Annotated in this window: 102 protein-coding genes, 2 tRNA genes and 1 other RNA gene (1 of these 105 only partly in view); 40 read left to right on the top strand and 65 right to left on the bottom strand. The window is 62.2% G+C overall.

Features of this window, described 5'->3' with window-relative positions; genetic code table 11:
* Positions 1-763, top strand: the 3' portion of a protein-coding gene (locus JM946_RS10995) for an SDR family oxidoreductase (protein WP_203167331.1). It extends 62 nt beyond the left edge of the window; the window shows 763 of its 825 coding nt (coding positions 63-825); the start codon falls outside the window, past its left edge; it ends in the stop codon at positions 761-763.
* Positions 764-966: 203 nt separating this feature from the next.
* On the top strand, positions 967-1,848 hold the full coding sequence (locus JM946_RS10990) for an AraC family transcriptional regulator (RefSeq protein WP_203167330.1): 882 nt from the start codon (positions 967-969) through the stop codon (positions 1,846-1,848).
* Between the two features lie 22 nt (positions 1,849-1,870).
* On the opposite strand, the gene JM946_RS10985 is transcribed toward JM946_RS10990, so the two are convergent.
* A complete protein-coding gene (locus JM946_RS10985; protein WP_203167329.1) occupies positions 1,871-2,368 on the bottom strand; it encodes a TspO/MBR family protein in 498 nt (165 codons plus the stop codon).
* Between the two features lie 95 nt (positions 2,369-2,463).
* Here JM946_RS10985 and JM946_RS10980 point away from each other — a divergent pair, with 95 nt between their 5' ends.
* The gene (locus JM946_RS10980; RefSeq protein ID WP_203167328.1) at positions 2,464-2,991 is read left to right on the top strand and encodes a DUF1003 domain-containing protein; all 528 of its coding nucleotides are present in this window, start codon (positions 2,464-2,466) and stop codon (positions 2,989-2,991) included.
* A gap of 2 nt (positions 2,992-2,993) precedes the next feature.
* Here the strand turns inward: JM946_RS10980 and JM946_RS10975 are convergent, their stop codons facing one another.
* Positions 2,994-3,620, bottom strand: coding sequence for an alpha-ketoglutarate-dependent dioxygenase AlkB family protein (locus tag JM946_RS10975; RefSeq protein ID WP_203167327.1), 627 nt, complete (start codon positions 3,618-3,620; stop codon positions 2,994-2,996).
* Between the two features lie 37 nt (positions 3,621-3,657).
* Positions 3,658-4,575 carry a LysR substrate-binding domain-containing protein gene (locus JM946_RS10970; protein WP_203167326.1) on the bottom strand — a complete coding sequence of 306 codons (918 nt, stop codon included), beginning with the start codon at positions 4,573-4,575 and terminating at the stop codon, positions 3,658-3,660.
* A gap of 78 nt (positions 4,576-4,653) precedes the next feature.
* Between JM946_RS10970 and JM946_RS10965 the strand changes: the two genes are divergently transcribed.
* A complete protein-coding gene (locus JM946_RS10965) occupies positions 4,654-5,484 on the top strand; it encodes an aminotransferase class IV family protein (RefSeq protein ID WP_203167325.1) in 831 nt (276 codons plus the stop codon).
* A gap of 20 nt (positions 5,485-5,504) precedes the next feature.
* Here the strand turns inward: JM946_RS10965 and JM946_RS10960 are convergent, their stop codons facing one another.
* From JM946_RS10960 to prpB, 7 genes are all read right to left on the bottom strand, one after another.
* Positions 5,505-5,762 carry a hypothetical protein gene (locus JM946_RS10960; RefSeq protein WP_203167324.1) on the bottom strand — a complete coding sequence of 86 codons (258 nt, stop codon included), beginning with the start codon at positions 5,760-5,762 and terminating at the stop codon, positions 5,505-5,507.
* An 86-nt stretch (positions 5,763-5,848) separates the two neighbouring features.
* On the bottom strand, positions 5,849-7,063 hold the full coding sequence (locus JM946_RS10955; protein ID WP_203167323.1) for an FG-GAP repeat domain-containing protein: 1,215 nt from the start codon (positions 7,061-7,063) through the stop codon (positions 5,849-5,851).
* A gap of 2 nt (positions 7,064-7,065) precedes the next feature.
* Positions 7,066-7,632: a GNAT family N-acetyltransferase gene (locus JM946_RS10950; RefSeq protein ID WP_203167322.1), complete on the bottom strand. Its 567-nt coding sequence runs from the start codon at positions 7,630-7,632 to the stop codon at positions 7,066-7,068.
* Between the two features lie 78 nt (positions 7,633-7,710).
* Positions 7,711-8,895 carry a 2-methylaconitate cis-trans isomerase PrpF gene (gene prpF / locus JM946_RS10945; protein WP_203167321.1) on the bottom strand — a complete coding sequence of 395 codons (1,185 nt, stop codon included), beginning with the start codon at positions 8,893-8,895 and terminating at the stop codon, positions 7,711-7,713.
* Between the two features lie 2 nt (positions 8,896-8,897).
* Positions 8,898-11,492, bottom strand: a complete 2,595-nt coding sequence (gene acnD, locus JM946_RS10940; RefSeq protein ID WP_218042747.1) for a Fe/S-dependent 2-methylisocitrate dehydratase AcnD — start codon at positions 11,490-11,492, stop codon at positions 8,898-8,900.
* 2 nt (positions 11,493-11,494) lie between these two features.
* The gene (gene prpC, locus JM946_RS10935; RefSeq protein WP_203167320.1) at positions 11,495-12,667 is read right to left on the bottom strand and encodes a bifunctional 2-methylcitrate synthase/citrate synthase; all 1,173 of its coding nucleotides are present in this window, start codon (positions 12,665-12,667) and stop codon (positions 11,495-11,497) included.
* A gap of 34 nt (positions 12,668-12,701) precedes the next feature.
* The gene (gene prpB, locus JM946_RS10930; protein WP_203167319.1) at positions 12,702-13,580 is read right to left on the bottom strand and encodes a methylisocitrate lyase; all 879 of its coding nucleotides are present in this window, start codon (positions 13,578-13,580) and stop codon (positions 12,702-12,704) included.
* A 214-nt stretch (positions 13,581-13,794) separates the two neighbouring features.
* On the opposite strand from prpB, the gene prpR reads away from it, so the two are divergent.
* Positions 13,795-15,720 (top strand): propionate catabolism operon regulatory protein PrpR, encoded by a 1,926-nt coding sequence (gene prpR / locus JM946_RS10925; RefSeq protein ID WP_203167318.1) that lies wholly within the window; start codon positions 13,795-13,797, stop codon positions 15,718-15,720.
* 12 nt (positions 15,721-15,732) lie between these two features.
* Here prpR and JM946_RS10920 read toward each other — a convergent pair whose 3' ends face one another.
* The 4 genes from JM946_RS10920 to JM946_RS10905 all read right to left on the bottom strand — a co-directional run bounded on the left by JM946_RS10920 (position 15,733) and on the right by JM946_RS10905 (position 21,197).
* Positions 15,733-17,334 carry a S41 family peptidase gene (locus JM946_RS10920; protein WP_203167317.1) on the bottom strand — a complete coding sequence of 534 codons (1,602 nt, stop codon included), beginning with the start codon at positions 17,332-17,334 and terminating at the stop codon, positions 15,733-15,735.
* 126 nt (positions 17,335-17,460) lie between these two features.
* Positions 17,461-18,804, bottom strand: coding sequence for a M20/M25/M40 family metallo-hydrolase (locus JM946_RS10915; RefSeq protein WP_203167316.1), 1,344 nt, complete (start codon positions 18,802-18,804; stop codon positions 17,461-17,463).
* 39 nt (positions 18,805-18,843) lie between these two features.
* Positions 18,844-20,517 carry a flotillin family protein gene (locus JM946_RS10910; protein ID WP_203167315.1) on the bottom strand — a complete coding sequence of 558 codons (1,674 nt, stop codon included), beginning with the start codon at positions 20,515-20,517 and terminating at the stop codon, positions 18,844-18,846.
* A gap of 50 nt (positions 20,518-20,567) precedes the next feature.
* Positions 20,568-21,197, bottom strand: coding sequence for an OB-fold-containig protein (locus JM946_RS10905; RefSeq protein ID WP_203167314.1), 630 nt, complete (start codon positions 21,195-21,197; stop codon positions 20,568-20,570).
* Positions 21,198-21,430: 233 nt separating this feature from the next.
* Here JM946_RS10905 and JM946_RS10900 point away from each other — a divergent pair, with 233 nt between their 5' ends.
* A complete protein-coding gene (locus JM946_RS10900) occupies positions 21,431-21,763 on the top strand; it encodes an ArsR/SmtB family transcription factor (protein ID WP_203167313.1) in 333 nt (110 codons plus the stop codon).
* Positions 21,763-22,287, top strand: coding sequence for an SRPBCC family protein (locus tag JM946_RS10895; protein ID WP_203167312.1), 525 nt, complete (start codon positions 21,763-21,765; stop codon positions 22,285-22,287). Before JM946_RS10900 ends, JM946_RS10895 begins: the two co-directional genes overlap by 1 nt.
* A gap of 58 nt (positions 22,288-22,345) precedes the next feature.
* Here JM946_RS10895 and JM946_RS10890 read toward each other — a convergent pair whose 3' ends face one another.
* The gene (locus tag JM946_RS10890; RefSeq protein ID WP_203167311.1) at positions 22,346-25,387 is read right to left on the bottom strand and encodes a TonB-dependent receptor domain-containing protein; all 3,042 of its coding nucleotides are present in this window, start codon (positions 25,385-25,387) and stop codon (positions 22,346-22,348) included.
* Positions 25,388-25,693: 306 nt separating this feature from the next.
* Between JM946_RS10890 and JM946_RS10885 the strand changes: the two genes are divergently transcribed.
* The 11 genes from JM946_RS10885 to JM946_RS10835 all read left to right on the top strand — a co-directional run bounded on the left by JM946_RS10885 (position 25,694) and on the right by JM946_RS10835 (position 36,870).
* A complete protein-coding gene (locus JM946_RS10885; protein WP_203167310.1) occupies positions 25,694-26,311 on the top strand; it encodes a TetR/AcrR family transcriptional regulator in 618 nt (205 codons plus the stop codon).
* Positions 26,308-27,531, top strand: coding sequence for a glycosyltransferase (locus tag JM946_RS10880; RefSeq protein WP_203167309.1), 1,224 nt, complete (start codon positions 26,308-26,310; stop codon positions 27,529-27,531). The genes JM946_RS10885 and JM946_RS10880 overlap by 4 nt, the downstream gene beginning before the upstream one ends.
* 71 nt (positions 27,532-27,602) lie before the next feature.
* Positions 27,603-27,797: a hypothetical protein gene (locus JM946_RS10875; RefSeq protein ID WP_203167308.1), complete on the top strand. Its 195-nt coding sequence runs from the start codon at positions 27,603-27,605 to the stop codon at positions 27,795-27,797.
* Between the two features lie 280 nt (positions 27,798-28,077).
* Positions 28,078-28,398: a hypothetical protein gene (locus JM946_RS10870; RefSeq protein ID WP_203167307.1), complete on the top strand. Its 321-nt coding sequence runs from the start codon at positions 28,078-28,080 to the stop codon at positions 28,396-28,398.
* A gap of 126 nt (positions 28,399-28,524) precedes the next feature.
* Positions 28,525-30,459 carry a TonB-dependent receptor domain-containing protein gene (locus JM946_RS10865; RefSeq protein WP_203167306.1) on the top strand — a complete coding sequence of 645 codons (1,935 nt, stop codon included), beginning with the start codon at positions 28,525-28,527 and terminating at the stop codon, positions 30,457-30,459.
* A gap of 2 nt (positions 30,460-30,461) precedes the next feature.
* Positions 30,462-34,361: a cobaltochelatase subunit CobN gene (gene cobN, locus JM946_RS10860; RefSeq protein WP_407700534.1), complete on the top strand. Its 3,900-nt coding sequence runs from the start codon at positions 30,462-30,464 to the stop codon at positions 34,359-34,361.
* 17 nt (positions 34,362-34,378) lie between these two features.
* Positions 34,379-34,855 carry a MotA/TolQ/ExbB proton channel family protein gene (locus JM946_RS10855; RefSeq protein WP_203167304.1) on the top strand — a complete coding sequence of 159 codons (477 nt, stop codon included), beginning with the start codon at positions 34,379-34,381 and terminating at the stop codon, positions 34,853-34,855.
* Positions 34,855-35,187, top strand: a complete 333-nt coding sequence (locus JM946_RS10850; protein ID WP_218042746.1) for a DUF2149 domain-containing protein — start codon at positions 34,855-34,857, stop codon at positions 35,185-35,187. Before JM946_RS10855 ends, JM946_RS10850 begins: the two co-directional genes overlap by 1 nt.
* A gap of 76 nt (positions 35,188-35,263) precedes the next feature.
* Entirely contained in the window at positions 35,264-36,091 is an 828-nt protein-coding gene (locus JM946_RS31235) for a helix-turn-helix domain-containing protein (protein WP_407700533.1), read from the top strand.
* A 28-nt stretch (positions 36,092-36,119) separates the two neighbouring features.
* Positions 36,120-36,479 (top strand): VOC family protein, encoded by a 360-nt coding sequence (locus JM946_RS10840; protein ID WP_203167301.1) that lies wholly within the window; start codon positions 36,120-36,122, stop codon positions 36,477-36,479.
* Position 36,480: 1 nt separating this feature from the next.
* On the top strand, positions 36,481-36,870 hold the full coding sequence (locus tag JM946_RS10835) for an SRPBCC family protein (RefSeq protein ID WP_203167300.1): 390 nt from the start codon (positions 36,481-36,483) through the stop codon (positions 36,868-36,870).
* A 49-nt stretch (positions 36,871-36,919) separates the two neighbouring features.
* Here the strand turns inward: JM946_RS10835 and JM946_RS10830 are convergent, their stop codons facing one another.
* Together JM946_RS10830 and JM946_RS10825 are read right to left on the bottom strand one after the other, a co-directional pair.
* A complete protein-coding gene (locus JM946_RS10830; protein ID WP_203167299.1) occupies positions 36,920-37,654 on the bottom strand; it encodes an oxygen-binding di-iron domain-containing protein in 735 nt (244 codons plus the stop codon).
* 67 nt (positions 37,655-37,721) lie between these two features.
* Positions 37,722-38,723 carry a GlxA family transcriptional regulator gene (locus tag JM946_RS10825; protein WP_203167298.1) on the bottom strand — a complete coding sequence of 334 codons (1,002 nt, stop codon included), beginning with the start codon at positions 38,721-38,723 and terminating at the stop codon, positions 37,722-37,724.
* 115 nt (positions 38,724-38,838) lie between these two features.
* Here JM946_RS10825 and JM946_RS10820 point away from each other — a divergent pair, with 115 nt between their 5' ends.
* Entirely contained in the window at positions 38,839-39,552 is a 714-nt protein-coding gene (locus JM946_RS10820) for a DJ-1/PfpI family protein (RefSeq protein ID WP_203167297.1), read from the top strand.
* 5 nt (positions 39,553-39,557) lie between these two features.
* Here the strand turns inward: JM946_RS10820 and JM946_RS10815 are convergent, their stop codons facing one another.
* Complete coding sequence (locus JM946_RS10815) at positions 39,558-41,237, bottom strand: dipeptidyl-peptidase 3 family protein (RefSeq protein ID WP_407700515.1); 1,680 nt, start codon at positions 41,235-41,237, stop codon at positions 39,558-39,560.
* A gap of 52 nt (positions 41,238-41,289) precedes the next feature.
* Positions 41,290-42,057 (bottom strand): SDR family NAD(P)-dependent oxidoreductase, encoded by a 768-nt coding sequence (locus JM946_RS10810; protein WP_203167295.1) that lies wholly within the window; start codon positions 42,055-42,057, stop codon positions 41,290-41,292.
* A 758-nt stretch (positions 42,058-42,815) separates the two neighbouring features.
* On the opposite strand from JM946_RS10810, the gene JM946_RS10805 reads away from it, so the two are divergent.
* Positions 42,816-43,289: a hypothetical protein gene (locus JM946_RS10805; RefSeq protein ID WP_203167294.1), complete on the top strand. Its 474-nt coding sequence runs from the start codon at positions 42,816-42,818 to the stop codon at positions 43,287-43,289.
* Positions 43,290-44,085: 796 nt separating this feature from the next.
* Positions 44,086-44,162: transfer RNA gene (locus JM946_RS10800), tRNA-Met, on the top strand.
* Positions 44,163-44,388: 226 nt separating this feature from the next.
* Here JM946_RS10800 and nuoN read toward each other — a convergent pair.
* From nuoN to rlmE, 21 genes are all read right to left on the bottom strand, one after another.
* On the bottom strand, positions 44,389-45,831 hold the full coding sequence (nuoN, locus tag JM946_RS10795; protein WP_203167293.1) for an NADH-quinone oxidoreductase subunit NuoN: 1,443 nt from the start codon (positions 45,829-45,831) through the stop codon (positions 44,389-44,391).
* 18 nt (positions 45,832-45,849) lie between these two features.
* Positions 45,850-47,385 carry an NADH-quinone oxidoreductase subunit M gene (locus JM946_RS10790; RefSeq protein ID WP_203167292.1) on the bottom strand — a complete coding sequence of 512 codons (1,536 nt, stop codon included), beginning with the start codon at positions 47,383-47,385 and terminating at the stop codon, positions 45,850-45,852.
* An 18-nt stretch (positions 47,386-47,403) separates the two neighbouring features.
* On the bottom strand, positions 47,404-49,524 hold the full coding sequence (gene nuoL / locus JM946_RS10785; protein ID WP_203167291.1) for an NADH-quinone oxidoreductase subunit L: 2,121 nt from the start codon (positions 49,522-49,524) through the stop codon (positions 47,404-47,406).
* Positions 49,525-49,556: 32 nt separating this feature from the next.
* Positions 49,557-49,862: an NADH-quinone oxidoreductase subunit NuoK gene (nuoK, locus tag JM946_RS10780; protein ID WP_203167290.1), complete on the bottom strand. Its 306-nt coding sequence runs from the start codon at positions 49,860-49,862 to the stop codon at positions 49,557-49,559.
* Positions 49,859-50,500 (bottom strand): NADH-quinone oxidoreductase subunit J, encoded by a 642-nt coding sequence (locus JM946_RS10775; protein ID WP_203167289.1) that lies wholly within the window; start codon positions 50,498-50,500, stop codon positions 49,859-49,861. The genes nuoK and JM946_RS10775 overlap by 4 nt, the downstream gene beginning before the upstream one ends.
* Positions 50,501-50,503: 3 nt before the next feature.
* Entirely contained in the window at positions 50,504-50,995 is a 492-nt protein-coding gene (gene nuoI, locus JM946_RS10770) for an NADH-quinone oxidoreductase subunit NuoI (RefSeq protein WP_203167288.1), read from the bottom strand.
* Between the two features lie 14 nt (positions 50,996-51,009).
* Positions 51,010-52,032 carry an NADH-quinone oxidoreductase subunit NuoH gene (nuoH, locus tag JM946_RS10765; RefSeq protein WP_218042830.1) on the bottom strand — a complete coding sequence of 341 codons (1,023 nt, stop codon included), beginning with the start codon at positions 52,030-52,032 and terminating at the stop codon, positions 51,010-51,012.
* Positions 52,033-52,070: 38 nt separating this feature from the next.
* Positions 52,071-54,260, bottom strand: coding sequence for an NADH-quinone oxidoreductase subunit NuoG (nuoG, locus tag JM946_RS10760; RefSeq protein ID WP_203167287.1), 2,190 nt, complete (start codon positions 54,258-54,260; stop codon positions 52,071-52,073).
* A 10-nt stretch (positions 54,261-54,270) separates the two neighbouring features.
* Complete coding sequence (gene nuoF, locus JM946_RS10755; protein WP_203167286.1) at positions 54,271-55,608, bottom strand: NADH-quinone oxidoreductase subunit NuoF; 1,338 nt, start codon at positions 55,606-55,608, stop codon at positions 54,271-54,273.
* A 36-nt stretch (positions 55,609-55,644) separates the two neighbouring features.
* Complete coding sequence (gene nuoE / locus JM946_RS10750) at positions 55,645-56,121, bottom strand: NADH-quinone oxidoreductase subunit NuoE (protein WP_203167889.1); 477 nt, start codon at positions 56,119-56,121, stop codon at positions 55,645-55,647.
* Positions 56,122-56,261: 140 nt separating this feature from the next.
* Positions 56,262-57,515, bottom strand: coding sequence for an NADH-quinone oxidoreductase subunit D (locus JM946_RS10745; protein ID WP_203167285.1), 1,254 nt, complete (start codon positions 57,513-57,515; stop codon positions 56,262-56,264).
* Between the two features lie 17 nt (positions 57,516-57,532).
* The gene (locus JM946_RS10740) at positions 57,533-58,240 is read right to left on the bottom strand and encodes an NADH-quinone oxidoreductase subunit C (protein WP_203167284.1); all 708 of its coding nucleotides are present in this window, start codon (positions 58,238-58,240) and stop codon (positions 57,533-57,535) included.
* A 56-nt stretch (positions 58,241-58,296) separates the two neighbouring features.
* Positions 58,297-58,800, bottom strand: coding sequence for a NuoB/complex I 20 kDa subunit family protein (locus tag JM946_RS10735; RefSeq protein ID WP_203167283.1), 504 nt, complete (start codon positions 58,798-58,800; stop codon positions 58,297-58,299).
* Entirely contained in the window at positions 58,791-59,147 is a 357-nt protein-coding gene (locus JM946_RS10730; protein WP_203167888.1) for an NADH-quinone oxidoreductase subunit A, read from the bottom strand. Before JM946_RS10730 ends, JM946_RS10735 begins: the two co-directional genes overlap by 10 nt.
* 137 nt (positions 59,148-59,284) lie before the next feature.
* A tRNA-Leu gene (locus JM946_RS10725) sits at positions 59,285-59,369 on the bottom strand.
* A gap of 54 nt (positions 59,370-59,423) precedes the next feature.
* Positions 59,424-59,840 (bottom strand): preprotein translocase subunit SecG, encoded by a 417-nt coding sequence (gene secG, locus JM946_RS10720; protein ID WP_203167282.1) that lies wholly within the window; start codon positions 59,838-59,840, stop codon positions 59,424-59,426.
* A 68-nt stretch (positions 59,841-59,908) separates the two neighbouring features.
* Positions 59,909-60,667: a triose-phosphate isomerase gene (gene tpiA, locus JM946_RS10715; protein ID WP_203167281.1), complete on the bottom strand. Its 759-nt coding sequence runs from the start codon at positions 60,665-60,667 to the stop codon at positions 59,909-59,911.
* A gap of 163 nt (positions 60,668-60,830) precedes the next feature.
* On the bottom strand, positions 60,831-62,180 hold the full coding sequence (gene glmM, locus JM946_RS10710; protein WP_203167280.1) for a phosphoglucosamine mutase: 1,350 nt from the start codon (positions 62,178-62,180) through the stop codon (positions 60,831-60,833).
* Positions 62,181-62,196: 16 nt separating this feature from the next.
* Entirely contained in the window at positions 62,197-63,108 is a 912-nt protein-coding gene (folP, locus tag JM946_RS10705) for a dihydropteroate synthase (protein WP_203167279.1), read from the bottom strand.
* 90 nt (positions 63,109-63,198) lie between these two features.
* Positions 63,199-65,124, bottom strand: coding sequence for an ATP-dependent zinc metalloprotease FtsH (gene ftsH, locus JM946_RS10700; RefSeq protein WP_203167887.1), 1,926 nt, complete (start codon positions 65,122-65,124; stop codon positions 63,199-63,201).
* A gap of 167 nt (positions 65,125-65,291) precedes the next feature.
* Positions 65,292-65,915 carry a 23S rRNA (uridine(2552)-2'-O)-methyltransferase RlmE gene (gene rlmE / locus JM946_RS10695; RefSeq protein ID WP_203167278.1) on the bottom strand — a complete coding sequence of 208 codons (624 nt, stop codon included), beginning with the start codon at positions 65,913-65,915 and terminating at the stop codon, positions 65,292-65,294.
* Here rlmE and yhbY point away from each other — a divergent pair.
* Positions 65,914-66,225 (top strand): ribosome assembly RNA-binding protein YhbY, encoded by a 312-nt coding sequence (gene yhbY, locus JM946_RS10690; RefSeq protein WP_203167277.1) that lies wholly within the window; start codon positions 65,914-65,916, stop codon positions 66,223-66,225. The genes rlmE and yhbY overlap by 2 nt on opposite strands.
* Positions 66,226-66,228: 3 nt before the next feature.
* On the opposite strand, the gene JM946_RS10685 is transcribed toward yhbY, so the two are convergent.
* The 9 genes from JM946_RS10685 to hrcA form a co-directional block, all read right to left on the bottom strand.
* Entirely contained in the window at positions 66,229-66,690 is a 462-nt protein-coding gene (locus tag JM946_RS10685) for a DUF4149 domain-containing protein (RefSeq protein ID WP_203167276.1), read from the bottom strand.
* A gap of 63 nt (positions 66,691-66,753) precedes the next feature.
* A complete protein-coding gene (gene greA / locus JM946_RS10680) occupies positions 66,754-67,230 on the bottom strand; it encodes a transcription elongation factor GreA (RefSeq protein ID WP_203167275.1) in 477 nt (158 codons plus the stop codon).
* On the bottom strand, positions 67,227-70,496 hold the full coding sequence (gene carB, locus JM946_RS10675) for a carbamoyl-phosphate synthase large subunit (RefSeq protein WP_203167274.1): 3,270 nt from the start codon (positions 70,494-70,496) through the stop codon (positions 67,227-67,229). The genes greA and carB overlap by 4 nt, the downstream gene beginning before the upstream one ends.
* 12 nt (positions 70,497-70,508) lie before the next feature.
* Complete coding sequence (gene carA, locus JM946_RS10670) at positions 70,509-71,714, bottom strand: glutamine-hydrolyzing carbamoyl-phosphate synthase small subunit (protein ID WP_203167273.1); 1,206 nt, start codon at positions 71,712-71,714, stop codon at positions 70,509-70,511.
* Between the two features lie 215 nt (positions 71,715-71,929).
* The gene (gene dapB / locus JM946_RS10665; protein ID WP_203167272.1) at positions 71,930-72,742 is read right to left on the bottom strand and encodes a 4-hydroxy-tetrahydrodipicolinate reductase; all 813 of its coding nucleotides are present in this window, start codon (positions 72,740-72,742) and stop codon (positions 71,930-71,932) included.
* Between the two features lie 31 nt (positions 72,743-72,773).
* Complete coding sequence (gene dnaJ, locus JM946_RS10660; RefSeq protein WP_203167271.1) at positions 72,774-73,907, bottom strand: molecular chaperone DnaJ; 1,134 nt, start codon at positions 73,905-73,907, stop codon at positions 72,774-72,776.
* A 124-nt stretch (positions 73,908-74,031) separates the two neighbouring features.
* Positions 74,032-75,963 (bottom strand): molecular chaperone DnaK, encoded by a 1,932-nt coding sequence (gene dnaK, locus JM946_RS10655; protein ID WP_203167270.1) that lies wholly within the window; start codon positions 75,961-75,963, stop codon positions 74,032-74,034.
* 162 nt (positions 75,964-76,125) lie between these two features.
* Positions 76,126-76,647, bottom strand: a complete 522-nt coding sequence (gene grpE / locus JM946_RS10650; RefSeq protein ID WP_407700532.1) for a nucleotide exchange factor GrpE — start codon at positions 76,645-76,647, stop codon at positions 76,126-76,128.
* 209 nt (positions 76,648-76,856) lie between these two features.
* Positions 76,857-77,921: a heat-inducible transcriptional repressor HrcA gene (gene hrcA, locus JM946_RS10645; protein WP_203167268.1), complete on the bottom strand. Its 1,065-nt coding sequence runs from the start codon at positions 77,919-77,921 to the stop codon at positions 76,857-76,859.
* Positions 77,922-78,129: 208 nt separating this feature from the next.
* Here hrcA and JM946_RS10640 point away from each other — a divergent pair, with 208 nt between their 5' ends.
* Both JM946_RS10640 and recN read left to right on the top strand, forming a co-directional pair.
* The gene (locus tag JM946_RS10640) at positions 78,130-79,083 is read left to right on the top strand and encodes an NAD(+) kinase (protein ID WP_203167267.1); all 954 of its coding nucleotides are present in this window, start codon (positions 78,130-78,132) and stop codon (positions 79,081-79,083) included.
* 19 nt (positions 79,084-79,102) lie between these two features.
* Positions 79,103-80,866: a DNA repair protein RecN gene (gene recN / locus JM946_RS10635; protein WP_203167266.1), complete on the top strand. Its 1,764-nt coding sequence runs from the start codon at positions 79,103-79,105 to the stop codon at positions 80,864-80,866.
* A 67-nt stretch (positions 80,867-80,933) separates the two neighbouring features.
* Here recN and fur read toward each other — a convergent pair whose 3' ends face one another.
* Complete coding sequence (fur, locus tag JM946_RS10630; protein ID WP_203167265.1) at positions 80,934-81,371, bottom strand: ferric iron uptake transcriptional regulator; 438 nt, start codon at positions 81,369-81,371, stop codon at positions 80,934-80,936.
* Between the two features lie 111 nt (positions 81,372-81,482).
* Between fur and JM946_RS10625 the strand changes: the two genes are divergently transcribed.
* Positions 81,483-81,857 (top strand): outer membrane protein assembly factor BamE, encoded by a 375-nt coding sequence (locus JM946_RS10625; protein ID WP_203167264.1) that lies wholly within the window; start codon positions 81,483-81,485, stop codon positions 81,855-81,857.
* A 1-nt stretch (position 81,858) separates the two neighbouring features.
* On the opposite strand, the gene JM946_RS10620 is transcribed toward JM946_RS10625, so the two are convergent.
* Positions 81,859-82,170 carry an RnfH family protein gene (locus JM946_RS10620; protein ID WP_203167263.1) on the bottom strand — a complete coding sequence of 104 codons (312 nt, stop codon included), beginning with the start codon at positions 82,168-82,170 and terminating at the stop codon, positions 81,859-81,861.
* Positions 82,157-82,594, bottom strand: a complete 438-nt coding sequence (locus JM946_RS10615) for a type II toxin-antitoxin system RatA family toxin (RefSeq protein WP_203167262.1) — start codon at positions 82,592-82,594, stop codon at positions 82,157-82,159. The genes JM946_RS10620 and JM946_RS10615 overlap by 14 nt, the downstream gene beginning before the upstream one ends.
* Before the next feature lie 29 nt (positions 82,595-82,623).
* Between JM946_RS10615 and smpB the strand changes: the two genes are divergently transcribed.
* From smpB to JM946_RS10580, 7 genes are all read left to right on the top strand, one after another.
* Positions 82,624-83,100: an SsrA-binding protein SmpB gene (gene smpB, locus JM946_RS10610; protein WP_203167261.1), complete on the top strand. Its 477-nt coding sequence runs from the start codon at positions 82,624-82,626 to the stop codon at positions 83,098-83,100.
* 166 nt (positions 83,101-83,266) lie between these two features.
* Positions 83,267-85,369: a PQQ-dependent dehydrogenase, methanol/ethanol family gene (locus tag JM946_RS10605; protein WP_218042743.1), complete on the top strand. Its 2,103-nt coding sequence runs from the start codon at positions 83,267-83,269 to the stop codon at positions 85,367-85,369.
* An 80-nt stretch (positions 85,370-85,449) separates the two neighbouring features.
* Positions 85,450-85,801, top strand: a transfer-messenger RNA (tmRNA) gene (gene ssrA, locus JM946_RS10600).
* Positions 85,802-86,105: 304 nt separating this feature from the next.
* On the top strand, positions 86,106-86,342 hold the full coding sequence (locus tag JM946_RS10595) for a hypothetical protein (protein ID WP_203167259.1): 237 nt from the start codon (positions 86,106-86,108) through the stop codon (positions 86,340-86,342).
* On the top strand, positions 86,339-86,599 hold the full coding sequence (locus JM946_RS10590; protein WP_203167258.1) for a hypothetical protein: 261 nt from the start codon (positions 86,339-86,341) through the stop codon (positions 86,597-86,599). Before JM946_RS10595 ends, JM946_RS10590 begins: the two co-directional genes overlap by 4 nt.
* Complete coding sequence (locus JM946_RS10585) at positions 86,596-86,973, top strand: helix-turn-helix transcriptional regulator (protein WP_203167257.1); 378 nt, start codon at positions 86,596-86,598, stop codon at positions 86,971-86,973. Before JM946_RS10590 ends, JM946_RS10585 begins: the two co-directional genes overlap by 4 nt.
* A gap of 233 nt (positions 86,974-87,206) precedes the next feature.
* The gene (locus tag JM946_RS10580; protein WP_203167256.1) at positions 87,207-87,863 is read left to right on the top strand and encodes a hypothetical protein; all 657 of its coding nucleotides are present in this window, start codon (positions 87,207-87,209) and stop codon (positions 87,861-87,863) included.
* Positions 87,864-87,991: 128 nt separating this feature from the next.
* Here the strand turns inward: JM946_RS10580 and JM946_RS10575 are convergent, their stop codons facing one another.
* The 7 genes from JM946_RS10575 to JM946_RS10545 form a co-directional block, all read right to left on the bottom strand.
* The gene (locus JM946_RS10575) at positions 87,992-88,651 is read right to left on the bottom strand and encodes a hypothetical protein (RefSeq protein ID WP_203167255.1); all 660 of its coding nucleotides are present in this window, start codon (positions 88,649-88,651) and stop codon (positions 87,992-87,994) included.
* A 252-nt stretch (positions 88,652-88,903) separates the two neighbouring features.
* Entirely contained in the window at positions 88,904-89,368 is a 465-nt protein-coding gene (locus JM946_RS10570) for a hypothetical protein (protein ID WP_203167254.1), read from the bottom strand.
* Complete coding sequence (locus JM946_RS31590) at positions 89,365-89,547, bottom strand: helix-turn-helix transcriptional regulator (RefSeq protein WP_203167253.1); 183 nt, start codon at positions 89,545-89,547, stop codon at positions 89,365-89,367. Before JM946_RS31590 ends, JM946_RS10570 begins: the two co-directional genes overlap by 4 nt.
* A gap of 134 nt (positions 89,548-89,681) precedes the next feature.
* Complete coding sequence (locus tag JM946_RS10560; protein ID WP_203167252.1) at positions 89,682-90,266, bottom strand: helix-turn-helix domain-containing protein; 585 nt, start codon at positions 90,264-90,266, stop codon at positions 89,682-89,684.
* A complete protein-coding gene (locus JM946_RS10555) occupies positions 90,263-91,510 on the bottom strand; it encodes a tyrosine-type recombinase/integrase (RefSeq protein ID WP_203167251.1) in 1,248 nt (415 codons plus the stop codon). Before JM946_RS10555 ends, JM946_RS10560 begins: the two co-directional genes overlap by 4 nt.
* Positions 91,511-92,488: 978 nt before the next feature.
* On the bottom strand, positions 92,489-93,061 hold the full coding sequence (locus tag JM946_RS10550; RefSeq protein ID WP_203167250.1) for a hypothetical protein: 573 nt from the start codon (positions 93,059-93,061) through the stop codon (positions 92,489-92,491).
* Positions 93,058-93,672: a hypothetical protein gene (locus JM946_RS10545; RefSeq protein WP_203167249.1), complete on the bottom strand. Its 615-nt coding sequence runs from the start codon at positions 93,670-93,672 to the stop codon at positions 93,058-93,060. The genes JM946_RS10550 and JM946_RS10545 overlap by 4 nt, the downstream gene beginning before the upstream one ends.
* A gap of 472 nt (positions 93,673-94,144) precedes the next feature.
* Here JM946_RS10545 and JM946_RS31230 point away from each other — a divergent pair, with 472 nt between their 5' ends.
* Entirely contained in the window at positions 94,145-98,404 is a 4,260-nt protein-coding gene (locus JM946_RS31230) for a hypothetical protein (RefSeq protein WP_203167248.1), read from the top strand.
* Positions 98,401-98,916, top strand: a complete 516-nt coding sequence (locus JM946_RS10535; protein WP_203167247.1) for a hypothetical protein — start codon at positions 98,401-98,403, stop codon at positions 98,914-98,916. Before JM946_RS31230 ends, JM946_RS10535 begins: the two co-directional genes overlap by 4 nt.
* Positions 98,917-98,986: 70 nt before the next feature.
* On the opposite strand, the gene JM946_RS10530 is transcribed toward JM946_RS10535, so the two are convergent.
* Entirely contained in the window at positions 98,987-99,784 is a 798-nt protein-coding gene (locus tag JM946_RS10530; protein ID WP_203167246.1) for an alpha/beta hydrolase, read from the bottom strand.
* Positions 99,785-100,107: 323 nt separating this feature from the next.
* On the opposite strand from JM946_RS10530, the gene JM946_RS10525 reads away from it, so the two are divergent.
* The 5 genes from JM946_RS10525 (at position 100,108) to JM946_RS10505 (ending at position 107,056) form a co-directional block, all read left to right on the top strand.
* Positions 100,108-102,375, top strand: a complete 2,268-nt coding sequence (locus JM946_RS10525; protein ID WP_203167245.1) for an OmpA family protein — start codon at positions 100,108-100,110, stop codon at positions 102,373-102,375.
* Between the two features lie 107 nt (positions 102,376-102,482).
* Complete coding sequence (locus tag JM946_RS10520) at positions 102,483-104,174, top strand: LTA synthase family protein (RefSeq protein ID WP_322110934.1); 1,692 nt, start codon at positions 102,483-102,485, stop codon at positions 104,172-104,174.
* A gap of 112 nt (positions 104,175-104,286) precedes the next feature.
* Positions 104,287-104,430, top strand: coding sequence for a hypothetical protein (locus tag JM946_RS10515; protein ID WP_203167243.1), 144 nt, complete (start codon positions 104,287-104,289; stop codon positions 104,428-104,430).
* Positions 104,431-104,693: 263 nt separating this feature from the next.
* A complete protein-coding gene (locus JM946_RS10510; protein WP_203167242.1) occupies positions 104,694-105,203 on the top strand; it encodes a lasso peptide biosynthesis B2 protein in 510 nt (169 codons plus the stop codon).
* Positions 105,204-105,328: 125 nt separating this feature from the next.
* Positions 105,329-107,056: an asparagine synthase-related protein gene (locus tag JM946_RS10505; protein ID WP_203167241.1), complete on the top strand. Its 1,728-nt coding sequence runs from the start codon at positions 105,329-105,331 to the stop codon at positions 107,054-107,056.
* A 383-nt stretch (positions 107,057-107,439) separates the two neighbouring features.
* Here JM946_RS10505 and chrA read toward each other — a convergent pair whose 3' ends face one another.
* The 5 genes from chrA to JM946_RS10480 all read right to left on the bottom strand — a co-directional run bounded on the left by chrA (position 107,440) and on the right by JM946_RS10480 (position 114,431).
* Positions 107,440-108,708 (bottom strand): chromate efflux transporter, encoded by a 1,269-nt coding sequence (gene chrA, locus JM946_RS10500; protein ID WP_203167240.1) that lies wholly within the window; start codon positions 108,706-108,708, stop codon positions 107,440-107,442.
* 73 nt (positions 108,709-108,781) lie between these two features.
* Positions 108,782-109,882, bottom strand: a complete 1,101-nt coding sequence (locus JM946_RS10495) for an alpha/beta hydrolase family protein (RefSeq protein WP_203167239.1) — start codon at positions 109,880-109,882, stop codon at positions 108,782-108,784.
* Positions 109,883-109,952: 70 nt separating this feature from the next.
* Positions 109,953-110,843, bottom strand: coding sequence for a DUF1684 domain-containing protein (locus JM946_RS10490; RefSeq protein WP_203167238.1), 891 nt, complete (start codon positions 110,841-110,843; stop codon positions 109,953-109,955).
* Positions 110,844-110,921: 78 nt separating this feature from the next.
* Positions 110,922-111,554, bottom strand: coding sequence for a DUF1326 domain-containing protein (locus JM946_RS10485; RefSeq protein ID WP_203167237.1), 633 nt, complete (start codon positions 111,552-111,554; stop codon positions 110,922-110,924).
* A 99-nt stretch (positions 111,555-111,653) separates the two neighbouring features.
* The gene (locus tag JM946_RS10480; RefSeq protein WP_203167236.1) at positions 111,654-114,431 is read right to left on the bottom strand and encodes a TonB-dependent receptor; all 2,778 of its coding nucleotides are present in this window, start codon (positions 114,429-114,431) and stop codon (positions 111,654-111,656) included.
* Between the two features lie 123 nt (positions 114,432-114,554).
* On the opposite strand from JM946_RS10480, the gene JM946_RS10475 reads away from it, so the two are divergent.
* A complete protein-coding gene (locus JM946_RS10475) occupies positions 114,555-115,313 on the top strand; it encodes a SapC family protein (protein ID WP_218042741.1) in 759 nt (252 codons plus the stop codon).
* The last annotated feature ends 30 nt before the right edge of the window (positions 115,314-115,343 follow it).

Below are 115,343 nucleotides of genomic sequence, written 5' to 3'. Positions count from 1 at the left end.
GTTCCTGGCCCGCGGCTGGAACGTCATCGCGACCATGCGCTCGCCGCAGCCCCATCTATTCGACCCGAACGACCGCCTGCTGGTGACGGCCCTGGATGTGACAAATGCAACCAGCATCGCTACCACGATCCCGCAAGGCATCGCGCGTTTCGGGCGAATCGACGTGATGGTGAACAACGCCGGCATCGGCTTGTTCGGCGCGGCCGAGGCCACGCCTGACGAGGTGGTTCGCCAGGCGTTCGAAACGAATACTTTCGGCATGATCGCGACCAGCCGAGCCATCATTCCTCACATGCGTGAGCGCGGTTCGGGCACGATCGTCAATGTGACTTCGAGCGTCGGCATCGCACCGATGCCATTGGTAGCCGCTTACACCGCCAGCAAGTATGCGATCGAAGGCTTCTCGGAATCCCTCGCCTATGAGCTCGGCTTATTCGGCATCCGCGTGAAGATCGTCCAGCCGGGCTTCGCGCCGACGACCAATTTCTCGAGCAAGTCCGGCGGGAACATCAGCGAGCAACTGCCCGCGGCCTACGCCGAGTTCGCCGGTCGCTATTTCAAGTCGATGCAGGAGTACCCGACTGCTTACACCGGCGAAGATGATGTCGCCAACGCCGTCTACGCCGCCGCCGCCAGCAACGACACCAAGCTTCGGTACCCTGCCGGGGCGGACAGCATGATGCTCGCGGAACTTCGTCGGTCGTTGCCCGAGCAAGCGTTCATGGCTCGCGTTCGAGCCATGACGGGCGGCGAATCTTCATGACTTCTGTAGCCACACGTCCGGGTGTCGACGTTTCCGCGGAAAGCAATTGATTCTCATCTATGGAGGGCTGTCCCTCGCGTTCTAAACCTTCGGCGCAGGAGCCTGCGGATGCTTTGGCCAAACGACTGCACTTCCGCAAGATCGGCCGGGCGCGGGCGCCGCTGGCTCGACAAACTAAGCAGGTGCCACGAGAATCCGATGAAATGACGACGGCGACCGAGCGATATCACGAGAGGCTGAGGCGCGTGCTGGAGTACATCGACCAGCATGCCGACCAGGCGCTCAACCTGGAAACGTTGAGCCGTATCGCGGCCTTTTCGAAATTTCATTTTCATCGGCAGTTCACCGCCGTCATGGGTTTGTCACTGCATCGTTATATTCAGCTCGTTCGCATGAAGCGAGCGTCCTGGAGGCTGGCGTTCCGCGAGGGGCAGACGGTCATCGACATCGCGATGGGTGCGGGTTACGAGACGCCTGACGCTTTCACCCGCGCGTTCCGACAGCAGTTCGGACAGACGCCCACCGCGTTTCGCAAGGAACCCGACTGGGATTCGTGGCTCGAAGCGTTCACTCCTTATGACCACGCCAGGGCCCAGCTTATGAAGACTTCCTATACAGCCAACGATGTGACTATCGTCCAGGTGCCGACGACACCGGTCGCGGTGATGACGCATCGTGGCGATCCGGCGCGGCTGGGTCACACGATCCAACGCTTCATCGCATGGAGAAAATCGGTCGGGCTACATCCGCGGGCCAGCGCAACCTTCAACGTATTTCATAGCGATCCAAGGTCAACGCCGCCGGACGAGTTTCGGATGGACCTATGTGCAGCAACGGACCAGATCGTCGCGCCCAACGATGCGGGTGTGGAGGGCGGACTGATTCCCGGCGGTCGCTGCGCGCGTTTGCGAGTGATCGGCTCGAGCGACGATTTGGAAGCGCCCGCGCTTTATCTCTATCGAGACTGGCTGCCGGCCAGCGGCGAAGAGACGCGAGACTTTCCGATGTACTGCGAACGCGTTCGGTTCTTCCCCGACGTGCCAGAGCACGAAGCCATCACCGATCTGTTTTTGCCCTTACGTTGAGCGCACGGCATGACAATCGTCGCTAGCCGCCGAGCAACTGAGGATTCAGTTGCCATACCGAGTAGTTGAGCGCGGCGGCGAAGCTCACCCAAAGCAGATAGGGAATCAGCAATGCGCCGGCCAGCGGCCGAATCCGCCAGAAGGCGATGAGGGTCGCAACAATCAGTAGCCACAGCAGCAGGATGTCCACGAAGGCCGGCCCACCGAGGCGCCACGCAAAGAACAGCCAGCTCCATAAAGCGTTGAGAGCCAGTTGAACCAGGAACACGGTAAACGCCGTGCGCGCGTAGCGAAATCCGCCCTCACGCCAGACGAGCCACGCGGCAACGGCCATCGAGGCGTATAGAAACGTCCAGACAGGGCCGAAGACAGAAGCCGGAGGCGCCCAAAAGGGGCGCTCGAGAGACAGGTAGAAAGACCCGGCTCGAACCGAAGCCACCGAGCCAATCGCCGCAGCGGCGAAACAGATCGCGAGCCACACAAGGAAGCCGACGACTTGCTGTTGTTTTGAGAGGGCCATTCACACGTCCCGCGCTTGTATCGCACTACAACGTGCTGGCAGCGCGCCGGTTGCACGATCCGGAACTGAATCAGTTCGCACGCGTTCGCGTGCCTATGGAGCAGACCTTCACCAAGCCGCCCGAAGGGCCGAGTGTCGTTGCAAGGAATATCGAGGCCCTGCTGCAAAGGCAGAACCGGGAACAAGAAAGGCGTACGTTGCAGCAGCGGATCGCTGACGCAATCACCGGCGCCGCGGGAAGCCTGCCGTTCGTCTATGTACACCTGGCGATCGTGCTGGCATGGGTCCTGATCAACGTCGGCTGGACACCGTTGAAACCGTTCGACCCCACCTTCGTGCTGCTGGCGACGGCAGCTTCGGTGGAAGCGATCTTTCTGAGCACGTTCGTGCTGGTCACGCAAAACAGAATGCAGCGAGAAGCGGATCGTCGCGCGAATCTCGATCTGCAGATCAGTTTGCTGACGGAACATGAGTTGACGCGCGTCATACAACTGGTAGACGCCGTCGCCGCGAAGGTGGGCGCCCAAGTGCCCATTCCGGAACTGGACGAATTACAGCGGGACGTCTCACCAGAACAGGTGCTCGATGCGATCGACGACGCGTCGACGCGCGGCTCTGAATAGCTTCAGGAGCCGGGTGTAGCGAGGATTCGCCGGAAGGTCAGATTCACTCGCGCCCCGCAGGGCAGACTCAACTTGCTGATCCCGTGCTTCCAGTGATGCTGAGTGGCGCCCTTCATCAGCAGCAGGCTGCCGTGGTCCAGTGGCAAATGGACGGGCTTCAGCTCTTTTCTGGATTTATGTTTGAGGATCAACGTGCGCTGTTCGCCGAGACTCACCGATGCGATGATCGGATTTCTGCCGAGCTCCGGCTCATCGTCGCTGTGCATGCCCATGCTGTCGCGGTGATCCCGATAGTAATTCAACAGCACGCTGTTGAATGGAGCTTCCGCCAATGATTCGACGCGACTACGCAGCGTTGCCAGCAATTCCGTCCACGGCAAGGGCTCGAGCGACAGCCCCGAGTACCCGTAACTCGCCCCCTCATCTCCAAACCACGCCGTCAGCCGAGGTTGCTGGTACTCCTTGCCCCACAGGTTGATGACGTCGGTGCGCCAAGGGACCTGCTCGATGAGCGCCCGAAGAACGACGTCCGGATCCTCTCCCCACTCCACGCGAGACGCGTAGTAGATCTCGGCGTCTGGTATGTCGAGACGCTCCAATCCGCCGCCTGCGAATAGGTCTGGCGTCATCTTTCAATTGCAACGTAATGATCCACGCACGTTGCCATCATGCGCGCGCGATCTCTTCCAGTATCCATTGCCGGAAGGCGGCCACGCGCGGGTCGTCGGCGCTGCTGGTTGGATACACCAGGTGATAGGCATAGCCCGGCGCCGGCGTCAGCTCGATATCGAACAGCTTTACCAATCGTCCTTGCGCCCGATCGCCGGCGATCATCGCCAGCTCCACCAGGCCGACGGCGTTGCCATCCAAGATGGCTTGTACGACGTGACTGGAATCGGCGAAACCCACACATCGGCTGTCGTCGAACTCTGTGATGCCGGCCGCGTTCATCCACATGCGCCAATTGGGCCAGACGATGTCGTTCACCGTGCAATCCACGTAGCACAGCGTGTGTTGAAACAAATCGCGTGGCTCACGCAGGGGCGGGCCATTGGCGAGCAGCGCCGGGCTGCAGACGGGCGCGACCACGGCGTCGAACAACCGATGGGAGCGTGTCTCCGGATATTTGCCGGGGCCGAAGCGAATCGCCACGTCGATGTCGTCCGCATCGAAGTCGCGAACCTGATCTGTCACATCCAACGTCAGCTCCTGACCCGGACACGCAGCCCTGAATCGGGGCAATCGCGGCAACAGCCAGTGAGTGGCGAGCCTTGCTCCCAGGCTCAGCCGCAGTTGATTCGATTCGCGAGCGGCGATGCGTCGCGCGCGACCGGCAGCCCGCTGCAACGTTCCCAATGCTTCGGTAGTCGCTTCTAACAGCACAGCGCCGGCAGGCGTCAATTGGATGCTACGGCTGGTGCGAGCAAACAGCACGATGCCCAGCTGATCCTCGATCTCTTTGATCTGATAGCTGACGGCCGCCGGCGTCAGTCCCACCTCGTCGGCAGCGCGGGTGAAATTCAAGTGCCGCGCGGCCGCTTCGAAAGTTCGCAGCGCCCGCGTGCCCGGCAGAGTTCGCGTCATCGATCTTCAAGCCAAATTTGTCGATGCGTCGAAAACTACTCGTTTCTCAACGCCCGGGCAAATCCCTAGGATGCCGCCATGACTACCGCATCCAACGCTTTTGTCGCCCAACTCAACGGTCGCACGGCCACCGCCGCCGATCTGGCGCCGCTCGCCTTCGCAGGTTTCGCTCACTTCACTGCCATGCAAGTGCGCGGTGGACGCATACGAGGCCTCGATCTCCACTTGCAACGGCTGCGTACGGCGTCAGCGGAGCTGTTCGGGCACGCGATACCGGACGATCGGCTGCTCGCGCATCTGAGAACGGCGCTTCAGGCTGGACCATTGGATGTGTCGTTGACGGCGACCATGTACTCACGAGCGGGCGAGTTCACTTCGGCGGACACGGGCAGCGAGCCCGACGTGCTGATCCGCACCGGGCCTGCAGCGTCCGGCCCGAAAGGTCCGCTCGCGCTCGCCGTGTTCGAACACGAGCGGATGCTCCCTCACATCAAGCATGTCGGCGAAATAGCCAAAACCTACTTGATGCGCAAAGCCGTCGAGCAAGGTTTCGACGACGCCGCTTTCGCGGACCGACACGGCCGACTGAGCGAGGCCTCCATCTGGAATATGGCCTTCTGGGATGGCGAGTCGGTGATCTGGCCGGCGGCCGCGATGCTGACCGGCACAACAATGAGCATCGTGCGCCGGCAACTGCATGGCCTCGGAATTCCTCAGCGCACGCAGGAAATTTCGCTCAAGAACGTGCCGCAGCTTCGCGGCGCGGTGGTCATGAACTCGTGGACACCCGGCGTTCCAGTGCGGAAGGTAGGATCGGTGGAATTGCCCGAGGCGACGGAGTTCGTTGCCTTACTTCACCGCGCTTATGAAGCAGAGCCGCTGGTGGAACTGTCTGTCCGAGATCTTTGAATGGGGGACGGCGCGGGAAGCTACTTATCGGACTGCGCCGCCTTCTTGGCTTCTTTCGCGCCCTCTTTCACGGCCTGGCCGAATTCCTTCGCTGCTTCGCCGACCGCCTTGCCAACTTTCTTCGCGCCCTGACCCACTTCGCGGGCTGCGCTACCCACGGCATGACCCACCTCGCGCGCGCCTTCCTTCAGGGTGCCTTCCTCGGCGAATACCGGCGCGGCCACGCCAGCCAGCGCCAAAAGCATGGCGACACGAAGCAGATGGATGGACACTTTCATGGTCTCTCGCCGAGCAAAACCAGGATGGAACACATGTACCCGCCCCACCCGGGTTTGTCCATAGGCTGGTCCCGGATCTATCCCGATTACTTGCGCAACAACAGTCGCGCCTGCGTGCCCCAGCCGCCGATGAAAACATCGTCTTTGCCGTCGCCGTTCAGGTCGCCCACCGCCATGCTCCAGCTGCGGCCCACCACGGTCCGCGGCATCACCTCGGCCGTGACATCTTTGAAATAGCCCTTGCCATCGTTGGCATACGCGCGAGCCTGCAGCGGGTTGAAGCCGGGCACTTCGATGGCGCCGACGATCAGGTCGGGATGTTTGTCATCGTTGAAGTCGACCACGATGCCGCCCCAGGCGGAGAAATCATTGGCGGGCAGTCGCTTCGCGGACTCGTCGATGAAACGGCCGCGACCGTCATTGACCAGCAAGCGGGCTTGCGGATCGCGCTCACGCTGACCGGCATTGCTGGTGAGATTGAGAAACAGAATGTCAGGCTTACCATCGTTGGTCGCGTCGAAGACGTGAACTTCGCGCGTATGTAGCGGAACCGAGAGCACCATACGACCCGACGCATCGGTGAAGCGCCCTCGCCCGTCGTTCAGGAGCAATCGATTCGGCGGCACTTCGTTGGCCACCACCATGTCCAGGTCGCCATCGTCGTCGAGATCGGCGAGCGCGATGTCCTGGGTAGCATCGTTGACGTGAGGTAGATGGGTCCGGGTCGCGTCGATGAAATATCCCGGCTTGGCTGGATCGCTCAGCCACAGAAAGTTGCGAGCGCCCTTCCCGGAGTTTCCCAGCGCGATGTCCGAAAAGCGGTCGCCGTTCACATCGCCGATGGCGAAGCCGTTGCCCTCGCTGCGCGCGGGCAAGCGGTCGCTCACGTCCGTGAATCCGCCTTTGCCGTCGCCGAAAAACAATTGGTGAATCTGGTCGTCCTCGGCGATGAACATCACATCGGCGATGCCGTCCCGGTTGAAGTCGGCGCTCAGTACATGCTCGGTGTCGTGCGCCACCTTGCCGAAAACTCCCTGTCGCCAGGTGAGCCTGGCCTTGCCATCATTGATGTAGAGCCGATTCACATCGCCTTCCACAGCCAGGATCACGTCGAGATCGCCATCCTGGTCGACATCGACGAATGCAGCGTCGAGTGCGTGCAACTCGGGTGCGCTCGGCACATGGGTGGCTGTTGCATCCACGAACACGGACGAAGTCGAAGCCGATGCGCTGCCCAGAACAGCAAGCCCGACGATGCCTGCTGCCCTGGCGAAATGAGCCGCCTTTGGATGCTGGCGCATGCTTACTCCTTTACTGAGCCACTATTGAGCCCGAACCGACGCTTCGTCATGGGTACAAACGTAATATGCAGGCCACCCGGCAAGGGGTGATCGAGGCTCTGGTCGCCCACATAACCACAAGCTTCATACAAACGCTTGCCGGGCAACGTCGCCATCAGCGCGAATTCAGTGAAGCCCGCGCGAGCGGCCTCCGACTCGCATCGATCGAGCAGCATACGGCCGAGACCTCGCCGCGCATGGCGAGCATCGATGAAAAATGCCCGGATGCGCGCGGCTTCGGTCGCAGGATCCAACCAGGAGTCATCGCGCACTTCTCGGGTGTCGCTGCCGAACAGCGTCTTGCGCCGGCTCCAGCCACCGCAGCCGACAATCTCTCCCGAGCCGGTCTCGATCACGAAATAGGTCTGGTCGCGAATCAGCTGGGTATCGACGCCGAATGCGCCGAGCAGCGCGGCGTCGATCTGCGCAGGAGTGTAGTCAGCCGCGCCCAGCTCTCGAATGGAGCGCGCAATCAGGTCACGAAGGATGGGCTCGTCGGCGGCAGTCGCCAGCCGTAGTCGATAGTCCACGCTTAAGCTTGCCTCATCGAACGGACATCCGCGATGTCCGACACCGATGCTAGCAAACTCAGCTCGTCCTGGGGCCGGTCACACTCCGGGCACTCTCACCCAGCCTTCCATGAGCACCCGGGCGCTGCGGCTCATGATGGCTTTGGTGACGGTCCATTCCCCATCGACGCGAGCCGCTTCGGCGCCCACGCGCAACGTGCCGGACGGATGACCGAAGCGAACCGTGTTGCGCTCCCCGCCGCCGGCGGCGAGGTTCACGAGCGTGCCGGGAATCGCAGCTGCCGTTCCGATGGCGACCGCAGCCGTGCCCATCATCGCGTGATGCAGCTTGCCCATCGACAGTGCGCGCACCAGCAGATCGATATCGCCCGCCTGCACGTGCTTGCCGCTGGAGGAAACATAGCTGGCAGGCGGCGCGACGAAAGCGACCTTGGGAGTGTGCTGGCGCTTCGCAGCCTCTTCCAGCGTCTTGATCAACCCCATGCGAATCGCACCGTGCGCGCGAATGTTTTCGAACATCGCGAGCGCTTTGCCGTCGCCATTGATGGCTTCCTGCAGTTCAGTGCCCGTATAACCGATCGCATCGGCGTTCACGAAAATGGTCGGGATGCCGGCGTTGATCAGGGTCGCTGTCAGCGTGCCGAGGCCCGGCACCTCCAGATCGTCGATCAGGTTGCCGGTAGGAAACATCGCGCCGCCCGCGCCTTCTTCGTCGGCGGCCGGATTGATGAATTCCAGCTGCACTTCGGCGGCGGGGAACGTCACCCCGTCCAGCTCGAAATCGCCCGTCTCCTGCACCGCGCCGTCAGTCATCGGCACGTGTGCAATGATGGTCTTGCCGATGTTCGCCTGCCAGATGCGCACGGTGGCTGTGCCGTTCTTGGGAATGCGGCTCGGATCGAGCAACCCGTTGCTGATGGCGAACGGTCCCACAGCCGCCGATAGATTGCCGCAGTTGCCGCTCCAGTCGATGAAGGGTTTGTCGATGGACACCTGGCCGAAGAGATAATCGACATCGTGGTCCTGCTTGGCGCTCTTGGACAAGATCACCGTCTTGCTCGTGCTCGACGTAGCGCCTCCCATGCCATCAATCTGTTTGCCATACGGATCGGGGCTGCCGATCACACGCTGAAGCAACGCGTCGCGCGCCGCGCCCGGTGTCCGAGCCGCCGCAGGCAGATCCTGCAGCCGGAAGAAAACACCCTTGCTGGTCCCGCCGCGCATGTAGGTGGCGGGGATTTTGATCTGCGGTGCGTGGGCCATGATCAAGCAACCTTCGCGGATTCCAGGAAGTCCTGCGCGAATCTCTGCAGTACGCCGCCGGCTTCATAAATCGACACTTCTTCCGCGGTATCGAGACGGCACGTCACGGCCACCTCGACCCGCTCGCCATTGCGACGGTGAATGACCAACGTCAGATCTGCGCGCGGCTTGCGCTCACCGACGACATCGTACGTCTCGGTGCCATCGATGCTCAGCGTCTTGCGATTCACGCCCGGTTTGAATTCCAGCGGCAGCACGCCCATGCCAATCAGGTTGGTGCGATGGATGCGCTCGAAGCCTTCGGCCACGATCGCCTCGACGCCGGCGAGACGCACGCCTTTCGCCGCCCAATCCCTCGACGAGCCCTGACCGTAGTCGGCGCCCGCGATGATGATCAGCGGCTGCTTGCGCTCCATGTAGGTTTCGATGGCTTCCCACATGCGCATGACCTTTCCATCCGGCTCGAGCCGAGTCAGCGAGCCCTTCTTCACCTGCCCATCCACCACCGCCATTTCATTGACCAGCTGCGGGTTGGCGAACGTCGCGCGCTGTGCGGTCAGGTGATCGCCTCGATGAGTTGCGTAGGAGTTGAAGTCCTCCTCCGGCAACCCCATCTTGGCGAGATACTCACCCGCGGCGCTGTTCGGAAGAATGGCGTTGGACGGCGAGAGATGATCGGTCGTGATGTTATCGGGCAGCACCGCGAGCGGCCTCATGCCCTTCAAGGTGCGCTCACCGGCCAACGCGCCTTCCCAATACGGCGGGCGACGAATGTAGGTGCTCTGCGGCCGCCAGTTGTACAGCGGGCTGATTCGCACGGAGCTCGCCGCACTCGGCGCAAACATCGGCTCGTAGACCTTGCGGAAGTGCTCGGGCTTGACGCTCTTCGCGACGATGGCGTCGATCTCCTGGTCGCTCGGCCAGATGTCTTTCAGCGTGACCGGCGTGCCGTTCTTGTCCACGCCAAGCACATCCTTTTCGATATCGAACCGAATGGTGCCGGCGATGGCATAGGCCACCACCAGCGGCGGCGACGCGAGGAACGCCTGCTTGGCGTACGGATGAATGCGGCCGTCGAAATTGCGATTGCCCGACAGCACGGCGGTCGCGTACAGATCGCGATCGATGATCTCCTGCTGAATCTTCGGATCGAGGGCGCCCGACATGCCATTGCAGGTGGTGCACGCGAACGCCACGATGCCGAAGCCGAGTTGTTCCAGCTCGGGCAGCAGCTGCGCGTCTTCCAGATACAACTGCACGGCCTTCGAGCCTGGCGCGAGCGATGACTTCACCCAGGGCTTGCGAGTGAGACCACGAGCGTTGGCATTGCGCGCCAGCAGGCCGGCGGCAATGACATTCCGTGGATTGCTGGTGTTGGTGCAGCTGGTGATCGCGGCGATGATGACCGCGCCGTCCGGCATCTGGCCGGGAACTTCCTCCCATTGAGCGGCGATGCCGCGTTTCGCCAGATCGGACGTCGGCAGTCGCTTGTGAGGATTCGAGGGGCCCGCCATGTTGCGAACGACCGAAGACAGGTCGAACTTGAGTACGCGCTCGTACTCGGCCGTCTTCATGCTGTCCGCCCAAAGGCCGGTGTGCTTCGCGTACGTCTCGACCAATTTCACCTGCTGCTCGGAGCGGCCGGTGAGCTTGAGGTAATCGATCGTCTGCTGGTCGATATAGAACATCGCCGCAGTGGCGCCGAATTCCGGCGTCATGTTGGAAATGGTGGCCCGATCGCCCAGCGTCAGCGCCGCCGCGCCTTCGCCGAAGAACTCGATGTAAGCGCCGACCACCTTCTCCTTACGCAGGTACTCGGTCAGCGCCAACACGATGTCGGTGGCCGTGATGCCCGCACCCGGCTTGCCGGTCAGCTCCACGCCGACGATGTCCGGCAAGCGCATCCACGATGCTCGGCCGAGCATGACGCTCTCGGCTTCGAGACCGCCGACGCCGATGGCGATCACACCGAGCGCATCGACGTGTGGCGTGTGACTATCCGTTCCCACCAGCGTGTCCGGAAACGCGACGCCATCCACCGCGTGGATCACTGGCGACATGCGCTCCAGATTGATCTGATGCATGATGCCGTTGCCCGGCGGAATCACGTCCACGTTCCGGAACGCCAGCTTGGTCCAGTTGATGAAATGGAATCGATCGTCGTTGCGACGATCTTCCACCGCCCGGTTTTTGGCGAACGCATCCTTGTCGTAGCCGCCGTACTCGACCGCCAGGGAATGGTCCACGATCAGCTGCGTCGGCACGACGGGATTGATCTGCGCCGGATCTCCGCCCTTGTCCGCAATTGCATCCCGCAGGCCGGCGAGGTCGACCAGCGCCGTCTGACCCAGAATGTCGTGACAGACCACGCGAGCCGGAAACCATGGGAAATCCAGGTCGCGCCGACGCTCGATGAGCTGCCGCAATGACGCGGTGAGCGTCGCTGGATCGCAGCGACGCACCAGGTTCTCGGCATGCACACGCGAGGTGTACGGCAACTTGGCGTAGGCCCCGGGCTGGATCGCATCGACGGCTCCGCGCGCGTCGAAATAATCCAGCTCGGTGCCGGGCAGGCGTTTGCGGTGGGCGGTGTTCATGATTACTTGCGTTGTTCGATCGGCACGAACTTCAGATCTTCGGGGCCGGTGTAGTTGGCGCTCGGGCGGATGATTTTACCGTCAATGCGCTGCTCGATGATGTGCGCGCTCCAGCCGGACGTGCGAGCGATCACGAACAGCGGCGTGAACATGGCGGTGGGCACGCCCATGACGTGATAGCTGACCGCGCTGAACCAGTCGAGATTGGGGAACATCTTCTTGATCTCCCACATCACCGATTCCAGGCGCTCGGCGATGTCGAACATCTTGGTGTTGCCCGCCTCCCGCGACAGATCCAGCGCCACCTGCTTGATCACTTTGTTGCGCGGATCGGAGATGGTGTAGACCGGGTGCCCGAAGCCGATGACCACTTCCTTACGCTCGACGCGAGCGCGGATGTCGGCCTCTGCTTCGGCCGGCGTGTCGTAGCGCTTCTGGATTTCGAACGCCACCTCATTGGCACCGCCGTGCTTCGGACCACGCAGCGCGCCGATGCCCCCGCAGATCGCCGAGTACATGTCGGAGCCGGTGCCCGCAACCACGCGGGATGTAAACGTCGACGCATTGAACTCGTGCTCGGCGTACAGAATCAGCGAGGTGTGCATGGCCTTGACCCACGAGCGCGGCGGCTTCTGCTGATGCAATAGGTGCAGGAAGTGACCGCCGATCGAATCCTCGTCCGAGTCGGTTTCGATGCGCTTGCCGTTGTGCGAGTAGTGATACCAGTACAGCAGCATGGAACCGAGCGACGCCATCAGTTTGTCGGCGATGTCACGGGCGCCGGCATGATTGTGATCGTCCTTCTCCGGCATCACGCAGCCGAGCACGGACACGCCCGTGCGCATCACGTCCATCGGATGCGCCGACGGCGGCAGCTGTTCGAGCGCGGTCTTCACAGCAGCGGGCAAGCCACGAAGCGCCTTCAACTTGGTCTTGTACGCCTTCAGCTCGGCGATGGTCGGCAGTTTGCCGTGCACCAGGAGGTGGGCGATCTCTTCGAATTCGCATTGAGCGGCAACGTCCAGGATGTCATAGCCGCGATAGTGCAGATCGTTGCCGCTGCGACCGACCGTGCAAAGCGCGGTGTTGCCGGCCACGGTGCCGGAGAGCGCCACCGACTTCTTGGGTTTGAAACCGGCTTGGGCGGAGCTGGACTGGGCGGGAGCGTCGGTCATGGGGGTCTCCTGGTCGTTTGATACTGCGCTGAGGTTATTTCTTCGCTTTGAACAGCGCGTCGAGATGCTGCTCGTAGGCGTGATAGCCGATGCGCTCATACAATTCTTCGCGGGTCTGCATCGTGTCCACCACATTGCGCTGGTGGCCATCGCGACGGATCGCGGTATAAACATTCTCCGCGGCCTTGTTCATGGCGCGGAATGCACTCAGCGGATACAGCACCATCGCCACACCCGCTTCGTTCAGCTCGGGCACGGAGAACAGCGGCGTCTTGCCGAACTCGGTGATGTTCGCCAGCACCGGCACTTTCACCGCATCGACGAAGCGCTTGTACGTGGCGATGTCATAGGCAGCTTCGGCGAAGATGGCATCGGCGCCCGCTTCGACACATTTGATGGAGCGCTCGATGGCCGCTTCGATGCCGTGCACGGCGATGGCGTCGGTGCGCGCGATCAAGTAGAAATCCGGATCGGTCTTGGCGTCAGCGGCGGCTTTCACTCGATCCACCATCTCTTCGGTGGACACCAGTTCCTTGCCGGGTCGATGACCGCAGCGCTTGGCGCCGACCTGGTCTTCGATGTGACAGCCGGCGGCGCCGAACTTGATCAGGCTCTTGATGGTGCGAGCGATATTGAACGCGCTCGGGCCGAAGCCGGTGTCGATGTCGACGATCAGCGGCACATCGCACACGTCGGTGATGCGGCGAATGTCGGTCAGTACGTCGTCGAGGTTGTTGATCCCCAGGTCGGGCATGCCGAGCGAGCCCGCAGCCACGCCCCCGCCGGACAGATAAATCGCGCGATAGCCGGCCCGGTTGGCGAGCAGCGCGTGGTTCGCATTGATCGTGCCCACGATCTGCAACGGCTTCTCGGCCGCCAGCGCCGAGCGGAAATTGGATCCGGCGGATGCCATGGAAGTCTCCTTCGAAGTGCCTGGAAGCGGGGTTGCAGGGTAAGAGCAAGTGTTATGCCGGCGCGGCCGGGCCTGGAGCCCCACACATAACTCCTTGATCTTCGGACGAATCAACCCGGCCAGTTCCATCCAGGCCGGGCTAGCGGTTTCAACACCGAAACATTACAGTTTCACGACTGAAACAGGATGAAACTGCTGTCATGAATGCCCCCCTATGAATGCCCAAGTCGCCCGCCTGAACGACCCGCCACGCATCGTCGCCGTCGGGCTGCATCGGTTGAAGGACCTGTTCCGGGACCTTGCCCCGACCTACGCCCAGGCAGCCCGGGTCGAGGTGCTCGATAGCGGCTTCGAAACCGCCGTCGAGAACATTCGCGAGCTGAGCCGATCGCAACCCGTCGATGTGCTGGTCGCGGCGGGCTCGAACGGCGCCTTCCTTCGCCAACATCTCGATCTGCCGGTCGTGCTCGTGCGCGTCGGCGGCTTCGACATCATGAGCGCGCTCGGCCGGGCACGAAGTATCTCGTCGCGAATCGCACTCGTCACGCATGGCGCCCTCCCCGTCGAGCTCGAGCGCTTCAACGAATTGTTTGGTCTGGGCATCGAACAACGCAGTTACAGAACCACTGACGATGCGAAGAATTGCGTGCTCGAATTGCGCGCGCGGGGCGTCGAAGTCGTGGTCGCACCCGGCCTGGTCGCTGATCTGGCAGAAGCGGCGGGCATGTCGAGCGTGTTTCTTTATTCCGAGGACGCCGTGCGCGAAGCGCTCGACGATGCAGTGGAAATGGCCAGGTTATCGCGCATGGAGGCGGCGAAGCGCGAGCGCTTGAATACCATCCTCGGTCAACTGCGCGACGGCGTCGTCGCGGTCGATATGGATGAACGCATCGAGATACTGAATCCCGCCATGGCGCGGCTGCTAGAACGACCGGCGGTCGATCTCATCGGTCGCAAGCTCAGCGACGTAGCGCCTGAACTGTCGCTCGCGCGAACGCTGCGTGAGCCTCGAGCCGAAATCGATGAATTGCAGAAGCTCGGTTCTCGCGCTGTGCTCACAAGCCGGCTGCCCATCACGGAACAAGGCGCACAGACCGGGGCTGTTCTCACCTGTCAGGATCCCGAGTCCATTCAACGGGTGGACCGCGACTTGCGCGCGCGTCGTCACAAGCCGGCTGCGAACGTTCGCTATCGACTCGGCGACCTGGTCGGCACGAGCCCGGGCATCGTGCACACGCGATCGCTCGCCGCCCAGTACGCGCGCAGCGATGCCACCGTGTTGATCTTCGGCGAAAGCGGCACCGGCAAGGAACTGCTGGCACAAGGCATTCACGCCGCGAGCAAGCGTGCGAATCAACCGTTCATCGCCGTCAACTGCGGCGCATTTCCCGAATCGCTGTTGGAAAGCGAGCTGTTCGGCTACGAAGAAGGCGCATTCACCGGCGCACGCCGCGGCGGTAAGCTCGGCCTGTTCGAAGCTGCGCACACGGGCACGATCTTTCTCGATGAGATCGGTGAGATGCCCGTCCCTCTGCAAACGCGGCTGCTACGTGTGTTACAAGAGAAAGAAATATTGCGCGTCGGCGCGATCGAGCCCACGCGTGTCGACGTTCGCGTCATCGCCGCCACGCATCGCGACCTCAGCGAGCGCATCGCCACGGGCGAATTCCGTCGCGATCTCTACTATCGTTTGAACATCCTGCGCCTGGAGCTGCCAGGGCTTCGCGATCGCCGACAGGATTTGCCGGAGCTGGTCGCGCATCTGGCGCGAAAGATCGCCACGCGCACCGGCATCGATATCTCCAATGACGCGCGGGTGCAGAAGCTGCTGGATGCGGCGCGAACTTACGACTGGCCGGGCAACGTGCGTGAGCTGGAGAATCTGTTGGAGCGCGTGGCCATGCTGGCAAGTCACAGCGATGTGTCACTCGGCGACATGCAGCTTCGGGAGCTCATTCCCGAAATCTCCGGCCCCGCCGACGAATCCACTCTGACCATTTCCGCGCATCGCGCCGGATCCGAACTGGAGCTGATCCGGCGAGTGCTCGACGAATGCGACGGCTCCTACGCCGCCGCCAGCGCCCGGCTGGGCATCAGCCGGACGACGTTATGGCGCAGACTGAAACGAAATGCCGGCTGATATAGCCAGGAATCAAAGCATCGTCGCGTCCTGGAGCTCGTTGCGCAGGAGACGATTCTCACGCAACGGCGACTTGAACATCTGGCCGTCGGGTGTTGCGGCACTCTGCTTGGAACTCACGCCCGGATCCGGCGTGAAGCCCGATGCCGACGGACATGACGCTGGATTGTTGTTGCTGGCGAGGTAAGCGAGCGCTGCTCGCAGCCGGCCCTCCTGAGGATCGCCGAGCGGGCGGCTGAAATCGTCCGCCACCGAACAGCCCGGCAGGTCGACGCTGCCGATGTCGGGCGAGTTGATCGGCGTGAATCCGTCCGGATAAGTGCCGAAGTCCTTCGCGTTGCGGCCCTCGAACTGGATCGAGAAGTACGTGGTGCCGCAGTTGTCCTGCGGATAGAAACCATACGGCTTGCCACAGGTCGTGGAGCCGATCTGATAAACCTCCACGTCCACACCACGCAGGCTGTTGATGATGGATTCGCTCGCCGAGCAGGTGTTGTTGCCGGTGATGACATACACGCGAGGCAGATCCAGCGTCGGCAGCGGCGTGCCCGGAGCCGTGCGTTGCCCCGAAGTCACCGGAAAGCCCACGGCGGTGGAATGAAATGGGGTCGGCGCGAGCGGTCGTCCGGTGATCGGATTGGTGCTGGGGTGTTTGTCATTGAACACCAGCCGCTCGAAACTCTGACCCGCGGTCTGCGCGCTGCCGGCAATCATGTAAGCCAGCTCGCTGGCGATATCCAGAAAGCCGCCGCCGTTGTAACGCAGGTCCAGAATCAGCTCCCGGACGTTCTGGTTACGCATCGCCGTCACGGTCTGAATCAACTGCGTCTCGGCGGTTGCGATGTGATCGTTGAACACCAGGTAGCCGACGGGCACGCCGCCCTGGTCGATCACCGAGCTGGTCAGCACCGGCTGATGGGTGACAGCGACACTGTTCAACGTGATATCGCGCACGGTGCCCGAGACCTCACGAATCCTGAACGTATGCTGCTCGCCGGGCGCGGCGGGGAAGAACGCGTTGTTCAGCTGATCGACGGCGGAGCTCGTGTTCGCATTGACGACGTCGACGCCGTCGGCCATGAGCACTTCGGCGCCACGCTGCACGCTCGCCGTCGAGGCAGGTGTGTTCGGCTCGACAAAGGCGACGACCACCTGGCGCGGCGGCTGGCCTCGCAAGATCATCCATTGCGCTCCGTAACCGACTTCGACGCCGCCCTGAGACAGGTCCTCCCACACATCCGTGGGATAGGTGAAGTGGAACTGATCTTTGTCCCGGCCGGACGGCGTGGTCAGCGGCGTCTTCAGCTCTTCGAAATACGCCGCCGTGGTGAAGTTGGCGGGACTGATGTCCGGCACTTCCGAGTACCAGAGGTACAGCTCGTTGGTCCACGAGCGCAGGAACATGCTTTCGGTGAACGCCGAGCCGGATCGATCGGCGGTGCCCGGTCGCGGCGCTGCGCATTGATTCGCAAGCTGCGAAGACAAAGGGAACACGCCCTGGGTATAGGTGATGCCGTTGTTGCCGCCAGGATTGTTTCCGCCTGGATTGTTGGTGCCCAGCGCACCGCCGCCACCGCCACCTCCGCCACAGGCGGCCACAGCCAACATCGCCATGGCCAACCATGCACCCCGCCCCATCGCTCCCATACCAGACAGCTCCCTGGGTTTGACTTGGACCCTTTTACTACACAAGTCACAGCAAAAGTATGACACGGCCCACGATTGCTGGCCGGCCCGCGTTCAATGACGGCGCGTCAACAAAGGTGGAGGACCGCCCTCGACGCCGGCCAACGCCAGCGAGGTGAGCAGCAGGCCTTGCGGCCCGAGCCACGAGCGCACCGGCTCATACCATTCATCGAGAGAATGAGCTTTATCGGCAATACCGCCGCCGGAGGCTGTGATGGCTGGAATTCCCAGTCCCATGGGCACATTCGCATCGGTGCTGCCCGCGGTTGCAATGGGCGTTTTTTCGCCCAAGGCGACCAGCGCGTTCATCCAGGCCGAAGCCACGGCATTATCGCTGCCGCCCGCGCCAGCCGGCCGATCGCCGAGCAACTTGCGTTCGACGCGCACCGGCTCGGCGCCCCAGCGTTTGCCTTCCTCCACGCCGGCCTGCTCGGCCGCGGCCATGATTTTTTCTTCCATGGCAGCCAGCGCCGCCGCGTTTTCTGAACGGATGTCCAACTTCAGCTGTGCCTTTTCGGCAATGGCGTTGATGGCGGTGCCGCCGGAAACGATGGAAACAGTGAACGTCGTCTTCGGCCCGGCCGGCGGCTGCAGATCCGAGATCGCGCTGATCGCGCGTCCCATGGCATGGACCGCGCTGGGCGTCCCGAAGTTCTCATAACTGTGGCCGCCCGGCCCGATGAATGTGATTTCCCAGCGGTGGCTGCCCACGGCTCGCGTCACCACCTCCGACTCGCCGGGCGGCAACCGTGGCGATTCGGTGCCATCGACGGAAATGAAACCGTCGATGTCTTGTCGATCGCGAAACAAAGCCTTCACACCGCGGAGATTGCCAAGTCCTTCTTCGCCGACAGTGGCGACAAACAACACGTCACCCTGAGTGCGCAACTGATGCTCTTGCATGGCGCGCAACACCGTCAGAAGGACAGCGAGCCCGCGCGCATCATCGCTAATGCCAGCGCCGTAGTATCGATTGCCCTCCTTGCGAACCTTCACGTTGGTGTCCGCGGAGAACACTGTGTCGAGATGGGCTGACAGCACTAGCAGAGGTCCGTTGCGGCGAGTGCCCGGACGCCGTGCGATGACGTTGCCCTCTTTGTCGATCTCGATCTCGCTCAGGCCGAGCTCACGCAGCCGACGCACATAGTCCTGTGCACGCTTCTGCTCTTGGTGAGATGGCGCAGGGATCTCGGCGATCTCGATCTGCTCGCGCAGCGTGCGTTCGTCCTCGCGACGGATTTGCTCGAGCGCAGCTTTTACCGCTGGCTTGGCGCTGATGGTTTTCAGCGCCGCTTCAGCGCGCTGCGCCGAGTCCGCAGCATGGACATCACCGAACAAAGCACTGGACAAAGCCAGCACGCTGGCGAGCACGAGGCTCGCCGATCTCCCGAACTCCATCATCATCGTTCCCGCCGACCGGCAATTACGAAGCCGGCATTATGCCTGAGCGGGCAACACAGGCGTCGGCGTGAGGACCGGCTCGGCCGGCGTGGCTTTGAGCAAACCGTCCAACCCGCTGCCCGACAGCCCCACTTCCTTGATCAGCTGATCGACCACCGGTGCGTAAGCGCGATATTTCAGCGCAGCGCCGACGGCCTGCTCGGCGAGATTGCCGCCAGACGCGCCGTTCGCCTGATCGCCCGCCTGCGCACCGGCCGCGCCGGTGTTGAGCCCGTCCACCTGCATGATGCGGATGGAGTCAATGTTCTGCATCGGGCGCACCGCCTCTTCGATGATCTTGGGGAGCGCCTGGATCAACGCGAGCTTCTCCTGCAGCGAGATCTGCGCGTTGGAAAGCGTGTTGATCGCCTCGTTCAGGGCGCGCTTACCGGCCGCTTCCGCTTCGTAGTTTTCGCGGTTCGCCTTCGCAAGCGTGCGGATCGCATCGGCCTTGGCTTCGGACGCCTCTTTCTCGGCCAACGCGGAGACCTTCACGCTGATCGCCTGACGTTCCGCTTCCTGCGACGCCAGCACCAGCGTCACCTGCTTCTCACGCTCGGCCTTGGCGACTTCCTCCGCGGTCTTCACCGCCTGCTCCGACTTGACGGCTTCGGCCAGCGCCAGGTTGGCACTTGCCTGGGCCTTGGATTGCTCCTCCGATTTCTGCGCGATGGAGATCGCCTTGTTCTGATCGGCGATCTGCGTGGCGCGCTGCTGCTCGATGGACGCGATGCTGATCTCGCGTTCGGCTTCGACTTCGCGCTGACGCACAGCCTGCGCCTTGGCCACCTCGGCTTCGCGAATCTGCCGTTGCGCTACGATCTTCGCTTCTTCGGATTCGCGCAGCTTCTCGGCTTGCACCTTGGCTACCGTCGCGGCCTGCTCGGCTTCCCGCGCAGCGACTTCCTGCGATTGCGCCAGCTCGGCGAAGCGCTTCTGGCGATCGATCTCCAGCTGCAGCTGCTTGGCTTCGAAGTTCTTTCGCGAGATGGCCACGCTCGTGTCCTGCTCGATCTCGTTGCGCTCGCGATTGCGGCGCTGGGTCTGCTCGGTGAGCCGCGTCAGACCTTCGGCGTCGAAAGCGTTGTTGGGATCGAAGAACTGCATGGCCGTCTGATCGATGCGCGTCAGCGACACGCTCTCCAGCTCCAAGCCGTTCTTCAACAGATCTTCGCTGACCGCGTTCTGCACGCCCTGGATGAAGTCCTGGCGCTTGTCCAACAGCTCCTGCATGGTCATCCACACGGCCGCCGCGCGCAGCGCGTCCACGAACTTGTCCTCGACCAGCTGCGACAGCTGTTCGGGATCGATGGTGCGTTGACCGAGGGTCTGCGCGGCGTTCGCGATGCCCTCTTTCGTCGGCACCACGCGCACGAAGAACGCGACGACCACGTCCACGCGCATGCGGTCTTTGGTGAACAGCGAGTCTTTGCCGGAGCGCGTGACTTCCAGCTTCAGCGTGTTCATGTTCACCAGGATGGTTTCGTGGAACACCGGCAGCACCAGGGCGCCGCCATCCATCACCACCTTCTGCCCGCCCAGGCCGGTACGCACGAACGCCCGCTCCTTGGATGAGCGGCGATACAGCCGCGAGAAAATGAACAGCAGCAGCATCAGCGCTACAAAGCCGATGCCCACCAGGACCAGCATCTCTTCGATCGAATATTCCATGACTCTCCCCAGCAGTTAGCAAACCCATCGCGTGGTCATTTCCAACTCGCTCACAGCAGATCGGGCCAGGGATTGAGCTCCCCGGCGAACCGATTGCCCGCCAGCTGCCGGGTGAGCAGCACCTGTTCCCCGCTTTGGAACGTCATGCCCTGCGCCTCCGGCTCGACCATTACATACAACATCTGCCCATGCTCGTTGGCCACTTTCGCCTGGGCGGGATAGCCCGGGCGCGCGGTGCCGGTCACGACGGTTGCGACGCGGCCAACCAGCGACTCGAACGAGACTGCATACGTTTGATCTTGGGGAATCACTCGCGCCAGGCCCGCACCGCACAGACGAACCAGCGGCAACGTGACGATCAACGCCACCATGACCGCGATCCAGGTCGGGGCCCAGACGCCAAAGAATTGACGCACGATGAGGTTGAGGGCGAAGCCGGTGAGCGCGAAGCTCGCCAGGAACAACACCACCAGCACCACGAACGGCACTCGTCCTACCGACAGCCAGTCCAGCAATTTATCGAACGGACCGGCGATGCCTTCACCCGGATCGGGGAATAGTTGCTGTAACGACTGCGACAGACTGGCCCCGATCACCATCGCCAGGCACTCGACCAGGGCGAACAGCAGGAGCAGAAAGGACGCCACCGTAAACGGCCAGGTTTCTGGAGCGAACAGCACGTGTCGTTTATCCCTCAACTTGAAAAGCTGTTGAGGACAGTATCAGTACAGCAAGCCATCCATGCAACGCATCGCCGGCCAACGCCCCGCGGTTACCGGCGAACATCGCGCGCCGGCGCGCTTGTCATTTGACAGTTTGTTATTTTAGTATCAGCTAAATTAAGCAGCCGCTACAGCGCCGGCCCGAAGTCACCATTGGGTGGAGGCGAAAACGGTTCGATTCGGTAAGACCCATGAGCATTTTCGCAGCTTTGGCCGATCCCACCCGGCGCGGCATCGTCGAATCGTTGGCGCGCGGCGCGCTTTCTTCCGGCGAGATCGCCGAGCGCTTCGATATCAGCGCCTCGGCCATCTCACAGCACCTGAAGGTGCTGCGCGAAGCGCAGGTCGTACGCGTGCGCGCCGAGGCGCAACGGCGCATCTATGAGCTCGACCCCCACGGCGTCGCCGAGCTCTCCCGCTGGGTCGAGGAGCTCAAAGGGTTCTGGGCGCCGCGCTTCGATGCACTGGAAGCCGAACTGCGCAAACCGGCAGGCAGACCTCGCAAACGACGCAAGGAGAAGTGATGGCAAAGTTTCCAACCAACGAAAAGGGCGAAATGTCGACACTTGCTTGTGTCACATTCGCGCGCCTGCTCCCAGGGCCCATCGAACGGGTGTGGTCGTATCTCACCGAGCCGAAGAAGCTGCCGACATGGTTCGGCGAAGTCGCTGTGATGGAGCCGCGCCAGGGCGGCGCTGTGCGGCTGGTCAATGGTCACATTCGCGGCGTAGTCACTCAGTGGCAACCACCACGGAGACTCATCTACACCTGGAATGTGTTCGAGCCGGGCGCTGCCGAAGATGCAGTCTCGCCCTACCCTGAGTCCTATCCGACGTTCGAACTCGAGCCGCGCGGTGACGAGGTGCTACTGACCTTCAAGCACTTCCCCATTCTCGAGCGCTTCATCCCACAGAATGCGATGGGCTGGCACACCATGCTGGACACGCTTTCCGCGGCGCTCGCTGGCGAACCCATCAAGGATCGTTCCGAGTATGTGAAGAAGAATGCCGCCCTGTACGGTGTGGATCTCGCCAATCTCGCGCGCTAAAAAAGAGGGGCTCCCCGCTGAGCAGGGAGCCCCTCGCTGTGGCGACAGCTAATCTAACTTAGAACTTCGCGCGCACCCCCATCCAGTACTGGCGACCGATGATGTCGCCGTACGAAGCGGTCGGGTACGAAGGCATTTCGTCCGTGAAATTCTCCACGCCCGCGCGCACCGTCACCTGGTCGGTCACGTCGAACTGCGCCGAGACGCTGTGACGATAGTTCGCATCGACGGTCGGAACGTCGGTGGTCTCGATCGTCGCTGTGTACGCCGTCAACACCGAAGGCAGGTAGTTGAGGGTGTACGCCAGGCGCCACGAGCCGAAGCCGTAACGCGCATCGAAGCGACCGCGCCAGTCCGGCTGCGCGGTGGTGCCATCGGTGCGAGTCCGATCCAGGCCCGTCACCGAAGTCTCCAGCTCGCTGGTGTGCGTGGCTTCGACGCCGAGGAACAGGTTGCCCGGACCCACAGGGAAGGCGTAGTTCACGTTGTAGTTCTCACCGCGGTAGCGGATCGAACCAGCGTTGATGGTCTGCGCCGCGCTGGTCACCACTTGACCGTTCGCATCGCGCGTCGAGATGCCGCAGATGTCTGCGGGCAGGCCCGGCGTGTCGAAGCAGGTCGCGAGGAAGTCCTGCGGCTGGAACAACGACAGGCCATCCTCCAGATCGATCTCGATGCGATCGACGATCACCGTCAGGCCTTCGGCGAAGCTCGGTTCGAAGATGAAACCGAAGCTGGTGGTGTCGGAGATTTCGTTGTCCAGGTTGGGATTGCCGCCCGTGGTCACCAGCGCCGACGGGAAGCTCTCGGCGTTGGACTGGAAGCCGTTCAGATCCACACCCAGCTGCGCGAACACCGCCTGGCAGTTCGCCAGACGCACCGCCGGATTCGGGCCGCCGTTGATTCGGTCTGCATCGCAAGGATCGATGGTGATCGTGGCGAGATTCGTCACCGTCGGCGCGAACAGCTGCGTCAGGTTCGGCGCACGGAAGTTACGGCTGCGCGAGTAGCGCACCGTGAAGTCCTGCACGATGCTCCAGCGCAGGCCTGCATTCCACACGCTCTCCGTGCCGGCGATCGAGTGATCGACGTTACGGAACGCACCGGTGAGCTCGACGGTCTCGGCGCCGGGCAGGTTGAAATCCTGACCCAGGATCGGAATCAGCAATTCCGCCGAGAATTCGTTGGTGTCGTACTCGCCTTCCTGCGGCAGAGTCGGCACGCCGAGGCGACCGATGCCGGCCTGATCCGAGGCCAGCGGCTTGAACTCCGCCTCTTCCTTGCGATGCTCGAAGCCGACGCTGAAACGCATCGGCCCCGCCGGCAGATACATCACATCGCCGCCCAGGGTGGCGAGATAGTCCTGCTGGGTGTTCTCGTAGTCCATGCCGAAGCGGGCGCTCACATAGTTGCGAGCGTCGGCGCTGACATTGCCGATGCCGAACGGGTTGATCGGCGAACACGACGGATCGTCGTTGGTCGGATCCGCATCCGCGTTGATGGCGCAGACCGGGGCGCCGCTGCCATTCAACACCGAATTGATCGCGTTGTTATAGCGATCCTGCCACACGCCCCAGGTGCGGGTGCTGCCGTCCACGGTGGCGTGAGTGGCGGACACCGTCCAGTAGAAGTCGCGATTGGCCGCGGAGAAGTCGCCGTCCAACGCCAGCACGGCGCGGAACGTATCGACTTCACGCTCGCCGACCGACGAGGGCAGCAGATCCACCCAGCTCTTCGACAGCGCCACCGGCGGCAGCGGCACCGGCGCGTTGGCCGCCCAGGCATTGCCTGCGCCCGGGCCGAAGTTGGTGTTCAGGTAGTTGACGATCGAATTGCGCACATCGGAGGTGAGGAACGCATTGTTGCCCCTGATGATGATCGGGCCCGAACCGGTCGCGGCGGCATTGAGGATCGTGTTCGAGGGAATCGAAGCACGCGGATCCTCACCTTCCGTCTTGGCGTACAGCAGTTCAGTGGACAGGCGGATCTTGTCGGTCAAGTCGTAGTGACCGATCAGGTTGGCGTTGGTGCGCTCGATGCCGGTGGTCAACGCGCTGAGACTGCGATAGTCGAAGCCGTCGCCGCCGGAGGCGAACGGGATCGACGGGCCGTTGCGAGTCGGGAACACGCCCGGGTTGTAGGCGACCAGAGCGGTGCCGTCCGCATTGAGCTGCGCCGGGGTGCCGCCGTTGATGAACGACAGACCGTCGGTGGTGATGAAGGCGCGGTTCGGGAACTGCGCCGGATTCGGCGGGGTGAACAGAATGCCCGCCTGGTTGAACATCCAGAAGCGCGCATCGGCAATGCGCACCAGCGAGGGCTGACCGTCGTTCGGACCCGTGTTCAGATCGTTCTGCGAGCCGGTCAGGAAGCGCGTGGCGTCCATGCGATCTTCCGGCAGCAGCGGATCGGTCTTCGACCACTCGAGGTTCACCGCGATGTTGCCGCGCTCGGCGAAGTTCATACCCCAGGTGACGCGTGCGGCCGGCGTCTCGTAGTCCCCATCCTCGGAATTGCCGTACTGCGCGTCGATCTCGAGGCCTTCGAAATCGTCCTTGTAGATGTAGTTGACCACGCCGCCCATGGCGTCCGAGCCGTACACGGCGGCGCCGCCACCCTGCACGATTTCGACGCTGCGGAGCAGACCGGTCGGAATCAGGTTGGTGTCCACCACGCTGTCGTTGCTGCTGTTGCCGAAGCCGCTCGAGAAGCTGCCTGCGGAAGTCACCATGCGGCGGCCGTTGACCAGGGTCAGGGTGCGACCCGCGCCCAAGCCGAACAACTGCGGATACTGTTCACCACCACCGCTGCCCGAACCGTCCAGCAGCGACTGAGCGCGCGCCGGCGTGATGGCGGTGGTTTCGTTGAGCGCCTGGCTGATCGAAACGAAGCCGCGATCCGCCAACGCCTGCTGGTCGATGACCGTGATGGGCGCGGCGGTGGCCGTATCGGAGCGCCGGATGCGCGAACCGGTCACGATGATCTCTTGGATGTCAATCAACGTCGTGTCGTTGCTCGGCGCCTCCTGCGCATGCACCGGGCTCAAGCCCAGCAACGTCGTCGTGGTTACCGCGGCCAGGGCGGCTCTGCGCGAACGCATTCCGTGCGCTTTCGCACTATTCGAATCAACCATAGCTGTCTCCAATGCCACTTTAGATTTTGCGCCGAGGTTCCACCTCGCACGCGTCGAAAATTCTGACAGCGAGGGCGTGCATGGTTGTTTCGTATTGAAGGCGATTGGGGCGTTTCGGCGAATCGATCATGCGTCGTTGACCGTGCATCAAGAGCGCTTTATGCAGGCGTTATTTTGCATTGAACTGCGTCACATTCCGCAAAGCGGAAAGCTTGGTTGTTCATCTTGAACGGCGTACAATTCTGAACGTCGTTCAGTTTTCGTGATGCCGTCATGCCCGGTTCGGTTGCGCCACAGCCCTCGCGTCGAGCGCGCAAGCGCTTGGAGAAGCTCGATCACATCGCACGCACCGGCTTTCGGCTGTTCGAGGCGCACGGCTACGACGCTGTGACCATGGAGCAGCTGGCCGCCGAGGCCGACGTCGCGAAGGGCACACTTTATAGCCACTTCCCTGTCAAGGAAGCGGTTCTCGCTCATTGGATTCATATGCAGCTGGAGCACGATCTCGCGCGCCTGCTGCCGACGTCTCAGGCGGACAACAATTTCAAGCGCGGCATGCGACGTTTGCTCGACGCCTCGGCGACCTGGCATCAACGTCACCGCGAGTACCTGATGCCGTACCTGCGCTACCGCTTTCTCAGCGTCGGACAGCCGGGTGCGGACGAGAACGACGCTCGAGCCGATCTGGTGCGCGCGTTCATGGCGTTGATCGAAGCCGCTCAGCGCTCCGGCGAGCTGCGAGACACGCAGCCGGCGGCCCGCCTCGCTTTGTTCTTCCACTTTCTTTATCTGGCCGCGCTGATGCGCTGGCTGATGACTCCGAAAGCCAAGCTGCGAGATGAGTTCGACGCGGCGCTGGAAATCTTCTTGAAAGGATCGTCGCGACGATGAAATTCCTGGTCCTGACTTACGGCACTGACGGCGACACCCGCCCTCTCGCCGCTTTGAGCCGCGCTCTGATGGACGCCGGTCACGAAGCGCATTTGCTTGCGGACGGCGCCACGCTGGGAACAGCGACCGCACTCGGCGTCCCTGCGACGCCCATCGCTGGAGACATTCGCAAAGCGTTGCAGCCCGGCTCGGGTCTGTTCGAGAAGAACAGCGTCAATCACACCGCACGCGAACTCGCTCGCATCGCGAACGAGAATGCCGAGCACTGGCTGCGCTCGGCGATACAGGCCGGCGCGGGATGCGACGCCCTCATCCTATCCGGTTTGGCAGGCTTCATTGGTTTGTCCGCGGCGGAACATCTGCGGGTGCCAGCAATCGGAACTGGATTGTTTCCGCTGACGCCGACCGCCGACTTCGCCTCGCCCTTCCTGCCTCCCGGGAAGCTGCCGCGAATGCTGAACCGGTTCAGCCATCATTTCATCAACGGCGTGCTGTGGCGATCGTTTCGCAAGGCGACGAACGAGGCGCGCGCACGCGTTTGTAGCCTGCCTCCCTGGAAGTCGCTTCCAACGGGACATCCGATGTTGTATGGCGTCTCCCCTGCTCTGCTGCCGCAGCCGCGAGACTGGCCGTCGAACGCGCTCGTCTGCGGCCAGTGGCTGGCTCCTGCCAGGCAGTGGACTCCGCCTGAAGCACTCGATGCATTCTTGTCCGCCGGCACGCCGCCGGTCTATGTCGGCTTTGGCAGCATGGGCGGGATGGATCCCAAACATCTGCTCGAGTCGGTCGTTGCCGGCTTGGGTGGGCGCCGCGCGTTGTTTTATCCCGGATGGAGCGGCGTCGATGCCGCTCGGCTTCCCGACAACATCTTTGTGGTGGGCGAGACGCCGCACGATTGGCTGCTGCCGCGATGTTCTCTCGCCGTCCATCACGGTGGCTCCGGCACGTCTCATTCAACAGCGCGCGCCGGCATCCCCTCCGTCGTCGTACCCTTCGCCGGCGATCAACCTTTCTGGGCAGACCGCCTGCACGGATTGGGCGTCGCCGCTCGGCTTCCCCGATGGAAGGCATTGAATGCTACCTCGCTCGCGGACAGCATTCGCTATGCCGAGCGCGATGATGTTCGCTCTCGAGCTCGGGACATGGGCGAGAAGATGCGAACTGAAGCCGGCCTCGCAACGGCGGTCCGCGCCATCGAGAAGTTTGCGTCGCACCGCTAGCCATCTCGTTGCCGGAACCTTCCAAAACTTCGGGCGTTCGCTCTGCAGCGAAAACTGAAGGAGGGGCTGCCATGTCGGCACAGACCAAGAAGCAGATCGCGCCCAAGCGGGCAAAGCGCAAGGTGCGCGCGAGGACGACGGCGAAAAAGAAGAGCACCGTGCAGCGTGCGGCTCTGCTCAAGCAGCTATCGGCCAAGGGTGGCCGCAAGCGAGCGACCGCAAAGCGACGCGCCGAGAAGATCGGAGTGCGCGGCGACGAGTGGTGAATCCGAGCACGCACTCGGCGGCGAGTGCGGATTGTTTATTCGTTTGACGAGATCCGCTCCAGGGCGCTGACTCTGAAGTGTCGCCATGAACTGGTAAGCGCGGCAGTTGGGCATTCCATGCGGATTGGTGAGCGGCCCGCTGCTAGGCTCGCCGGCGCTTCACATCGAAGTTCTCGACCGTGGCCATGCGAGGCGCTTGCTACTCAATCAGCCAGGATGTTCCTTTTGTAATTTTCGGTGTGATATGGTGCGCGGGATCGTTTCCCCGATATGACCAGATATGGGCCGCCCGTCCGCCACTGCCACTCTGCACCGACTGCAGCGCCGATTCAGCATCGCGCTGTCGGCAGCGTTGTGTCTGTGGATGCTGGCGCTGGCGACGCACTTCCACAGCAGCGACTTCGATACTGACTCGCACCAGGCCACGCATGAACTGTGCGCCTTCTGCGTCTCGGTGCCGGGCACTGGCGCCGCGCCTTCCGTGGCGGCCTACCTTGTCACTCCGCAACCGCAGTCGTTCACCGCGCCTGTTGACATTGCTCCTACGACTGCGGCGCCTGCTCCCGGCGCTTATTACAGTCGCGGCCCGCCTCTGATCTGACCCCCGCCTGATCCATTTCTAAACGTTTTTCGCGCGACTCGATCGTGCGAAGGCCCGCGGCCGCGCGCGTGTTTCGCGCGCTCGTCATCGGCTGCGCGCTTCATCCTGGTTTGGGGAGAGTGCTCCGTGAGCAATCGATATTCACGTCGCGAACGGCGACCATTTGTAACATTCATCCTGGGTTCTACCGCCCTCACACAACCCGCGCTCGCCGCCAGCGCGCCCGAAGAGATTCCGCAGGTCGTGGTGACCGCCACTTTCATCGAGCAGAAGCTCGAAGACGCGCCCGCTTCGATCACCGTCATCGACCGAGAGGAACTGAACAGCCGGCCGGTGCAGGATCTTGCCGATGCCCTGCAAGGCGCAGCCGGCGTACAGGTTGGAGGGGTGGGACTTGCGCGCCGTGGCATCAGCATTCGTGGCATGTCCAACGAATACACCTTGACCATGATCGACGGTCGACGTGTCAGCCAGACCGCCGGTGTGATCGGTCATTCCGAAGCGGACGTAGGCTGGGTGCCGACCGAAGGCATCGAGCGTATCGAAGTGGTTCGTGGCCCGATGTCATCGCTGTACGGCTCGGACGCGCTCGGCGGCGTCATCAACATCATCACTCGACCGGCCACCGACGAATGGCGAGCGAGCATGACCAGCCGCGGCGAATGGCGGGAAGACGGTCGTGGGGGTGAAGTTCTGCAAACGGGACTGTACCTCGCAGGCCCACTGGTGCAGGACGTGCTGGGCATCTCCGCATACGGCGAATTTCGTGATCGCGAGCCGACCGTCAGTGCGGTCGATCCCCGGTTGTCGGAAATGGAAGGTCGCGAGGTCGCCACAGGCAATGTCGCCCTGAACTGGACGCCCGACGACGCACAGCGCATCAGCGTGAACTACGGCCAAGGCAAAGAAGATCGCGAGCGCAATGCCATCACCGGGCGCAACTACTACGTCACCACCGATCTGATCGAGCGCCGCCAATACGCCTTCAGCCACACCGGGCAATGGAGCTGGGGCGACACCACGTTGCGGGCGTACGGAACCAAGCTCGAAAAGACCAATCGTCGCTCGAGTGGCACGCCGGTGCGGCCGCAGGTGCTCGAAGATCGAACTTACGATGCCCGCACGTCGCTCAAGATCGGCGACGCGAACCGATTGAGCCTCGGCGGCGAGTGGCGCGAGGAGGAACTGTTCGATACGTCCATGAACTCCGCAGGCTACGACAGCACGCGCCACCGGGCGCTGTTCGTGCAAGACGAGTTGCAACTGGGAAGCTGGTTGTTGGTGCTCGGCACGCGCTACGACGATCATGACATCTTCGGCGGCCAGAACAGCCCGCGCGCCTATGCGGTCTATCACGCCTCCGAGAATGTGACTCTGAAAGGCGGCGTCGGCCGCGGCTTCAAAGCGCCCAACCTGAAGCTGCTGTCCCCCGAATACTCGGTGACCACCAGCTCCTTCGTGGTTTTCGGCAATCCCGATCTCGATCCGGAGTTCAACACCAGTTATGAGCTGGGTGCGAGTTACAACGCTGCGCGCTGGTCATTGCAGGCGACGCTGTTCCAGAACGACGTCGAAGATCTGATCCAGAGCTACTGCGCCTCCGATTGTGACGCACTACGGGTGCTGAACTATGAGAACGTCGAGGAAGCTCGCATTCGCGGCGTCGAAGTTGCCGCGAGCCTGTCACCCCTGCCGCAGCTCGCGATGGATCTCAACTACACCTTCCTGAACGCCAAGGATCTGACCGCGGATCAGCCATTGGCGGAGAAGCCCAAGCACACGATCAATCTCACGCTGAAGTGGTCTGCGACAGACAAACTCAACGCACAGCTGCGCGGCAACTACTACGGCAAACAAACCATGTACAGCAGCGAAGTTCGCTACGGCCTGCCCGACTACACGCTCTGGGGCGCCGACCTCAATTACCAGCTGACCTCGCATTTCAAGCTGCATCTCTCCGGCGACAACTTGAGCGATGAGAATCTGGCAGCGCTGTCCAGCCGCTTCAACTACGTCGAAGTCGGACGCTCCTACTCGGTCGGGTTCACCGGGAGCTTCTGATGCTGCGTGTCCTCGCACTGCTGCTACTTACGTGCCTCGCAATCACACATGCCCAAGCAGCTGAGCCCGTGGTGCGCGTTGTCGCCGACGAGTCCGTCCTCGCCGGACGGCTCGAGCGCTTGCAAGCCATCGCTGCCCAAGCGGACGTGGAGTTGGAATGGGCTTATCTCGGCAGACTCCCTTCTGCGCCTGACCTTTGGATCGGTGCGGCGGATCTGCTGATCATCGAAGCGCCGCTGCAAAGCGCCCGCCAGCGCGTCGAAGAAAGGATCGGTGGCGCACTTCAGCGCAGCCGCGTGCCACGCATCGAGGCGACCACCCGACGTGAAGCTTTCAGTGGGCTGCCGGAGCAGCCAGGCCAGACGCTGATCGAGTATTACCGCAATGGTGGCGAGGCCAATCTGCGCAACTTCTTCGCCTACTTTCGCGCCTGGCAGACCAAGCAGGACACTTCGAAAGTGCCTGCGCCGCTGATCGTTCCTCCGCACGGCTACTACCACCCCGACGCACCTCAGTTGTTCATGCGGCTGCAGGACTACGAACAATGGGGCAAGGAGCGGTGGAAATCCGGCGCGCCACGGGTCGCTTTTGCCATTCACGCCTCGGCATTCGGGACGTTGCAAACGCAGGTGATCGACGCAGTCATCCGCCGCAGCGAAGTGCTTGGACAGATGCCTCTGGCTGTCTGGTTCGACAGTGAGGATCCGGACGCGTTGAAGAAGACCGTGTTGCCCGCGCGCGCGGACGTGCTCATCAACATGCAGCACATGGGCAATGGTCGGGCGCGCATGCGCGAGATCGAACTGCTCGATATCCCGGTGCTGCAAACACTGAACTATCGCGATGGAGATAGCGAACACTGGCTGCAGGCCACCAGTGGTGCGCCGTCACGACTGGTGGCCCCGTTCATCGCTGTGTACGAGATCTGGGGCATGAGCGATCCGCTGGTGATCGCCGCCGTGAAGGACGGCGAGCTTGCGCCGATGAGCGCACAGGTCGACGCCGTACTACGCAAAGCTGCCGCCCTGGCGGCGCTTCGACGCACGCCGCCATCCGAGAAACGACTGGCGTTGATGTTCTGGAATTATCCCCAGGGCGAGAAGAATTTCTCGGCCTCGAATCTCAACGTGCCACGCAGTTTGCAATCGTTGACTCGCGCCCTGAGCGCCGCGGGTTACGACATTCCAGAAACCACCGAGCAACAGGCGATCGAGACCGGGCAAGCGCTGCTCTCGGTGCTCTACCACCATGATCGGCTCGATGAGCTGCTACGCAAAGACCTGGCGGGCCTTCTGCCAGTGAAGCGCTATCAAGACTGGCTGGCGAGTTTGCCTTCCTCGGTTCGCTCGGAGCTGCTGCAGCGCTGGGGCGATCCACTCTCGAACTGGGCGGTGCGCGAGGTACGCGGCGAGAAACAGTTTGTCATTCCTCGCTGGCAACTGGGCAAGTTGATGCTGATGCCGCAGATGCCTCGCGGTGGAGAACCTGGCGCGGGTTATCACGACGCCGCGCTGCCACCGGACCATCTCTATCTCGCCGCCTATCTATACTTGAGAGACAGCACCCCACACGCGTTGATCCATTTCGGCACGCACGGCACGCAAGAGTGGTTGCCCGGGAAGGATCGCGGATTGTCGGTGAACGACTATCCGTTGCTGGCCATCGGCGATCTGCCCGTGTTCTATCCCTACATCCAGGACAACATCGGCGAGGCGCTGCAAGCGAAGCGTCGCGGGCGCGCCGTCCTGATCAGTCATCAGACGCCGCCATTCGCCCCTTCCGGGTTGTACAAGGAGCTGGCGGACATTCACACGCTGCTGCACGAATACATTCAGCTGGATCCCGGGCCGGTGCGAGATCGGACCGCGGACAACATGCGGCAGCTCATTGTCGAGCACTCGTTCCACAAGGACATGGACTGGAGCGAGCAAGCCATGCGCGAGAACTTCGACGCCTTCCTGGATGCATTTCACGATCACCTGCACGGCCTTGCTCGGCAAAGCGTGCCGTTGGGTCTGCATACGTTGGGTGTTTCGCCCAGCCCGGAGCACCGCGTGAGCACAGTGATCCAGCAGCTGGGCGATGATTTCGCAAAGGCCGCCACGTCGCAGATGCAAGCGGTCCACGCCGCCATGGGCCACGCAATGACGGGCAATGAAGCGTTCGCCACGGGCGGCTCGCAGTTGGCTCAGACGCCGCCGTATCAATTGCTTCAGCGGCATGTGCGCGATCGAGTGCCGGCGACCGAGATCGCTGATGCGACGTTGCGCAAGTTCGTCGAACGAGCCGTGCAACTGGATCGACATCTGGCGACGAACAATGAGCTTACCGCGTTGTTGCACGGCCTGGCCGGGCGGCTCGTGTTGCCGGGACCCGGCGGCGATCCGGTGCGCAATCCGGATGTTCCCAACGGCCGCAACCTGTACGGCTTCGAACCGGACAAGCTGCCGACGCGCAGCGCTTATGAAGCCGCCGAAACCGCGCTGAATGCGCTCATCGAGGATTTCCGTGGCAAGCACGATGGCGCGGCACCAACCAAGCTTGCCTTCAGCTTGTGGTCTGTCGAAGCCATGCGTCACATGGGCGTCACCGAAGGACAGGTGTTGCACGCCATGGGCTTGCGTCCGCGCTGGGACGAAGGCGGTCGAGTGACTGCACTGGACATCATTCCGGCCACCGAGTTGCGCCGGCCACGCATCGATGCCGTGGTTCAGGTTACTGGTGCGTATCGCGACCAGTTCGAAGGATTCATGCGCCTGCTGGCGGATGCCACGGAGCGACTGTCTAGGCTCGATGAGCCTGGCAATGTGATCGCGAAAAACACCCGTGCGGCGACGGCGAGCTTGAGAAAACAAGGACTGGATGCCACGAAGGCTCAGCGCCTCGCGGCCGTGAGACTGTTCGGCAATCAAGCGGGCGATTATGGCGTCGGCCTGGCGGATGCTGTGCTCGACTCCACTGCCTGGAACGACGATGCTCCTTTAGCCGAGCAGTACCTGGATCGATTGCAATATGCCTATGGCAGCCAGGATTGGGGCACTGCTATCGCGGGCGTCAATGTCTACGCCGAACAGCTCAAGGGCGTACAGGCCGCCGTGCTTTCACGCTCTTCCAACTTGTATGGGCTGCTTACGGGCGACGATCCATTTCAGTTCCTCGGCGGGCTGTCGCTTGCCGTTCGACACATCAATGGCAACAGCCCCGAGCTTTATATTTCCGACCAGCGACGCCCGCAGGGTCGCATCGCTTCGGCCGCGAGCTTCCTCGCCGAAGAGATGCGTACGCGCTATCTCAACCCGCAGTGGATCAAACCCATGCAGCAGGAAGGTTATGCCGGCACGCTGGAGATCGTCGACACCCTCAACAATCTGTGGGGCTGGCAAGCGCTCGATCCAAGCACGGTGCGCGCCGATCAATGGCAGTCCATGCATGACGTATATGTCATGGACAAGCATCAGCTCGACATGAAACGTTGGTTCGAACAGCACAACCCGACCGCGCAGGCGCAAATCCTCGAGCGCATGCTCGAAGCGATCCGCAAAGGCTATTGGGATGCTGCCGAGCAGACGCGACGCGAGATCGCGGAGCGTTGGCAGGAGCTTGCGGACCGCGGTCTCGCGACCGGTGCGGCTGAGACTCGCGAATTCGCCCAGGAGATGGCTGCTGGTTTTGGACTTCAGCCCGGCGTCACTACCCAAAGGGCGACGACGCCGAGCGCGAGCCCTGCTCAAACAGAAACGGTGCGCGGACAGGTGATGCAGGAAACGACTGCAGCGGACGTCGATGAGCCGCTTTGGCGAGTGTGGCTGGCGTTACTCGCCCTCGTGCTTTGTTTTGTCGGTGGCGGCGCGCATCAGCTGCGCCAGTCCCTGCCCACTCGCGCTCCGCAATTTCGAACCTGACCTGGAGATGATCTGGCATGACTGAATTCGAAGCCACGCTGTACTCGCTGACCCGTCTGTTCCTGACGCCGGTGTTGATACTCATTGTTGCTGCCTTGGTTTATTCCTTTGTCTCGCTCGGCGCGTTTGTGGTCGAGGCGTGGCAGCGACGGCGCGGCGCATACCGCTCGCCGCTTGGCGAATATCGACGCCAAGGCGCATTCGGCAGCGACGATCTGGAGTTGTGGATCATGAAGCGGCTGGAATGGCTGCGCATCACCTCGCGTAGCGCGCCGATGCTCGGCCTGGTGGCCACGATGATCCCAATGGGCCCGGCGCTGCTGGCGTTGACTCGCAGCGACGCTCAAGGCGTTGGCGACAACCTGGTGGTGGCCTTTTCCGCCGTCATCCTGGCGCTCGTCAGCGCCAGCATCACCTTCTTCGTGCTCACGATAAGACGCCGCTGGCTGCTGCAGGAACTGCGTGACATCGAGCGCACGCAGGAGGTTGCGTGATGCGTTTTCTGGAGCACGATGAAGCCGACGATCCCATCCTGTCGCTGGTGAACCTGATCGATCTGTTCCTGGTCGTGATCGGCATCCTGCTGATCGTCATCGTTCGCAACCCGCTCAACCCCTTTTCCAGCACCAATGTCGTGGTCATCGAGAATCCCGGGGAAGCGGACCAGCGCATGATCGTCAAACAAGGCGAGGAACTGCGGCGCTACGAGGCCGGAGACGAGATCGGCGAAGGCGAAGGTGTGAAAGCGGGCGTCACGTACAAACTTGCCGACGGGCGGCTGATTTATGTCCCTGAAGCCGGCGCTGCGGGCGCGCTTGAACCCTGACGCCTTGCGCAAGGAGTCCCGGCTCGCCAGGGCCGGGGCTCCCTGATAGATTCGCGTGGTGAAACCCGCGACGCGCATGCTGCAATCCGGTTCCGTTTCGGTGATCGACTATCGATGCACCTGCGGGCCTGCGGATCGCCCCTTCACTGAAACTCACAGTCGGCATTCGATTTCCTATGTGCGCAAGGGTTCCTTCGGCTATCGCCACGGCGCACGCTGTTTCGAGCTCGTTGCGGGCTCGGTGCTCGTCGGTCATCCCGGCGATGAGTACATGTGTACCCACGAGCATCATCACGGCGGCGATGAGTGCCTCTCTTTTCAGTTCAGCGCCGAGCTGATCGAAGAGCTCGCTCCCCATTCCGTGTGGCGCGTCGGCGCGTTACCGCCGATCGCTCAGCTGATGGTACTTGGTGAATGGGCGCAGACAGCGGCCGATCCCCGCAGCGATATCGGCCTGGACGAGCTGGGCCTGATGCTGAGCGCACGATTGGCGCAGGTGACCACAGGCAAACGCGCTGCGACTCTCAAACCCACTTCGCGCGACCGGCGCAGGGCCGTGGAAGCGGCACTCTGGATCGATGCGAATGCCCGGGACGATATCGATTTGTCGACCGCGGCGAAGATCGCAGGCTTGAGCAGCTATCACTTCCTGCGCGTGTTCGCAGCCGTCGTCGGTGTGACGCCACATCAATATCTGGTTCGGGCGCGGCTGCGCAACGCCGCGCGGCTGCTGGTCGAGAGCGAGCGGTCGATCACCGAGGTCGCCTTCGACGTCGGTTTCAACGACATGTCGAACTTCGTGCGTACGTTCGGGAGGGCAGCGGGCGCATCGCCTCGCGCCTTTCGACACGCGGCCCGCGGCGATCGCAATTTTTTCCAAGAATCGGCAGTGATGCGAACCTAGCATCGATGCCCTCACTGGAGGGTCCGCTATGTTCGATCACGTTGGCTTACACGTTCTCGATCTCGAAGCTGCACGCCGTTTTTATCGCGCCGCGCTCGCCCCGCTTGGGCATGTGCAGGACGATTCTGGAACGGGCTTTGGGCCCAAGGGCGAACCGGCGCTTTGGCTCTATGAGTCCGAAGGCAAGGAAGCGTCGCGAACGCATCTCGCGTTTCGCGCTACCAATCGTGAAGCAGTGGAGCGCTTCTATCGCGCCGGCCTCGAAGCCGGCGCCCGCGACAATGGCAAGCCCGGCCTGCGCATCGATTACAGCCCCACGTACTATGCGGCGTTCCTCATAGACCCGGACGGCAACAACGTCGAGGCAGTCTGCTACTCGGAGACCTGAGATGGCCTCAATCCGCCGAGAAGTGCTGCTGCACGCGCCCCTAGATCAAGCATGGGACGCGCTACGTGACATCGGCGCGCTACACACCCGACTGGTCCCGGGCTTCGTCGTCGACACGACGCTCGAAGACGGCGCCCGAATCGTGACGTTCGGCAATGGCATGGTCGTGAAGGAGCTCATCGTCGATATCGATGAACCGCAGCGCCGGGTCTGCTGGTCCGCGGCAGGCACGGCACTCACGCATCACAACGCTTCATTCCAGCTCTTCAAGGAAGCTGAGGAGCGGACACGCGGTGTCTGGATTGCCGACCTGCTGCCCCACGAAGCTGCGACAGACGTCGCAGCCATGATCGAGGAAGGGCTGGCGGCAATGAAGCGCGTGTTTGGATAGCAAGCGGCAGACGACACGAGATGGCTGCTGATCTTAGCGAGGCCGAGCATCACGGTTGTCGATGCAGCGATGTGGAGAGCTCGCCCAGCAGCTTCGCTCCATCACCACGCCAGGCGCTGCCGTGCATACAAGCCAGGGTCGTCGGCCGCTCGCGCGCCAGTCGCTCAAGGATGGCGCCAGTCCCGGGTGAATGCGCAAAGTAGTCCATCATCAGGCGAAAACTTTCGCTGGGCCCGAGGATGTCGGATTCCGTGAGAGCTATCTCACCTCGACCACCCTGCGTGAACAAATCGCCGCAGAACAATGTTTCGGTGGTTACATCCATCATCAGGCCGCACTCCCACGAGTGTGGCGTGTGCGGTGTGTCGAACCACCGTATCGTGCGACCACCCAATGTCAGTTCCTCCGCGTCTGCAAGAACCCGCGCCGCACGCTCTGCAAAATCGTCGATCGCGATCATTGCAGCGACCCTGCTGCAAACCGGTACCGCCTGCGGAGCCACGGAAAGCAAGGAGTTCAACGCCCCGCATTCATCAGCTTCGAAATGAGAAAACCCGATATAACGCAGCCGCTCGACGGGCAGCACTGCATCGATCGCCTCCCGCACCGGCGCAAACAGCCGCCGCGGCCCGGTGTGGAACAGCATGGGTGCGTCGTCGACGATCAGATACTGGTTGAAATTGAACTTGCCCGCGCCATCGGGCAGAGCGATCGGGGTGTTGATGCGATAAATCCCGTCCGCCACTTCGTGGATGTTGGTGCCGGATTGCGCATTGGTCATCATGGCCCGACTCCGAGTTACCCGAGACAGGTAGTGTAACGAAGCGACGGAACGTCCGACAGCTTCGCTGCTATGCATCGCCAGCGAAACGCGCCCGATACTCTGTCGGCGTCACACCGAGCAAGAGGCGGAAGGCGCGCCGCATGCTTTGCTCGTCGGCGAAACCGCATTCACGGGCGACCCGTTTGGCGCGCGCCGCGCCACTTTCGATCCGGCTTCGGGCCTGTTCGACGCGCAGCCTGCGGACGTACGCCGCGGGCGGCATGCCCATGCGCCGAGCAAACAATCTTGCGAAGTGTCGCGGGCTCATGCCGGCGCGCCGTGCGAGATTTTCGACGGTCAGCTCGGCATCGAGATGATCGAGCATCCAGAGCTCGAGGTTTCCGAATACGTCGTCGCGGCGTTGCGCGGTCAGATGGCGACTGAACTGCGATTGGCCGCCGGGCCGCTTGAGATACATCACCAGCTCTTGAGCCACCGCGAGCGCAACCGCCTTTCCCCTATCCGCCTCGACCATGGCCAACGCCATATCCATGCCGGCTGTGACGCCGGCCGAAGTATAGAGATTGTCGCTTTGAACGTAGATCGCGTCGCGCTCCACTCGGGTGCCGGTCGCGATTTGCGCCAACCGATCGCAATAATCCCAATGGGTCGTCGCGGATTTCCCATCGAGCAGCCCGGCGGCCGCCAGCAACAGCGCGCCCGTGCAAATGGAGCCGATGCGCTCCACCTTGCTTGCCTGATTCCTGATCCACTGCAAGAGCTTGCGATCCTGCATCAGCGCTGCGTACCCGATCCCTCCAGCGATGAGTAGCGTGTCCGCCCGGCGCGTCTCGGTATAACGGCGCGCGGCGAACAGCGCCAGGCCTCCCGATGTTTCGAGCAAGCCTGGCGACGGTGCAATCAACTCGATCTCATAGGCGTTTCGCTGTAGATGATGATGATCGCGTAGCCAACGCGCGGTGCGGGCGAACACTTCGAGTGGGCCGACGATGTCGAGGATCTGCGCCTGTGGGTACCCCAGCATCACGACCCGATGCAGGCGCCTTTGTTTGCGAGTGCCACGATGCATGAATCGCTCCTTTGATCGCTGCTCGTAGGGAATGGCAGAAATTGACGCCTCGTCGTCCGATCGGCCACGCCCGGGACGAACCACAATGCGCCCATTCCGCACGGAGAGTCCAGTCATGCAACGTCGAACTTTCCTGTCACGATCCGCTGGTGCAGCTTCCCTGGCCATCTTTGCCGGTTCCGCGCAGGCCGCTCAAAAGGGTGCTTCCAACGCAACCGCCCTGCCCCGTCGCGAACGCGTTCGCGTGGCTTTCATGCTCGGCGAGGGCTCGAATGTCATCGATACCGCTGGACCTTGGGAAGTGTTTCAGGACGTGATGCTCGGCGGGTCCGAAGGGCACCACCACATCCAGCCGTTCGAGCTGTTCACGGTCGGCCCGGCAGACAAGACGATTCTGACGATGACCGGTGGTCTGCGTGTTCAACCTCAGTACAACATCGAGAACGCGCCCCAACCGAATGTCATCGTCGTGCCCGCCCAGAGTGCCACCGATGAGGCACGCGGCTGGCTGCGCAAGGCTTCGGCCGGCACCGATGTCACAATGTCGGTTTGCACCGGCTCCTTCCAGCTGGCCCGCGCCGGCTTGCTCGAGGGACTGACCGCAACCACCCACCACGAGTATTGGGATGCATTCGCGAAGGAATTCCCCAACATCGAACTGCGCCGGGGGTTGCGTTTCGTCGACAACGGCCGCATCGCCACCGCCGGCGGACTGACCTCGGGCATCGACATGGCTCTGCACATTGTTGCGCGCTACTTCGGCGTCGAAGTCGCGGCCGCCACCGCCAAGTACATGGAATATTCCAGTGAGGCTTGGCGGACCGACTGAGCGGCTCAGGGTGGCGACGACAGCGTGTTCGCCGTGACGAACTGCGGAGCGATGTCGACGGGGACTTTGTCGAGCTGATCCAGCACGCGCTGCACTTCAGGCCGGATCACCGACATGCGATCGAGGAGAGTCTTGACGCCGGCGTAATCTCCATGCGCCTGCAGGGTCATGATCTGGCGCGTGAGTGCTGTGACGGCGCGTTTTGCCTTGGCCACATCCAGCGAGAAGCGGCCGTCGGAATCGATGCGGACGGCGCCCGCATCCAGCAGATGATTCATCTGCAACGCCATACCCTTGGCGTGCGCGGCGTTCAAGCCGAAGCGCAGCGTGCGGAACGTCGAAGCAAGGAACGTGACATACATGTTGCGTTCCTGTTTCTTATCGAGGAAGCCCTTGTCCATCAGGTACTGAAGCGCCCAGAGCCCGGAGACATCGGCCTTCGCCTCCTCCAGCGGTCCGTTCAATTCCTTCAGCTCCTGCCGCACCGTGGTCTGGCGACCGTCGACCTGGATGGTTTGCGGTCCGAGACCGTGCATCAACTCGTGCATCAGGATGTGAGTGAAGAACGCGTCGAACGAGACCAGCGCACGGTCCTTTGGCGCCAGGGCGACTTCGGAGATCGGCGTAAGCACCTTGTCGAACTTCGCCTGCTGGAAGTTCTTCAGCAGCACGCGCTTCGAACCTTTCTCGGCCACCACGCGCTCATCGTTGGGCAGATTGAACGCCGCCGTCTGCACGCCGTGATTAGCGTCACCTGCTGCGAACACGACGTTGACGACGCGGATTGGCGAGTAGCCGCCGATCTTTGGCTTGCGGAACTTGGGATCGATGGGCAAGTGATCCTCGATGTCCTGCAGCTGCGAGCTGAATCGCTTCAGCTTGTCGGTTTCGTCGGCATCGGTCACTGCGATGAACGATTCGAACGCGGCCTTGAAGTTGAACCACTCGTCCTCGTACACCTCGTAAGGCCCGATCGTCGGCTCGATCGAAGCGTCGAGCTCCATCCACGCCACATCGCTGGCGTAGTAGTCGTTGGAAACGAAGGCGTCGGCGCGCTTCTGCAGAAACGCTTGCAATGTCGGCTGCTGCGTGAGCGCCGCGGCCTCGCGTAACAGACGCGACATTTCCATCAGCTCGCCCTGATATTCGAGGGAATACGGCACGGCCGCGAAGTTTCCATCCGCGTCACGTCGAATCGTCGTGAAGAATCCCGTGGCTTCGGATTTCTGCGCCTGTGGCAGCCCTTGCATCCAGGCGTCGATCTGCTCGCGCGTCGCATCCGCCGGATAGTAATTCGCGCCCTTCGGCTTGGTAGCGACGCCGGGCAGGAACGGTCGATCCTCATCCAGCTCGGACCACGGACCCTTGTTGAGCAGGAAGTAGTCGAGCCTCGCCTTGCCAAGCGCACTTTCGTCGGAAAGCAGTTGGAACAGCAACGCATTGTTGCCCGCAAAACGCTGTCGCATGAACAACGCATCGACATACCGCGACGCCTCGACCAACTTCGCCAGCGCGGCCCTCTCCTGCGCCGGCAGGTTCGACAAATCGACCTTCACCTCGACCGGCGCGAAGCGCCCGGCCATCACGGTCAGCTGTTCCGGGTTGGGCAGATCTTCAGCCATGGATGCTCCGGGCGTCAGACTGTACACAATCGCGGCGAGAACGGCGGGAATCGAACAGCGCATTGGCCATGGCCTCCACGGCGTGAACAAGGCCGCTATCTTAGCCTTAGTGGCGCTATGGAAGAGCAACGCCGGTCGACTCGAGGAGCTTGTCCATCAGGCGGTCTTGGAAATCGCGGTCCAGCGCATCGGGGGCGGGTTGCCCTTGTTGCCGGTGATGCCAGTAGCCACCGCTGACTTTTGCAGCTGGATCGTCGCTGACCGCGAGCCACGTTTGTGTGAGGTGCCCCTGCTCCAGATCGTCCGGCGCGCCGGGCCCGCCCATCTTGGTCGGCACCCAACCCGGATCGACGGCGTTGCTCAACACCTTCGGCCATCGCCGCGCGAGCGCCATCGTGAGGGCGGTTACATACAACTTGCTTTCGGAGTAAGCGAGACTCGGCTCCCACCGACGCTCGATCCAATCCATATCTCGCAGCGAACCGTCACCTCCGCGATGCATGCCGCTGCTGAGATAGATCAAACGATCCGGCCGCTCGATGAGCGCCGTTAGGATGTATGGAGCCAATGTATTGACTGCCAATGTTCTCGCGTGCCCTTCCGGCGTCGTTCCACGGCTGCGCTCGAGGTAGATGCCCGCGTTGTGAATCACCGCATCCATCCGCCCGATCTTATTCACCTGCTCCGCAACCGCCTTCGTCGCATCCGCGCTGCTGAGATCCCCAATCACCACCCCCGCCGCCTGCGACTCCAGTTCCGCAAGCACTGCAGCTCGCTTCATGGAACGTGCGTGAAGAACGACCTCATGACCTTCGGCCATGAGCGTACGTGCAGCTGCGAGCCCAAGACCGTCGGTGGAACCGGTGATGAAGATGCGCTTCATGGGACACCCACTTGGATGATTCTTGCCGATACTCGCGCGTACATCGCCGCTGCAACCAGCAGAAGGTCTATGGGGCTCCGATTCCTTTCATATACGCGCGCTGACACAGCTTAGCACTGCCGGCACGCCTTGCGAGAAGCCGCACCTGCCGCCTATATGGCTCGATATTCACTCTGAAGAGCGTTACAAGTCGGCGAACGCCTCAGTGAAACAGGTGCAGAACGTCATCGCGGTCGGATAGCCGCAGCTAAGGCATCTATATCTCGGTTAGCTAACATCGGGGGGTAGATCATGCCAACAAAAGTCCGGCTGGCAGCGGGCCTGATGTGGCTCATGTGGGCAGTGGGCGCCGTTTACATGCTTGGCGGGTGGCTGGTGGTGGTGCGAGCGGGTCTGCCCAACACAGTGTAGCTGGGAAGCATCCATGTCGCTGTCTTGGTCTATTTGCCGTTCTGATTCGGGCGGTCGCTTGGGTCGGAACTGGGCACGCCTTGCTTACTCCGCAATAGCAGTCGTCGCCGTCGGTTCGATTGTTCTGGAATGGTCTGCCGGCGGCTTGACGATAAGTCGGTTGCTGTTCGGAGCTGGGCTGGTCATCGTGTACTTCACTGTTGTGGGTTGCTTGTTTCATTCCACTTCCCGAGCCTGGTTCGATCAATCAGGCCGGAATGCTACGAACAAGAGAACGGAACCGACGGGTGAAACTCAGGCTCGCGTGGATGTCGGCTCATGGGTGTCGCTCACCAACGGAGGCAAGGATGCGCAGGCTGCTTGCAGGAATCGTTCAGGTGTTTGCAACGCTGCTGGTGTCGGCGTGCAACTGGTCTCCAACACCTCGCACCCCGAACGCTGCCGTAGAAGCCATGCCGGAACTGGGTGGTGATCCGCCCGTTTCCGTTCGGAGTTTCAAGGTGCTTGCGGGCACCCCAAGCCCCATGTCGCGTGCCGATGCTCTTGCCGGGTTGAAAGACGCGCTGCCTTATCTCCAACAGGCGGCCAAGCAAAGCGAGCTCGAGGGGAAGACGCCCACCGGGTCGTTCGTAAACACCTTCGTGGCTCTGCCAGACGGCACGGTCCCGATAATGATGGAGGGACAGAGCCGACTGAACGGCGGCGATCCGAACGGAGTCGTCAAAGGGTTCCTCGAACTAGCGATGAGCAACGAGTGGCGGTTCCCCGCCAGCGGCGGCAAGACACTCATCGAGGTCGAGTTCGTAGTCGGCCGGCCGTAGCGAAACGGCGCACGTGCCGCGGCAACTACCAACCGGGAAGTCATACGTCTTCGCGTAAGCCTTGGTTGCGACGTGATCGCCGCGAGAACTGCCAGCTTCAGTTAGACGGGCGAGTCAACCTCAAGGTGTTCTGGTGCGAGCTAGCATGAAGATCTCCGGTGTATTGCGCATGCCGCGACAGATCTGGCCGCTCTGTTGACGGAGAAAAAATCGCTCGCACTGGATTGCATGAGTCACCGAAGATGGCCAACGTATGGACATTGGGACGGCGATGTTCTCGAACAAACCGCACCGTGGGTCTCACGGAAGGTTCGTTGCAGCACCAGGAACGATCGGGAATCTCTCCGGTGAGATGCAATGCCAGCCACGCATTGATGACTCTGAACTGGCAGCTATGGTGAGCACCATCAGTGCACGGGCAGCTTGGATTTGCTATGCGGACGGGCCTGTCGATCGGCCTTCATACTGTGCGAACACGAGCGAATCACAGCTTCGTTGCGGACTGATCCGGACACGCATCCGGCCGCATATGGAGCTGCGGCCCCTGCGGGCGTGCAGAAGTTCATCCCAGACGATCGAATACGCGGATGGATTATTTGACGCTCTCTACACGCTCGAGGTGCGGCTTCGTGGCGATGAACCTGGAGCCTCCTGAAGCGGGCCTTGAAAGCACCGCTGTCGACTCCATTTACAGCACCTGACGAACACTTCCGATGGCCATTTACGATTTGCTTGGGATGGCTTTTTAATACTTGTAATGTTCGTCCGGGCGCGATTACAATGCGCGCCCTCCTGTTGCGGGGTGGAGCAGTCTGGCAGCTCGTCGGGCTCATAACCCGAAGGTCGCAGGTTCAAATCCTGCCCCCGCTACCAACTTCGCTGGTTCGCTGAACCAACGAAGTGCACGGTCACTGCTTCACCGTGCTGGCACAACGCCTCTGGCTCTCAGCAGCCTCCACACGAATCGAACGAGTCGCCCGCTTCGGGCGCTAGATACTCGGGTTCCGCCTGGGCGTAGCTTCGTCCCGCCCGATTCTTTTTGTCCTACACAGCGCCACGCATCGAACCCGATACGTGGCGCTGTTCCGCTGGCTTGCTGTTACGGCAATACCCGAGCGCAAAGATCCAGCAATACCGACGGGAAAATGCCGAGGGCCAGCACGGCGAGGCCGTTGGCGCTCAGGACGGTCCGGAGGGTGCCGTCGGCCTGGATGGCGTAGGTGTCGGAGGGCTCATCGAAGTACATGAGCTTGATGATGCGCAGGTAGTAGAAGGCGGCCACCACGGACAGCAGCACGGACACGGCGGCGAGCCACACCAGGCCCACATCCACCACGGCGCCAAGCACGGCGATCTTGGCCCAGAAGCCGACGAACGGCGGCACGCCGGCGGTGCTGAACATCAGCATCATCATCATCGCGGCGAACCACGGGCTCTTGCGCTGCAGGCCCTTGAAGTCTTCCAGCTGATCGCCTTCAAAGCCTTCGCGGGATAGCAGCAGGATCATGCCGAACGAGCCGACCGCCATGATCACGTAGGTCAACGTATAGAACATCGCGGCGCGGTAGCCGTCATTCGTGCCGGCGAGAATGCCGAGCAGGATGAAGCCGACGTGCGAGATGGTCGAGTACGCGAGCATGCGCTTGAGATTGGTCTGCGCAATGGCGACCACGTTGCCGACGATCATCGACGCGACGGAGATCGCGATCAGCATGTTCTGCCAGCTCGCCACCATCGCATCGAGGCCTTCGGCGAGCACGCGGATGGCGAGCACGAACGAGGCGATCTTCGGAGCGGAGCCGATGAACAAAGTCACCGGCGTCGGCGCGCCGTGATAAACGTCCGGCACCCACATGTGGAACGGCACGGCGCCGAACTTGAACGCGATGCCGACGATCACGAACGCCAGGCCGAAGACCAGGCCGAGATTGCCCGCCCCCACTTCGCGCACGCCCACCGCCAGCTCATCGAGCTGCAGCGTGCCGGTGACGCCGTAGAGGATCGAGAAGCCATACAGCAGCGCGCCCGAAGAGATGGCGCCCAGCACGAAATACTTCATCGCCGATTCGGCCGCGACACCCGAGTCGCGATCGAACGCCACCATGGCATACAGCGACAGGGACAGCAGTTCGACGCCCAGGTACACGGTCAGCAAGCTGCCGGCGGACACCATCACCATCACGCCCAGCAGCGCGACCAGGGCGAGGATGAAGAACTCGCCACGGAACAGACCGTTGCGCTTCAGATAGTCGTGCGAATAGAGCAGCGAGACCGCCACCGTTCCATAAGAGAACAGCTTGAGCACATCGCCCATGGGATCGGCGACAAACATGCCGTCGAACGCCGTGACCCGGCCATCCACCGCATACTTCACCGTGACGAACGCCGAGCCCGCCAGGGTGAGCAGGGTCAGGCCGTAAGTGATCCAGCGCTTGCTGTCGCTCAGGAACACATCGACCAGCAGGATCACGCAGATCGCCGTCAGCAGAAAGATTTCCGCCGCCGCAGCCTGCATACCAAAACTTGTGACTACTTCTTGCATCGTACAGGCTCAATAAAGTCAGAGCTTGGACACGGTGATCTGCTGCACCAGGTTCTCGACCGTCGGGCGCATCACGTCCAGCAGCGGCGCCGGCCACAGGCCCAGCCCCAACACGGCGATCGCGAGCACGCCGAGCACCAGCAGCTCTCGCCCATTCACATCCTTCAGCTCGGCCACGTGATGATTGGCCACCGGGCCGAACACGACGCGCTTGACCAGCCAGAGGGTATAGGCGGCGCCAAGGATCAACGTCAGGCCGGCGAGGAACGCGTACCAGAAGTCGGCACGGAAGCTCGCGAGGATAACCAGGAACTCGCCGACAAAGCCGGAGGTCGCGGGCAAGCCGGAGTTGGCCATTGCGAACAACACCATGAAGGCTGCGAACACCGGCATGGTGTTCACCACGCCGCCGTAGGAGCTGATCTCGCGACTATGCACGCGGTCGTACAACACGCCGACGCAGAAGAACATCGCGCCGGAAATCAGGCCGTGCGAAATCATCTGCACCATCGCGCCGTCGATGCCCATCGCCGCGCCCGTCATGTCACCCGAATTCACGCGCATCAGCTCGAACGTCAGGAACGAGCCGAGCGTGACGAAGCCCATGTGCGCGATCGACGAATACGCGATCAGCTTCTTCATGTCCTGCTGCACGAGGGCGACGAAACCGATGTACACCACCGCGATCAGCGACAGCGAAATCACCAGCCAGTCGAGCGTGTCGCTCGCATCGGGCGTGATGGGCAGCGAGAAACGCAGGAAGCCGTAGCCGCCCATCTTCAGCATGATGGCCGCCAGGATCACCGAGCCGCCGGTGGGCGCTTCCACGTGCGCGTCCGGCAACCAGGTGTGCACCGGCCACATCGGCACCTTCACCGCGAACGCGGCGAGGAACGCGACGAAGATGAACAGCTGCTCGTTCAGGCCGAGCGGCAGGCGCTGGAAGTCGGCGATCATGTAGCTGCACTGCCCCGCGTCGCAGGTCTGCAGATACATGTAGATCAGCGACACCAGCATGAGCACCGAACCGAGGAACGTGTACAGGAAGAACTTGATCGTGGCGTACACGCGGCGCGGTCCGCCCCAGATGCCGATGATGATGAACATCGGGATCAGCATCGCTTCCCACAGCACGTAGAACAGCATCGCATCGAGTGCGGCGAACACGCCGATCATCAAGCCTTCGAGGATCAGAAACGCGGCGTAGTACTGCGCCGGCTTCTTCTCGATCACGGTCCAGCCGGCGATCACCACCAGCGGCGTGATGAACGCCGTCAGCACGATCAGCGGCATCGCGAACCCGTCCACGCCGAGCGCGTACAACGAGTTGAACAACGGGATCCAGGTGCGCTCCTCGACGAACTGCATGGACGCGGTCGTGGTATCGAAGTTCGTCCACAACAACGTCGAAATGCCGAACGTGACGGCGGTGGTGATGAGCGCGATCCAGCGACCGAGCGCGATGCCCCTGTCGCCGAGCGCGAGCATGGCAACGCCGCCGGCGATGGGCAGCCAGATCAGAACGCTGAGAATGGGCCAGGTAATCGTCGACATAGCTTTTCTTACAGTGAATTACCGCAGCACATACCACGCCAGCAGCACCGACAATCCGATGATCATCGCGAACGCATAGTGATACAGATAGCCGGACTGGAGCCGGCGCATCACGCCCGACAGCCAGCCGACGACGCGCGCCGAGCCGTTGACCGCCGCGCCATCGATCAGGGCCACGTCACCGACGCGCCACAGCGCAGAGCCGAGCCCCACGCTGCCCCGCGCGAACACGGCCTGATAGATTTCGTCGAAGAAGTATTTCTTGGCGAACAACTGATACAGCGCCGAGAACTTCGCGGCGATCACGCCCGGCAGGTCCGGACGCTTGATGTACAGGAACCACGCCGCTGCCCAACCGGCGAACGCCAGATAGATGGTCGGAGCCTGGAACGCGTGCACGATGAACTGCAGCGGACCATGCCAGGACTCGCCGACATGACCGAGCGTGTCGTGAGCCTCTTCGACGTACAGCACGCCGTTGAAGTAATCGCCGAACAACATCGGGCCGATGGTGAATGCGCCGATGAACAGCGACGGAATCGCCAGCAGGATCAGCGGCAACGTCACCACCCACGGGCTCTCGTGCGGCTCGACCGGGCCATGATGGCCGTGATCGTCGTGACCGGTCGCATGCGCCGTCGCATGACCATGATCGTCGTGAGCATGATGACCGTGAGCGTCACCGTGCGAAACATCCGGCTCGTGGCCCGCATCCTTGTCGGTCTTCACATGCGTGCTCTCGTGCGCCGAGTGAGCGTCATGAGCAACTTCGCGGAAGCGCTCCGGACCGTGGAAGGTCATGAACACCAGACGGAAGCTGTAAAACGCAGTGATGAACACGCCGAGCGTCACGCACCAGAACGCATAGCTCGCGCCCGGAATGTGCGCAGCGTGCACCGCTTCGATCAGCGCGTCCTTAGAAAAGAAGCCCGAGGTGCCGGGGAAGCCGATCAGAGCGAGCGTGCCGATCGCCGAGGTCCAATACGTGATGGGCATGTACTTCTTCAGGCCGCCCATCTTCCGCATGTCCTGCTCGTGATGCATGCCGATGATGACTGAGCCGGCGGCCAGGAACAGCAGCGCCTTGAAGAACGCGTGCGTCATGAGGTGGAACAGAGCGCCGGCGTAAGCGGACACGCCGAGCGCCACTGTCATGTAGCCGAGCTGCGAAAGCGTCGAGTACGCGACCACTCGCTTGATGTCGTTGTTCACCAGGCCGAGCAGGCCCATGAAGAAGGCCGTGGTCGCACCGATGACCAGCACCGTCGACAGCGCCGCTTCGGACATCTCGAACAGCGGCGACATGCGCGCCACCATGAAGATACCCGCGGTCACCATGGTCGCCGCGTGGATCAGCGCCGAGATGGGGGTCGGGCCTTCCATCGAGTCCGGCAGCCACACGTGCAACGGCACCTGCGCCGACTTGCCCATGGCGCCGATGAACAGGCAGATGCAAACCACCGTGATCGCTTGCCACTCCACGCCCGGGAAGATTTCCATCGTGTTGGCGGCGATGGCGTCGCGCGCCGCGAACACGGTCGCGTAGTCGATGGAGCCGGTGTAGTACGCGATGCCGGCGATGCCCAGCACGAAGCCGAAGTCGCCGACGCGGTTGACCAGGAACGCCTTCAGATTGGCGAAGATCGCCGAGGGGCGCGTGTACCAGAAACCGATCAGCAGGTACGACACCACGCCCACCGCTTCCCAGCCGAAGAACAGCTGCAGGAAGTTGTTCGACATCACCAGCATCAGCATGGAGAACGTGAACAGCGAGATGTACGAGAAGAACCGCTGATAGCCCGGGTCGTCCTTCATGTAACCGATGGTGTAGACGTGCACGCACAGCGACACGAACGTCACCACGGTCATCATCATCGCGCTGAGGTTGTCGATCAGGAAGCCGACTTCCATGCGGATGTTGTCGCTCACCAGCCAGGTGTAGACGGTCTCGTTGACGACCGGCGCGCCATCCAGCAGCAGCTTCAGCACGTAGGCCGACAGGCCGAACGAGATCGCGACGCCCGCGATGGTGACAGTGTGAGCGCCCACGCGGCCGATGACCTTGCCGCCGATGCCGGCGAGCAGGCACGCCACCAGGGGCGCCAGAACGATGGTCAGGAGTACGGATTGAGAGATCATTTCTTGTGAGTCCGGGTCTCGTTAATCCGGGCCTAGCCCTTCATCGTGTCGAGCTGCTCGACGTTGATGCTCTTACGCTCGCGGAACAGCACCACCAGGATGGCCAGGCCGATCGCGGACTCGGCGGCCGCCACCGTGAGGATGAAGAACACGAACACCTGCCCGCCCAGGTCGCCGAGCTGGCGCGCGAACGCGATGAAGTTGAAATTCACCGCGAGCAGCATCAGCTCGATGCACATCAGCAGCAGGATGACGTTCTTCCGGTTGAGGAAGATGCCGGCGACGCTGAGCGCGAACAGGATGCCGCCCAACATCAAAACGAAGTTCAGTGAAATCATGGCTGCTTCTCCCCTTGTTCGCTGCCGGCAGGGGGCTCGATCACAGGGGCCATCTTGACGACCCGGATGCGGTCCTTGGCGCGCACCGACACCTGCGCCGCCACGTCCTGTTGTTTCAGGCCGACGCGTTGGCGCATGGTCAGCACGATGGCGGCCACGATGGCGAGCAGCAGGATCACGGCCGCGAGCTCGAACGGATACAGATATTTGGTGTACAGCAGCTCACCGAGCGCGCCGGTGTTGCTGTAGCCCTCCTCCACCGCCACTTGAGCCACGGGGGTGACTTCAGTGCCGAGGCTCTTCACGTACACCACGCTGCCGATCTCGGCGACCACGATGAGTGCGATCAGGATGCCGAGCGGCGCATAACGGGTGAAGCCTTCACGGACCTGCGCGATGTTGATATCCAGCATCATCACCACGAACAGGAACAACACCATCACCGCACCGACGTACACCAGCACGAGCACGATGGCGAGAAACTCCGCTTCCAACAGCAGCCAGAGCACGGCGCTGTTGATGAACGAGAACACAAGGAACAATGCCGCGTGCACCGGATTGCGCGCGGTGATGACCCCGACGGCCGACACCAGCAGCACACCGGAGAACGCGTAGAACAGGATTTCGGTGATGCTCATGGCTTAGCGGTACTTCGCGTCGGCGGCCTTGTCGGCCGCGATCATGGCTTCGTAGCGATCGCCGATGGCCAGCAGCTTGTCCTTGGTCATGATGTTCTCGCCGGGATTCTCGAAGTGATATTCGTGAATCCGGGTTTCCACGATCGCGTCCACCGGGCACGCCTCTTCGCAGAAGCCGCAGAAGATGCACTTGAACAGATCGATGTCGTATCGCGTGGTGCGGCGGGTGCCGTCAGCCGCCACGTCCGACTCGATCGTGATCGCAAGCGCCGGGCACACGGCCTCGCAGAGCTTGCACGCGATGCAACGCTCCTGGCCGTTGGCGTAGCGACGCTGCGCATGCAGGCCGCGATAGCGCGGCGATTGCGGCGTCTTCTCCTCCGGGTACTGCACGGTGACGTTGGGACGCGCGACGAACTGTCGCATCGTCACGTACAGACCGACCAGCAGCTCGGTCAGGAAGAATGTTTTGAAAAAACTGGCAGGCGTTTTCATGACTCTCTAGCGCCTTATTTCGACCATGGTCCGATGTCGTAGGCGAAGAACACGCCCAGCACCGCCAGCCACACCAAGGTGACCGGAATGAACACCTTCCAGCCCAGCCGCATGATCTGGTCATAGCGGTAGCGCGGGAACGTGGCACGGAACCACAGGTAACAGAACAGGAAGAACGAGATCTTCAGGAACAGCCAGTGGAAGCCGCCGGCTCGCAGGAACTCCGGCATGAACGACCAGCTCTCGAACGGCGACAGCCAGCCGCCGAAGAAAAAGATCGAGGTCAGCGCCGAGATCAGGATCATGTTCACGTACTCGGCCACGAAGAACACGGCGAACGCCATGCCCGAGTACTCGACGTGGAAGCCGGCGACGATCTCCGACTCGCCTTCCACCACGTCGAACGGCGCGCGGTTGGTCTCGGCCACGCCGGAAATGAAATACACCACGAACAGCGGGATCATCCACCAGAAGAAGTAGCTGAAGTGGCTGCCCGCCTGTCGATCGATGATATCGCCGAGGTTCAGCGAGCCGGCCGCCATCACCACGCCGACCAGCGCAAAGCCCATCGCGATTTCATAAGCAACCATCTGCGCGGCTGCGCGCATAGCGCCCAGGAACGCGTATTTCGAGTTGGTCGCCCAACCGGCGAGGATAACGCCGTACACACCGGCCGAGCTCAGCGCCAGCAGATACAGCAAGCCCGCGTTGATGTCGGCGACCGCGAAGCCCGGCCACAACGGCACGACGGCCCACGCGGCGAGCGCGGGAATCACCGCCAGCAGCGGGGCGATGATGAACAGGAACTTGTTGGAAGCCGTCGGGATGACGATTTCCTTGAGCATCAGCTTGAGCACGTCCGCAAACGGCTGCAGCAGACCGCCCGGGCCGACGCGGTTCGGACCGATGCGGGCCTGAATCGAGCCGATCACGCGGCGCTCGGCGAGCGTCAGGAACGCCATGGTCAGAATCACGCTGATGAACAGGATCAGCGCGACCACGCCATAGAACACCACGGCGCGGATCCATTCCGGCAGGAACGGCAGCAGCGTGTTTACAAAATCAGGAATTGCGTTCACGCGCGCACTCCTTCTTGAGCGCGGGTCTCGCGACCTTCACGCGTGTTCTGTAACGCTGCCGAACGACGCACCATCGCGTCGACCTGATAGATCGGAACGTCGCGCACCACCGACGCACCGGTCGCGGCTTCCGCCTGCAACGTGCGAGTGACTGCCTTCGCCGTGAACGCACCCGCCTCATCGAGAGCTTTGCGAATGTCCGCCGTGATCTGATCCGCCGCGGTGTATTCGAACCCCGGCAGATCCAGCAGATTGCCCAGCACGCGGAGCACCTTCCAACCAGGACGCGACTCGCCCACCGGCGCAGCGGCGCCCGGCACGCTCTGCCAGCGGCCTTCGAGGTTCACATAGGTGCCGGCCGTTTCGGCGAACGTGCCGATTGGCAACACCACGTCGGCGAACTGAGCCGCGGTCGAATACGGCGACAGCGCCACGACGAACTCCGCGCCATCCAGCGCAGCGGCTGCGTTTTCAGCAGCGACGTCGAGCTTGGGCTCGATCGCACCGAACAGGATGTACGCCTTGAGCTTGGCGGCGAACATATCGGCGATGTTCAAGCCCGGCGACGCGACAGTCTGACCGCCCACCGTGCGACCCGGCAGGAAGCCCACCAGATGCGCGCCGACAGCATTGCCACCTTCTGGCAGGTAACCGAGCGTCGCGCCCGTCACTTCAGCCAGCGCATTGGCGACCAGACGCAGATCCGCGAACGCAGGATCGCGCTGAGCGATCGCGCCCAACAGGATCAAACGGCGCTCGCCTTCGCTCAGCTGTTGAGCGATGGCCTTGTGCGTGTCATTCGGTTGAGCTTGAGCGACGCGGGCTGCAATCGATGCAGGCGCGCTCTTGCCGCTCGCAGTCACCGCAGCGGCCGCGACCGCAAGCAGATGCTCGAGCGAGCCGATGCCGTTCGAAGCGAGATAGCCAGCGACCGGGAACAGGTAGTCGTAACGCTGCGCGTTGATGAACGACACCTTGCCGCCCTTCAACGCCGCCTTGCGAATGCGATGTGCGAGCAGCGGCACTTCCTTGCGCAGGTTCGAACCGACCACCAGTACCGAGTTGGCGGTCTCGAGATCCTTGATCGCAACGCCCAGCGACGGGAACAACGGATCGCTCGCCTCGTCACGGAAGTCGGAGCGACGCAGACGATGATCGAGGTTCGCACTGCCCAGGCCACGCGCGAGCCGCGCGAGCAGATGCAGCTCTTCGAGCGTGGAATTCGGAGACGCAATGGCGCCGATCTGAGCGCCGCCATGTTGTTTGGCGATGCGGCCCAGCTTCTCGGCGACCTTCTGCAGCGCCGTTTCCCAATCCGTTTCCTGCAGCACGCCGTTTTCACGGATGGAAGGCTTCAGGAGGCGATCGTCGCTGTACATGCCCTGATAGCTGAAACGATCCCGGTCGGCGATCCAGGTCTCGTTCACGTCCTCGTTGGCGCGAGGAACGATGCGCATCACGCGCCCACGCAACACGTGCGCGTAGATGTTTGTGCCGACGGCATCGTGCGGAGAAATCAGCGGATGCTGAGTCATTTCCCAGGCGCGCGCGCGATAACGATACGGCTTGTTGTTCAACGCGCCGACCGGGCACAGATCGATGATGTTGGCCGACAGCTCGTGATCGACGCTCTTTTCGATGAAAGTGCCGATCTCGGTCATCTCGCCGCGGCCGACGGTGCCGAGTTCCTGGAAGCCCTGCACGTCCTGCGTGAAGCGCACGCAACGGGTGCAGTGAATGCAACGGGTCATGTCGGTGGACACGAGCGGGCCCAGGTTCTTGTCCTTGACCACGCGCTTGCGCTCGCTGTAGCGCGAGATGTCGCGACCGAAGCCCATCGCCAGATCCTGCAACTCACATTCGCCGCCCTGATCGCAGATCGGGCAGTCGAGCGGATGATTGATGAGCAGGAACTCCATCACCGCGCGCTGCGCGGCGATGGCCTTCGGCGACTTGGTGAAAACTTTCATGCCCTCGGCCACCGGAGTGGCGCACGCCGGCAGCGGCTTCGGCGCCTTCTCCACTTCCACCAGGCACATGCGGCAGTTGGCGGCGATCGGCAGCTTCTCGTGGTAACAGAAACGCGGCACGTACACCTCGTTCGCGTCCGTCACCTGGATCACCATCTGACCCTTGCGCGCCTTCATCGGCACGCCGTTGACTTCAATATTGACCTCGTCACTCATGGGTCATCTCTCAGGCGGCAACGGCCGCACGGCGCTCTTTGTCGACCATGCTGTGACCGTGCTCGATCAGGTATTCGAACTCGTGGCGGAAGTGCTTCATGAAGCTCTGCACCGGCCAGGCGGCGGCGTCGCCGAAGGCGCAGATGGTGTGGCCTTCGATCTTGTTGGCGACATCGACCAGCATGTCCAGATCGGACTTCTTGCCCTGCCCCGCCAGCATTCGCTTCAGCATGCGATTCATCCAGCCGGTGCCTTCACGGCACGGCGTGCACTGCCCGCACGACTCGGCGTAATAGAAACGTGAGATGCGCTCGAGCGCTTTCACCATGCAGGTGGTCTCGTCCATCACGATCATCGAGCCGGTGCCCAGGCTCGAGCCGGCTTTACGCACGCCGTCGTAGTCCATGGTGGCCGTCATCATCACGTCGCCGGGCACGACCGGAACCGACACGCCGCCGGGGATGACTGCCTTCAGTTTGCGGCCCTCGCGCACGCCGCCGCAGATCTCCAGCAGATCCTTGAACGGGATGCCCAGCGGCAGCTCGATGTTTTGCGGCTTGTTCACATGGCCCGAGATCGAAAAGATCATGGTGCCGCCGGCGTTCGGCACGCCCAGATCGGTGAACCACTTCGGGCCCTTGCGCAGGATGGTCGGCACCGACGCATAGCTCTGCGTGTTGTTGATCGTGGTCGGCTTGCCATACAAGCCGAAGTTCGCCGGGAACGGCGGCTTGAAACGCGGCCGGCCCTGCTTGCCTTCCAACGATTCCAGCAGCGCAGTCTCCTCGCCGCAGATGTACGCACCCGCGCCGACGAACGCATACAGATCGAAGTCCACGCCCGAGCCCAGCAGATTCTTGCCGAGCAGACCCGCGGCATAAGCTTCCTTCAACGCTTCTTCGAAGCGCGGCACCGGCTCATCCAGGAACTCGCCGCGGATGTAGTTGTAGCCGACCGTCGCACCCATCGCGTAGCCGCCGATCGCCATGCCTTCGATCAGCGCGTGCGGGTTGTAGCGCAGGATGTCGCGATCGTGGCAGGTGCCAGGCTCGCTCTCGTCCGAGTTGCAGACCACGTACTTCTGGCCCGGCGCATTGCGCGGCATGAAGCTCCACTTCATACCCGTCGGGAAGCCCGCGCCGCCGCGACCACGCAGACCGGAAGCTTTCACCTGTTCGATGATCTCTTCCTTCGGCGTCTTCTCGCGCAGGATTCGCTCCCACACTTCGTAGCCGCCGGTCTTGCGATAGGTCTCGATCGACGACGGACGCTCCATGCCGAGCGTCGCGAAGCAGACGAAGTTGCTCGGATATTTTCCGAGCACGAGTTTGTTGGATTCGTCAGTCATGTTGGCGATGGCTATCGTTGAGCGCGCTGCGAACGATCACTTGTGACGATCGAGAATCTCGTCGATCTTCTCGGGCGTGAGATTCTCGTAGTACACGTGATCGACCATCATCATCGGCGCGTTGTTACAAGCGGCGAGGCATTCTTCCTCGCGCTTCAGGAAAAAGCGGCCATCCGGCGTGCTCTCGCCCACCTTGATACCGAGCCGCTTCTCGACGTGCGACAGCATTTCCTCGCCGCCGCACAACATGCAGGAGATGTTGGTGCACACCGAGATGCTGTGCCGGCCGACCGGCTTGGTCTCGAACATCGAATAGAAGGTCGCGACTTCGTACACCTGGATCGGCGGCAGGCCGATGTACTCGGCGACCGCATCCATCGCTTCCTTGGTGAGATAGCCACCGATGTCGTGCTGAACGGCGCGCAACGCGGCGATCACCGCCGAGCGCTTGCGGTCCGGCGGGAACTTGGTCAGCCAGTGATCGATCTCGTGGCGCGCGTGCTCGGACAGCACACTGCTGGCGCCGTGAGGCGCGCCGTGACCGACCGTGCCGGAATCCGGCTCGCCGGGTCCGGGCGCGCTCTTGCCGCCGTCATGTCCGGTCTGCCGACCGCCAGGAGCGGGTTCGTGCCCGGATGGAGGGTTGTAACTAGTCACCGGTCGATTTCCCCGAATACGATGTCCTGCGTGCCGATCACCGCCACCACGTCGGCCAGCAGATGGCCTTTGACCATCTCCTCGAGCGAAGCCAGATGCGGGAAGCCCGGTGCGCGGCACTTCAAGCGATAAGGTTTGTTGGCGCCGTCGGACACCAGATAGATGCCGAACTCGCCCTTGGGCGCTTCGACGGCGGCGTAGGTCTCACCGGCAGGCACGCAATAGCCTTCGGTGAACAGCTTGAAGTGATGGATCAGCGATTCCATGTCGCCCTTCATCTCTTCGCGCTTGGGCGCCGAGACCTTGTGGTCCTCCAGCATCACCGGCCCAGGATGCTTACGCAGCCAGTCGACGCACTGCTTGATGATGCGGTTCGACTGACGCATCTCCTCGACGCGCACCAGATAACGGTCGTAACAATCGCCGTTCACGCCCACCGGGATGTCGAATTCCATGCGGTCGTAGACCTCGTAGGGCTGCTTCTTGCGCAGATCCCATTCGATGCCCGAGCCGCGCAGCATCGGGCCGGTGAAGCCCAGCTGCAGCGCCCGCTCCGGCGACACTACGCCGATGTTCACCGTGCGCTGTTTCCAGATGCGGTTGTCGGTGAGCAATGTTTCATACTCGTCGACGTTGGCGGGGAAGCGCGCGCAGAAGTCGTCGATGAAATCGAGCATGCTGCCGGAACGACGCTCGTTGAGGCGCGACACGTCGGCCTGCGAACGCCACTTCGAGGGCTGATATTTCGGCATGCTCTCCGGCAGCTCGCGATACACGCCGCCCGGACGATAGTAAGCGGCGTGCATGCGAGTGCCCGACACCGCTTCGTACACATCCATGAGGTCTTCGCGCTCGCGGAATGCGTACAAGAAGACGGTCATCGCGCCGATATCGAGCCCGTGCGCACCGAGCCACATCAGGTGATTCAGGATGCGGGTGATCTCGTCGAACATCACGCGAATGTATTGAGCGCGCTCCGGCACCTTGATGCCGAGCAGCTTCTCGATGGCCATCACGTAGGCATGCTCGTTACACATCATCGACACGTAGTCGAGACGGTCCATGTACGGAATGGACTGATTGAACGGCTTGGACTCAGCCAGCTTCTCGGTGGCCCGATGCAACAGGCCGATGTGCGGGTCGGCTTTCTGAATGACCTCGCCTTCCATCTCCAGCACCAGGCGCAAGACGCCGTGGGCGGCAGGATGCTGCGGGCCGAAATTGAGCGTGAAGTTATGAATGTCTGCCATGGCTGATCTCGACGACCTCAGCGCGACGCGGCGGCGCCGACCGGCACTTCTTTCAGCACCTGGTCGTAACGGTTGTCATCGCGAATCACGCGAGGCACGAGGGTGCGCGGCTCGATGCTTACCGGCTGGTAGACGACCCGACCCTTGTTGGTGTCGTACTTCACTTCGACGTTGCCGATGAGCGGGAAGTCCTTGCGGAACGGATGACCGATGAAGCCATAGTCGGTGAGGATGCGGCGCAGGTCCGGATGATTGCGGAACATGATGCCGTACAGATCGAATGCTTCGCGCTCGAACCAGTTGGCGCCGCTCCAGATCTCGACTACGGAATCGATCACCGGCGGCTCGCCTTCATCAGTGAAGCTGCGCAGTCGCAGGCGCCAGTTGTTGGAGATCGACAGCAGTTGATAAGTCACCGCGAAGCGCTTGTTCTGCGGCTCGCCGACCGTCTCCTTGATGCGATTCACGCCGCGACTGAAACCAGTGGCGGTAGAGCCCAGCGTGTTCCACTCCTCGCGGCCGTAGTCGAGATAGTCGACGCCCGCCAGATCGATCAGCTGCTCGAAGCCGAAGTCGGCGTTGTCGCGCAGCTCCTTGCACACCGCGAGCAGATTCGCTGCGTCGACTTCGAACGCTACGTCGCCCGGCAACGCCGGCAGCGCACGCAGCTCTTGAGCGAAGCGCGCCGACAATCGCGAGGCCAATGTCTCGATACGTGAACTCATCCCGTACTCGCTAAAAACCAAAGCCCGCCATCAGCGGGCATGAATACGACGCGCGCTCACCGCGCGATCGTGCTGGTGCGACGGATCTTGTTCTGCAATTGCAGGATGCCGTACAGCAGTGCTTCGGCGCTGGGCGGGCAACCCGGCACGTACACATCGACCGGCACGATGCGGTCGCAGCCACGCACTACCGCGTACGAGTAGTGGTAGTAGCCGCCGCCGTTGGCGCAGGAGCCCATCGAAATCACCCAGCGGGGCTCGGGCATCTGGTCGTAAACCTTGCGCAGCGCCGGGGCCATTTTGTTGACCAGCGTGCCGGCCACGATCATCACATCGGACTGGCGCGGGCTGGGTCGGAACACCACGCCGAAGCGATCGAGGTCATAACGGGCCGCGCCCGCATGCATCATCTCCACCGCGCAACAAGCCAGGCCGAACGTCATCGGCCACATCGAACCGGTGCGAGCCCAGTTGACCAGCGAATCGACCGTTGTCGTCATGAAGCCGCGCTGTGTTACCGCGGCGTCCGGTGTCTCGGCTGTGGGAGCAGTCAATCCCATTCCAGAGCCCCTTTTTTCCACTCGTAGACGAAGCCCACCACCAGGATCAGCAGGAAAATGCCCATGGCGGCGAGCCCGACCATGCCGACGGCGTCGAGCGCCACGGCCCAGGGAAACAGGAAGGCGATTTCCAGATCGAAGACGATGAACAAAATGGCGACGAGGTAATAGCGCACGTCGAATTTCATGCGCGTATCGGAGTAAGCCTCGAAGCCGCACTCGTAGGCGGAGAGCTTTTCGGCGTCAGGCTTGCGAGGGCCGAGCAAAAAGCCCAGACCGATGAGCACTGAGCCGAGCACGCCGGCCACGCCCAGGAAAATGAGGATGGGAACGTAGTTTTGCAACATCGCGTAAGCTGCTGACGCGCCGGGTCCGGCGGCGGCGCGCATTGTATCAGGACGGTCCAAAAAGGGTTCTATAAGAATTGCACGAAGGCTGCCTTCTTCGGCCAAGAAGGCATGGAACCCTAAAGAAGCCGAGAAACTGGTGCGGCTGAGAGGACTCGAACCTCCACGGATTGCTCCACTACCACCTCAAAGTAGCGTGTCTACCAGTTCCACCACAGCCGCACTGAAAACGACTTCGCCAAACGCTCGCCGGGACGGTGCCCGCCCGAACAAATGTTACTGTTGTTGGGTCGGCTCGCCCTGCGTTTGCTGGGCCGGTTGAGGAGCCGGCTCGCGAGGCAATTCGACCGCTTGATCGGTGTTCGCCGCCGGCGCCGCGGGCGTGGCCGAAGGCAACGCCGGAGCACTGTCCGGAAGGTTCACTCGATCGATCACACTCTTCGGCGCCTCGCCGGGGCGACCGCCGAGATACGCCAACGTCAAACTGGTAGCGATGAACAGCACCGCCAAAGTCGCAGTGGTGCGCGACAGGAACGACGCCGAGCCGCGAGCACCGAACACAGTGCCCGACGCGCCCGCGCCGAAGCCGGCGCCCGCATCGGCGCCCTTGCCCCGCTGCAGTAACACCAGCGCTACGATGGCCGCGGCGAACAACAGGTGAGCAATCACCACCGCCGAATGTAACCAGTTCATACGATTCAATTCCGATTCAATGCGCCTGTTTCAGACCGGCTCGCTCGAGCAGCCACTTCAAGTGGCCGTCAATGACTTTGGGCCGCGGCGCAGATCTTCAGAAACTCATCCGCTTTCAGCGACGCGCCGCCGATCAGTCCACCGTCGACGTCCGGCATGGCGAAGATCTCCTTCGCGTTGCCGGCTTTCACGCTGCCGCCATAGAGCACCCGTAAACCGGCCGCGATATTAGCATCACGAGCCGCCACCTCGGCGCGAATATGTGCGTGAACTTCCTGCGCCTGGGCCGGCGTCGCATTTTTGCCCGTGCCGATCGCCCAGACCGGCTCGTATGCAAGCACCGCCTGCTGGAGCGCGCCTGGGGCAGCGACATCCAACACGGCTTTCAACTGCCGGGAGACCACTTGCATGGTCTGCCCTTTCTCCCGCTCCTCCAGCGTTTCGCCGACGCAGAGGATCGGGATCAGACCCTGCGACTGCGCCGCGAGAAACTTGCGCGCCACCAGCGCGTCGTCCTCGCGATAAATCGTGCGCCGCTCGGAGTGGCCCACGATCACATACGTGCAACCGACATCCTTCAGCATGGCCGCCGAAGCTTCGCCCGTGAATGCTCCGATCGCCTCAGCGCAGACCGACTGCGCGCCCAGTTTCACGATCGAGTCCTTCAGCAGCCGCCCCACTTCCCACAGGTACACGTTGGGCGGACAGACGGCGATATCGAAGTGTGTCTGCGCCGGCAAGCCGAGCAGCAGCCCCTCGATCAGCTCCGCGTTCTCCGCGCGCGAGCCGTGCATCTTCCAATTCCCGGCAATGAATGGCCGGCGCATCGCGTACCTCCACAGTTGGGGTTCGGGCCACCCTGCGTCGGCCCGTCGGGCCGCCCCTGCGTCGGCCCATCGGGCCGCCCCTGCAAAGGGCGCGGAAGCTTAGCGGCGCCCTCTTCCGAAATCAAACCCGAATGCAATCAAAAGGAAGCGGCCGGGTGGCGCTTCAACCCACCGCCACCTTCTGTTCGGCGGACGCGGCCACGATGGCGGCCAGATCCCGGCAGATTTCCTTCACCAGCTTCTCGTCACTGCCTTCGACCATGACACGGATCACGGGTTCAGTGCCCGAGGGACGCAGCACGATCCGACCGTTGCCGGCCAGCTTGCTCTCGGCCTTCGCCACTGCTTCGGCGATCTGCGGCGAGCTGAACGGATCGATTTTCTTCGCGACGCGCACGTTCTGCATCACCTGCGGATAGCGCGGCATCGGCGCGGCCAGCTCCGCCAGGCTGCTGCCGGTTTCTTTCATAATGGCCAGCACCTGCAGAGCGCTGATCAACGCGTCGCCGGTGGTGGTGTGATCGAGACACAGCAGGTGACCCGAGGTCTCGCCGCCCAGCGTGCCGCCGGTCTCTTTCAACAATTCCATCACATAGCGATCGCCGACCTTGGCGCGACGGAACTCGATGCCCTCTTTCTGCAGCGCATGTTCCAGGCCGAGGTTGCTCATGACGGTGCCGACCACCGGACCTTTCAGCAGGCCCTTACTCTTGCGAGCTCGCGCGATGATGTACAGCAGTTGATCGCCATCCACGGTGCGCCCAAGGTTGTCGACCATCACCAGCCGATCGCCATCGCCGTCGAGCGCGATGCCTGCCTGCGCCTGCACGCCCGGCACCGTGAGTTGCAACAGGCCCGGCGAGGTGGAGCCGCAGTTCAGATTGATATTGCGGCCATTCGGCGAGGAGCCGATCGGCACGATCTCCGCGCCGAGATCCGCGAGGATCCGCGGCCCCACTTTGTAACCGGCGCCGTTGGCGCAATCGATCACCAGCTTGAAACCCGACAGATCCAGGCCCGGCACGGTGCTCATGGCGAATTCCTGATAACGCACGCGCGACTTGTCGACGCGCGCCGCCTTACCCAGTTCGCTCGAACTGCGCGTCACCGGCGGATCGTCCAGGTACTGCTCGATCTGCGCTTCGATCTCGTCGGACAGCTTGCCGCCGTTACGATCGAAGAACTTGATGCCGTTGTCTTCGTACGGATTGTGAGAGGCGCTGATGACCACGCCGAAGTCACATTCGAAACGTTTGGTGAGATAGGCGATGCCCGGCGTGGGCAGCGGGCCGATCAACATCACGTTCACGCCCGAAGCGACGAAGCCCGCCTCGAGCGCCGATTCGAACATGTAGCCCGAGATGCGAGTGTCCTTGCCCACCAGCACCGTGCCGCCGTTGGGCGCGAGCACGCGCGCCGCCGAGCTGGCCAGCTTCAAGGCGAATTCCACTGTCAGCGGATGCTCGCCAACGCGGCCTCGCACGCCATCGGTGCCAAAGTATTTACGGCTCAAAGTAACCTCGAAGTGACTAGTGACTACTGACTGGTCGGGAGTAGCCGGCGGCGCGTAGGGCGTGGGCCACCTTCACTGCGTCGAGCGTCTCGGCTACGTCGTGGACGCGAAGGATAGCAGCCCCGGCGAGCACGGCGGCGGTCGCGACCGCGAGGCCACCGGCCAGGCGCTGCTCCACAGGCCGCCCCAGCAGCGTCTGGAACATGGATTTGCGGGACACCCCGACCAGCAGGGGCAGTCCCTGGTTCGGCCCTGGACGGCCCAGGCGCGGCAGATGGGCCAGTAACGAGAGATTATGTTCGAGCCGCTTGCCAAAGCCGATGCCCGGGTCGAGCACCAGTCGCTCACGGTCGATGCCGGCGGTCAGGCATGCCCCGACGCGCTGTTCCAGAAAGGTGGCGACCTCTTCGACCACGTCGTCATAACGTGGCTCGTGCTGCATGGTTCGCGGCTGCCCCTGCATGTGCATGAGACAGACGCCGGCGTTGGTGCGGGCGGCGGCTTCAAGTGCGCCCGGCTCCCGCAGCGCCCTCACGTCGTTGATCAGGCTCGCGCCGGCCGAGACGGCTGCGGTCATGACGGCGGCCTTGCTGGTGTCGACGGAGATGGGAATGGAAGTGCGAGCGGCGAGCGCTTCGATGATCGGCACGACCCGGCGGATCTCCTCTTGCTCGCTGACATCGGCGGCGCCAGGCCGTGTGGACTCACCGCCCACATCGATCATGCCCGCGCCCTGCTCGATCATGCGCTGCGCATGTTCGAGCGCTCGCGACACGTCGACGAACCGTCCGCCGTCGGAAAACGAATCCGGCGTGACGTTGAGGATGCCCATCACGATGGGCGAGGACAGATCCACCGTGTGACGGCCACAACGCAAGTAGCTGGCTGCTGGCAGTTGGCTGTTGGTCAGAGCTGCATTGCCAGCCATGATTGGGTTCTTGTCAGGTCGCATAAACGGAAAGAGGCGCGTTGCCGCGCCTCTTCTCTAACTCCTTCCTGCCAACAGCTAACTACTAGCTCAGTGTTGGCTGGCGGGCTTGCCGATCGGGGCCTCGCCCTTCTCGCGGTCGCGGCCCTTGCCGTTGCCGCCGAACGGCGCGCCACTGTCGTCCCAGCCCGCGGGCGGCTTGGGATCGCGGCCTTCCATGATGTCCTTGATCTGGATCTCGTCGATGGTCTCGTACTTGATCAGCGCGTCAGCCATCTTGTGCAGCTTGTCGAGGTTGGTCTCGAGAATGTCCTTGGCGCGCTTGTAGTTCGTGTCGATCAGATAACGAACTTCCTCGTCGATGGCGTGCGCGGTGACATCCGACACCTGCTTGTGCTGCGTGACCTGGCGACCCAGGAACACTTCACCCTGGTCTTCGCTGTAGGTCAGCGGGCCGAGCTTGTTCGACAGGCCCCACTTGGTGACCATGTTGCGAGCGATTTCAGTCGCGCGCTCGATGTCGTTGGAGGCGCCGGTCGTGATCGACTCGGGTCCGAAGATGATCTCTTCGGCGATACGACCGCCGAACAGCGTGCTGATGCGGCTCTCGAGCCGACGCTTGCTGGTGCTGTAACGATCGGCTTCCGGCAGGAACATGGTCACGCCCAGCGCACGGCCGCGGGGGATGATCGTGACTTTGTAGACCGGGTCGTGCTCGGGCACCGTCAAGCCGATGATGGCGTGACCCGCCTCGTGATACGCGGTGAGCTTCTTCTCCTGCTCGTCCATGACCATGGAGCGGCGCTCGGCGCCCATCATGATCTTGTCCTTGGCGCGCTCGAACTCGTCCATGGTCACCGTGCGGCGATTGGCGCGAGCGGCGAACAACGCAGCTTCGTTGACCAGGTTGGCGAGGTCCGCGCCCGAAAAGCCCGGCGTGCCACGCGCGATCACCTGCGGCTTCACGTCTTCGGCGAGCGGCAGCTTGCGCATGTGAACTTTCAGGATCTGCTCGCGACCACGCACGTCCGGCAGCGGCACCACGACCTGACGATCGAAACGGCCCGGACGCAGCAGCGCCGGATCCAGCACGTCGGGACGGTTGGTGGCGGCGATGACGATCACGCCCTCGGTGCCCTCGAAACCATCCATCTCGACCAGCAGCTGGTTCAACGTCTGCTCACGTTCGTCGTGACCGCCGCCCAGGCCGGCGCCACGATGGCGACCGACGGCGTCGATTTCGTCGATGAAGATGATGCACGGAGCGTGCTTCTTCGCCTGGTCGAACATGTCACGCACGCGGCTCGCGCCCACGCCGACGAACATTTCGACGAAGTCGGAACCGGAGATGGTGAAGAACGGGACTTTCGCTTCGCCGGCGATGGCGCGGGCGAGCAGCGTCTTACCGGTACCGGGCGAGCCGACCATCAGCACGCCACGCGGGATCTTGCCGCCCAGGCGCTGGAACTTGCCCGGGTCTTTCAGGAACTCGACGATCTCGACCACTTCTTCCTTGGCTTCATCCACGCCTGCGACATCGGCGAATGTGACCTGTACCTGGTCCTCGCCGAGCAGGCGTGCGCGACTCTTGCCGAACGACATGGCCCCCCTGCCGCCGGCGCCGCCCTGCATTTGACGCATGAAGTACACCCACACCGCGATCAGCAGCAGGATGGGGAAGGAAGAAATGAACAGCTGCATCAGGAACGACTGCCGCTCCGGCGCCGCGCCCGAGAACTTCACATTGTTGTCGAGCAGCGTGCCGATCAGGTCGGAGTTCTCGGTCTCGGGATTGTTGACCGTGAACTGCTCGCCATTGGTGCGCACACCGCGAATCACGTCGGTGGTCTTGTTCAAGGTGACTTCGGCGATGCCGCCGTCCTTCACCTGCTGCAGAAAGGTGGAGTACGGCATCTCCTGTACTCCGCCGGATCGCGCGCTGAAATTGCTGACCACCGTGGCCACCACCACGGCGATGACGATCCAGAGTACGATGTTCTTGGCTAGGTCGTTCAAAGTCCCATCCTCGTGCGCCGCGTCCTTTTTGACCTCGGACAATGGCAGCAGCCTGGAATAAGTAAGTAGGCGCAGATTGACACTACACCACCGGACCGGGACGCGCCATAACCGACTTCCTGATCCGCTGCAATCGAAAAGCAAGCCAAAACCTGAAACGGACCAGCTTAAGCCTTAAAGTCGCGCCCCAGCAGGTAAAGTTCCGGACTTCGCTGGCGCGAGGCTGGCGGTTTTCGCACTTTGACCGTCGTGAAGCTGTTTCTGAGCTCCTTCACGAACGGCTGGAAGTGCCGGCCCTGGAACACCTTGACCAGGAAATCGCCCTTGGGGGCCAGGTGTTTGCGGGCGAAATCCAGCGACAGTTCAACCAGATGCATCGAACGGTCATGGTCCACGTCGGCGATGCCCGTGGTATTTGGGGCCATATCGGACATTACAAGCTGCGCTCGCTCGCCGCCGAGCATTTGTTCGAATTGTTCCAGGACCGCATCGTCGGCGAAGTCGCCTTGCAGGAAATCGACGCCGACGATGGCGTCCATGGGCAAAATGTCCAGCGCCACGATCCGCCCTCTGCCCTGCAGAAGCTTGGCCGCCAGCTGGCTCCAGCCACCCGGCGCCGCGCCCAGATCCACGATGGTCATGCCGGGCCGAATCAGCCGGTCGGTGCGCTGAATCTCATCGAGCTTGAACACGGCGCGCGAGCGATAGCCGGCCTGCCGGGCCTGCTTCACGTACGGATCGCTCTCATGTTCGGCGAGCCATTGCCGGCTCGATTTAGTACGCTTAGCCATGCCTACGATTCAGCAGCTTTCCGAAAAGCAAAAGAAGTACCTGCGCGGCCTCGCCCACGGTAAGGAACCTGTCATTCTCATCGGCTCGTCCGGCTTGTCGCCTGCGGTCGCGAAGGAGTTCGACATTGCGCTCGGCGCGCACGAACTGGTGAAAGTCAAAGCCCGCGTCGGCGATCGCGACGAGCGCGACACCATTCTCGCCGAACTGGCCAAACAAAGCGGCAGCGCCCTGGTGCAGCGGATCGGCAACGTGGGTGTGTTCTATCGCCCGCACAAGGACAAGCCGAAAATCATCTTGCCGGCGGACTAGCTGCTACGCGGCCTGCCGGGTCTTCCAGACCAGCGCCAGCGCGCTCACACACGCGATAAAAAACAGCGCGGCGGAAACACCATGAAGCATGCCGAAGCGCGCCATGTCGTTCGCGCTTCGGGCCGCATCCATCATCGGGCCCAGGATCAGCTCGCTCGCGAGCGGCGCGCCCGCGGTCAACACAATCAGCCAGAGCACCGCTTTGCTGCTGGCGAAGGCCTTACGCGCGGCCAACAGCGCAATCAATGCGATGGCGATCACGACGCCCAACCAGGTCTCGATATGAAACAGCCGGGCCGCCATCTGCCCTGCAAGGCGCCGCTCCGGCAGCGTCGCGAACAATTGGGGCGCGACGATGCCGCACACGGTCCATAGCGAGCCGGCCCACAGCGTGACCAGAAATGTGACGCTGAAATCGAGCCACTTGCGCGGCGCGACCCGAGCGGCCGGTTCCGTAGTGACCATGCTGCCGTTGATCTCTGAATTTCCGGGCCGGCGACAAGCTACGAACGAACAACCCCGGCGGCGTTACAAATAACGGACTTCGACGATCTCGTAGCTCTTGGTGCCGTTGGGCGCAACCACATCCACGACGTCGCCCTTGGACTTGCCGACCAGGGCGCGCGCGATGGGCGACGACACCGAGATCAGGCCTTGTTTGATATCGGCCTCGGCGTCGCCGACGATCTGATACAGCAGCTTGTTGCCGGTGTCCTCGTCTTCCAGATCGATGGTGGCGCCGAACACCACTTTGTCGGTGGCCGGCATGGACGCCACATCGATGATTTCCGAGTTCGACAGGTGCGACTCGATATCCTTGATGCGTCCTTCGATGAAGCTCTGCTGCTCACGCGCGGCGTGATATTCCGCGTTCTCGCTCAAGTCGCCATGGGCGCGCGCCTCGGCAATCGCCTGGATCACGCGCGGACGATCCTCGCTCTTCAAACGTTTCAGCTCGGCGCGCAATTTCTCGGCGCCTTTCAATGTCAACGGCAGCCGCTTCACGATGCGATCTCCACAGCCTTCACCGCAGTGTCATAGCCGGCTTGTTGCGCGATCTCTCGATGCAGATCCTGCAGTCGGTTCACGTCGACCTCATTCATGTGGGCAATGGCGTCGCAGGTTGCCAGTCCGGCCGCCACAGTCGTGTAGTACGTGACGCGCTTGTGGACCGCTTCGCGCCGAATGGAGCGCGATTCGAAAATGGCCTGCTTGCCTTCGGTGGTATTGACGATCAGCGAAATCTCGTCGTTTTTTATCATGTCCACGATGTGAGGGCGACCCTCACGCACCTTATTCGCTGTGCGGCATGGAATTCCCGCATTGCTGATGGCTTCCGCGGTGCCAGACGTTGCAACGATTTCAAAGCCCTGCGCGACCAGGCGGCGCGCCAGTTGCACCGCTGCCGGTTTGTCGCGGTCGCGCACGCTGAGCAAACAAACGCCGCGAGTCGGCAGAATCACGCCGGAGGCGAGCTGCGCCTTGGCATAGGCTTCGCCGAACGAACGGCCGGTGCCCATCACTTCGCCGGTGGATTTCATTTCCGGTCCGAGGATCGGATCGGCTTCGGGGAATTTGGCGAACGGGAACACCGACTCCTTGACTGCGAAGAACTTCGGCACGCGCTCTTCGGTCAAGCCGAGATCTTTCAACTTGGCGCCCGCCATGACGCGCGCGGCCATTTTCGCCAGCGGCACGCCGGTCGCTTTGGAAACAAACGGCACGGTGCGCGAGGCGCGCGGATTCACTTCGAGGATGTAGACGATGCCGCTCTGGATGGCGAACTGGATGTTCATCAGACCGACCACCTTCAAGCCCCGGGCGAGCTTGCGCGTCTGTTCCTTCAGTTCGGCCTGGACCTCGGCCGACAGGCTGTTGGGCGGCAGCGAGCAACCGGAGTCGCCCGAGTGCACGCCGGCCTGCTCGACGTGTTCCATGATGCCGCCGATATAGACGTCCTCGCCGTCGCAGATCGCATCGACGTCGACCTCGATGGCCTGATCCAGAAAGCGATCCAGCAGCACCGGGCTGTCGTTCGACACTTTCACCGCATCGGTCATGTAGGTGCGCAGGTCGTCTTCGTTGAAGACCACTTCCATGGCGCGCCCGCCGAGCACGTACGAAGGCCGCACCACCAGCGGGAAGCCCACGGTCTTCGACATGCTGATGGCCTGCTCTTCGGTGCGCGCCGTGCAATTCGGCGGCTGCTTCAGATTCAGCTGCTGCACCAGTTGCTGGAAGCGCTCGCGGTCTTCGGCCACGTCGATGGCGTCCGGCGTGGTGCCGATGATCGGCGCGCCTGCCGCTTCGAGCGCGCGGCACAGTTTCAGCGGCGTCTGGCCACCGTACTGCACGATCACGCCTACCGGCTTTTCCTTATCGATGATTTCCAGCACGTCTTCGAGCGTGAGCGGCTCGAAGTACAAGCGATCCGAAGTGTCGTAGTCGGTCGATACCGTTTCGGGATTGCAGTTGACCATGATGGTCTCGTAGCCCGCATCGCGCAGCGCCAGCGCCGCGTGCACACAGCAGTAGTCGAACTCGATGCCCTGTCCGATGCGATTCGGACCGCCGCCCAGAATCATGATCTTCTTGCGGTCGGTCGGATTGGCTTCGCACTCCTCGTCGTACGACGAATACATGTACGCCGTGGATGTCGAGAACTCGGCGGCGCAAGTGTCGACACGCTTGAACACCGGGCGAATGCCCATGGTGATGCGCTTACGACGCACGCTCGCTTCGTCGACGCCAACCAGCGTCGCGAGACGACGATCGGAGAAGCCTTTGCGCTTGAGCTGCCACATACGATCGCGGGTCAAGGCTTCGAGGCCTTGTTCCTGCACCTTCTGCTCCTCGAGCACGATGTCGTGGATCTGGGCGAGGAACCAGGGATCGATGCGCGACAGCGACTGCACTTCGTTGAACGACAGACCGCCGCGGAACGCATCGCCGACGTAGCGCAGGCGATTCGGCCCGGGCATGCGCAGCTCTTCGCGCAGCTTGTGCATCTGTTCTTCGGCGATCGGCAAGGTGAGCAACGGATCGAGTCCGTCGGTGCCCACTTCCATGCTCCTGAGCGCCTTCTGCAGCGACTCCTGGAAGGTGCGACCCATTGCCATGGCCTCGCCCACCGACTTCATCTGCGTCGTGAGCCGATCGTTCGCGCCCGGGAATTTTTCGAACGTGAAGCGCGGGATCTTGGTGACCACGTAATCGATGGTCGGCTCGAACGAAGCCGGCGTGGCGCCGCCGGTGATGTCGTTCTTCAGTTCATCGAGCGTGTAGCCGACTGCGAGCTTGGCGGCCACTTTCGCGATCGGGAAGCCAGTGGCCTTCGAGGCGAGCGCGGACGAGCGCGACACGCGCGGATTCATTTCGATGATCAGCATACGGCCGTCGGCGGGATTGAGCGCGAACTGCACGTTCGAGCCACCGCACTCCACGCCGATCTTGCGCAACACCGCGATCGAGGCGTTGCGCATCATCTGATATTCCTTGTCCGTCAGCGTCTGCGCCGGCGCGACCGTGATCGAGTCGCCGGTGTGCACGCCCATCGGATCGAGGTTTTCGATGGAACAGATGATGATGCAGTTGTCGGCGCGATCGCGGACCACTTCCATCTCGTACTCTTTCCAACCGATGACGGATTCTTCCAGCAGAACTTCCGAAGTCGGCGAAGCGTCCAGACCGCGTTCGACGATGGTGACGAACTCTTCGCGGTTGTAGGCGATGCCGCCGCCCGAGCCGCCCATGGTGAACGAAGGACGAATGATCGTGGGAAAGCCGATCTCGGCCTGCACTGCCAGCGCCTCATCCATGCTGTGCGCGATCTTCGAACGGGGCGACTCCAGACCGATCTCGCGCATGGCATTGCGGAATTTCTCTCGATCTTCAGCCATGTCGATGGCTTCGCGGGACGCGGCGATGAGTTCGACGCCGTATTTTTCCAGCACGCCTTCGCGCACCAGATCGAGCGCGCAGTTGAGCGCCGTCTGGCCGCCCATGGTGGGCAGCAACGCGCTGGGACGTTCCTTGGCGATGATGCGCTCCACCGTGCGCCAGTGAATGGGCTCGATGTAGATGGCGTCGGCGGACTCCGGGTCGGTCATGATGGTGGCCGGATTGGAGTTCACCAGGATGACGCGATAGCCCTCTTCCTTGAGCGCCTTGCAGGCCTGCGCGCCGGAATAATCGAATTCGCACGCCTGGCCGATGACGATCGGGCCGGCGCCGATGATCAGGATGCTTTGGAGGTCAGTACGCTTGGGCATGTGAAGTGTGAATCAACCTTCGGCGGCGCGACGGCCGGTATCGTTCGCGGCGGTGCTTTTGGTACCGACCTGCTGAGCGAGGCGCTCGTGGATCATGGCGGTGAACTTGGCGAACAGCTGCCCGACATCCTGCGGGCCGGGGCTGGCCTCGGGATGGCCCTGGAAGCTGAACGCCGGCCGGTCGGTGCGCTCGATGCCCTGCAACGAGCCGTCGAACAGCGACTTGTGAGTCACTTTCACATTCGGGCCAAGCGTGCTCTCGTCGACCGCGAAGCCGTGGTTCTGGCTGGAAATCAGCACGCGGCCGCTGCTGGTGTCGAGCACCGGATGATTGGCGCCGTGATGGCCGAACTTCATTTTCACGGTCTTGGCGTCGCTCGCCAGGCCCAGCAGCTGATGGCCCAGGCAAATGCCGAACACCGGAATGTCGGTCTCGAGGAATCGCTTGATCGCCTCGATGGCGTAGGTGCACGGCTCCGGATCGCCGGGGCCGTTGGACAGAAAGATGCCTTCGGGATTCATGGCCAGCACTTTTTCCGCTGGCGTCTGCGCCGGCACCACGGTCACGCGGCACCCGTGATCGGCCAGGCAACGCAGGATGTTGCGCTTGATGCCGTAGTCGTACGCGACCACGTGCACGCGCTGTCCCGGACGTGACTTCGGTCCGTTGTGCTCGCCCCAGTTGGTGCCTTCGTTCCATTGATACACCCGCTTGGTGGACACGACCTTGGCCAGGTCCATGCCTTTCAAGCCGGGGAATTTGCGGGCCGCATGCACCGCAGCCACCGGATCGGCTTTCTCGCCGGTCATGATGCAACCGGCCAGCGCGCCCTTCTCTCGCAGAATGCGAGTCAGCTTGCGAGTGTCGATGTCCGCAATGGCGACCACCTTGCCGCGCTGAAGAAAGCTCTCCAGCGATTCGGAGGCGCGCCAGTTGGAATGCAGGGCCGGCAGATCGCGAATGATCAGACCTGCCGCATACACGGCCGGCGCCTCCAGGTCTTCCGGATTGGCGCCGGTGTTGCCGATGTGCGGATAAGTGAGAGTAACGATCTGTCTGCAATAGGACGGGTCCGTGAGGATTTCCTGGTAGCCCGTCATGGCGGTGTTGAACACCACCTCGCCCGTCGTGTTGCCCTTGGCTCCGATGGACCGGCCGTGAAAAACGGTGCCGTCCTCGAGCGCCAGTACAGCGGCAACGTGTTCGGAGTGGTTCATGAAGCTCCCGATGTCAGCTGTTTCAGACACGCATGCGGAAGACGAGATGGGCTTTCAAGGCCCGATCCCGCCACAAGTGTTTTCACCGCGTGCTGAAGATGGAAGTGTACGCGAGTCGCTCAAGTCATGAAAGCAAAAAACGCGGGTCTGTCACTCGCCTGACCCAGACTGGGGGCCGCCCAGTGGAGTTAAAGGCCAGTGGAGCGAAGCGTGTGTTACAGACCGAGCACGTCCTGCATGGAATACAGGCCCGGCGTGCGGCCGGCCAGCCACTGGGCGGCTTTGACCGCGCCCCGCGCAAATGCGAGGCGATCGCTGGCGCGGTGTGTCAGCTCGATTCGCTCACCAATACCGGCAAACGTGACGGTGTGGTCGCCCACAACATCGCCGCCGCGAAACACCGAAAAGCCGATGGAGCCTCGTGGGCGAACGCCCGTGTTGCCGTGACGGGCGTGCTCCGCCACCTCCGCCAATTTGACATCACGGCCTTGAGCCGCGGCGGCGCCGAGCGCGAGCGCCGTGCCTGAAGGCGCATCTTTCTTGTTTCGATGATGCGCCTCGAACACTTCGATATCGTAGTCCGCGTCCAGCTTGGCGGCGGCCAGCTCGACCAGCTTCAGCAGCAGGTTCACGCCGAGACTCATGTTGGGCGCCATCACGATGGGAATCTGCCTGGCGGCCGCGGCGATCTCGGCTCGCACCGCTTCATCATGACCGGTGGTTCCGATGACGATGGGACATCGGGCGCGGACGCACGCCGCAAGATTCACGGAAGTCGCTTCGGGCAGCGTGAAATCGATCGCCACCTGCGCGTTGCGCAATGCCAGCGCGGGATCCGATTCGATCGGCACATTGCGCTTAGCGCCGCCGCCCGCCTCGCTCGCGTCCTTGCCCAACCAGCGACTGTTGCTCGATGCAGTAGCGCCGCCGAGCGCTGTCGCCTTTGCTTCATCGATCGCCGTCAGCAATGCACGACCCATGCGGCCGCTGACGCCGAACACGGCGATCTGCAAAGAGTGTTGCGCCATCAGTTGCGGCCCGGTCTGCGAGGGAGGATTGTTAGTTACGAATGGTGTCGAAGAAACGCTTCACGCCATCGAGCCAGGTGCTCTCGCGCGGGCTGTGACTGCGGCGGCTGTTTTGCATGGAAGCGTCGAACGCTCGCAGCAGCTCTTTCTGCTCTTCGGTGAGGTTCACTGGCGTCTCGACCACGACGCGGCAGAACAGATCGCCCGTCGGCCCGCCACGCACGGGCTTCACGCCCTTCTCTCGCAAACGGAACACGCGGCCGGACTGCGTCTCGCTCGGCACCTTCAATTCAACATTGCCGCCCAGCGTCGGGACTTCGACCGTCCCGCCGAGCGTCGCTGTGGTGAAGCTCACCGGCACTTCACAAGAAAGATGGCTGCCGTCGCGCTCGAAAATAGGATGCTCGCGCACGCGGATCTCGACGTAGAGATCGCCCGGCGGCCCGCCGTTGCGCCCGGCCTCGCCTTCGCCGGTCAGGCGGATGCGATCGCCGTTGTCGACGCCCTGCGGGACCTTGACGTTGAGGTTTTTCTTTTGGCGGATCCGGCCCTGCCCGAGGCAGGAATCGCACGGCTGACTGACGATCTGGCCGCGGCCTTTGCAACGCGGACAGGTTTGCTGAACGGCAAAGAAGCCCTGCTGCATGCGGACCTGGCCCGCGCCGTTACAGGTGTCGCAGGTGACGGGCTTGGAGCCAGGCGCGGCGCCCGAGCCCGAGCACGGCTCGCATTCGGCGAGCGTGGTGAATTCGATATCCGCTGAATGGCCGAACACGGCCTGCTCGAGATCGAGCTCGAGGTCGTAACGAAGATCGGCGCCACGGAACACCTGCTGACGTCCGCCGCGACGACCGCCGCCGAAAATATCTCCAAAGACGTCGCCGAAGATGTCGCTGAACGCGTCGGAGGCGCTGAAGCCGCCGCCACCGCCGCCACGAGCCGCCAGCCCGTCGTGGCCGTGCTGATCGTAGATGGCGCGCTTCTGCGCGTCGGTCAGCACTTCGTAGGCCTCCTTGGCCTCCTTGAATTTCTCTTCGGCTTCCGCGTCGTTGGGATTGCGGTCGGGGTGATACTTCATCGCCAGACGGCGATAAGCCTTCTTGATCTCGGCCTCCGTGGCCGTGCGGGCTACATCGAGCACCTTGTAGTAGTCGCGCTTGGACATTAGCGGAAAAGGACCCCACCCAGACTGCCGGGCATGATGCCTGCCCACGCGGGCATCACGCCACCGAAAAACACTCGGGCCCAACAGACAGATCTAGATCTGTCTGCCAGGCCCGGCGGATTGCTTACTTCTTCTTGTCTTTGACTTCTTCGAACTCGGCATCGAGCACGTCGTCGTTGCCGCCAGCCGCGCCGCCTGCACCGGCAGAGGCCTGCGGGCCCGCGCCCGGACCGGCTGCGCCGGCCTCGGCCGACTGCTGCGCCAGAGTAGCCGCCAGACGGCTCACTTCAGCCGCCTTCTTCTCGATGATGTCCTTGTCGTCGCCGCTCAGTGCGCGCTTCAGATCCGACACGGCATTTTCGATGTTGGCGCGATCGGCCGCCGGCACTTTCTCGCCCAGCTCCTGCAGCGTTTTCTCGGTGCCGTGCACGAGCGCGTCGGCCTTGTTGCGGGCTTCGACCAGCTCGCGGAACTTGCGATCTTCCTCGGCGTGCGCCTCGGCGTCCTTCACCATGCGCTGGATCTCGTCCTCGTTCAGGCCGGAAGACGCCTTGATGACGATCTTCTGTTCCTTGCCGGTGGCCTTGTCCTTCGCCGACACGTTCAAGATGCCGTTGGCGTCGATGTCGAATGTGACTTCGATCTGCGGCATGCCACGCGGCGCCGGCGGAATGCCTTCCAGGTTGAACTGACCGAGCGACTTGTTATCGGCCGCACGCTGACGCTCACCCTGCAGCACGTGAATGGTCACGGCGCCCTGGTTGTCGTCGGCGGTCGAGAAGGTCTGATTCGCCTTGGTGGGAATCGTGGTGTTCTTCTCGATCAGCTTGGTCATCACGCCACCGAGCGTTTCGATGCCGAGCGACAGCGGCGTCACGTCGAGCAGCAGCACGTCCTTCACTTCGCCGGACAGCACGCCGCCCTGAATCGCGGCGCCCACGGCCACGGCTTCATCGGGGTTCACGTCCTTGCGCGGCTCTTTGCCGAAGAAATCCTTCACTGCCTTCTGCACCAGCGGCATGCGGGTCTGACCGCCGACCAGGATCACTTCGGACACGTCCTTGATGGACAGGCCCGCGTCCTTCAGCGCGATCCGGCACGGCTCGATGGTCTTGTTGACCAGGTCTTCGACCAGCGACTCGAGCTTGGCGCGAGTCAGCTTGATGTTGAGGTGCTTCGGACCGGAAGCGTCCGCCGTGATGTACGGCAGGTTGATCTCGGTCTGCTGGCTGCTCGACAGCTCGATCTTCGCCTTCTCCGCCGCTTCTTTCAGGCGCTGCATGGCGAGCGGATCGCGACGCACGTCGACGCCGCTCTCCTTCTTGAACTCTTCGCCGAGATAGTCGATGACGCGCTTGTCGAAGTCCTCACCGCCGAGGAAGGTGTCGCCGTTGGTCGCGAGCACTTCGAACTGACGCTCGCCGTCGACGTCGGCCACTTCGATGATGGACACGTCGAACGTGCCGCCACCCAGGTCATACACCGCGATCTTGCGATCGCCGCCCTGCTTGTCCAGGCCATAGGCCAGCGCGGCAGCGGTCGGCTCGTTGATGATGCGCTTGACGTTCAAGCCGGCGATGCGACCGGCATCCTTGGTGGCCTGACGCTGCGAGTCGTTGAAGTACGCCGGCACGGTGATGACGGCTTCGGTGACCGTGGTGCCGAGGAAATCCTCGGCGGTCTTTTTCATCTTCATGAGCACGCGAGCCGAGATTTCCTGCGGGGCCATCTTCTTGCCCTGCACTTCCACCCACGCATCGCCGTTGTCGGCCTTGGCGATCTTGTACGGCACCATGTCGACGTCCTTCTGGACGACGTTGTCTTCGAAGCGGCGACCGATGAGTCGCTTGATCGCGAACAGGGTGTTCTGCGGATTGGTCACGGCCTGGCGCTTGGCCGACTGGCCGACGAGCACTTCATTGTCCTTGGTGAACGCCACGATGGAGGGCGTGGTGCGGTCGCCTTCGCTGTTCTCGATCACGCGCGGCTTGCCGCCTTCCATGATCGCGACGCACGAGTTGGTCGTGCCGAGGTCGATGCCGATGACTTTGCTCATGGCCAAATGTCTCCTGCGAAATTTCCGTTAGTTGTGTCTTGAATGTCTGTAAATCTGGCCTGTTGGAGCCAAAGTTCGTTAACTGGGCTCGTCAACCGGCTGTCTTGCTGCGCTATCTGCGGATCCCCGGATGATTTACAAGGCCCGGCGCGCCTCGCGGCCTCAGGGCGCCTTGGCGACGATGACGCGCGCGGGGCGCAGCAATCGGCCATTCAGCGCGTAGCCCTTCTGCACCACCTGGGTCACGCTGTCGGGGACATGCTCGGCCGAGGGTTGCATGGCCATGGCCTCGTGCTGCTGGGGATCGAACTGCTGGCCCAGCGGGTCGATCTCGGTCAGACCGTTCTTCTCGAAGGCGTTGGTCAGCTGCTTCAGCGTGGCCTCGGTGCCGGCGCGCAGGGTCTGCGCATCGCCGGCGGCCAGCAGCCCCAGCTCCAGGCTGTCCTTGACGCCGATCAGATCGTTGGCGAAGCGGTCAACGGCGTACTTGTGAGCCTGCTCGACATCGCGCGCTGCACGCTTGCGGATATTCTCCATCTCGGCCAGAGCGCGCATATACAGGTCGCGGCTTTCCAGGGCCCGGGCCTCGGCGGCAGCCAGCGCGGCCTGCAGATCCACGGCGCCAGCCTCAGCGGTTCCCTCCACCCCCGGCCCGTTCGCGGGGCGATCCTGCTCGTTGGGCATGCTCATGACCTGTCGTTCTCCTGTCGCAAAATGGGGTCGATCCCCTGGCCCATGGGCGAGCTGGGGGACGCGGTTTATTAAAGGGGCGGCATTCTGCCTGATTGGGCGGCCGACCTCATGCCCGACCGCGCGCGGCGACACCCCAATCGATGGACAAGGCGATCGGTCGGGGGCCGGCGTGCCGGTTCAGGCGCGCAAGGGATGGCGGCTCAGGAGCGGGAATTCAAGGCGGAGCCGAGCAGCTTCGCGGTGATATCGACGATGGGAATGATGCGCTCGTAGGCCATGCGGGTCGGGCCGATGACCCCCAGCACACCCACCACTTCCTGATCCAGGGTGTAGGGCGCGGTGACCACGCTGCAGTCGTCCAGGATGGTGTAGCCGGATTCCTGGCCGATGAAGATCTGCACGCCCTCGGCCTTCAGGCTCTGGTCGAGCAGATGCAGGATGTCCCGCTGCTGCGTGAACGCTTCGAACAGACGGCGCAGCTTCTCGACGTTGGACAGCTCGGCGAAGTTCATCAGGTTGGTTTCGCCGGCGATCACGTATTCCATGCGAGAGCCGCCGGAGGACTGCGGCATCACCACGTGCTGCGCGAGATGGATCGCATCCAGCATGACCTGGTTCAACGATTCGCGCGTTTCTTTCATCCTGCTGAGCAGATGCTCGCGCACCGCGCTCAACTCCTTGCCGCCGAACTCCTGATTCAGATAGTTCGAGGCGCGGCGCAACTCTTCGCCGCTGTAGTGACGGTCCAGCTGCACGATACGGTTCTGCACTTCACGGCCGTTCACGACCATGACCGCGAGCACGCGGTTATCGGACAGCGGCACGAACTCGATCTGACTGAGCGAGGAATGACTCTGGCGCGGCAAGGTCACCACGCCGGCGAGCCGGGTGACGCTGGAGAGCATCTGCGAAGCCGCCGCGACCAGCGCCTTGTGATCGGCGCCGTGCTCGCCGAAGCGCGACTGGATGGCCGCGATCTTTTCGTCGTCGAGCGGCTCATACTTCAACAAGGTATCGACAAAGAACCGATAGCCCTTGTCGGTGGGCACGCGGCCGGCGGAGGTGTGCGGAGAAGTGACGAAGCCCAGCTCTTCCAGGTCCGCCATGACATTGCGGATGGTGGCCGCGCTCAGGTTCAAGCCCATGTCGCGCGATAGCGTGCGCGAGCCGACCGGTTGGCCGTCGCGAATGTAATGCTCCACCAGCAACCTCAGCAGTTGCTGGGAACGTTCATTCAGGGTTTCGTCGTGAGTCTGCGTGTGCATCATTCGGTTCGTGGGCAAACCTATGTGACAGAAGGTTATTTCACGCCCATCCGCAGTGCGCTGACCCGCTGTCCAAAAGAAGCTAAGCAGCGCGCGGGACGCTGTCAAGCAGACAGTCCTACGAGCCGGAAGGTCGCCCGAAGATCGCTGCGAATGGGGGTCTTGTACCCTATCTGGGGACGCGTCGCCGGGTCACAACGGGATTCGCATGGCTGGCCGCCATGAGTCCGTGCTACAAACCGCACCCATGCCTGCAGCGCCTGAACCGTTCCAAACCATCGCCATCATCGGCAACACGCGAGACGCCCGTGTGGTGGAGTCATTGCAGGTCCTGGCCGTTCATCTGCACAGCCGCGGCCGGCGCGTGCTGGTGGATGCGGCGACCAGCGTCGACTATCGCGAAGCCAAGGTCGAGCGGCTTGCTGAATCGGAGCTGTGCGCCCAGGCGGACCTGCTGATCGCGGTCGGTGGCGACGGTTCGATGCTGCACGCGGCGCGACTCGCCGCCCCGCGCACCATCCCTGTCCTCGGCATCAACCGCGGGCGACTCGGCTTCCTCGCGGACATCGGTCCCGCGGAGCTGACCACGCGCGTCGATGAGATTCTCGCCGGTCGCTACGTGTCCGATCGGCGCGCGATGCTGCAAGCGACCTTGATCTCGCCCGGCGTGCCTGACCGCCACTGCAACGGCCTGAACGACGTGGTGCTGCAGAAGTGGCAGACCGGTCGCATCCTCGATTTCGAGACCTACATCGACGGGCGTTACGTGAACACACACGGCGGCGATGGCCTGGTCATCGCCACCGCTACCGGCTCGACGGCTTACGCGCTCTCCTGCGGCGGCCCGATTCTGTATCCGGGCTTGGACGCCGTCGTGCTCGCACCGATCTGCCCGCACACTCTGTCGGATCGGCCCATCGTGGTTCGCAGCAGTTCGGTCATCGAGGTTCGTCTGCTCGATCGACCGGACAGCAACGGCCAGGTGACCTGCGACGGTGTGTCGCTGGGCGCGCTGTCGCAAGGCGACCGACTGATCGTCGAACCGGCTGCCGAGAATGTCACCCTCCTGCATCCGGCCGATCACGATTACTATCGCACGCTGCGCTCGAAGCTGCGCTGGGGTCGCGGGGACCGCACCGCCCCCTACCCAACCTCGGAATAAACCTTCTCTTACAGCGAAGATGCTCACTCATATTCAGATCCGCGACTTTGCCATCATCGACGCGGTCGAGCTGGAGCTTGGCCCGGGCTTGACCGTGCTGACGGGCGAGACCGGCGCGGGCAAGTCCATTCTGGTCGATGCGCTGCTGCTCGCGGCCGGCGGGCGTGCTGGCGCCGAGGTCGTTCGTCATGGCGCGGAACGCGCTGAAGTCTCAGCGACGTTTGCAATCGAGAAGAACGCCGCCGCGCACGCGTGGTTATCCGAGCAGTCCATCGAACATGAAGGCGAGTGCGTGCTGCGTCGGGTGATCTCGTCCGACGGTCGCTCGCGCGCGTACGTGAACGGACAAGCCATGCCCGTGCAATCTCTGCGGCAACTCGGCGAGACGCTCGTCGATGTGCACGGTCAGATGGAATATCAATCGCTGGTGCGACGCTCGGCGCAACGTGAGCTGCTCGATCAAAGCGGCGAGCATCGCGAATTGCTCAGCGCCGTCTCTGAAGCCTGGCGCACTCTGTCGCAAGTGAAAGATGAACGCGATCGCGCGGCGGCGTCCGCACAGGATCGCGAAGCGCGGCTCGAACTGCTGCGCTATCACTTGAGCGAGCTCGAGGCGCTCGATCTCAAGGAAGGTGAAGGCGAAGAATTGAGCAGCGAACGGCAGCGCTTGTCACAGCGTGGTCGACTCGCATCGGGTGCGAGAGAGATCATCCAGCTGTTGCGCGAAGCCGAGGATGTGAGTGCCGAACAGGCGATCTCACGCGCGCTCACGACAGCGCGACACGTTGGAGAGCTGGACCCGAAGTTCGCTCCGATGGCGCAGCTGATCGAAGAAAGCCTGATCGCGCTTCGCGAAGGCGTCGAGGCGGTCGAGCGCTACGAGTCCGATCTCGATGCCGATCCGCAGCGACAGGAATGGGTGGAGCAGCGGCTCGCGGCAATGGAGTCGATCGCCCGCAAACATCGCATCGAGATCGGCGGTCTGCTCGGTCTGCAAGCGGAGCTGCGGCAGGAGTTCCAGCGCCTCGATTCGCTCGAAGCGTCGATGGCGCAGATCGAAAAGCGCCTGGAAGAAGCACAGCGCAAATTCAGCGCCGCATGCGCCAAATTGTCTGCGGCTCGCAAATCGGCCGCAAAGAGCCTGGGCGAAAGCATCAGCGCGCTGATGCAGACGCTCGGCATGCCAGGGGGCAAGTTTCAGATCGATGCGCGGGCGGCCGAGTCCGCCGGAGCGAACGGCGCGGACGACATCGAATTCCTGGTCAGCGCCAATCCGGGTCAGCCGCCTCGCCCGCTCGCCAAGGTCGCCTCTGGAGGCGAATTGTCACGCATCAGCCTGGCCATTCAGGTGGCCGCCGTTCAGACCGACGCCCTCGCCGGTTCGCTGGCCTGTCTGGTGTTCGACGAAGTCGATGCCGGTGTTGGCGGCGGCGTGGCTGAAATTGTCGGCCGCCAGCTGCGTACCCTCGGTGAACGAGCTCAGGCGCTGTGCGTCACTCACCTGCCCCAGGTCGCGAGCCAAGCACACGCGCACGTGCGCGTCACCAAGCTCACTGACGGCAAGACCACGCGCACTGCTCTCCATCCCCTGACGGCCGATGAGCGGGTAGAAGAAATTGCCCGCATGTTGGGCGGCATCAATGTGACCGATAAGGCACGGGAACACGCGGCGGAGATGCTTCGGCCGGCGCCTTCGAAGAGCTCGGCTAAAGCGTCTGCGGGACCCTCCAAGGTTCCGGCCAAAGACGCCGCGCCCGCGCGTAAGAAGCCGGCTCGGCGCTAGCTGGGGTCCCAGTCCGGCAGCAGTCGCACCGGTTGCCGGATGGCTCGAAATGGCGGCCGAAAGGCGCCTAATTGCGATTTTTGACGTTGCGGGCCGGGCAATCCGGGCGGCTGCAATAGCCGTACAGGATCATGGAATGATCCTTCAACTCGTACTTCAGGCGGGCCGCCACCTGGCGTTGACGCTCTTCGATGCCGGCATCCATGAACTCTTCCACCCGACCGCAGCCTAAGCAGACGATGTGGTCATGGTGCTGGCCCTCGTTGAGCTCGAACACCGCCGTGGTGCCCTCGAAGTGATGACGCGTGACCAGCCCCGCGGCCTCGAACTGCGTCAGGACGCGGTACACGGTGGCGAGGCCGATATCCTCATGGGATTCGAGCAGGTGCTTGTAGATGTCTTCCGCACTCATGTGTCGCGGCGTGGCCGTGCCGAGAATCTCGAGAATTTTGATACGAGGCAGCGTGACTTTGAGCCCGGCCTTGCGCAAATCGCTGGTTTCCACGTGCTTGGTCCTCAGATCGAACGTCGGCGAGCGTCCCGCTGCGAGATCGATCGCTTTTGAGTATCATCCGGGCGCATTATCTCGCAGCTGCGCCGCTGGCTCCACTCCGAAATGACACTGACCAACCTCTTCCGCGTGCGGATTCTCGCCTCGCTGCTCGCAGTCCTGATGGCAGGCGCCAGCCTGACAGGATGCGTCCACCGCATCGATATTCAACAAGGCAACTTCCTCGATACCGAGGACATCGATCGGGTGGCCGTGGGCATGACCCGCGTCCAGGTGCGATCGCTGCTCGGTACGCCAATGGTGGCGGACCCGTTCGTCAACACGCGCTGGGACTACGTTTACTACCTCAAGCGCGGGCGCTGGACCGAGGCGCGCAAGCGGCACTTCATTGTGTATTTCGATGCGGCCGACAAGGTGGAGCGCATCGAGAAGCCCACGGACACCACCAAGCCGACGGTCAAGACCGCCGCGGCGAAATAACTTATCTTCGACGTTGCGCTTCGGCGCGGCTGCGCTCCGCCGCAGCGCGCCTGCTCTGCTTCGGATCGACGAGCAACGGCCGCAGAATCTCGATGCGATCCCCATCGCGCAGCTCGTAGGTCAACGGCACTGCCCGCCCGAAAATTGCGCATTCCAGCGGACGGGCCGCCGCTTCTGGAAACTTCTGCAACAGCCCGGATCGCTCGACCGCCTCGGTCAACGAGGTGCCCGGCGGCAGTTGCAGATCCACACTCTCCTGCCGATCCGCCAGCGCGTAGATCACGCGGATGCGCAGCAGCTCACTTTTTTCCATAGATGGCGCGGGCGCGATCGACGAACGCATCGATCATCTCGCCGCAATTCTTCTCGAAGGTGCGCGACAACAGCATGCCGAGCATGGCGTTGGCGAATTCGAAGCGGATGCTGAGCCCGACTTTGACGCCGCGGTCGCCCAGCGGCGTGAACGTCCAGCGACCCTCGAAGGTCTTGAAAGGACCGTCGACCAGCGTCATTAACATCTCGGTGGGACGTTTCAGAAAATTGCGCGTGGTGAACGACTCCCGCACGCCGGCCTTGTGCATTTCCAGCCGGCCGGTGACTTGATCCGGCGTGCTCTCGAGCTTTTTGGCCGCGGAAATCCACGGCACGAATTGCGGATACTGCTCAATGTCCTCGACCAGCGCGAACATCTGTTCGGCGGAATATGGGACCAGGGCACTTCTAGTTACTTCGCGCATGCGCCGGCACGGTACAATCCGCGCCCTCTATGAGCAAGCAGAAAGCCAACGACAATCCGACCATCGCCGAGAACCGCCAGGCGCGCCACGAGTACTTCATCGAGGAGACTTACGAAGCGGGCATGGCGTTGCAGGGCTGGGAGGTCAAGAGCCTGCGCGCCGGTCGCGTGCAGCTGAAGGAGGCGTACGTGTTCCTGAAGAACGCGGAGGCCTTTATCTTCGGCGCGCACATCTCTGCCCTACCCACCGCCTCGACGCATGTCATTCCCGACCCGATCCGCACGCGCAAGCTGTTGCTGAACCGTGCCGAGCTGAGCCGGCTGGTCGGCGCGGTGGAGCGCAAGGGCTACACCCTGGTGCCGCTTGAAATGTATTGGAAGGCGGGCCGCGCCAAGCTGCGCATCGGCCTGGCCAAGGGCAAGAAGGAACACGACAAGCGCGCCACGTCCAAGGACCGCGACTGGCAACGCGAGAAGTCGCGCTTGATGAAACATTCGAAACGCTGACTACCCACAAAAACTCCTCGACTACCCTCGCTAGCGTTGTCGCCGAACAGCGGCCGGCGCTAAGGTCGCCGCACATCGCATCGATCCCGAATCGTCTGTTCCGATGATGGCAGCTCCTCGGCGATCGAGATAAATCGCTCGCGGACCAATCGAATCGGGGGACCAGGTGATCACACGAGCCATTGCCATCGGATGGATACTCGCTGTTACGTGCGCCGCATGCAGCCGGCCGGCCATTCCGCCGGTGGCAAACGCCGACTCGCTCTCCGCCGCGCAGGTCGATGCCGCGAGGATCGTGCATGCCGACCAGGACCCTGGCAATTGGCTGAGTCACGGCCGCACTTATTCTGAACAGCGCTTCTCGCCGCTCACCGAGATCTCAGTCGAGAACATCGGGCAACTCGGCCTTGCATGGTCGCTGGATCTCGACACGAAGCGCGGACAAGAAGCAACGCCGCTCGTCATCGACGGCGTGATGTACTCGACCAGCGCGTGGAGCAAGGTGCAGGCGATCGACGCACGCACCGGCAAACTTCTGTGGCAGTTCGATCCGCAAGTTCCTGGAGAAGTCGGCGCAAAGGCGTGTTGTGACGTGGTGAATCGCGGCGTCGCTGCGTGGGACGGTCGAGTGTTCGTCGGCACGCTCGATGGGCGACTCATTGCCATCGACGCCGCGACAGGCAAGGAAGTCTGGTCTGTCGTCACCGTGGATCAAACGAAGGCTTATACGATCACCGGCGCGCCTCGCGTCGTGAAAGGCAAAGTCATCATCGGTAACGGCGGCGCAGAGTTCGGCGTTCGCGGTTACATCACCGCTTACGACGTTCGTGACGGCAAGCAGCTCTGGCGCTTCTACACCGTGCCTGGCGATCCGTCGCAGGGCTTCGAGCATCCAGCGCTCGCCGATGCTGCAAAGACCTGGAAGGGAGAATGGTGGAAGCTCGGTGGCGGCGGCACCGTGTGGGATTCGATGGCCTACGATCCCGAGCTCGATCTGCTGTACATCGGCACGGGCAACGGCTCGCCCTGGAATCAGAAGATTCGCAGCCCCGGCGGCGGCGACAATTTGTTTCTGTCGTCCATCGTGGCGCTGCGGCCGGATACCGGCGAATACGTCTGGCACTATCAAACGACGCCCGGCGAAACCTGGGACTACACCGCCACCCAACACATCGTGCTCGCCGATGTGAGCATCGCGGGCGAGACTCGCAAGGTGCTGATGCAGGCGCCGAAGAATGGATTCTTCTATGTGCTGGATCGAGCCAACGGCAAGCTCCTCTCGGCGGAGCCTTACGCCACGATCAACTGGGCCAGCAAGGTGGACCTCGCGACCGGTCGCCCGATCGAGAATCCCGACGCGCGCTATCCGGATCCGAACAAGGCGTGGTTCGCGATGCCCGGCGCGCTCGGCTCGCACAACTGGCACCCCATGTCGTTCAGTCCGCAGACCGGACTGGTATACATCCCGGTGAACGATTTGATGTACGCGTACATCGATCGGCCGGGCTTCAAGCCCTCGCCTGTCGGGTTCAACACCGGCGTCGATCCGACTCGCACCCGAATGACGCAATCCGACAAAGCCGCGGCGAACGTTCCCGTGCGTGGCTACCTGCGTGCGTGGGATCCGATCAAGCAGAAGGAAGTCTGGAGCGTCGAGCATCCAGGCCCATGGAATGGCGGCGTGCTGTCCACGGCAGGCGGCTTGGTGTTTCAAGGCAACGCCGTCGGTTTGTTCAATGCTTACGATGCGCGCGATGGCAAGTTGCTTTGGTCCTCGCCGGCGCAGACCGGGATCGTCGCAGCGCCTGTTACTTATCGCGTGGGCGATGAGCAATTCGTCGCGGTCGTCGCTGGCTGGGGCGGCGTGTATCCCAATGTCGCTGGTGAAGCGAGTCGCCGCGGCAGCCTCGCGGTGAACCGCAGTCGAGTATTGGCGTTCAAACTCGGCGGCACCGGTCGGCTGCCCGAACCGGTCGAACCTGTCGTGCAGCTTCAGCCCATCCCTCGTGTCGGCGACGACGCCACGGCCGCCACCGGCTTTCGCATCTTCCACGATCACTGCTCTCGCTGCCACGGCGCTGGCGCCGTGGGCGGCGGCGTTATCCCCGACCTTCGCTGGTCCGCCTTCGCTCGCGACGGCGAAGCCTGGAAGTCGGTCGTGCTCGACGGCATCTTGAAGGACCGCGGCATGATCAGCTTTTCCTCGGTTCTGAGCGCCGCCGACGCCGAAGCACTGCGCGCCTATGTGACGCTGCGCTCGAATCAATGAGGGTTTAGTGACCTGGCGCCCTTGTGATCCTGGCGTTTGGCCTTACACTACCGACCGTTGCCGAGAGTGGCGACACCTGTGGGGGCGACCGGCTTCGACGTGGGTGGCGAAACTCCAGGTGCATGCGGAGTTGTAGGTAACTCCTTAAACTGCTTACAAACTTATAGTTGCAAACGACGACAACTACGCTCTGGCGGCTTAATCCCGCCTAACCTCCGCCTGGTATGTGCTTGTGCATCCAGATTGGGGGACGCGCTCACAAGCTCGCGAGTCGGTGTGCTCCAGGCCGCCTCGTTAAAACGCTCTGCAGCTGGTCGTGCGTCTTCCCTGCCCTTCGGGTAGCGCACGGCGAGATACAAAGAATGGGCTAAGCATGTAGGTCCTGTAGCGTAGTGCTTGCGGACGCGGGTTCGATTCCCGCCGCCTCCACCATCCCTCCTTGAAAATCAGTTGGTTATGCGCATCTCTGCGCGGTACCCAACATCCTCTCCAACATCCTGGTTTGTGCTGCCAGTCTGCGGGCGTCCGCGCTCGCGGTATGAAGCGGCCGAACCGAGTGTTACGAGCACCCGGCCCGGCCTGACCACCACGGTGACTTTCAAGGAGTCAACGCAATGGCTGCGCCCATTATCCCCCGGCTGGATCGGGGTCGTCTCTACTTCCAGATCGACGTTTCGTGTCCACCTCTCGGCGGCACTAGCCACTGTTCGGCGTTCGTCGCCAAGCGCGGTGACGCATGAACGCCTCCCCAGGAATCGTCAGGGAGATCGCCGAAGCACGTGCCACGGCGATCGTGCTACGGGCATCGGCCAAGGCATGCGGCCCCGAGCAAGGTGCACTGAAGTTCCGCCTAACCCGCGCCGCTGAAGCGCTGAACTCGCTCGTGCTGCTGGTCGTGCGCAGCCTGGAGCGTATTGGGGGACTCGAAGCGAAACTGCGCGAGCTTGGCTGCGATCCGGGAGTGCAGCCATGAGCCGCAACAACATCACAGTGCAGCCAACATGCACTAAGCAGAGCGCGGCAGCGGAGCGCTGCAAGCAGATCAAAGCCGGCATAGACGCGGAGCTGGGTCAGTTGCACAAGACGAACGCGCTGCTGATCTGTGCGCAGTACACGGCGAACTATGCCGGGGATGTGGAGATCGATATCTCCGATGCGCTCGCTGCGATTATCGCGCTTCGAGCAGCACATCGCGACGCTGGATCTGCTGGCACTGGAGGCATGCGATGAATAACAGCATTCGTGCCGAATCCCGTGACTACTTCAAGGCGCTCGGTGCGCATATCTCCTTTCTGCGAAAATCCCGAGGGTACACGCAGGCCGAGCTTGCGCGAGCCCTCGGCGTTTCGCAGCAAGCGGTGTTTGCCTACGAACTGGGCGAGCGTCGAGTGTCGGTGCTCATTCTCGCAAGGCTTGCCAAAGTGTTTGCCGTCCCGATCGAACAACTGATCGGCATGGCGCGGCCGGTGCACGATCCCAAGCGACGACTGTCGTATCGCGCGATCCGCCACGCGGAGCGCCTGATGGCGCTGTCGAAGACACAGCAACGCTTTGTCGTCAGGATTCTCGATCTGCTGGAGGACAAATCCACTGCTGGCAAATAGCGGAATCATCTGCCTCAGTCTCGACGGCAATCGCCCTGGTGCTCGCGGCCGGGGCTTCTTCTATTCATCGATACATCCTCATCAAGCCCCCACAAGATACCCTGATGTTGAAGTGGGATGCGGTGCTCAGATTTCACACGATAACCGACTACCCTTATGGTCGACGAGGACAGTGCAGCTTCGCGCGCTGCATGAATCCGTTTCGCTATCGCAACACCGAATGAGAAACAGCCATGTGGAAGGTATATCTCGCCCTCGCCATTGTGCTTACCAGCAGCAGAGCGAATGGAGAAGCGGTCGGCACATCATCAATCATCGAGGGACGCTGCAAGTACGCAGATGACTCATCCATCGATAGAATCAAAGCAACCTTGCAGTTCTTCGATCGTATTCTGCCGAATGTTCCGCCCGAGGAAGAAAGATATCTGTCGGCAGAATCGGAAGCGCTGTTTCGCAACCATCGAGATGAACTGGGCTCGAATCACCCTCACGATTCGACCTACCGCCGACAAGAAAGCCTAGCATCTAGGCGCCTATACTACGTCTGGAAAGCCAGAGGCGAGTTGTCTCAGGTCCGCGCTAAGCTCGACCTCCTGCTACTTAATCGTGACAGCACGGGCAAGGCTTGGCTTGATGGGAACCACAACGCCGATCTAAGCATCTATGCCAGCGAAGAAGCGAATAAATTGAACCGCGCGGCCAACATCATTTCCGACGTGAGCGACCTGCAGCTGTCGCTGAGGGAGCTGTCGGCCCATGAGACGGCTCGACAAGATTCCTTCTTAACACGTGAGACCTCCGGCGAGTTCTATGTGTCGATCCTGGCTATGGACAATTACCTGTCGGCTTTCATCCAATGCAAGCTGGCAAAGATTGCGCCGGCGAGATGACCGCACGCTCGCAAGCGGGCGTCTATTCAATCACTTGCTTCTGCCTTCGTAACACTCTGGACAAGAAGCGAAGTGTCAGTCTCTGCCCGCCCTTGTAAGCGTTGTGTGCGATGAGCGCCTTACCTTGCTCACTCTTTGGGCCCGTCGATTGCTCCCATGGTTTCCAACGGCGAATCAGCAGAGCCTGCCGCTGACGGCGCTCCAAGGTCCAACCGTTTGCCATCGGTCCCCTCCAATAGTTCGTTCGGCGCAATTTCAGATTCCCGCGCGCGCGAGGCAGCCGGCGACGGTACGTTGTTCACCTGCTGCGGTCCGTGAGCGATGTTGGCTTGGCGCACGAAGGCAACGGACGCGGGATTCTTGATGGCCGCGAGCGTTTCCAGCGTCGCTCGACACTGACTCTGCGCCTTGAGCGCGAGACGCATATAGGTTTCCGCGGACTGCAGATACTGCCCCATGTTGAGCCCCGCCCGGCGCGCCAACTCGTGGAAGAGCGCTTCCAGTGTATGGGCCTGTGCGATCAGCATCGCCTCGGCCCGCTGCAGGTCACCCCTCGTCACCGTGCCAATCTGAGCCGACAGTTCGTCAGCGAGAGTTGTTAGATCCAGCTCGCCCCAAGCTGGCTGAGCGAACGCCTGGATTGTTGCCGCCGCCTTTACGCTCGGCCGCAGTACGACCTTCGAAAGCATCGCGGTTTCCTCGATGCCTGGTTCCGCCGCGATCTTCAGAACGTTACTAGATGTGGCGGCCGGCTTCGACTTACCAGCCTTCCGGTGATCTGCTGCCATAGCTGATTATTCTCTGAAGCCGAGATACGCTCGCCCCGATGAAATGACGAAACCCGAGTGATACGATGCGAATGCGACTCCGCTCCCGTATCACCCGGGCCGGCAGCATCAGTTGCTGAGTGTCGGCCCGTTGCTGCATAGGCCGATTCGGTTTGTCCAAGCGCGGCTCGCAAGCTCCTGAAGCACAAGGCACAAAGAGCATGACAGGCAGGAGCAGGTTCAGGAGTTGGAGCTGGTACTGGCAAGGGAGCATCATTGCGACCTTCCCAGCAGTTCGGCTATCACGCTGTACTGGTTGATCTCGTGGAGATGCTTCTGGTCACGGTTCTTGGTGACGGTGTGCACCCTCACTCGCAAAACCATGTTGGCCAAGCTGGCGATCGGAATCCGGTCACGCCGCACACGCTGCCTCAACGCGACGGACAGCTCACGGACGATATCGCTGCTGTTATAGGCGGCAATGCGTCCTCGGGAGTGAGTCACCCGATACCAGCGAGATAACGTGATGCCGGGGCTCTCAAGAAGCCTGAAGTCGAGGCGAACCTTCTGCTGTGTCTTGCCGAATATCCCGTTGTAGCAAACGTAGCGGATATAGACCGCGTCGTACTCGCCGGGCGAGACGAGGAATAAGCCTGGCTCACCCTCCCCGCGGTTGGAAGGGAGCTTTATGACGTTGGTCATCGCAGGCCGGCGCGCCGCTCCGTGGTCGCGCATCACGCAGCACTCTGCTGTTTGGTCGCCTCGTGACGTTCAATCTCGTCTTTGCGCCAGCGAGTGGTGCCCGGTGAGAGCTGGACGGGCTTGGGCAAGAGATCGCGATTGGTCCATCGCCAGATAGTGGAACGGCTAACGTGGTATCGCTCGGCGAGCTGCGCGTCACTGAGATACTGCTGCACTGTTGGTCACCTCTGCGCACCGTGGCGCGATGAGGAGCCAGACTAGCGTGCGGTGTCTCGCTGCAATAGACGCACGTCCATGCACGAGCGCGCATGTGCGCGGAAATGCGCGTAGGCGCCCCCACGCGCGGTCCTTACGATGGCCTTGAACGACTCAACACGCGACCAATCTGCGAATCGCTCAAGCCCACTTCACGCGAAATTTCCTTGCGCGATTTGCCGGCCGCGTACAGATCATGGATACGGCGGTCTCGTTGAGCATTCCGGGCGCGCCTTCTCTCAGCGCTGACTGCCGTGGCCCTTCGAGTCTTTGTAGCTGCCGACTCGTTGATGGGATCGGGAGGACTGCCGCGTAGATCCGTGGTACGCGGCTCAGTCAGCACGTGAGCCACTGCCATTCCCTTCAGTTCATCCGGAATCTTCCAACCTACCGACAGTGCATAGGCGGCGAACTCGGAAAGACTTACTTCACTGTGCACCGGGTCGTCCAGGCTTACCGCCGTCCGACGAAGCTCCCGGTTTCGCTTAAGCACGAATATACGGTCGTTGAACTCCTCTGACTCCAGGAAAAGATGAGCATCTGCCATCCATCCGTGCGGGTGGTGGTTCACCTTGTCCGGCTCGATATTGAGCGACAAGGCGACGCCCTCCCAGATCTCAACATCTGGCACGAAACGCCACTTGGCCCAGTTCGGGCGCCGATCATCGACCGCTGTCATCGTGACTTAGCCCGCCTGATGGGTACCACCACCTGCGCCGCCGTGCGCGGCACAGTGGTGCAATACTTCGCCCAGTCAGTCATGAGCCGCTGACGTTGGGGCAGCAACTCGTCGCGAGCATATGCGGCCCGAGTGGCATCACTGTTCACATGCGCCAGCGCCAGCTCCGATACTTCATCTGGATATGCCGTCGATGTGCGGCACCAGTCCTTGAACGAACTCCGGAAGCCGTGAGGAACAACATCGAGCCCCATGCGGCGCGTGACGGCACTGAGGCTCATGTCGGAGAGCATCCCGCCACGTGCGGCCGCGAACACGTACGGCGAGCCGTCAAAGCGCGGCAGCGCCTTCAGCAGCTTCAGCGCGGGCTCCGACAACGGGATGCGGTGCTGTTTGCCAGCTTTCATCCGCCCGGCCGGGATAGTCCACAGCTTCGCTTTCAGGTCGATTTCATCCCAGGTGGCGCCTCGGACCTCTCCGGAGCGTGCCGCCGTCAGGATGGCGAACTCCAGTGCTCGGGCGCCCATGCCTTCTCTCTTCCGAAGATCCGCCATGAAGCCGCCGACCTCCTGCCACAGGAGCGCGGGGTGGTGTGCGACCTTCCGAACCTTCGCGGGCTTTGGGAGTGCGTGCTCAAGGTTCCCTTTCCAGCGTGCGGGATTGTCTCCAGTGCGAAACTTGTTAACGGTTGCCCAGGCGAGTACCGACTCGATGCGCTGACGGACGCGCGTCGCGGTCTCGGTCTTCGACGTCCAAATCGGCCCCAGCACCTTCACCAAATGGGGCAAGTCGATCTCAGCGACGGGAACCGAACCCAGGTCCGGAAAAGCGTAGCGATCTAGCGAGTTGATCCAGTCGTCCTTGTGCTTGGAGTTCCGGAACTCGCTCACTTTGGCGATGTGGCAGGCCTTCGCTGCTGCTTCGAAAGTCAGCGCGCGCGCTGTGGCCGCACGTAGTGCCAACGCTGCCGCTTTCTTGGCCTGCCGTGGGTCGATGCCACCTCGGATCTGCTCGCGCGCCTCACGAGCTCTATCACGCGCCTGGGCGAGCCCGATCTCTGGGTACGAACCCAGCCCCAAGTCGGCCCGGTTTTCGCCAATGACTACGCGGAGAATCCAAGACGCTGCCGAATCAGAGGTGACGGCCAGATGAAGCCCAGCGACGCCACCGACAGCGTGAAAGCCCAGCTCTCTGCTCGATCGCTTCACTTCGAGCGCTGATAACTCCCGCGCTTTCTTGGGCATGACCGAACTCTTGACCCCAACGACATACCCAACATAGCATCGGCCATTGGTTGCAACAAGCTGAGACGGGAGAGAACGGGAGACAAGCTGAAGGTCCTAGAAAATTAGGGCTTCATGCAATGAGGTGCGACAGGCTGCTACGTGTCCACGGTGGACGCCGCCTCCACCATCTCCTTTTTCGTCCGAGGACAGTCAAGAAGAACTACCAGTCCTCGGCGGGTTCAGTTGGCTCGCGATGGAGATGAACGCGTACGTCCAATCGCGCTTCGCACAGTCCGTGACGCCCTACTACGACTCCAGCAATCCAGCGAGAGCAGACGGTCGCCGCCGCCATAGATCGGCGCTAGTAACTTCGGCAGTTCCGATATCATCTGGACGATGAGGCAGCAAGAGATAGAGCGCAGGCTTCGCAGAGCGCTCCGATTCCCCCGCGCATGGTTTACCACCGGACTGATGACAGGAGAGCTGATGCATCTTCAGTTCTCCAGCTTGCGAAGACGGTATGGAACCCGCTCCAGGCCAGTAAAATCACCCGAACACTGGCGTTACGGCGCATTTTTGTATTGCCTGCGCAGGGTGAACAACGAGGCAGATTTGAATTCCCTCATGCTGGCAGTGCAAAGCGACCCCGACAGGCCGATGGCGAAAGCAATGATGAGAGAAATCTCGGCGCACCGCTTGTACAGCCAGGTACACACGCTATAGAAACACGTAGTGGGGTGGCGCAGAAGCGCGATATTCACGGCAGGCAGTAGAAAGCAGAAACGTTTCCGCGGAAACGTACTTAGACTCATTTCCCAAATCGCGCGTAAGTCAGACCCGTCGCGCACTCGGAGGATTGCCGCTGCTACCATCGCTTTCGCTATTCGACGGATGGCTAATCGGTTCGCGAAATCTCTGGAAAAGCACGCTCAGATCTGGCTGCGTGCGTTATCCAAGACCCGGCGCGCAGCCGAACTGCGCGCCGGTCAAGTCAGATCAATTGGCGGCCACCGCCTTCTTGAACTCCTCATCCGCGAACAGCTTATCCAGCAGTCGCGAGTACATCTGCGTGTACTGATTGATGGCTTCCGGGATCGCGATCGCGCCGATGAACGATGATTCCCACTCGTGAGTGGCGCTGATCGACTTGTCATAGATGCTCGCGCCGCCGCGAGTGACGACGAATTTGGCGCCGACCGTCGCGTCAGCTTTCGAAAAGCCCGCGGCATTGAGCTCGTTTTGCGTGAGCTGTCCGGTGATCACGGTGCCCGCAGCGGGGTCGTACTTTCCAGCCGAGCGCAGGTCCTGGATGAGGGAGTCCCGGAGGTACGCTGAGAACGAGTTCGCTGACGGAGACTTCAGTGAGCTGCCGCGAACGCTGACGCTCTTGTCGCGTGCAGCCTGCAAAGTGGGAGCCGGCACGAACTCGCCGACTGATGCCGCGGCCATGTTCGATTGGCGCAACGTCTGGACCGTCTCCATGCTTGACTGATGCGCGCCGATCGGGCCGGTGGCACAGCCGGTGAGCGCTAAAGCGGCCAGCAGCACCAATAGATATTTCGCGCTCATGAAGCCTCCTGCGGGCCGAACACCGGATCGGCGGAAAGATGCTTCAGCCCCTCTAGGACGATCTGGCGTGTCATCGTGTGTACGGCTTCTTCGAGGTTCTTGGCCTTGATGCCGTTAGGCGGCGCGCCCTTCGCTCCCATGGTTGCGTGGATCGCATGACGACTGGTGGTGGTGACCTTGTTGGTCGCCCCCGGCGGCAGATATTCCATTGTGCAGATGTAGCCGTCCGTGACGGCGCTGCCGACCAGGCCGAAAGTCAGGCCGGTCGCGAAGCCCTTGGCCGCCGCGTCGCCCTGATCGGTGATGGGAACGTTGTTGATGGTCACGCTGAGGATCGCGCCGCTGAGTGACGGATCGGGGCCTAGCGTGGCAAACAGGCCCGACGCGGTAATCACCTCGGTCACATCTTTCTTCAAGATGTCAGTCGCCTTCGCGTTTGCCGTGCCCTTGCTCTGGAATTGAAACAACAGCTGGACATCTGTGGGGCGCGCCGGCTTACGAACGTCCGCGACGCTCGCCTTCTGCAGCCCGCCGTCGACGTAGGCCGTCACGCAGCCGCTGGTAGAGAACGCGATGAAAGTTACAGCCGCGCAGATGCGCAGCACCCGCATGAGGCGCCTTCCCATCAACATGTTTCAACTCCCTGCGAGCATTCCGCCCGCTCTCTTGTTAGTTATCTAAGGACCGCTGAGATGATCGTGAGGGCCGCCTTTTGTTTGTATTGGCGCCTCGGCTCGAAGATTGACAGAAGTACTTCCAGGGGGCAAGAAATGCGCCGGCGTCCGCGTTAGATCTTTTCCGGCCGCTTTCGTCTACGACGGTCGGCGGGTGCATTTCCGTGTGATCGATGCTCGGCCAGTCAGATCCGGAATCGCCGCGGCGTTCAAGCGAAATTGGCGCCGCCGCGATCCACTCCTCCCGGAGCTCCGCTGGCGCTTCAAAACATCTAACGCGCGGCCACACTGAGGCAGATGTATCGGCCGCATTATGTCGTTATACATTCGCTCGAACGGCCGATCCAGCCCGCTGATACACTTGCAGCATAAGGTTCGGAACGCCAACAAAACATAAGGGTCAGCGGGCGTGCATAAACAAGTATCACGTTGGGTGATAGCGGGACTGTTGTGTCTGCTCGCAGCGGGCTGCGGCGGAGGCGGAGGTGGTGGTGGTAACGGCGGTGGCCCCGGCAATCCGCCACCTGTGGACACGACCCCCAACGCATTCGAATTCCAAAAAGTCGGCAATGCGACGCGCGGCTCATCGGTCACCTCCCACAGCGTGACCATCACCGGCATTTCGGCGCCGGTCCCGATCAGCATCACGGAGGGCGAATACTCCATCAACGGCGGAGCCTTCACCAGCAGCGCCGGAACGATCAGCGAAGGCCAGTCACTCACGATTCGCGCACGCGTCTCGACGGACTACTCGCGCGCAACGGTGGTTCGTCTCACCGTGGGTTCCGCAACCGTCGAGTTCGAAGTGGTCTCGGAAGTGCCCGACTACGTTCCCGACAGCGTGGCGTTCGACGGCCAGGACGTCATCTACCTGTTGAACAACAGCTACGGCCTGGTGTTCCGCTGGTCGCTCAACGAAGAGCGCTATCTGGATGCCTATGTCGTCGGCTCCAATGGCCCGACGCCGGCCAAGATGGCGTATTCGAGCGCTCATCAGCGCCTGTACCTCGGCCTCAACACCGGCGCCATCCAGTACATCGATGTGACTTCGGACAGCAAAGCGCTTGTTCCGTTCGCGAACGTATCGGGCACGGGCGGTCTGGTGGCCGTTGGCAACTATCTGCTCGCCCAGAGCCCAGGCAGCCCACACACTGTGCTCGATGCCTCCGGCCGCGTGACGAACCAGGGCGGCAGCTGGTATTCGAGCTACCCCTCACGGGAATACGCATGGGACCCGTCCACCTCGCGCGTGTACTTCTTCCGGGACCACACCAGCCCGAATGACCTGCACTTTGAAGTCATCGATCAGGCGACGGGCCAGATCACCTCCGCGGGGGAAACGCCCTATCACGGCGCCTACTCGATTCAACCGCCGATTCGCGTCTCGAACGGCGGCCAGCACGTTCTGCTCGGCAGTGGCGACATCTATAACCAGAACGGCCTGACCTGGATCGCCTCGTTGGGCTCGCAGATCACCGATGCGCGCTGGTTCGCCGATGGATCATTGGTGACGCTGGCGAGCGCGGACAACCAGACCACGCTGCGTCGTCTGAGCGGCGAGCGCCTGACGAATGTCGAACAGCGGACCTACCCCGGCCAAGGCGTTCGCATCGTAGGCACGGACGCGAAGATGGCGGTGATCGTCGTAAACGGCGAGGCGGTTCGCATCAGCATCTACGTTCCGAATGACGACAGCGATGGCGACGGCGTGACCAATACGCAGGATGCCTTTCCGCTCGATGCCGCCGCCTCCGTCGACACCGATCGCGACGGTTATCCCGACGCCTGGAACGCCGGCCGCACTCAGAGCGATAGCACCACGGGCCTGACGCTCGACGCCTACCCGCAGGACTCGGCCTGCTACCTCGGCTCGCATGGCGACGGAGTGAACTGCGACTACGGCGCCACCATCCCCAGCTACGCGCCGGATCAGGTGGTCAGCCACGGCGATACCATTTACCTGTTGAGCACCGCCAATAAACGCGTGTATCGCTGGTCGATCGCGAGCGGGCGTTATCTCAATCCGTTCGTGGTGGGCATCAACCAGGGCTTCGGCGTTATTGCGCCGACCAAGATGGTGTACTCGAGCTCGCATGAGCGCTTGTATCTCGGGTACACCACCGGCGCGATCAGGTACATCGATGTGGCCGCCGGCAACGGAGCAGAAGTCGAGTTTGCCAACACGGCGAGGGCTGTCGACGGCCTGGCGGCCGCGGGCAACTACGTCATGGCGCAGGATGGCAGCGGCGCATGGGCGACGCACTATGTGTTCAGTAGTACCGGCGCCCTCGTGGCCAACGCGGATTGGAACTACTACTCCAGGGAGTACGCATGGGATCCAACAACTTCGCGCGTCTATTTCTTCAGCGACGGCATCAGCCCGAATGATTTGCACTACGAAGTCATCGACCAGAGCAACGGCCAGATCACTTCCGAGGGTGAGACGCCCTATCACGGCTCGTACAACATTCAGCCGCCGATCCGCGTGTCCGCGAACGGTCAGTATGTCCTGCTCGGCAGCGGGGATATCTACAATCAGAACGGGTTGACGTGGGCAGGCTCGATCGGCATGCAGGTTGCCGACGCGCGCTGGTTTGCGGACGGCTCGCTGGTGACACTGACGAGCGCGTCCAACCAGACGGTGCTGCGTCGATTGGGCGCCAATCTGCATACGCTCGAGCAACTGACCTTCACCGGCCAGGCGCTGCGTATCTTAGGCTCGGATACACGCATGGCGCTGCTCGTCGTCAACAACGGCGCCGTGGAGTTCCATATCTACGTGCCCAGCGACGATAGCGACGGCGACGGCGTTCCGAACACCTCGGACGCCTTCCCGCTCGATCGCGCCGCCTCGGTCGATACCGATCGCGACGGCCATCCCGACGCGTGGAACGCGGGCCGAACGCAAAGCGACAGCACGACGGGATTGACCCTGGACGCTTATCCGCATGACGCGGCCTGCTATCTTCTCTCCCACGGCGATGGCGTGAACTGCGACTACAGCGCCACCATCCCGAACTACGTGCCGGATCAAGTCGTAACTCATGGCGACACGATCTATCTGCTCAGCAGCGCCAATCGACGCGTCTATCGCTGGTCGATGGCCTCGGGCGCGTACCTGAATCCCTATCTGGTCGGCCTCGACCAGGGCTTCACCACGCTCGCGCCGACCAAGATGGCCTACTCGAGCGCGCATCAGCGTCTGTATCTCGGCTACAGCACCGGCGCGATTCGTTATATCGATTTGAATTCGAGCAGCGGAATCGAGACGCCGTACGTGAACCTAGCGATGGGCGTCGGCGGCCTCGTCTCTGTCGGCAACTATATGCTGGCCCAGGATCCCAGCGGCGCGTGGGCCACCCATTATGTGATCGACCAGAGTGGCGCCATCGTGGATCGGGCCGACTGGAATCAAGTGTCGCGCGATTACGCCTGGGATCCCGTCAGCTCGCGCGTGTATTTTTTCCGGGATGGCATGAGCCCGAATGATCTGCACTACGAAGTCATCGACCAGGCCACCGGCGCAATCACCTCGGCCGGTGAGACGCCGTATCACGGCGACTTCCCGAGTCAAGTTCCGATCCGCACCTCGGGGGATGGCAAATACGTGGTGTTGGGCAGCGGCGATCTCTTTTTCCAGCAGACCATGCGATTCGCGGCCTCGCTGGGCCGCTCGATCAAGGACGCGCGCTGGCTCGACAATCTGCTGATCGACCTCGACGTCAATGACCGGGTGGAGATCCGAGATGCGCAAAGCTTCGCCGTACTCGCCAGCTACCAGTATGCAGGCCAGCCCGTCGCGCTGACATTCGGAGCCACGGAGGCTTATCTGGTGCATGTGGTGAATGGCGCGACAGCGTTCGTGAGATTGCCCTTCTACGATCAGGACAGCGACACGCTGCCGCGCTGGTGGGAGCAGTTGTACGGGCTGAGCGATTCGAACCCTGCGGATGCGCTGTTGGATCTGGACGGCGACGGCGTCAGCAACCAAACGGAATATCAACATCACTCGAGCCCGGCGCTGATTGACACCGATGGCGACGGCCTGACCGATCAGCAGGAGATCGTCAGCCACTCCACCAACCCGTCGCATATCGACAGCGATGGCGACGGGCTCGATGACTACGCCGAAGTCATCACGCACCTGACCGACCCCTGGGACCGGGACACCGACGGCCATAGCTTCAACGACCTGGACGAAGTTCTCTATGGCGGCGATCCCGCCGATCCGGCCGCATTACCCCAGCCATTGACCAGCTACAGCGAGTCCTTCGAGAACGACCCGGCCCTCGCCGCCTGGGCGACGCCGGCTCTGAGTAACGCCGGCTGGGCTATCGATCCGACCACCGCCTGGCACGGCTCGGCGAGCTACAAGAGCGCAACGATCCCCGGCAACAATCAGATCGTCAGCACGCGCTTCAGAGGTTACTTCGTGGCCGGGCAACTGAGCTTCCAGGCCAAGGTCGACGCCCACGGTTGCTGTAGCAGGTTGTCTGTCTTCCTCGACGGAACCGCAGTGGGCAGCGCCCCCGGCGGTAATCAGTGGAATCTGGTGACCATCACAGTGCCGGCGGGGCTGCACGACATCGAGTTCCGCTACGTGAAAGAGATTCACTACGACGTCAGTGGCGACGCCTGGATCGACAATCTGATGTTCACTGCGCAATGAACAAGCCGACCCTTTACGGAACGATCGCTCTCGGGGCGATCATCGCCGGCGCGCTCTATCTGAACTCGGCGGACCGTAACACCGAGGCGCCCGCATCGACTCCTCAAGCGGGCTCGGCCTCACTGGCTCCGAATGTGCGCTCCGATGCGACTTCATCGGGCGGCACCTTCGCGCCGCCCGACCCCGTTGGACAATCACGACACGACTCGACGCCGCCAGCGGACCCGAGGCTCGCGGCGCTGGCCGTCTCTCCCGCCAACGACCTGCTGGAATTCGTCACGGATGGCAGCGGCAAGGTGATCGCTGAAATCGACAAGGATCCCGCGAGCATCAGCTTCAAGAAACCTTTGCGCGAGTACACGTATGCCGGCGAGCGCATCATCGGTGTGACCGTCTACCGCTACCTGCCCGACCACGTCGAGATCAGCCGAACCCGCGTAGCATACAAACCCGACGGCAGCGTCGATGAGTTTGCACAGACGACGAGCTATAGCGACTCTGCTATGAACTAGCTCGTTTCATCTGTCGTCCGCATGATTTCGCAGGCCCTCCGGGCCGCGCGCGATTCGCGAACCAACCACCTCACGACTTTTGCTTCATCTTCAGCGCTGCTTCTTTGGCGGCACGCTCGATCGTGCCGGCGACCACCTTGGGTTGTGTCATGAAGACCGCATGGCTGGCCGACACCTTGGTGATGTTCGCTCCGATGCGTTCCGCCATATGGATCAGCATCGCCTGGTCGAATGCCTTGTCCTCGGTGGCGATCACTGCCCAGCTGGGCTTGGTTCGCCAGGCTGCATTCTTGAGCCTGGTTTCGAACACCGACATGTTGATCGGCACCTGCGAATCGCGCATGAACGCCGCATCCGCGTCGCTCACGTCGTGGGCAAAGCCGGCTTTGAACTTCTCCAGGCTCAGATAGCCGAAGCCGTTCTTGTGCGTTTCGATCACGAACTCAGGTGTGGCTGCGAAGCCCTGATACTGCTGTGCCGTCGACTCGCCGGCATCGGGCGCGAGCGCGGAAACGTAGACCAGGCCCACTACATTCTTGTGCGTGCCCGCTTCGGTGATGACCGTTCCTCCCCACGAATGGCCGACGAGAATGGTGGGGCCGTTCTGGCGATCGAGTGCAGCGTCGGTTGCCGCAACGTCATCGGCCAGCGAAGTGAGCGGGTTCTGCACGATGGTGACGCGGTAACCTTTCTTGGTGAGCTCGTCATAGACCCCGCGCCAGCCGGAGCCGTCCGCAAACGCGCCATGCACCAGCACGACGTTCTTCGCCGGACTTCCGCTGGACGTCGCGGATGGTGACTGCGCGTGCGCTGTGGTATTGAGCGCAGCCGCTGCAACGACGGCCGCAAGGATGGGTGTGTTCTTCATGACGCTTCTCCGCCGAAAAAGTGGCTATGGAGATGCCATGGTCGAGAACTCCCGTTGAATCATCTTGTACGAGCGGGACGCGGCTGGAATCAGCGTGCCCAGAACTGCATCGGAAACAATCCCGGCGAACCAGCGCTTGAGTCATGGGGTGGCACTGAACGCTCCTCCATGCGGGAGATATGTACTCAACGTCGCCGCGACGTTTGATCAATCGGAATCCATCGGGTGATGAATTCGATCCTATCTAAGTGGAGAATGCGAATCGGCTCGGCCCCCGGCCGAGGTGGTACGCTTTGTGCCCGATACCCAGCCGATCCACCAGCATGACGGGAGCAAACGACGAAAGCCCGGCGCCCGCCGGCGGCGACGCCGGTCGGGGCCGCAAGGCGGCCTGGTATGCGCTCGCTGTGATTGCGTCAGCAGCCGGAGTGCTGCTGCTGTGGGCCATGTTCTGGCCGGCGGACGAATGCGACCGACCGAGTTGCGCGCGCCAGCGCTATTCGGTGGCGCTGGAGATCGATGCGCTGGGGCAGGTCGAGCCCATCAGTTTCGAGGTGGCCGAGACCGACAATCCGGTGTCGCTCGAATCCATCATGCGAGGCGGCGGCATCGAGCTGATACCCGGCGTGGACCAGACCGGGCTGCCCTATGATCCGGAAAGCGGCCCGCTCGATCGGGCCGACCTGTTCCAGTTCGTCACGGCCTGGCGCAGCAACCCCACGCAAGGCGTGGACGCCTCGCTGTATGCGTTGTTCGTGAATTCGTTGATCGCCGACAATGGCGAGGAATTGTTCGGGATCATGTTCGATACCGCGGGCCGCGAGGGTTTCGCCGTCGCACCGAGGACCACCGAGCGATTCTTCCGCGAACATGCGCCAACCCTCATCGGCACTCTGCAGCTAAGGACCTTCGTGCACGAGTTGTTGCACGCATTGAACAGGGACCACGCGGATGCCGCCCAGATGCTGGATGGGCGCCTGACGCTGGAAGCCCCCACCCGCTGCATCTCGGAGCAGCAAAAGCGTGGCTGGCGCCTGATCGAGCCACCGCTGATGGAACTAAGCCCGCAGACCATCCGTTTTTTTCAAACCGCGGCTCCGCGCGAAGTGCTGCCGGGGCCCGACAATTCCCCGTTTGCACATCGGCGGGTGTCACCCACCGAGTGCGAGGACGTGCGGGAGCAGGTTCCCGCGCTGGAGGACCGTTCACGCTGGGGAGTGGCGATGCGCAGGTTGAAGAGATTGATGCTGCTGCCCACAGCCGCGGCGGCAGAGCCCGATGCGAATACGGAACAAGACGAAGAAGTCCCGTTCGCTGAAATCCGCTTGCAAGCCCAGCCGGCGCCCTATCCGCTGGGCTATCCGGTCGGAGTGCGGGTGATGGTGACGAACCGCGGCGAGGAGGCGCTGCCCATCGTGGGGCGATTGAACCCCCGCTATGGCATGTTGACGTTCGACTATCGCGAGGCCGGCGCTGAAGAATGGCAGACACTGCAACCCATGAGCTTCTTCGAGCCCACCAACGATGAGGACGCCCTGCTGCCGCCGGGCGCGCAGACCGAGCAAACCGTTCCTGTCTATTACGGTCAGGATGGCTGGACCTTTCCGGCCCCCGGCGACTATCAACTTCGCGCGCGCCTGCAACTCGGACCGTCAGAAAGAGAAATCATGAGCGAGCCGCTGCAGATTTCCGTCACCGCTCCCACGACGGACCAAGACCGCGAAGCACTCCAACCGTTGCTGGACGCCGACGGCCAACTGGCAAATGACATCGGCCGCCTGTTGTATTTCGGTGGGCGCATCGGGGAGCGCGATGACATCGCGCCGCTGGAGATGACGGCACAACAGTTTGGCCATACGGCCCTGGGCGCGGCCATGCGCCTGACGCTGCTGTCGCATCGCTTGCGCAAGCCGATCGATCCCGCCACCGGGCTGCGGCCACCGCCAGACTTCGAGCAGGCTCGTCAGCTTCTGGAGGACACGTGCACCGACAGTGGTGTCGCAGCCATGACGTCGGACGTGCTGGAGCAGAGGCAACGCTCGCTGCCCTCTTCTCTCCAGCGACGCGCCGAAACCGATGCCGCGGCCTGGGATGGAACGACATCCGCACAGACGCCGTTGGCGACCTACTCGGACCCTTTGCTGGTGCGCCAAGGCCCCTCGCTGCATTTCTGTTTCAATGAGGCGGGGCTGCGTGCACCGGTTCGTCGAGCGACTTCAAAGCTTGCACAACGCTTGCGCCAGGCGCGGCCCGCGCGAATCGTCGTGGTCGGCCACAGCGACTCCGTGGGAACCTGCCGTTATAACGAAACGCTCGCATTGAAACGCGCTCGCGAAGTGCGACGGACGCTCATTTCTTCCGGCCTGCGCCGCGTGCCGATCGAAGTCGTCAGCGTCGGCGAACGCAGGCCGATGAGCTTCGCCGCCGCGAGCGAGGCGCAGCAGTTGAATCGACGCGTCGAGATTCTGATGGAGGGAGAATTTGACCAGGAGCTCGCGGACGAACCCGTGATCCCGAAGTGTCCGACGCACGCTCCCAAACCAGCTGACCTCACTGCCACGAATACGACGCCAGCCAGCCATCGCCCGTGAACCGTTACGAAACAAACTCCAACCCTGCTTCCGCGGCACTCCATCCAGGATCGGTTTGGTCAAGCGGTGCGATCAAGTACGCCCTGTGGATCACGCCATTGGCGTACGTGCTGCTGCTGTGCTGGCTCGACCCGGCCCTGCCCTGGCCATTGACCTTGTCGACACCACGCATCTGGGGGCTGGCCGCGCTGAACTTGTTACCCGTGCTGATTCTCAATGCCGCCTTCCTGGTGATCACGCGACGGCTTCTTCTGTCAAACTGGCTGACCGTCCTCGCATTGGGCGCCGTGTACTTCGTCAACCATCTGAAGATGCAGGAGCTGGCCACGCCGTTGCTGCCCGACGACTTTCGTTTCTTGAAAACACTCGGCGTGAGCTACTCGTTCTTCGCGCAGTATCTCGCCAGCTCACGAATGCAGCTGTGTTTTGCCATCCTGACATTGTCCGTGACGCTGTTGCTGGTCCGCAGGGAGCCGACCATCGAGTTCTTGAAAGGTCGTTCGCGTGGAGCGATCGCATTGGCGGCAGTTGTTCTGGCGATTTCGCTCGCCCACGGCAGCGCTCCGTGGAAAGTGATTTACAACGCCGGCAATCTGGAGTTCGAGCCGTGGGCGCCTCGCGACAGCGCTGCGCGCACGGGCATCATCACCAACATGCTGCTGTTCTATTGGGAGTTGGCCGACGACTCGCCAGATTCAGTCAACCTCGAGCAAGCGCGTCGCGTCCTTCACGATCGCAGCCTGCTCGCTCCGCTGCCCGTTGCAGCGGTGGAGCGAACCGAACTTCCCGACATCATCATCTTCCAGAGTGAATCGCTGTTCGACCCGAGCCGTCTCGCCGGCGTCGACTACGATGCCCTTCCACGCTTGCGCGCCGCCATGAGCCGCGGCTGGTCCGGGAATCTGCATGTCCCGACGTTCGGCGGCGGCACGATTCGAACCGAGTTCGAGGTGCTCACCGGATTGCCGCTCGCCGCGTTCGCACGCGTGAGATATCCCTATCTGCAGCTCAGGCGCTCGGAGATTCCCGGCTTGGTGCGCGAATTGAAAGCGCGCGACTATCGAACGTTGGCGCTCCATCCCAACGGCGGCGCGTTCTGGAATCGCAACGACGCGTTCCGAGCCATGGGCTTCGACCGCTTCATCAATGGCCCGGCTTTCGATGGCGCCGAGCGCCATGGTCACTATGTGAGCGATGCAGCGCTGGTAGAGCGCGTCATGGCGGAGATGGACGACGATGGCGCGCCGCAGATGATCATGGCGATCAGCATCCAGAATCACGGCCCCTATGACGATGTGCCACTGGCGTCGAATGAGCGACCCGAGATTCAAATCGCCGGGTTGGATGCTACGACACAGTCGGCTCTGCAAACTTATATGGCCATGGTTCAGGCCACCGACCAGCAGCTTGCCCGGTTGATCGATTTCGTCGAATCGCGGCAGCGCCGAACGCTATTGCTCGTCTACAGCGATCATATGCCGCCGCTCAATCGAGTGTTTGCGCAAGTGCCGTTCCAGAATGGCAGGCGGCCTGAAGAACAGGCCGTGCCGTGGCTGCTCCTCGACAACGGCTCCGACGAAGTGCGCACCGACGATCACCCATCGTGGTTCCTGCCGGCTGTCGTGCTCGAACGCGCAGGCATCCGCGACGTCGCGTATTTCAACCTTCTGCAAGAAATCCGGCGCCAGGAAGTTTGGAACTGCAGCTGCGACGCCCCGAGCGAGACAACGACCGCGCTCGCGCACCTACGCTACTTCGATCAGATCGAGTCCGCGATGGCGTCCGACGAACTGCTGTAATCCAAACCCGCCTCCGCACAGGCAATCTGAAATCGATCTGCTCGTACATTGCTTGACAATAAATGCCTCGTCCGTTGAGATCGGCGACGCGTAACGCACAAGGAGGTTCGCCATGCAGGTCAACGAGATGTCGCTCGAGCAGCCACTGGAGCTCGGTACCGTCACTGAAGAAACAAAGGGTATCGGCGGTCGCGATCACGAATTCAACCCCGCGGGCTGCGAAGCAAACAAGACGTGGTGGGGCAACGAGTGTTGATGGGCCGGTAACGAACCGAACGTGTGCGGCGCTCGAGCGCCGCCCGCGTCGCCATGCAACCGCCGCTTTACCTGCAGCCGCACATCTTCATCTGCAGCGTTCCCGATGTGGTCCTGCTCGACCTCAAGCGGAATCGGTATCTCGCACTTCCCAGGCACCAAACCCAGCTGCTCGCGAGACGAGTTCCGGGCTGGCCCGCTGCGAGCACGCCGCCAGCAGATCGCAGTTTGTCGCCGCAGACCGCGGACGGGATCATCGATGACTTGATCGCGCAGGGCATCCTGACCAGAACGCCATCACACGGAAAAGCCGCAACGCCCGCGAGCATTCCTACGCCCCGCCGGGCATTGATACCCGAACCCCAGCTCATTCCACAACCCCCTGCATCGACCTGGCAACGTGCCGAGTGCTACTTGCCGGCGATGATCTGGTCCACGATCAAAGCGAAGGCCGCGCTTCGCTTCCAATCGATCGAACACATCACACACAAGATTGCGAAACGCCGCGGCGACTCTCGACCCGACGCCGACCTCGCATCACTACTGGAGGATTTCTACTGGCTGCGGCCGTTCGTGTTCAGCGGCCACCAACGGTGTTTGTTTCAGTCCCTGACGCTGCTGTACTTTCTGGGGCGCTTCGGTTGGCAGCCACGGTGGGTATTCGGCGTTCGCCAGGCCCCGTTCGGGGCTCACTGCTGGTTGCAAGATGGAGAGGCCGTACTCAACGATACCCTCGACCGCGTGGCGTTGTTCACGCCCATCATGGTCGTTTGACCGCGCATCGATCGATGTTCCGCTTTCTTGCCGCGACATGGGATCCACGCAGCGAGAGCGCGCGCATCAACGCACGCGAGCTTGAGCGTCGCCTTGAGTGCTCATCGGATCGATGGACCACCGCGATGGATGTCCCTGGCTTGCGCGTGTATCTCACCGGTTTGCGGCCGCCATCGACCGAGAGTATCGCCTTCCCGAGAGGCGACGGCCTCGTGCTGGGTACTTTGTTCGATTGTGCGACGCTGGAACGCGAGCCCGGCGCTCGAGTGCAGCTCTCCGAGTCGGAGTCGGATCGAATCGTTGCCAGCGGCGGAACGCACCTGGTCGATCGCTACTGGGGACGCTACGTCTCGTTCATTTGCTCCACCAGCAACTCGACGCTGCGGGTCCTGCGAGATCCGACCGGCGTTTTGCCGTGTTACTACGCAGCGATTTCAAACCTGTTGATCTTCTTCTCCTGGGCGGACGATGCGCGCATGGCCGGGCTCGATGGCTGCACCATCGACTGGCACTACATCGCTCGCCATCTCTGCTGCGCGGACCCACAGAGCCGAGCTACCGGACTCCGGGAGATCAGCCAGGTTCATCCAGGCGAATGCATCGAGCTGCGCGATGGCAAGATCACGGCCAGTCGACAATTGTGGGACCCCGTGAGCATCGCCCGTCGCGAGTGGCCCAACAGCATCGAAGAAAGTACCCGACACGTTCGCGCACGCACCGAACAGGTGGTTACGGCGTGGGCAAGCAGGTATCCACGGATCGTGCATCTGCTTTCCGGAGGGCTGGATTCATCGGTACTGCTTCACTGCCTGGCCTCGGCTCCATCGCGCCCACGGATCACCTGCTTGAACTACTACGGCCTGGCGGGTGTGAACTCCGACGAGCGCTTCTTCGCTCGCCTCGCATTGAGCGGCCATGACTGCGAACTCATCGAGCGCCCGTCGCAAAGTCCGGCGCACGATTTGCGTGGCATGCTCGATTGCGCCAGAACGACTGTGCCACTCGGCCTCATCTACCGAACGCTGACGCAAGAAGTCGAACGAAAGCTCGCGCAGGACACGGGCGCGGCTGCCTACTTTACTGGCGTTGGCGGCGATGCCGTCTTCTACCAAGGACCTGTCCCTCTCGCATTGGCGGATCAGATGCGCGCACACTTCGGGACGAATGGATGCTTCGATCTAGCGCTTTCGATCGCCCGCATGGACAACCTGTCGCTGGGGTCGGTCCTGTGGCAGGCCTGTCGGGCTTTGCTTCCCATCGCTCGTGTCGATGAGATGGTCAAGTCCGTCCGTGAACGTTCGGTGGTCAGCCCAGACGTACTTCGCGCGGCAGCGAACGAACCAGACTTCTTCTGGCACCGATACACTGCGACTCGTGGACGGCTTCCTCCGGCGAAGTTGCGACACCTGTATCAGATGCGCGGCTACGGCGTCTATTTCTATTCTCCCTTCGCCGAGCGCGGAGATCCGGAGTACGTTTGCCCGTTGATATCGCAGCCGCTTGTGGATCTGTGCTTGCAGATTCCCGTTTACATGCACACCGCGGCCGGTTGGGACCGCGCTCTGGAGCGTCGGGCATTCATGGACGTGCTCCCTTCAAGAGTCGTGCAGCGACGTCGCAAGGGCTCGATCGGCGTGGCCATGAACGTCCTGTTACAAAACAACCTGGAGTTCGTCAGGGAGCTGATGCTCGAGGGACAACTTATCGAACATCAGCTGTTGGATCGGCGCAAAGTCGAGGCTGCACTCACCGGCGCCAACGTCGGCCTGAGCCCGGCCGCTGCGGAGATCATCGGGGAGCACCTCAGTACCGAGGCGTGGCTGCGGCGCTGGAGTTTTAGCGACTCCGCATAGACCAAAGAAAATGGCGGAGTCCTTGCGAACTCCGCCATCCCTGCTCGAAGCAAACTACGTGCGAACCAAGGTCATCCGCACGGCAACTGCATCGGAGCGTCCATCCGTTGGACCCGGTCGCGCGCGTGACGAAAGCCTGCGCGCATCCTCTATGGCCTCCTGGCCAGCAAGAGGCACCGACTAACGCCGATGAACCTCGCTACCAACCAGCGCCCCTAGAGACGCGGCCGAGCCAACGTTTAAATGTGCCACTTGGATCACCTCCTTTGGTTGCCGTGGGCTGATGTCGGCGCGTGCCGCCCACCGAAGCCGCGCGCCCATATCGTTACTGTATAGCGCCCTCGATGGCGACGCGACCCGGAATTTCAAGTCGCACGCCTTTCTCAAGTGACTGCCATCGCAAAAGCACCTACGACCGCGGCGCCGGCGATGACCAGCGGCACGATCAGCCTGTGATTCGAATAGAACAGCAGCCCGGCGGACACGAGGAACACCGCGGCAGTGTAGGCATCCTTCACAGCCGCCATCAGTAAGGCCACAGCGGTTCCGGCGATCAGGCCGACCACTGCGGCGGTGATCCCATCCAGGAAATCTCGGATGCGAGTATCGTGGAGCAGACGATCGAGCGGCTCGTGGATCAGGATGGGAAGCACGAACGCCGGAAGAAAGATCGCGACCGTCATCACGATGGCTCCCGCCAGCCCCCCGCCCGCATAGCCGACGAACGTCGAGAAAATGATCAGCGGCGCCGGCAGCAATCCGGATAACGCGATGCCGTCCATGAACTGCGCGTTCGACATCCATGCGCCTTGAGACACCGCATCCCGCTGCAGAAATGGAATGACCGTGTACGCGCCACCAAACGTGAGCAAGCCGGCTTTGAGCCCCGACCAGAACAGTGCTGCCAGAGAGGCTTGCCGTAAGGCCTCGGAGCCAAGCGCGTCGACCACGACGGGCTGCGTCAGCGGCGATGAATCGAACAAGCCGTAGATCCCATAGCTGCCTACGAGTCCGGCAAAGCAAAGCACCAGCAGGACGACGGTCAGTGTCGGGTTGAAGCGCTGGATGAAATAGATGAGCCCGCCGCACGTCAACAGCACGGCGAAGTGCACGCCCATGAGTTGCCCGAGGAAGCTGCCTACACCGATGCCCCATAACCATGGATTCAGCAGGACATGGCTGCCGATTCGATGAACGGCACGGACGATGAGCGCGATCACCGCCGCTTGCGCTGCTGCAAACAACAGCGACAGATTGCCGCGCAGGTCCAGACCCAGATGAAAATACGCCCACGACAATACCAGGATCAGCAGGAAGCCCGGCAGCATGAATCCGAGGCCTGCGAGCAAACCTCCGATGCGGCCGCGCGCCAGAGTGCCGAAATACACACACATCTCGTGCGCTTCCGGTCCCGGCAGCACCTGATACAGCGCCAGAATGCGGTTGAAGTGCTCCGAGGAAACCCAGTGTTGTTCTTCAACCAGCGATCGGCGCAGCATGGCGATCTGCGCCATGGGGCCACCCCACGCCATGGCGCCGAATTTCAAGAACCTCAGGAACAGCGCACTCAAGGCTTCCTGCGGCGCCCGGTCCAGACTGGTTGTTATCGTCTCATCGGTGCCTACGCTTGCACGTCTTGGGTCTGGAGCCATGAGTGAGTGTCATCCCGCGCGCTTCAGCGCTGCACGACTCCACTATACGGCTTGCCCTTGGGTGCAGGTCAAGCTAGCGCCCGATCGAGGTGGTCAATGCGTGCTCCGTCAGCCAACTGGCGAGGATCGCGAAGTACTCCGCCGCTTGCGGCGCTTCCTCGAGAGTGCGGGCGGGATCCATCTGAACCTGCACGGGCACTGACAATTGCATTGCGTGATCAGCGCCGGCGATGACCGCAATGTCGAGCTTCGGATGCGCGGCTCGCAGCCGCTTCACTGAAACGTCAACTGGCACGACAGGATCTGCGGCTCCAAAAATCACCAGCGCCGGGATCTTGACGCCCTCCAGCGTTTTCAGTGGATCGAACTCGATCTCCTTACGCCAGCGCGAGGTCGCGCGGTCCGTCACCGTCTCGCCCATGTAGAGCAGCTTGAACCAGGGCTTGATCTTCGCCGCATCGACCAGGCGCTGAGCGGTCGCGCGATCACCGGAGCCGCGCATGTAGTCATCCACAGCTTTGCGAGTTGCGATCATCTGGTCGATCTCGGCCTGCGGGTAACCATGCACGCGCAGACTGTTGATGGAGCGGAACATCATCTGTACGTCCGGAGTCACCAGCGGCGCCGACACAGAAATGACAAAGGCGGGCTCGGAACTGCGCGATGCGGCCAGAAGCGCCAGCCAGCCGCCCTGGCTGAGTCCCCAGATTCCAACGCGTCGTGAGTCGATACGCGAATCGGTCTTCAGCATTCGAACGGCGGCAATGGCGTCGTCAGCGAGCATCGCGTAGTCGCTGGTTCGCAGATCGCCGCCCGATTTGCCGCTGCCCCGCCTGTCGTAGATGAAGACGGCAATGCCAAGCGCGGGAAGCATCTGTTTCAAATGCTGATAAAGCGGTAGATCGCGTTGTGCGGCGGCGGCTGAATGCGTCACGACGATGGCCGACTGGGGCTTGCGATCTCGAGCCACGTAGAGCGTTCCGCTGAGCGTCGCTTCCTCATTCTCGAAAGTCCTTTCTTCTTCCACCACGCTCACGGACGCTGGCGCGCTCCATGGTACGGGCGTGGCGCTCGGCGCCTCCTGTCCTGGCGAGCAGACGCTGAATGTCAGTCCCAACAGAAGTGTTGTCCACGCCACCCAATGAACCGCGGAGTCTCGTTGTTGCTGCCTCATGAACGGATCCGATGCATCGAACCCGCGACGGGTTTATAGAGACGGGAGCAAAAATCGGAACGGCGATGGCTCACTGATTGCTCATCTGCGGCGGAAACTTTTCTCCGAACGGCAACTCGACGCCGACCCGATTAGTCAGCACCAAGGGGCAGTTGTAGAACTCGGAGTGCGCGCACAAAAAGCTGTACGCCAGATTGAGGTCAAAGGTGACCGACGCCGGCGGCGCGCCTTTGGGAATGGCGATTTCGACGACCCGGCCACCGCCGTAGGTCGTCTTGCCCGACGTGCCGTCACGTAACAGTAACAGCAGGAAATCGATCTCCTTCCATCGATTCTTGTAGCTGACGGTCTTCAGATCGTACTGCTTGCCTTCGATGGTCGCCTCGATCACACCGACTTCGTACATGGTGCCGGCCTGGTCGCGCGAATCGAGATAGCTCACCGCGACTGGCTGCTCGTTGCGTCGAAAGCGGCCGGTGATGCGGCCGCGCGGATCGTACGGATAGAAGTCGAGCTGTTTGAAATTCCGTTTCGCGGGTAAGTTGGCATCGTAGAGCCAGAGCTTCAGTGTCTTGTCTCGCAACAGCGTGCCTTTGACCGCGAGCCCATCGCCCAACGGCACCGCTTTGCCCTGGGTTTGCAACAGATCGGTCGATTGAATGCCTGGTCCGCTGACGATGGCGCGCTGATCGGCAAATTTCACTATGGCGAGCGCTGCCGATGCCGGCTTTTTCAACCAGCGCAGGTTGTCTTTCTTCTCCGCAGATTGCCTCGCCGGCAGATGAGCGCTTTCGCCCGCGCCCAGCTCGATCATGTCCTGAATTGCATACATGCCCGTCGGCCCGCCGGCTTCCGCCTGCATGGCCTGCTTGAACTTCAGCCATTCCTGATATCCCGCCGTGTCATCGGCATGGCAGGAAAATGCGAGCAATACCAGCAGTCCGTGTAACAGCCGTCGCATCCAGCACCATCCATTCGGAGCGATCCTCTCGTCGCGTCGGCAGCGTAATCCTTCCGATCGGGCGTCGCTAGCAGACGATCACGACAGATTCGACCATTGGATGGCTGCGTAGAGGCCGTTCTTGCCTGAATTGTCCCAACGTGTCCCTCGATCGCTGAATGTGCTGCCGGCGGCGCCGACCGCCAGCACCATCTCGTCAGGACGAACCGGATGGCCGAGATTCACCCGCATCTCCCCGCTCGGATGCATGGTCGGCAAGGGATCCACGGACATGTGCAGGATGCCCGGAATCTCCGCGGACCGCGTCTTGCCGTCGATCTTGAAGGTGATGGGCACCTTGGTCACGCCGAGATTCTTGCTGATCAGCGGCGTGAACGCCGCCATCGGGCCTCCGGCAGCACCGCTGAAGATCGCAGCCAGCGCCTCGGTCTGCTTGTCATCGGCGCGCTCATCGATGTAAGTGGCCAGTGACCAATTTCCCTCCGCCATCACACCGGGTGCCTGAAGAACCACCAGCACATTCAGGCCATCCAGCACGACCTCGTCGTAGTGGCCACTCTCGATATGAAAGATCAACGGGACGTTGCAAAAGCCCTCGGTGGGTCGCGCGCTCAACGGCGGACCCGCCGACACGAGACAGGGGCATACCACGCTGCAACTGCAGTTCTCGAAGTAGTCGCCAGAAAGGCGCCACGCGACCGGATCTGCCATCGCTCTCTCCCGCTGAATCGAAACAGGACAGCGTTCGGCTTCAACTATGCGCAAGACATGCTACGCCTCTGAAACTCGCGCCCGCAAGCTCATCGAAGCTCAGAACGTCGCGCGCAGGCCCAATGCCCATCGGGCTCCGGTGTCGATATAGCTGAGCACCTGATTGTCGAAGCGGCCGGTGGTGATGATCTCCTCGCCGAGCACGTTGGTGCCCTCGAGAAAGGTCTGAACCTGGTCGGTGAGCATGAAGCTAAGTCGCAAATCCATCTGCTCATAAGTGCGACGGTACACGGGATCGCCGCCCTGACCGGAAGTGACCAATTGCTCCAGAAATCCGTCGCGCCAGTTATATGCGACGCGCACCCCAATCCGTTGGTACTCGTAAAACAAGGTCGCATTGCGCGAGTCGCCCAGACCTTCCAGCGCAAACGACACCGTATCGGATTCGGGTGCGAAGGCCACATTGCTTTCGACAAACGTCGCATTGAGCTGCGTGCCGAATCCGCTCAGCCAGCCCGGCAAATTCGTGAATGAGTAGACGAGGTTCAACTCCGCGCCACGCACCGTCGCATTATCGAGATTGCGCGGTCGACGCACACTGAACCTGGCTTCGTTCGGGCCCGTGATCAAGCCGCCGACCGGCAAGTTGCCCGAGTTGATGATAGTGAATGTTTCGTCGGCGCGCGTTTGCACGATGAAGTCTTTCACATCCTTGTAGAACAAGGCGGCGCTGAGCATGGTGGTTCTGTCGGGATACCATTCCAGCGAAACATCGTAGTTGTCGGCAGTGTACGGCTTCAGATCCGGATTGCCGCCGCTCGCCGCCAGGCTCGCCGGCCGCAGCGTGTCGATATTCGTGCGAGGCGCGAGGTCCTGCACCTGAGGACGACTGAGCGTTCGCGATGCCGAGAACCTGCCGACGATTTCGGGCGTCAGCTCGAGCTTGAAGTTCAGGCTCGGCAGCACGTCGTTATAGCTGGAGCTGCGTCGCGTCGGCTGTGGATCGCCGTCGTTGGCGAACACGCCCTGGTAAATCGTCGGATCTCCCGCCACCGGCAGAATGTCGATCAGTTCGAGCTGCTGACCCGCGGCATCGATCTCGGTGCGCGAGTAGCGCACGCCAAGGTTGAGGAACCATGGCATCGATCCCAATGTTCCGCCGAAGTCGAACTCGACGAAGCCCGCGAGCACATCTTCGTCGATGCTATAGGAGCTCGATTGAGGAACCGCAACGAAGCCACCCGCCTGCGCCAGCGCGGCTGCGCTCGTGCCTGGCGCCACGCCCCTCGCCGCGTCGAGTGCCGCCGCCGCCTGGGCACTTTCGAGAAATGCGAAGTAAGCCTCGGGGTCATATGTTTGAAAACGCTTGGGCACCGATCCGCCCCCGCCGAGGAAGCTGCCGAGATCCAACGGGCGCAGCAGGCCGGGATCGGTCAGCGTGGGATAGCCGCAGTACAAGCAAGTGATGTTGCCATCGGTCGCTATGGACCTTGTTTCCTTCTCTCGCCGCGTCAACAGCGCGCCGATTCGCGCGGCTTCAAGGAAATCGCCTTCCGGACTCCACTCGAGCTTCAGCTTGGACTCGACCACCTGCTCTCGCTGATCATCTCCGCTGCGCTGCGCGAGGTGCGTGCGGCCGACGTTTGGATCGGTGAGGCTGGATGAATAGCCGAACACCGATGGAAATCCGCTGCCACTGGCTTGAGTGAAGCTGTACGGCGTGGCCACGCCAATCACCGTGAAATAGTTCTTGCCACCGGCATCGTTCTCGGACTCCGACCATGCTACGTCGGCGTCCAGGCCGATCGCGTCACTCGCCTGCCATTCCATGTTGAACCCGAGTGCGCGCGTGGTGACATATCGATTGTCCGCCTCCGCGATGAAGTCGGCGTTGCCATTGGTGGTCAGCGAGGTCACGGTGCGATTGTCGTCAATGGTCGCGGCGGTGTAGTTCGACGGTTCGAACCAGCTGCCCAGCGAGCGCATCGAAGACTCGACGTCAAACTTGTTGTACAAACCGTCGAGCGTCAAAGTGAGATCGTCCGCCGGCCGGTACTGCGCGGTGATGTTGACGCCGCGACGTTTGCGATCCTGAGTCTCCTGACCGACATCCAGATTGCGGGGCGCGAATACGTTGGTGAAGAGCGGCGCGCTGGGCGGCCCGACGATGGAACGCGGCAAGTAGCCGCTGTTGCGAATGAAATTGATGAGCGACTTGCGCTCCTGATACGACACCGCGCCGAGTATGCCGAACTTGCCATCGGCAAAGACATCGCTCAGCAATGCGAAGCCTTGGGGCGCAACGTCCTCGCTCACCTCCTCGTACATGCCCTTGCCAGACACGATGGCGTTGAAGCCTCCCAAGTCCAGCGGCCGCGGCGTTCTGACGTTGATCGTGGCTCCTATGCCGCCGTCGGGGACGCTGGCCACGGCGCTTTTATAGATGTCCGCGCCCGCGATGAGCTCGGCCGCCAGCAGATCGAAGCTGAACTCGCGACCCTCGTTGTCGCTGGCGAAGGTGCGTCCGTTGAGCAGCACGTTGTTGAACTCCGGCCCAAAGCCGCGCACGGTCACGAAGCGACCTTCGCCGTCGCTGCGATCGATGGCGACGCCAGGAATGCGCTGCAGGGATTCGGCAACGTTGGAATCGGGGAATTTTCCCAGGTCCTCGGAGCTGATCGAGTCCAGGATGGAATTCGAGCTGTGCTTGATCTCCGCCGACTCGCTCAAGCTGCCGCGGATGCCGGTGACGACGACTTCTTCCAAAGCTTGCGCGGCGAGCACTTCGCTCGGCGCTGCGGCCGCCAGCACGATCAGGCCGCCGCCAGTGAACGAAGCAATACGCGATCCATACACGATGCGCTGCCTGGCTCTCATGCATCCCCCGTCCGTGTGGTTGTGATCCGTGCCCGCTCACTGTAACTAATTTGTATGACTAATCAAGCGAGCCTTGCGTCGCGCACAAGCGCGGGGCTACGGTGCTCGCAGCGCCTGCTGATCATGGACATCGAATCGCATATGGATACATGCATCGCTCAGCCTCTCGATTCGAGCCGCCACCGTACGTTGCGCGTCGGCGCCTTTCCGGACTACTCGCACTCGAGTCGGCAACAACACGCCATCCTCGGTTGGAGCGAGATCGCGCTCGCCGCCGCGGATTATCCGTTGGCCTTGCTCAAGCACACCGAGACAGGTCAATTCAACGTCGTCGCTTTGTATGGTTTTCAGCCAGGTCGAAATCTGTATGTCGCCGGCTCGCATTGGTATGCGACGTACATTCCTCAGAACTCGTTGCGCTACCCGTTCTTTGTCAGCGCTACCGGTGCGCTGGGCATGGCCATCGACGAGCGCAGCGAGGTGTTCGGCGTGCCCGACGGCGATCGGCTGTTCGACGATGCTGGCGATCCCACGCCCTACGCTAAGCAACTGGCCACTGCACTTTCCAAACTGCGCCAGGACTTCGAAGACATGCGGGCGTTCGTGAACGAGTTGACGCAGCTACAGCTCGTGCGGCCGCTGGAAGTCATATTGCGCATGGAAGATGGCGCCGAAGCGCGCGTTGGCGGCTTGTACAGCATCAGCGACCGCGCTCAATCTTCCCTGCCCGCCGAGTCGGTCGTGAGGCTTCATCGCGCAGGCTATCTGCAAGCCCTGTCGATCCTGATGGCGTCGCTGGCGCAAATCAACCGATTGCAGCAGCTCCACAATGCTCAGTCGGATCCCAGGATCCGTGAGCTCGACTTGGTGCTGAGAGACTGAGTTCGGCGTCCCACACCCTGAATTCACCCG

It is taken from the genome of Steroidobacter gossypii (genome assembly GCF_016801985.1).
GTDB lineage: Bacteria > Pseudomonadota > Gammaproteobacteria > Steroidobacterales > Steroidobacteraceae > Steroidobacter > Steroidobacter gossypii.
The sequence above is the reverse complement of the archived record's forward strand: the minus strand, read 5'-3'. Positions and strand labels throughout refer to the sequence as shown.

Bases quoted from the DNA above. Each gene is read 5' to 3' on its own strand.
- dnaK (WP_203167270.1), bottom strand. From the start codon at position 75,963: ATGAGCAAAGTCATCGGCATCGACCTCGGCACGACCAACTCGTGCGTC.
- dapB (WP_203167272.1), bottom strand. From the start codon at position 72,742: ATGGCGCAACACTCTTTGCAGATCGCCGTGTTCGGCGTCAGCGGCCGC.
- JM946_RS10805 (WP_203167294.1), top strand. From the start codon at position 42,816: ATGCGCAGGCTGCTTGCAGGAATCGTTCAGGTGTTTGCAACGCTGCTG.
- hrcA (WP_203167268.1), bottom strand. From the start codon at position 77,921: ATGCACACGCAGACTCACGACGAAACCCTGAATGAACGTTCCCAGCAA.
- JM946_RS10980 (WP_203167328.1), top strand. From the start codon at position 2,464: ATGGAGCAGACCTTCACCAAGCCGCCCGAAGGGCCGAGTGTCGTTGCA.
- JM946_RS10495 (WP_203167239.1), bottom strand. From the start codon at position 109,882: ATGAGGCAGCAACAACGAGACTCCGCGGTTCATTGGGTGGCGTGGACA.
- JM946_RS10555 (WP_203167251.1), bottom strand. From the start codon at position 91,510: ATGCCCAAGAAAGCGCGGGAGTTATCAGCGCTCGAAGTGAAGCGATCG.
- JM946_RS10775 (WP_203167289.1), bottom strand. From the start codon at position 50,500: ATGAGCATCACCGAAATCCTGTTCTACGCGTTCTCCGGTGTGCTGCTG.
- JM946_RS10970 (WP_203167326.1), bottom strand. From the start codon at position 4,575: ATGACGCGAACTCTGCCGGGCACGCGGGCGCTGCGAACTTTCGAAGCG.
- JM946_RS10890 (WP_203167311.1), bottom strand. From the start codon at position 25,387: ATGCGTTCGCGCAGAGCCGCCCTGGCCGCGGTAACCACGACGACGTTG.
- JM946_RS10835 (WP_203167300.1), top strand. From the start codon at position 36,481: ATGGCCTCAATCCGCCGAGAAGTGCTGCTGCACGCGCCCCTAGATCAA.
- chrA (WP_203167240.1), bottom strand. From the start codon at position 108,708: ATGGCTCCAGACCCAAGACGTGCAAGCGTAGGCACCGATGAGACGATA.
- JM946_RS10585 (WP_203167257.1), top strand. From the start codon at position 86,596: ATGAATAACAGCATTCGTGCCGAATCCCGTGACTACTTCAAGGCGCTC.
- JM946_RS10560 (WP_203167252.1), bottom strand. From the start codon at position 90,266: ATGACAGCGGTCGATGATCGGCGCCCGAACTGGGCCAAGTGGCGTTTC.
- yhbY (WP_203167277.1), top strand. From the start codon at position 65,914: ATGCCTACGATTCAGCAGCTTTCCGAAAAGCAAAAGAAGTACCTGCGC.
- JM946_RS10850 (WP_218042746.1), top strand. From the start codon at position 34,855: ATGCGTTTTCTGGAGCACGATGAAGCCGACGATCCCATCCTGTCGCTG.
- JM946_RS10895 (WP_203167312.1), top strand. From the start codon at position 21,763: ATGGCAAAGTTTCCAACCAACGAAAAGGGCGAAATGTCGACACTTGCT.
- JM946_RS10575 (WP_203167255.1), bottom strand. From the start codon at position 88,651: ATGGCAGCAGATCACCGGAAGGCTGGTAAGTCGAAGCCGGCCGCCACA.
- JM946_RS10545 (WP_203167249.1), bottom strand. From the start codon at position 93,672: ATGCGGGTGCTGCGCATCTGCGCGGCTGTAACTTTCATCGCGTTCTCT.
- JM946_RS10745 (WP_203167285.1), bottom strand. From the start codon at position 57,515: ATGGCAGACATTCATAACTTCACGCTCAATTTCGGCCCGCAGCATCCT.
- JM946_RS10535 (WP_203167247.1), top strand. From the start codon at position 98,401: ATGAACAAGCCGACCCTTTACGGAACGATCGCTCTCGGGGCGATCATC.
- JM946_RS10595 (WP_203167259.1), top strand. From the start codon at position 86,106: ATGAACGCCTCCCCAGGAATCGTCAGGGAGATCGCCGAAGCACGTGCC.
- JM946_RS10490 (WP_203167238.1), bottom strand. From the start codon at position 110,843: ATGCGACGGCTGTTACACGGACTGCTGGTATTGCTCGCATTTTCCTGC.
- JM946_RS10820 (WP_203167297.1), top strand. From the start codon at position 38,839: ATGCAACGTCGAACTTTCCTGTCACGATCCGCTGGTGCAGCTTCCCTG.
- acnD (WP_218042747.1), bottom strand. From the start codon at position 11,492: ATGAACACCGCCCACCGCAAACGCCTGCCCGGCACCGAGCTGGATTAT.
- JM946_RS10625 (WP_203167264.1), top strand. From the start codon at position 81,483: ATGACACTGACCAACCTCTTCCGCGTGCGGATTCTCGCCTCGCTGCTC.
- JM946_RS10985 (WP_203167329.1), bottom strand. From the start codon at position 2,368: ATGGCCCTCTCAAAACAACAGCAAGTCGTCGGCTTCCTTGTGTGGCTC.
- JM946_RS10475 (WP_218042741.1), top strand. From the start codon at position 114,555: ATGGACATCGAATCGCATATGGATACATGCATCGCTCAGCCTCTCGAT.
- folP (WP_203167279.1), bottom strand. From the start codon at position 63,108: ATGGCTGGCAATGCAGCTCTGACCAACAGCCAACTGCCAGCAGCCAGC.
- nuoI (WP_203167288.1), bottom strand. From the start codon at position 50,995: ATGAAAACGCCTGCCAGTTTTTTCAAAACATTCTTCCTGACCGAGCTG.
- JM946_RS10515 (WP_203167243.1), top strand. From the start codon at position 104,287: ATGCAGGTCAACGAGATGTCGCTCGAGCAGCCACTGGAGCTCGGTACC.
- smpB (WP_203167261.1), top strand. From the start codon at position 82,624: ATGAGCAAGCAGAAAGCCAACGACAATCCGACCATCGCCGAGAACCGC.
- dnaJ (WP_203167271.1), bottom strand. From the start codon at position 73,907: ATGTCCAAGCGCGACTACTACAAGGTGCTCGATGTAGCCCGCACGGCC.
- JM946_RS10910 (WP_203167315.1), bottom strand. From the start codon at position 20,517: ATGGAATATTCGATCGAAGAGATGCTGGTCCTGGTGGGCATCGGCTTT.
- JM946_RS10580 (WP_203167256.1), top strand. From the start codon at position 87,207: ATGTGGAAGGTATATCTCGCCCTCGCCATTGTGCTTACCAGCAGCAGA.
- JM946_RS10855 (WP_203167304.1), top strand. From the start codon at position 34,379: ATGACTGAATTCGAAGCCACGCTGTACTCGCTGACCCGTCTGTTCCTG.
- secG (WP_203167282.1), bottom strand. From the start codon at position 59,840: ATGAACTGGTTACATTCGGCGGTGGTGATTGCTCACCTGTTGTTCGCC.
- JM946_RS10875 (WP_203167308.1), top strand. From the start codon at position 27,603: ATGTCGGCACAGACCAAGAAGCAGATCGCGCCCAAGCGGGCAAAGCGC.
- prpR (WP_203167318.1), top strand. From the start codon at position 13,795: ATGAATGCCCAAGTCGCCCGCCTGAACGACCCGCCACGCATCGTCGCC.
- JM946_RS10975 (WP_203167327.1), bottom strand. From the start codon at position 3,620: ATGACGCCAGACCTATTCGCAGGCGGCGGATTGGAGCGTCTCGACATA.
- JM946_RS10900 (WP_203167313.1), top strand. From the start codon at position 21,431: ATGAGCATTTTCGCAGCTTTGGCCGATCCCACCCGGCGCGGCATCGTC.
- JM946_RS10530 (WP_203167246.1), bottom strand. From the start codon at position 99,784: ATGAAGAACACACCCATCCTTGCGGCCGTCGTTGCAGCGGCTGCGCTC.
- JM946_RS10550 (WP_203167250.1), bottom strand. From the start codon at position 93,061: ATGAGCGCGAAATATCTATTGGTGCTGCTGGCCGCTTTAGCGCTCACC.
- JM946_RS10735 (WP_203167283.1), bottom strand. From the start codon at position 58,800: ATGGGATTGACTGCTCCCACAGCCGAGACACCGGACGCCGCGGTAACA.
- JM946_RS10790 (WP_203167292.1), bottom strand. From the start codon at position 47,385: ATGTCGACGATTACCTGGCCCATTCTCAGCGTTCTGATCTGGCTGCCC.
- JM946_RS10685 (WP_203167276.1), bottom strand. From the start codon at position 66,690: ATGGTCACTACGGAACCGGCCGCTCGGGTCGCGCCGCGCAAGTGGCTC.
- JM946_RS10505 (WP_203167241.1), top strand. From the start codon at position 105,329: ATGGATGTCCCTGGCTTGCGCGTGTATCTCACCGGTTTGCGGCCGCCA.
- JM946_RS10885 (WP_203167310.1), top strand. From the start codon at position 25,694: ATGCCCGGTTCGGTTGCGCCACAGCCCTCGCGTCGAGCGCGCAAGCGC.
- JM946_RS10590 (WP_203167258.1), top strand. From the start codon at position 86,339: ATGAGCCGCAACAACATCACAGTGCAGCCAACATGCACTAAGCAGAGC.
- JM946_RS10740 (WP_203167284.1), bottom strand. From the start codon at position 58,240: ATGAGTTCACGTATCGAGACATTGGCCTCGCGATTGTCGGCGCGCTTC.
- JM946_RS31235 (WP_407700533.1), top strand. From the start codon at position 35,264: ATGCTGCAATCCGGTTCCGTTTCGGTGATCGACTATCGATGCACCTGC.
- JM946_RS10840 (WP_203167301.1), top strand. From the start codon at position 36,120: ATGTTCGATCACGTTGGCTTACACGTTCTCGATCTCGAAGCTGCACGC.
- carA (WP_203167273.1), bottom strand. From the start codon at position 71,714: ATGAACCACTCCGAACACGTTGCCGCTGTACTGGCGCTCGAGGACGGC.
- JM946_RS10480 (WP_203167236.1), bottom strand. From the start codon at position 114,431: ATGAGAGCCAGGCAGCGCATCGTGTATGGATCGCGTATTGCTTCGTTC.
- recN (WP_203167266.1), top strand. From the start codon at position 79,103: ATGCTCACTCATATTCAGATCCGCGACTTTGCCATCATCGACGCGGTC.
- grpE (WP_407700532.1), bottom strand. From the start codon at position 76,647: ATGCCCAACGAGCAGGATCGCCCCGCGAACGGGCCGGGGGTGGAGGGA.
- nuoG (WP_203167287.1), bottom strand. From the start codon at position 54,260: ATGAGTGACGAGGTCAATATTGAAGTCAACGGCGTGCCGATGAAGGCG.
- JM946_RS10730 (WP_203167888.1), bottom strand. From the start codon at position 59,147: ATGTTGCAAAACTACGTTCCCATCCTCATTTTCCTGGGCGTGGCCGGC.
- JM946_RS10920 (WP_203167317.1), bottom strand. From the start codon at position 17,334: ATGGCGATGTTGGCTGTGGCCGCCTGTGGCGGAGGTGGCGGTGGCGGC.
- nuoL (WP_203167291.1), bottom strand. From the start codon at position 49,524: ATGATCTCTCAATCCGTACTCCTGACCATCGTTCTGGCGCCCCTGGTG.
- JM946_RS10965 (WP_203167325.1), top strand. From the start codon at position 4,654: ATGACTACCGCATCCAACGCTTTTGTCGCCCAACTCAACGGTCGCACG.
- JM946_RS10825 (WP_203167298.1), bottom strand. From the start codon at position 38,723: ATGCATCGTGGCACTCGCAAACAAAGGCGCCTGCATCGGGTCGTGATG.
- prpB (WP_203167319.1), bottom strand. From the start codon at position 13,580: ATGGCATCCGCCGGATCCAATTTCCGCTCGGCGCTGGCGGCCGAGAAG.
- tpiA (WP_203167281.1), bottom strand. From the start codon at position 60,667: ATGCGCCGGCCATTCATTGCCGGGAATTGGAAGATGCACGGCTCGCGC.
- JM946_RS10990 (WP_203167330.1), top strand. From the start codon at position 967: ATGACGACGGCGACCGAGCGATATCACGAGAGGCTGAGGCGCGTGCTG.
- JM946_RS10870 (WP_203167307.1), top strand. From the start codon at position 28,078: ATGGGCCGCCCGTCCGCCACTGCCACTCTGCACCGACTGCAGCGCCGA.
- nuoF (WP_203167286.1), bottom strand. From the start codon at position 55,608: ATGACTGACGAATCCAACAAACTCGTGCTCGGAAAATATCCGAGCAAC.
- JM946_RS10525 (WP_203167245.1), top strand. From the start codon at position 100,108: ATGACGGGAGCAAACGACGAAAGCCCGGCGCCCGCCGGCGGCGACGCC.
- JM946_RS10815 (WP_407700515.1), bottom strand. From the start codon at position 41,237: ATGCGCTGTTCGATTCCCGCCGTTCTCGCCGCGATTGTGTACAGTCTG.
- JM946_RS10960 (WP_203167324.1), bottom strand. From the start codon at position 5,762: ATGAAAGTGTCCATCCATCTGCTTCGTGTCGCCATGCTTTTGGCGCTG.
- JM946_RS10640 (WP_203167267.1), top strand. From the start codon at position 78,130: ATGGCTGGCCGCCATGAGTCCGTGCTACAAACCGCACCCATGCCTGCA.
- JM946_RS10615 (WP_203167262.1), bottom strand. From the start codon at position 82,594: ATGCGCGAAGTAACTAGAAGTGCCCTGGTCCCATATTCCGCCGAACAG.
- prpF (WP_203167321.1), bottom strand. From the start codon at position 8,895: ATGGCCCACGCACCGCAGATCAAAATCCCCGCCACCTACATGCGCGGC.
- JM946_RS10830 (WP_203167299.1), bottom strand. From the start codon at position 37,654: ATGATGACCAATGCGCAATCCGGCACCAACATCCACGAAGTGGCGGAC.
- JM946_RS10485 (WP_203167237.1), bottom strand. From the start codon at position 111,554: ATGGCAGATCCGGTCGCGTGGCGCCTTTCTGGCGACTACTTCGAGAAC.
- JM946_RS10810 (WP_203167295.1), bottom strand. From the start codon at position 42,057: ATGAAGCGCATCTTCATCACCGGTTCCACCGACGGTCTTGGGCTCGCA.
- JM946_RS10880 (WP_203167309.1), top strand. From the start codon at position 26,308: ATGAAATTCCTGGTCCTGACTTACGGCACTGACGGCGACACCCGCCCT.
- nuoK (WP_203167290.1), bottom strand. From the start codon at position 49,862: ATGATTTCACTGAACTTCGTTTTGATGTTGGGCGGCATCCTGTTCGCG.
- prpC (WP_203167320.1), bottom strand. From the start codon at position 12,667: ATGACCGACGCTCCCGCCCAGTCCAGCTCCGCCCAAGCCGGTTTCAAA.
- rlmE (WP_203167278.1), bottom strand. From the start codon at position 65,915: ATGGCTAAGCGTACTAAATCGAGCCGGCAATGGCTCGCCGAACATGAG.
- carB (WP_203167274.1), bottom strand. From the start codon at position 70,496: ATGCCCAAGCGTACTGACCTCCAAAGCATCCTGATCATCGGCGCCGGC.
- JM946_RS10955 (WP_203167323.1), bottom strand. From the start codon at position 7,063: ATGCGCCAGCATCCAAAGGCGGCTCATTTCGCCAGGGCAGCAGGCATC.
- JM946_RS10620 (WP_203167263.1), bottom strand. From the start codon at position 82,170: ATGGAAAAAAGTGAGCTGCTGCGCATCCGCGTGATCTACGCGCTGGCG.
- nuoN (WP_203167293.1), bottom strand. From the start codon at position 45,831: ATGCAAGAAGTAGTCACAAGTTTTGGTATGCAGGCTGCGGCGGCGGAA.
- JM946_RS10915 (WP_203167316.1), bottom strand. From the start codon at position 18,804: ATGGAGTTCGGGAGATCGGCGAGCCTCGTGCTCGCCAGCGTGCTGGCT.